The 109,240-nt window shown below is 71.4% G+C and carries 116 protein-coding genes, 1 tRNA gene and 2 pseudogenes (2 of these 119 only partly in view); 68 read left to right on the forward strand and 51 right to left on the reverse strand.

Features of this window, described 5'->3' with window-relative positions; translation table 11 throughout:
* The 6 genes from AB0D53_RS24350 to AB0D53_RS24375 form a co-directional block, all read right to left on the reverse strand.
* A protein-coding gene (locus AB0D53_RS24350) for an ABC transporter permease (RefSeq protein WP_362449960.1) crosses the window boundary here: on the reverse strand, positions 1-873 show its 5' portion. The gene continues 96 nt to the left of window position 1, outside the view; 873 of the gene's 969 nt are visible here — the first part of the coding sequence; the start codon lies at positions 871-873; its stop codon lies off the left edge, out of view.
* Positions 870-1,775, reverse strand: a complete 906-nt coding sequence (locus tag AB0D53_RS24355; RefSeq protein ID WP_362449962.1) for an ABC transporter ATP-binding protein — start codon at positions 1,773-1,775, stop codon at positions 870-872. The genes AB0D53_RS24350 and AB0D53_RS24355 overlap by 4 nt, the downstream gene beginning before the upstream one ends.
* The gene (locus AB0D53_RS24360; protein ID WP_072488022.1) at positions 1,772-2,182 is read right to left on the reverse strand and encodes a GntR family transcriptional regulator; all 411 of its coding nucleotides are present in this window, start codon (positions 2,180-2,182) and stop codon (positions 1,772-1,774) included. The genes AB0D53_RS24355 and AB0D53_RS24360 overlap by 4 nt, the downstream gene beginning before the upstream one ends.
* Before the next feature lie 173 nt (positions 2,183-2,355).
* Positions 2,356-3,279: a mycothiol synthase gene (gene mshD / locus AB0D53_RS24365; RefSeq protein ID WP_362449965.1), complete on the reverse strand. Its 924-nt coding sequence runs from the start codon at positions 3,277-3,279 to the stop codon at positions 2,356-2,358.
* An 81-nt stretch (positions 3,280-3,360) separates the two neighbouring features.
* A complete protein-coding gene (locus tag AB0D53_RS24370; protein WP_362449967.1) occupies positions 3,361-3,759 on the reverse strand; it encodes a DUF1016 N-terminal domain-containing protein in 399 nt (132 codons plus the stop codon).
* The gene (locus AB0D53_RS24375) at positions 3,650-4,078 is read right to left on the reverse strand and encodes a DUF1016 N-terminal domain-containing protein (RefSeq protein WP_362449969.1); all 429 of its coding nucleotides are present in this window, start codon (positions 4,076-4,078) and stop codon (positions 3,650-3,652) included. The genes AB0D53_RS24370 and AB0D53_RS24375 overlap by 110 nt, the downstream gene beginning before the upstream one ends.
* Before the next feature lie 196 nt (positions 4,079-4,274).
* Here AB0D53_RS24375 and AB0D53_RS24380 point away from each other — a divergent pair, with 196 nt between their 5' ends.
* Both AB0D53_RS24380 and AB0D53_RS24385 read left to right on the forward strand, forming a co-directional pair.
* Positions 4,275-6,119: a bifunctional metallophosphatase/5'-nucleotidase gene (locus tag AB0D53_RS24380; RefSeq protein WP_362449971.1), complete on the forward strand. Its 1,845-nt coding sequence runs from the start codon at positions 4,275-4,277 to the stop codon at positions 6,117-6,119.
* Positions 6,120-6,384: 265 nt separating this feature from the next.
* The gene (locus AB0D53_RS24385; protein WP_362449973.1) at positions 6,385-6,780 is read left to right on the forward strand and encodes a GNAT family N-acetyltransferase; all 396 of its coding nucleotides are present in this window, start codon (positions 6,385-6,387) and stop codon (positions 6,778-6,780) included.
* Here AB0D53_RS24385 and AB0D53_RS24390 read toward each other — a convergent pair whose 3' ends face one another.
* Together AB0D53_RS24390 and AB0D53_RS24395 are read right to left on the reverse strand one after the other, a co-directional pair.
* Complete coding sequence (locus AB0D53_RS24390) at positions 6,781-7,782, reverse strand: hypothetical protein (RefSeq protein WP_362449976.1); 1,002 nt, start codon at positions 7,780-7,782, stop codon at positions 6,781-6,783. It lies immediately after the preceding gene.
* 88 nt (positions 7,783-7,870) lie between these two features.
* The gene (locus AB0D53_RS24395) at positions 7,871-8,329 is read right to left on the reverse strand and encodes a hypothetical protein (protein WP_362449979.1); all 459 of its coding nucleotides are present in this window, start codon (positions 8,327-8,329) and stop codon (positions 7,871-7,873) included.
* Positions 8,330-8,615: 286 nt separating this feature from the next.
* Between AB0D53_RS24395 and AB0D53_RS24400 the strand changes: the two genes are divergently transcribed.
* From AB0D53_RS24400 to AB0D53_RS24420, 5 genes are all read left to right on the forward strand, one after another.
* Positions 8,616-9,581, forward strand: a complete 966-nt coding sequence (locus tag AB0D53_RS24400; RefSeq protein ID WP_362449982.1) for a winged helix-turn-helix domain-containing protein — start codon at positions 8,616-8,618, stop codon at positions 9,579-9,581.
* A gap of 97 nt (positions 9,582-9,678) precedes the next feature.
* Positions 9,679-10,572 (forward strand): phosphatidylinositol-specific phospholipase C, encoded by an 894-nt coding sequence (locus tag AB0D53_RS24405; protein WP_362449984.1) that lies wholly within the window; start codon positions 9,679-9,681, stop codon positions 10,570-10,572.
* Between the two features lie 368 nt (positions 10,573-10,940).
* Positions 10,941-11,282: a hypothetical protein gene (locus tag AB0D53_RS24410; RefSeq protein WP_362449986.1), complete on the forward strand. Its 342-nt coding sequence runs from the start codon at positions 10,941-10,943 to the stop codon at positions 11,280-11,282.
* Positions 11,282-12,028: a hypothetical protein gene (locus AB0D53_RS24415; RefSeq protein WP_362449989.1), complete on the forward strand. Its 747-nt coding sequence runs from the start codon at positions 11,282-11,284 to the stop codon at positions 12,026-12,028. The genes AB0D53_RS24410 and AB0D53_RS24415 overlap by 1 nt, the downstream gene beginning before the upstream one ends.
* A 17-nt stretch (positions 12,029-12,045) precedes the next feature.
* A complete protein-coding gene (locus AB0D53_RS24420) occupies positions 12,046-12,909 on the forward strand; it encodes a transporter substrate-binding domain-containing protein (RefSeq protein ID WP_362449991.1) in 864 nt (287 codons plus the stop codon).
* 36 nt (positions 12,910-12,945) lie between these two features.
* Here the strand turns inward: AB0D53_RS24420 and AB0D53_RS24425 are convergent, their stop codons facing one another.
* The 6 genes from AB0D53_RS24425 to AB0D53_RS24450 all read right to left on the reverse strand — a co-directional run bounded on the left by AB0D53_RS24425 (position 12,946) and on the right by AB0D53_RS24450 (position 18,526).
* Positions 12,946-14,373: a HAMP domain-containing sensor histidine kinase gene (locus AB0D53_RS24425; RefSeq protein WP_362449993.1), complete on the reverse strand. Its 1,428-nt coding sequence runs from the start codon at positions 14,371-14,373 to the stop codon at positions 12,946-12,948.
* Positions 14,370-15,101 (reverse strand): response regulator transcription factor, encoded by a 732-nt coding sequence (locus AB0D53_RS24430; RefSeq protein WP_362449995.1) that lies wholly within the window; start codon positions 15,099-15,101, stop codon positions 14,370-14,372. The genes AB0D53_RS24425 and AB0D53_RS24430 overlap by 4 nt, the downstream gene beginning before the upstream one ends.
* A gap of 47 nt (positions 15,102-15,148) precedes the next feature.
* Positions 15,149-15,325: a hypothetical protein gene (locus tag AB0D53_RS24435; RefSeq protein ID WP_362449997.1), complete on the reverse strand. Its 177-nt coding sequence runs from the start codon at positions 15,323-15,325 to the stop codon at positions 15,149-15,151.
* 34 nt (positions 15,326-15,359) lie between these two features.
* On the reverse strand, positions 15,360-16,478 hold the full coding sequence (locus AB0D53_RS24440; RefSeq protein ID WP_362450000.1) for a trypsin-like peptidase domain-containing protein: 1,119 nt from the start codon (positions 16,476-16,478) through the stop codon (positions 15,360-15,362).
* 182 nt (positions 16,479-16,660) lie between these two features.
* The gene (locus AB0D53_RS24445) at positions 16,661-17,698 is read right to left on the reverse strand and encodes a LacI family DNA-binding transcriptional regulator (protein ID WP_266730953.1); all 1,038 of its coding nucleotides are present in this window, start codon (positions 17,696-17,698) and stop codon (positions 16,661-16,663) included.
* Positions 17,699-17,722: 24 nt separating this feature from the next.
* Positions 17,723-18,526 (reverse strand): response regulator transcription factor, encoded by an 804-nt coding sequence (locus AB0D53_RS24450; RefSeq protein WP_362450002.1) that lies wholly within the window; start codon positions 18,524-18,526, stop codon positions 17,723-17,725.
* A 276-nt stretch (positions 18,527-18,802) separates the two neighbouring features.
* On the opposite strand from AB0D53_RS24450, the gene AB0D53_RS24455 reads away from it, so the two are divergent.
* The 8 genes from AB0D53_RS24455 to AB0D53_RS24490 all read left to right on the forward strand — a co-directional run bounded on the left by AB0D53_RS24455 (position 18,803) and on the right by AB0D53_RS24490 (position 24,385).
* Complete coding sequence (locus AB0D53_RS24455) at positions 18,803-19,699, forward strand: alpha/beta hydrolase (protein WP_362450005.1); 897 nt, start codon at positions 18,803-18,805, stop codon at positions 19,697-19,699.
* Between the two features lie 41 nt (positions 19,700-19,740).
* Positions 19,741-19,995, forward strand: a complete 255-nt coding sequence (locus AB0D53_RS24460; RefSeq protein WP_072488004.1) for a MoaD/ThiS family protein — start codon at positions 19,741-19,743, stop codon at positions 19,993-19,995.
* A gap of 10 nt (positions 19,996-20,005) precedes the next feature.
* Entirely contained in the window at positions 20,006-21,415 is a 1,410-nt protein-coding gene (locus tag AB0D53_RS24465) for a hypothetical protein (protein WP_362450008.1), read from the forward strand.
* Between the two features lie 133 nt (positions 21,416-21,548).
* Positions 21,549-22,238, forward strand: coding sequence for a DUF2993 domain-containing protein (locus tag AB0D53_RS24470; protein ID WP_362450010.1), 690 nt, complete (start codon positions 21,549-21,551; stop codon positions 22,236-22,238).
* A 233-nt stretch (positions 22,239-22,471) separates the two neighbouring features.
* Positions 22,472-22,579 carry a putative leader peptide gene (locus tag AB0D53_RS24475; RefSeq protein ID WP_350983699.1) on the forward strand — a complete coding sequence of 36 codons (108 nt, stop codon included), beginning with the start codon at positions 22,472-22,474 and terminating at the stop codon, positions 22,577-22,579.
* Positions 22,580-22,744: 165 nt separating this feature from the next.
* Positions 22,745-23,590, forward strand: coding sequence for a sulfurtransferase (locus tag AB0D53_RS24480; RefSeq protein WP_362450014.1), 846 nt, complete (start codon positions 22,745-22,747; stop codon positions 23,588-23,590).
* A gap of 50 nt (positions 23,591-23,640) precedes the next feature.
* The gene (locus AB0D53_RS24485) at positions 23,641-23,928 is read left to right on the forward strand and encodes a DUF1416 domain-containing protein (RefSeq protein WP_018490348.1); all 288 of its coding nucleotides are present in this window, start codon (positions 23,641-23,643) and stop codon (positions 23,926-23,928) included.
* Between the two features lie 199 nt (positions 23,929-24,127).
* Positions 24,128-24,385, forward strand: a complete 258-nt coding sequence (locus AB0D53_RS24490; RefSeq protein WP_362450017.1) for a DUF3099 domain-containing protein — start codon at positions 24,128-24,130, stop codon at positions 24,383-24,385.
* 10 nt (positions 24,386-24,395) lie between these two features.
* Here AB0D53_RS24490 and AB0D53_RS24495 read toward each other — a convergent pair whose 3' ends face one another.
* The gene (locus AB0D53_RS24495) at positions 24,396-24,758 is read right to left on the reverse strand and encodes a DsrE family protein (protein ID WP_124717294.1); all 363 of its coding nucleotides are present in this window, start codon (positions 24,756-24,758) and stop codon (positions 24,396-24,398) included.
* A gap of 106 nt (positions 24,759-24,864) precedes the next feature.
* Here AB0D53_RS24495 and AB0D53_RS24500 point away from each other — a divergent pair, with 106 nt between their 5' ends.
* The 6 genes from AB0D53_RS24500 (at position 24,865) to AB0D53_RS24525 (ending at position 29,777) form a co-directional block, all read left to right on the forward strand.
* A complete protein-coding gene (locus AB0D53_RS24500) occupies positions 24,865-25,710 on the forward strand; it encodes a hypothetical protein (protein ID WP_362450019.1) in 846 nt (281 codons plus the stop codon).
* A complete protein-coding gene (locus AB0D53_RS24505; protein ID WP_362450021.1) occupies positions 25,707-26,531 on the forward strand; it encodes a hypothetical protein in 825 nt (274 codons plus the stop codon). The genes AB0D53_RS24500 and AB0D53_RS24505 overlap by 4 nt, the downstream gene beginning before the upstream one ends.
* The gene (locus AB0D53_RS24510) at positions 26,528-27,376 is read left to right on the forward strand and encodes a hypothetical protein (RefSeq protein WP_362450023.1); all 849 of its coding nucleotides are present in this window, start codon (positions 26,528-26,530) and stop codon (positions 27,374-27,376) included. The genes AB0D53_RS24505 and AB0D53_RS24510 overlap by 4 nt, the downstream gene beginning before the upstream one ends.
* A 285-nt stretch (positions 27,377-27,661) precedes the next feature.
* Positions 27,662-28,234: an FABP family protein gene (locus AB0D53_RS24515; RefSeq protein WP_362450025.1), complete on the forward strand. Its 573-nt coding sequence runs from the start codon at positions 27,662-27,664 to the stop codon at positions 28,232-28,234.
* A gap of 38 nt (positions 28,235-28,272) precedes the next feature.
* Positions 28,273-28,752 (forward strand): transcriptional repressor, encoded by a 480-nt coding sequence (locus tag AB0D53_RS24520; protein WP_362450028.1) that lies wholly within the window; start codon positions 28,273-28,275, stop codon positions 28,750-28,752.
* Between the two features lie 59 nt (positions 28,753-28,811).
* A complete protein-coding gene (locus tag AB0D53_RS24525; RefSeq protein WP_362450030.1) occupies positions 28,812-29,777 on the forward strand; it encodes a folate-binding protein in 966 nt (321 codons plus the stop codon).
* Between the two features lie 23 nt (positions 29,778-29,800).
* On the opposite strand, the gene dtd is transcribed toward AB0D53_RS24525, so the two are convergent.
* Positions 29,801-30,250, reverse strand: a complete 450-nt coding sequence (dtd, locus tag AB0D53_RS24530; protein ID WP_329814367.1) for a D-aminoacyl-tRNA deacylase — start codon at positions 30,248-30,250, stop codon at positions 29,801-29,803.
* Positions 30,251-30,367: 117 nt separating this feature from the next.
* On the opposite strand from dtd, the gene AB0D53_RS24535 reads away from it, so the two are divergent.
* The 4 genes from AB0D53_RS24535 to AB0D53_RS24550 all read left to right on the forward strand — a co-directional run bounded on the left by AB0D53_RS24535 (position 30,368) and on the right by AB0D53_RS24550 (position 34,183).
* Positions 30,368-30,982 carry an ABC transporter substrate-binding protein gene (locus AB0D53_RS24535; RefSeq protein WP_362450033.1) on the forward strand — a complete coding sequence of 205 codons (615 nt, stop codon included), beginning with the start codon at positions 30,368-30,370 and terminating at the stop codon, positions 30,980-30,982.
* 47 nt (positions 30,983-31,029) lie between these two features.
* The gene (locus AB0D53_RS24540; protein ID WP_362450035.1) at positions 31,030-32,013 is read left to right on the forward strand and encodes an asparaginase; all 984 of its coding nucleotides are present in this window, start codon (positions 31,030-31,032) and stop codon (positions 32,011-32,013) included.
* Between the two features lie 75 nt (positions 32,014-32,088).
* Positions 32,089-33,360 carry a GNAT family N-acetyltransferase gene (locus AB0D53_RS24545; protein ID WP_362450037.1) on the forward strand — a complete coding sequence of 424 codons (1,272 nt, stop codon included), beginning with the start codon at positions 32,089-32,091 and terminating at the stop codon, positions 33,358-33,360.
* A 187-nt stretch (positions 33,361-33,547) separates the two neighbouring features.
* Entirely contained in the window at positions 33,548-34,183 is a 636-nt protein-coding gene (locus AB0D53_RS24550) for a TetR family transcriptional regulator (protein ID WP_329814363.1), read from the forward strand.
* Between the two features lie 27 nt (positions 34,184-34,210).
* Here AB0D53_RS24550 and AB0D53_RS24555 read toward each other — a convergent pair whose 3' ends face one another.
* From AB0D53_RS24555 to AB0D53_RS24565, 3 genes are all read right to left on the reverse strand, one after another.
* Entirely contained in the window at positions 34,211-34,672 is a 462-nt protein-coding gene (locus tag AB0D53_RS24555; RefSeq protein WP_362450248.1) for a DUF2199 domain-containing protein, read from the reverse strand.
* Positions 34,673-34,814: 142 nt separating this feature from the next.
* Positions 34,815-35,813 (reverse strand): UDP-glucose 4-epimerase GalE, encoded by a 999-nt coding sequence (gene galE / locus AB0D53_RS24560; RefSeq protein ID WP_362450039.1) that lies wholly within the window; start codon positions 35,811-35,813, stop codon positions 34,815-34,817.
* 143 nt (positions 35,814-35,956) lie between these two features.
* Positions 35,957-36,844 carry an NAD(P)-binding domain-containing protein gene (locus AB0D53_RS24565; RefSeq protein ID WP_362450042.1) on the reverse strand — a complete coding sequence of 296 codons (888 nt, stop codon included), beginning with the start codon at positions 36,842-36,844 and terminating at the stop codon, positions 35,957-35,959.
* A gap of 49 nt (positions 36,845-36,893) precedes the next feature.
* On the opposite strand from AB0D53_RS24565, the gene AB0D53_RS24570 reads away from it, so the two are divergent.
* Positions 36,894-37,244: a helix-turn-helix domain-containing protein gene (locus tag AB0D53_RS24570; RefSeq protein ID WP_362450045.1), complete on the forward strand. Its 351-nt coding sequence runs from the start codon at positions 36,894-36,896 to the stop codon at positions 37,242-37,244.
* A 262-nt stretch (positions 37,245-37,506) separates the two neighbouring features.
* The gene (locus AB0D53_RS24575; RefSeq protein ID WP_362450048.1) at positions 37,507-37,878 is read left to right on the forward strand and encodes a VOC family protein; all 372 of its coding nucleotides are present in this window, start codon (positions 37,507-37,509) and stop codon (positions 37,876-37,878) included.
* A 91-nt stretch (positions 37,879-37,969) separates the two neighbouring features.
* Here AB0D53_RS24575 and AB0D53_RS24580 read toward each other — a convergent pair whose 3' ends face one another.
* On the reverse strand, positions 37,970-39,049 hold the full coding sequence (locus AB0D53_RS24580; protein ID WP_362450051.1) for a protein phosphatase 2C domain-containing protein: 1,080 nt from the start codon (positions 39,047-39,049) through the stop codon (positions 37,970-37,972).
* A 143-nt stretch (positions 39,050-39,192) separates the two neighbouring features.
* Positions 39,193-39,714, reverse strand: coding sequence for an ATP-binding protein (locus AB0D53_RS24585; protein ID WP_362450054.1), 522 nt, complete (start codon positions 39,712-39,714; stop codon positions 39,193-39,195).
* Positions 39,715-39,828: 114 nt separating this feature from the next.
* On the opposite strand from AB0D53_RS24585, the gene AB0D53_RS24590 reads away from it, so the two are divergent.
* The 4 genes from AB0D53_RS24590 to AB0D53_RS24605 all read left to right on the forward strand — a co-directional run bounded on the left by AB0D53_RS24590 (position 39,829) and on the right by AB0D53_RS24605 (position 42,276).
* Positions 39,829-40,416, forward strand: coding sequence for a histidine phosphatase family protein (locus AB0D53_RS24590; RefSeq protein ID WP_362450057.1), 588 nt, complete (start codon positions 39,829-39,831; stop codon positions 40,414-40,416).
* A gap of 156 nt (positions 40,417-40,572) precedes the next feature.
* Complete coding sequence (locus tag AB0D53_RS24595; RefSeq protein ID WP_362450060.1) at positions 40,573-41,106, forward strand: helix-turn-helix transcriptional regulator; 534 nt, start codon at positions 40,573-40,575, stop codon at positions 41,104-41,106.
* Between the two features lie 27 nt (positions 41,107-41,133).
* Positions 41,134-41,790 (forward strand): hypothetical protein, encoded by a 657-nt coding sequence (locus tag AB0D53_RS24600; RefSeq protein WP_362450062.1) that lies wholly within the window; start codon positions 41,134-41,136, stop codon positions 41,788-41,790.
* 147 nt (positions 41,791-41,937) lie between these two features.
* A complete protein-coding gene (locus tag AB0D53_RS24605) occupies positions 41,938-42,276 on the forward strand; it encodes a DUF2516 family protein (protein WP_329818383.1) in 339 nt (112 codons plus the stop codon).
* Here the strand turns inward: AB0D53_RS24605 and AB0D53_RS24610 are convergent.
* The 3 genes from AB0D53_RS24610 to AB0D53_RS24620 form a co-directional block, all read right to left on the reverse strand.
* Positions 42,258-43,631: a fused response regulator/phosphatase gene (locus AB0D53_RS24610; RefSeq protein ID WP_362450065.1), complete on the reverse strand. Its 1,374-nt coding sequence runs from the start codon at positions 43,629-43,631 to the stop codon at positions 42,258-42,260. The genes AB0D53_RS24605 and AB0D53_RS24610 overlap by 19 nt on opposite strands.
* Positions 43,632-43,990: 359 nt before the next feature.
* Entirely contained in the window at positions 43,991-45,067 is a 1,077-nt protein-coding gene (locus AB0D53_RS24615; RefSeq protein ID WP_362450067.1) for an NlpC/P60 family protein, read from the reverse strand.
* A gap of 273 nt (positions 45,068-45,340) precedes the next feature.
* Complete coding sequence (locus AB0D53_RS24620) at positions 45,341-46,117, reverse strand: class I SAM-dependent methyltransferase (RefSeq protein WP_362450069.1); 777 nt, start codon at positions 46,115-46,117, stop codon at positions 45,341-45,343.
* 182 nt (positions 46,118-46,299) lie between these two features.
* Here AB0D53_RS24620 and mshA point away from each other — a divergent pair, with 182 nt between their 5' ends.
* From mshA to AB0D53_RS24635, 3 genes are all read left to right on the forward strand, one after another.
* Positions 46,300-47,652 carry a D-inositol-3-phosphate glycosyltransferase gene (gene mshA, locus AB0D53_RS24625; RefSeq protein WP_362450071.1) on the forward strand — a complete coding sequence of 451 codons (1,353 nt, stop codon included), beginning with the start codon at positions 46,300-46,302 and terminating at the stop codon, positions 47,650-47,652.
* Between the two features lie 40 nt (positions 47,653-47,692).
* Positions 47,693-48,235, forward strand: coding sequence for a YbjN domain-containing protein (locus AB0D53_RS24630; protein WP_362450073.1), 543 nt, complete (start codon positions 47,693-47,695; stop codon positions 48,233-48,235).
* Positions 48,236-48,331: 96 nt separating this feature from the next.
* Positions 48,332-50,128, forward strand: coding sequence for a glycosyl hydrolase family 28-related protein (locus AB0D53_RS24635; RefSeq protein ID WP_362450075.1), 1,797 nt, complete (start codon positions 48,332-48,334; stop codon positions 50,126-50,128).
* A gap of 24 nt (positions 50,129-50,152) precedes the next feature.
* Here the strand turns inward: AB0D53_RS24635 and AB0D53_RS24640 are convergent, their stop codons facing one another.
* Complete coding sequence (locus AB0D53_RS24640; RefSeq protein ID WP_362450078.1) at positions 50,153-51,163, reverse strand: aminoglycoside phosphotransferase family protein; 1,011 nt, start codon at positions 51,161-51,163, stop codon at positions 50,153-50,155.
* Positions 51,164-51,346: 183 nt separating this feature from the next.
* Here AB0D53_RS24640 and AB0D53_RS24645 point away from each other — a divergent pair, with 183 nt between their 5' ends.
* Together AB0D53_RS24645 and AB0D53_RS24650 are read left to right on the forward strand one after the other, a co-directional pair.
* Positions 51,347-52,129: a hypothetical protein gene (locus AB0D53_RS24645; protein ID WP_362450080.1), complete on the forward strand. Its 783-nt coding sequence runs from the start codon at positions 51,347-51,349 to the stop codon at positions 52,127-52,129.
* Positions 52,130-52,253: 124 nt separating this feature from the next.
* Entirely contained in the window at positions 52,254-52,595 is a 342-nt protein-coding gene (locus tag AB0D53_RS24650) for a hypothetical protein (RefSeq protein WP_362450082.1), read from the forward strand.
* A gap of 78 nt (positions 52,596-52,673) precedes the next feature.
* Here the strand turns inward: AB0D53_RS24650 and AB0D53_RS24655 are convergent, their stop codons facing one another.
* Both AB0D53_RS24655 and AB0D53_RS24660 read right to left on the reverse strand, forming a co-directional pair.
* Entirely contained in the window at positions 52,674-52,916 is a 243-nt protein-coding gene (locus AB0D53_RS24655) for a hypothetical protein (RefSeq protein ID WP_362450084.1), read from the reverse strand.
* Complete coding sequence (locus AB0D53_RS24660) at positions 52,913-53,161, reverse strand: hypothetical protein (RefSeq protein ID WP_329818372.1); 249 nt, start codon at positions 53,159-53,161, stop codon at positions 52,913-52,915. The genes AB0D53_RS24655 and AB0D53_RS24660 overlap by 4 nt, the downstream gene beginning before the upstream one ends.
* Before the next feature lie 135 nt (positions 53,162-53,296).
* Between AB0D53_RS24660 and AB0D53_RS24665 the strand changes: the two genes are divergently transcribed.
* A complete protein-coding gene (locus AB0D53_RS24665) occupies positions 53,297-53,947 on the forward strand; it encodes an AAA family ATPase (protein ID WP_362450088.1) in 651 nt (216 codons plus the stop codon).
* Entirely contained in the window at positions 53,944-54,351 is a 408-nt protein-coding gene (locus AB0D53_RS24670; protein ID WP_362450090.1) for a hypothetical protein, read from the forward strand. Before AB0D53_RS24665 ends, AB0D53_RS24670 begins: the two co-directional genes overlap by 4 nt.
* A 138-nt stretch (positions 54,352-54,489) precedes the next feature.
* Here AB0D53_RS24670 and AB0D53_RS24675 read toward each other — a convergent pair whose 3' ends face one another.
* Positions 54,490-55,515: a tetratricopeptide repeat protein gene (locus AB0D53_RS24675; RefSeq protein ID WP_362450092.1), complete on the reverse strand. Its 1,026-nt coding sequence runs from the start codon at positions 55,513-55,515 to the stop codon at positions 54,490-54,492.
* Positions 55,516-56,391: 876 nt separating this feature from the next.
* Between AB0D53_RS24675 and AB0D53_RS24680 the strand changes: the two genes are divergently transcribed.
* From AB0D53_RS24680 to AB0D53_RS24690, 3 genes are read left to right on the forward strand one after another with little or no spacing between them, the layout of a single operon-like run.
* On the forward strand, positions 56,392-57,117 hold the full coding sequence (locus AB0D53_RS24680) for a hypothetical protein (RefSeq protein WP_362450094.1): 726 nt from the start codon (positions 56,392-56,394) through the stop codon (positions 57,115-57,117).
* A gap of 11 nt (positions 57,118-57,128) precedes the next feature.
* On the forward strand, positions 57,129-57,920 hold the full coding sequence (fabG, locus tag AB0D53_RS24685; RefSeq protein ID WP_362450096.1) for a 3-oxoacyl-ACP reductase FabG: 792 nt from the start codon (positions 57,129-57,131) through the stop codon (positions 57,918-57,920).
* 30 nt (positions 57,921-57,950) lie between these two features.
* Positions 57,951-58,388 (forward strand): NUDIX domain-containing protein, encoded by a 438-nt coding sequence (locus AB0D53_RS24690; protein ID WP_362450099.1) that lies wholly within the window; start codon positions 57,951-57,953, stop codon positions 58,386-58,388.
* Positions 58,389-58,555: 167 nt separating this feature from the next.
* Here AB0D53_RS24690 and AB0D53_RS24695 read toward each other — a convergent pair whose 3' ends face one another.
* Positions 58,556-59,317: a phosphoglyceromutase gene (locus tag AB0D53_RS24695; RefSeq protein WP_072487970.1), complete on the reverse strand. Its 762-nt coding sequence runs from the start codon at positions 59,315-59,317 to the stop codon at positions 58,556-58,558.
* A 206-nt stretch (positions 59,318-59,523) separates the two neighbouring features.
* On the opposite strand from AB0D53_RS24695, the gene AB0D53_RS24700 reads away from it, so the two are divergent.
* Positions 59,524-60,852 carry an MFS transporter gene (locus AB0D53_RS24700; RefSeq protein ID WP_362450103.1) on the forward strand — a complete coding sequence of 443 codons (1,329 nt, stop codon included), beginning with the start codon at positions 59,524-59,526 and terminating at the stop codon, positions 60,850-60,852.
* A 165-nt stretch (positions 60,853-61,017) separates the two neighbouring features.
* On the opposite strand, the gene AB0D53_RS24705 is transcribed toward AB0D53_RS24700, so the two are convergent.
* Positions 61,018-61,167: a hypothetical protein gene (locus AB0D53_RS24705; RefSeq protein WP_362450105.1), complete on the reverse strand. Its 150-nt coding sequence runs from the start codon at positions 61,165-61,167 to the stop codon at positions 61,018-61,020.
* A 169-nt stretch (positions 61,168-61,336) separates the two neighbouring features.
* Positions 61,337-62,014 carry a phosphate signaling complex protein PhoU gene (gene phoU / locus AB0D53_RS24710; protein WP_329818361.1) on the reverse strand — a complete coding sequence of 226 codons (678 nt, stop codon included), beginning with the start codon at positions 62,012-62,014 and terminating at the stop codon, positions 61,337-61,339.
* A gap of 198 nt (positions 62,015-62,212) precedes the next feature.
* Between phoU and AB0D53_RS24715 the strand changes: the two genes are divergently transcribed.
* Both AB0D53_RS24715 and AB0D53_RS24720 read left to right on the forward strand, forming a co-directional pair.
* Complete coding sequence (locus tag AB0D53_RS24715) at positions 62,213-63,487, forward strand: ATP-binding protein (RefSeq protein ID WP_362450109.1); 1,275 nt, start codon at positions 62,213-62,215, stop codon at positions 63,485-63,487.
* Positions 63,484-64,164 carry a response regulator transcription factor gene (locus AB0D53_RS24720; protein WP_072487966.1) on the forward strand — a complete coding sequence of 227 codons (681 nt, stop codon included), beginning with the start codon at positions 63,484-63,486 and terminating at the stop codon, positions 64,162-64,164. The genes AB0D53_RS24715 and AB0D53_RS24720 overlap by 4 nt, the downstream gene beginning before the upstream one ends.
* Positions 64,165-64,270: 106 nt before the next feature.
* On the opposite strand, the gene AB0D53_RS24725 is transcribed toward AB0D53_RS24720, so the two are convergent.
* The gene (locus AB0D53_RS24725) at positions 64,271-64,912 is read right to left on the reverse strand and encodes a DUF461 domain-containing protein (protein ID WP_362450111.1); all 642 of its coding nucleotides are present in this window, start codon (positions 64,910-64,912) and stop codon (positions 64,271-64,273) included.
* Between the two features lie 606 nt (positions 64,913-65,518).
* Between AB0D53_RS24725 and AB0D53_RS24730 the strand changes: the two genes are divergently transcribed.
* From AB0D53_RS24730 to AB0D53_RS24760, 7 genes are all read left to right on the forward strand, one after another.
* A complete protein-coding gene (locus AB0D53_RS24730; RefSeq protein ID WP_006380568.1) occupies positions 65,519-66,001 on the forward strand; it encodes a CarD family transcriptional regulator in 483 nt (160 codons plus the stop codon).
* A gap of 354 nt (positions 66,002-66,355) precedes the next feature.
* Positions 66,356-67,102 (forward strand): 2-C-methyl-D-erythritol 4-phosphate cytidylyltransferase, encoded by a 747-nt coding sequence (ispD, locus tag AB0D53_RS24735; protein WP_362450113.1) that lies wholly within the window; start codon positions 66,356-66,358, stop codon positions 67,100-67,102.
* Complete coding sequence (ispF, locus tag AB0D53_RS24740; RefSeq protein WP_362450116.1) at positions 67,092-67,595, forward strand: 2-C-methyl-D-erythritol 2,4-cyclodiphosphate synthase; 504 nt, start codon at positions 67,092-67,094, stop codon at positions 67,593-67,595. The genes ispD and ispF overlap by 11 nt, the downstream gene beginning before the upstream one ends.
* Before the next feature lie 470 nt (positions 67,596-68,065).
* A complete protein-coding gene (locus tag AB0D53_RS24745) occupies positions 68,066-68,473 on the forward strand; it encodes a PPOX class F420-dependent oxidoreductase (RefSeq protein ID WP_362450118.1) in 408 nt (135 codons plus the stop codon).
* An 80-nt stretch (positions 68,474-68,553) separates the two neighbouring features.
* On the forward strand, positions 68,554-69,957 hold the full coding sequence (cysS, locus tag AB0D53_RS24750; protein WP_362450120.1) for a cysteine--tRNA ligase: 1,404 nt from the start codon (positions 68,554-68,556) through the stop codon (positions 69,955-69,957).
* An 83-nt stretch (positions 69,958-70,040) separates the two neighbouring features.
* Positions 70,041-70,997 carry a 23S rRNA (guanosine(2251)-2'-O)-methyltransferase RlmB gene (gene rlmB / locus AB0D53_RS24755; RefSeq protein WP_362450122.1) on the forward strand — a complete coding sequence of 319 codons (957 nt, stop codon included), beginning with the start codon at positions 70,041-70,043 and terminating at the stop codon, positions 70,995-70,997.
* A 138-nt stretch (positions 70,998-71,135) separates the two neighbouring features.
* Positions 71,136-72,758 (forward strand): DoxX family membrane protein, encoded by a 1,623-nt coding sequence (locus AB0D53_RS24760; protein ID WP_362450125.1) that lies wholly within the window; start codon positions 71,136-71,138, stop codon positions 72,756-72,758.
* 83 nt (positions 72,759-72,841) lie between these two features.
* Here the strand turns inward: AB0D53_RS24760 and AB0D53_RS24765 are convergent, their stop codons facing one another.
* The 3 genes from AB0D53_RS24765 to ugpC form a co-directional block, all read right to left on the reverse strand.
* Entirely contained in the window at positions 72,842-73,552 is a 711-nt protein-coding gene (locus AB0D53_RS24765; protein WP_362450127.1) for a nucleotidyltransferase family protein, read from the reverse strand.
* Between the two features lie 34 nt (positions 73,553-73,586).
* Entirely contained in the window at positions 73,587-74,000 is a 414-nt protein-coding gene (locus tag AB0D53_RS24770; RefSeq protein WP_329818350.1) for a hypothetical protein, read from the reverse strand.
* 225 nt (positions 74,001-74,225) lie between these two features.
* Positions 74,226-75,362 carry a sn-glycerol-3-phosphate ABC transporter ATP-binding protein UgpC gene (ugpC, locus tag AB0D53_RS24775; protein ID WP_093540284.1) on the reverse strand — a complete coding sequence of 379 codons (1,137 nt, stop codon included), beginning with the start codon at positions 75,360-75,362 and terminating at the stop codon, positions 74,226-74,228.
* A 179-nt stretch (positions 75,363-75,541) separates the two neighbouring features.
* Here ugpC and AB0D53_RS24780 point away from each other — a divergent pair.
* The 3 genes and pseudogenes from AB0D53_RS24780 (at position 75,542) to AB0D53_RS24790 (ending at position 77,852) form a co-directional block, all read left to right on the forward strand.
* A tRNA-Thr gene (locus AB0D53_RS24780) sits at positions 75,542-75,615 on the forward strand.
* Between the two features lie 209 nt (positions 75,616-75,824).
* Positions 75,825-76,961 carry a PP2C family protein-serine/threonine phosphatase gene (locus tag AB0D53_RS24785; RefSeq protein WP_362450130.1) on the forward strand — a complete coding sequence of 379 codons (1,137 nt, stop codon included), beginning with the start codon at positions 75,825-75,827 and terminating at the stop codon, positions 76,959-76,961.
* Between the two features lie 98 nt (positions 76,962-77,059).
* A pseudogene (locus AB0D53_RS24790) lies at positions 77,060-77,852 on the forward strand (ABC transporter ATP-binding protein).
* 490 nt (positions 77,853-78,342) lie between these two features.
* On the opposite strand, the gene AB0D53_RS24795 reads toward AB0D53_RS24790, so the two are convergent.
* Both AB0D53_RS24795 and AB0D53_RS24800 read right to left on the reverse strand, forming a co-directional pair.
* On the reverse strand, positions 78,343-79,536 hold the full coding sequence (locus AB0D53_RS24795) for a Glu/Leu/Phe/Val dehydrogenase dimerization domain-containing protein (RefSeq protein ID WP_362450132.1): 1,194 nt from the start codon (positions 79,534-79,536) through the stop codon (positions 78,343-78,345).
* The gene (locus AB0D53_RS24800) at positions 79,533-81,185 is read right to left on the reverse strand and encodes a 5-guanidino-2-oxopentanoate decarboxylase (protein WP_362450135.1); all 1,653 of its coding nucleotides are present in this window, start codon (positions 81,183-81,185) and stop codon (positions 79,533-79,535) included. Before AB0D53_RS24800 ends, AB0D53_RS24795 begins: the two co-directional genes overlap by 4 nt.
* 211 nt (positions 81,186-81,396) lie before the next feature.
* Here AB0D53_RS24800 and AB0D53_RS24805 point away from each other — a divergent pair, with 211 nt between their 5' ends.
* Both AB0D53_RS24805 and AB0D53_RS24810 read left to right on the forward strand, forming a co-directional pair.
* On the forward strand, positions 81,397-81,660 hold the full coding sequence (locus AB0D53_RS24805) for a hypothetical protein (protein WP_362450137.1): 264 nt from the start codon (positions 81,397-81,399) through the stop codon (positions 81,658-81,660).
* A 100-nt stretch (positions 81,661-81,760) separates the two neighbouring features.
* A complete protein-coding gene (locus AB0D53_RS24810) occupies positions 81,761-84,391 on the forward strand; it encodes a hypothetical protein (protein WP_362450139.1) in 2,631 nt (876 codons plus the stop codon).
* A 77-nt stretch (positions 84,392-84,468) separates the two neighbouring features.
* Here AB0D53_RS24810 and AB0D53_RS24815 read toward each other — a convergent pair whose 3' ends face one another.
* Both AB0D53_RS24815 and AB0D53_RS24820 read right to left on the reverse strand, forming a co-directional pair.
* Positions 84,469-85,869, reverse strand: coding sequence for an FAD-dependent oxidoreductase (locus AB0D53_RS24815; RefSeq protein ID WP_362450141.1), 1,401 nt, complete (start codon positions 85,867-85,869; stop codon positions 84,469-84,471).
* 51 nt (positions 85,870-85,920) lie between these two features.
* Positions 85,921-86,595 (reverse strand): rhomboid-like protein, encoded by a 675-nt coding sequence (locus tag AB0D53_RS24820; protein WP_362450144.1) that lies wholly within the window; start codon positions 86,593-86,595, stop codon positions 85,921-85,923.
* A gap of 96 nt (positions 86,596-86,691) precedes the next feature.
* Here AB0D53_RS24820 and AB0D53_RS24825 point away from each other — a divergent pair, with 96 nt between their 5' ends.
* Positions 86,692-87,168, forward strand: coding sequence for a GNAT family N-acetyltransferase (locus AB0D53_RS24825; protein WP_362450147.1), 477 nt, complete (start codon positions 86,692-86,694; stop codon positions 87,166-87,168).
* A 72-nt stretch (positions 87,169-87,240) separates the two neighbouring features.
* Entirely contained in the window at positions 87,241-87,921 is a 681-nt protein-coding gene (locus AB0D53_RS24830; protein ID WP_362450149.1) for a pentapeptide repeat-containing protein, read from the forward strand.
* Between the two features lie 20 nt (positions 87,922-87,941).
* Here AB0D53_RS24830 and AB0D53_RS24835 read toward each other — a convergent pair whose 3' ends face one another.
* From AB0D53_RS24835 to AB0D53_RS24845, 3 genes are read right to left on the reverse strand one after another with little or no spacing between them, the layout of a single operon-like run.
* Entirely contained in the window at positions 87,942-88,439 is a 498-nt protein-coding gene (locus tag AB0D53_RS24835) for a hypothetical protein (RefSeq protein WP_329818334.1), read from the reverse strand.
* Between the two features lie 57 nt (positions 88,440-88,496).
* The gene (locus AB0D53_RS24840; protein WP_362450151.1) at positions 88,497-89,126 is read right to left on the reverse strand and encodes a response regulator transcription factor; all 630 of its coding nucleotides are present in this window, start codon (positions 89,124-89,126) and stop codon (positions 88,497-88,499) included.
* Entirely contained in the window at positions 89,123-90,400 is a 1,278-nt protein-coding gene (locus AB0D53_RS24845; RefSeq protein ID WP_362450155.1) for a sensor histidine kinase, read from the reverse strand. The genes AB0D53_RS24840 and AB0D53_RS24845 overlap by 4 nt, the downstream gene beginning before the upstream one ends.
* Positions 90,401-90,623: 223 nt before the next feature.
* Between AB0D53_RS24845 and AB0D53_RS24850 the strand changes: the two genes are divergently transcribed.
* Genes AB0D53_RS24850 through AB0D53_RS24865 form a run of 4 tightly spaced genes read left to right on the forward strand, consistent with a single transcriptional unit; the run spans position 90,624 to position 94,417 of the window.
* A complete protein-coding gene (locus AB0D53_RS24850; protein WP_362450158.1) occupies positions 90,624-91,181 on the forward strand; it encodes a heme-binding protein in 558 nt (185 codons plus the stop codon).
* A gap of 36 nt (positions 91,182-91,217) precedes the next feature.
* Positions 91,218-91,814 (forward strand): ankyrin repeat domain-containing protein, encoded by a 597-nt coding sequence (locus tag AB0D53_RS24855; protein ID WP_362450161.1) that lies wholly within the window; start codon positions 91,218-91,220, stop codon positions 91,812-91,814.
* Positions 91,811-92,962, forward strand: coding sequence for a YncE family protein (locus AB0D53_RS24860; RefSeq protein ID WP_362450165.1), 1,152 nt, complete (start codon positions 91,811-91,813; stop codon positions 92,960-92,962). The genes AB0D53_RS24855 and AB0D53_RS24860 overlap by 4 nt, the downstream gene beginning before the upstream one ends.
* Positions 92,963-93,007: 45 nt before the next feature.
* Complete coding sequence (locus AB0D53_RS24865) at positions 93,008-94,417, forward strand: M1 family metallopeptidase (protein ID WP_362450167.1); 1,410 nt, start codon at positions 93,008-93,010, stop codon at positions 94,415-94,417.
* A 30-nt stretch (positions 94,418-94,447) separates the two neighbouring features.
* Here AB0D53_RS24865 and AB0D53_RS24870 read toward each other — a convergent pair whose 3' ends face one another.
* Entirely contained in the window at positions 94,448-96,028 is a 1,581-nt protein-coding gene (locus AB0D53_RS24870) for a M4 family metallopeptidase (RefSeq protein WP_362450169.1), read from the reverse strand.
* A gap of 280 nt (positions 96,029-96,308) precedes the next feature.
* Complete coding sequence (locus AB0D53_RS24875; RefSeq protein ID WP_072487943.1) at positions 96,309-96,884, reverse strand: TerD family protein; 576 nt, start codon at positions 96,882-96,884, stop codon at positions 96,309-96,311.
* A 183-nt stretch (positions 96,885-97,067) separates the two neighbouring features.
* Between AB0D53_RS24875 and arfB the strand changes: the two genes are divergently transcribed.
* On the forward strand, positions 97,068-97,502 hold the full coding sequence (arfB, locus tag AB0D53_RS24880; protein WP_093540299.1) for an alternative ribosome rescue aminoacyl-tRNA hydrolase ArfB: 435 nt from the start codon (positions 97,068-97,070) through the stop codon (positions 97,500-97,502).
* A gap of 21 nt (positions 97,503-97,523) precedes the next feature.
* On the opposite strand, the gene AB0D53_RS24885 is transcribed toward arfB, so the two are convergent.
* Entirely contained in the window at positions 97,524-98,030 is a 507-nt protein-coding gene (locus tag AB0D53_RS24885; protein WP_362450172.1) for a flavin reductase family protein, read from the reverse strand.
* 371 nt (positions 98,031-98,401) lie between these two features.
* Here AB0D53_RS24885 and cdgB point away from each other — a divergent pair, with 371 nt between their 5' ends.
* Together cdgB and AB0D53_RS24895 are read left to right on the forward strand one after the other, a co-directional pair.
* Positions 98,402-100,045, forward strand: a complete 1,644-nt coding sequence (gene cdgB / locus AB0D53_RS24890) for a diguanylate cyclase CdgB (protein ID WP_362450174.1) — start codon at positions 98,402-98,404, stop codon at positions 100,043-100,045.
* Between the two features lie 152 nt (positions 100,046-100,197).
* Positions 100,198-101,160, forward strand: a complete 963-nt coding sequence (locus tag AB0D53_RS24895; protein ID WP_362450176.1) for a carbohydrate-binding protein — start codon at positions 100,198-100,200, stop codon at positions 101,158-101,160.
* A gap of 64 nt (positions 101,161-101,224) precedes the next feature.
* On the opposite strand, the gene AB0D53_RS24900 is transcribed toward AB0D53_RS24895, so the two are convergent.
* The 5 genes and pseudogenes from AB0D53_RS24900 to AB0D53_RS24920 form a co-directional block, all read right to left on the reverse strand.
* Complete coding sequence (locus AB0D53_RS24900) at positions 101,225-102,088, reverse strand: class II fructose-bisphosphate aldolase (protein WP_362450179.1); 864 nt, start codon at positions 102,086-102,088, stop codon at positions 101,225-101,227.
* 214 nt (positions 102,089-102,302) lie between these two features.
* A complete protein-coding gene (locus tag AB0D53_RS24905) occupies positions 102,303-103,280 on the reverse strand; it encodes a 1-phosphofructokinase family hexose kinase (RefSeq protein ID WP_362450250.1) in 978 nt (325 codons plus the stop codon).
* 170 nt (positions 103,281-103,450) lie between these two features.
* On the reverse strand, positions 103,451-104,605 hold the full coding sequence (gene nagA / locus AB0D53_RS24910) for an N-acetylglucosamine-6-phosphate deacetylase (RefSeq protein WP_362450181.1): 1,155 nt from the start codon (positions 104,603-104,605) through the stop codon (positions 103,451-103,453).
* Positions 104,605-105,537: an ROK family protein gene (locus tag AB0D53_RS24915; protein ID WP_362450184.1), complete on the reverse strand. Its 933-nt coding sequence runs from the start codon at positions 105,535-105,537 to the stop codon at positions 104,605-104,607. The genes nagA and AB0D53_RS24915 overlap by 1 nt, the downstream gene beginning before the upstream one ends.
* A gap of 142 nt (positions 105,538-105,679) precedes the next feature.
* Positions 105,680-106,297: pseudogene (locus AB0D53_RS24920) on the reverse strand (sugar isomerase); the annotation flags it as partial.
* A gap of 276 nt (positions 106,298-106,573) precedes the next feature.
* On the opposite strand from AB0D53_RS24920, the gene AB0D53_RS24925 reads away from it, so the two are divergent.
* The 3 genes from AB0D53_RS24925 (at position 106,574) to otsB (ending at position 109,048) form a co-directional block, all read left to right on the forward strand.
* Positions 106,574-107,791, forward strand: coding sequence for an extracellular solute-binding protein (locus AB0D53_RS24925; protein WP_362450252.1), 1,218 nt, complete (start codon positions 106,574-106,576; stop codon positions 107,789-107,791).
* A gap of 51 nt (positions 107,792-107,842) precedes the next feature.
* Entirely contained in the window at positions 107,843-108,103 is a 261-nt protein-coding gene (locus tag AB0D53_RS24930) for a DUF3263 domain-containing protein (protein ID WP_362450186.1), read from the forward strand.
* A gap of 87 nt (positions 108,104-108,190) precedes the next feature.
* Positions 108,191-109,048, forward strand: coding sequence for a trehalose-phosphatase (otsB, locus tag AB0D53_RS24935; RefSeq protein ID WP_362450188.1), 858 nt, complete (start codon positions 108,191-108,193; stop codon positions 109,046-109,048).
* 13 nt (positions 109,049-109,061) lie between these two features.
* On the opposite strand, the gene AB0D53_RS24940 is transcribed toward otsB, so the two are convergent.
* Positions 109,062-109,240, reverse strand: partial view of a trehalose-6-phosphate synthase gene (locus tag AB0D53_RS24940; protein ID WP_362450191.1) — the end only. Its footprint extends 1,225 nt past the window's final position; 179 of the gene's 1,404 nt are visible here — the last part of the coding sequence; its start codon lies off the right edge, out of view — the gene reads right to left on this strand; it ends in the stop codon at positions 109,062-109,064.

The following is a 109,240-nucleotide window of genomic DNA, read 5'->3' on the forward strand; positions in this document are numbered from 1 at the left end:
GAAGTGCGAGACGGGGTGGTAGTCGGTGAACTCGGTGACGCCGCCCCGGTCGCGCATGCAGCTGACGGGCTCGACCGGGATGCCGGGACCGTCGCAGGCCCTCCAGTACACGGCCTTCCCGGAGGCGGTGAGCATCCCCGAGTCGATCCACCAGGCACCGTCCCCGGGGCTGGTCTTCCCGAGGTACCGGGCCGTCGGCCAGAGATCCTCGCGCACCCGGTTCAGGACCATCACCAGCGGGACGTACGCGAGCACGGTCACGACCATCGCCGCGACGGTGCGCCGCAGCAGCAGTCCCGCGAGAGCCCCGAGGGCCAGCACGCACAGGGCGTAGCCGACCGGGACGGTGCCGATCGAGCCGTACACCTCGCGTGCGTACCGGTCCGGGGCCTCGTGGACCGGGTTCTCCCGGGCCTGGGCCCAGGTGCAGACCGCCGACAGCACGGACACCGAGACCAGCGTCACCGCGGCGGGTACGGCGAGCTTGGCGGCGAGCCAGCGGGCGGGTGTCACGGCCTGTGTCCAGGCCAGCCGGTACGTGCCGCTCTCCAGCTCGCGGGCGATCACCGGGCCCGCCACGAAGATCCCGACGAACGCCGGGAGGACCGTCATCAGCAGGCCCGACCAGCTGAGGACGTCCTGCATCCACGGTTGGCGGTCCAGGTAGGTGCTGACCGTGTCGGCGCAGGCGGGCGTGGTGTCCGCGACCGAGCAGCCGGTGGCGGTGAAGGCGTCCACGACGTGCTCGGTCCACAGCCAGGCGCCGACGAGAGCGGCGACGGCCAGGACGGGAAGCGCCACCATGACCCACAGGGCCCACCGGTGCTGGGCGAGGACGACCCGTTCCGGGCCGCGCAGGGCGATCGCGCTCATACCGCCGCCACCTCCTCGCCGGCCTCGACGGCCGCCGCGCTCGGCGTCAGCAGCGCGGGTGCCTCCGGCGACCGCAGGTGCGCCAGCAGCAGTTCCTCCAGCGAAGGCTCGGCGGCCTCCCACACAGCGGTGTCCACGGGCCCCTGCCTCCGTACGAGTGCGGTCCGAAGGCGTCCCGTGGTGCGGGACTCGACGACGGTGTGCGGTGCGGTGTCCCGTACCGGACCGGTGAGCAGGGTGTGCGCGGCGAGGAGGTCCTCCGTCTCGCCGCCGAGGCGGACCCGGCCGCCGTCGACCAGCAGGAGGTAGTCGCAGGTGCCCTCCAGCTCGGTGAGGATGTGCGAGGACATCACGATGGTGGTGGCGCGCTCGGCGGCCTCCGCCATCAGGGCGCCCATCAGCTGGTGGCGGGCGAGCGGGTCGAGGTCGGCCATCGGCTCGTCCAGCAGGAGCAGTTCGGGCCGCTTGCCCAGCGCGAGGGCCAGGGCGAGCCGGGTGCGCTGGCCGCCGGAGAGGTCACGGACCCGGGCGTCGCGCGGGAGCTCCCCGGCGATGCGCTCGGCGGTGTCCTGGTCCCAGGTGGCGGGGTTCAGCTCGGCACCCGCCCAGAGCGTCGCGGCCACCGTCAACTGCGGGTACAGCGGCTTGTCCTGGGCCACGAAGGCCATCCGGGTACGCGCGTCCCCGGGGGCCGTGCCCAGCACCCGCACCGTCCCCTGCGACGGCCGCAGGAAGCCGGCCGCGAGGGCGAGCAGGGTGGACTTGCCCGCTCCGTTTGGCCCGACGAGGGCGCACACCCGCCCGGCGGGCAACCGGAAGGAGCAGTCGCGCAGCGCCCAGCCCCCGCCTCTGCCCCGGTACTTCATGCCGAGGCCGGTGGCCTCGATCGCAGCGCCTGTCATCCGGCCTGATCCCCCTCGAAAGTCCTGTCCAGTACGGCGGTGAAGAGCGCGCTCACGTCGTCCTTCTCCAGCCCGGCCGCGCGGGCCCGGCGGGTCCAGTCGGCGAGTTCGGCGCGCAGCGGTGCGTCGTCGGCGGCCGCCGCGCCGCCGAGGGTCCGGGTGACGAAGGTGCCGAGCCCGCGCCGGGCCTCGACGAGCCCTTCGCGCTCCAGCTCCCGGTAGGCCTTGAGCACGGTGTTCGGGTTGATGGCGGTGGCTTCGACGACCTCGCGCGCGGTGGGCAGCCGGTCGCCGGGCCCCAGCAGGCCGAGGCGGAGAGCCTGCTTGGTCTGCTGGACGATCTGGAGGTACGTGGCGACGCCGCTGCGCCGGTCGATGCGGTACTCGACCGCTGCGGACTCTGCCATGTTCACCCCTTTCGCTAATTGAGTAGTGAAAGGGGTGGTGTAAAGAAGGGGCGACGTCAAGCGACGCCGCCCCCGGGGGAGTTGAGCCTGCCCGGACTTCGTCCCTCAGGACCTCGTGCCGGGTCTCCGTGCTCGGGAGTCCGCGCTCAGGATCTCGCGCCAGGACTCCGCGCTCAGGACTCCGTGCGGTACATCAGGTCCACCTCGTGCGTCGCGAAGCCCATCCGCTCGTAGACGGCCAGCGCCGCCTTGTTGTCCGCGTCCACGTAGAGCATCGCGGTCGGCAGCGCCTCGGCGGCCAGATGGCGCAGCCCGACCGCGGTGAGCGCCTTGCCGAGCCCGCCGCCCTGCGCGTCGGGCCGGATGCCGACGACGTACACCTCGCCGAGCTGCTCCTCGGCGTGCACCTTCGTCCAGTGGAAGCCGATCAGCTCGCCGTCGCGCTCGGCCAGGAAGAACCCCTTCGGGTCGAACCACGGCTCCGCCTTGCGGTCGTCCAGGTCGCGCTGGGTCAGCGAACCCTGCTCCGGGTGGTGCGCGAAGGCGGCACTGTTCACCGCGAGCCAGGCGGCGTCGTCCTCGCCGGGCACGAAGGTGCGGACGGTGACGCCCGGCGGCAGCACCGGCTCGCCGATGTCCAGCGGGGTCAACGGGCGGCGCAGCTGGCGCAGTTCGCGGAAGAGGGAGAGGCCGAGGACCTGCGCGAGATGCCGCGCCGCGGACTTCCCGCCGTGCGCCCACACCCGCAGCCGCTTCCCGGTGGCGGCGAGCAGCGCCGCGCCCAGTGCCCGTCCGTGGCCCTGCCCGCGGTACGCCGGATGCACGACCAGCTCGGCGGCCGGGGCCTCGACGGGGTCGGTGTCCTCCAGCTGCGCGTACCCGACCAGGACCGCCCCGCTGGTCAGCAGCAGATGCCGCACCCCCTCGCGCCGCCCGCCCCGCAGCTGCAGCCGCCCCTGCTCGGACACGGCCTGCCGGCCGTCGGACCGGGCCGCCTCGGCGAGCAGATCGGATACGGCTTCCGCCTGCTCGGGGGAGAGCACGTCGAGCGTCCGGATCTCACGTCCGGGTGCGGGGAGGGGCGCGTCAGTCGTCATGCCTACGAGCCTACGGGGGCGGGGTGGCTGCCGGGGCGGTACGCGGGCGCTTCGGGATTCAGGCCGTGGTCTCCGGCGTGTTCAGTACGCCGTCGGCGATACGGGAGAGATCTTCGGCGCTGGGCAGCAGCTCGCGCACGCGGTCGGGCAGACCGGCGTAGGTGCCGGCGGCTGGTTGTGGCCGCGCAACGCGTACTCCACCATCGACCGGTCGCGGCTCTCGGCGATGAGAATGCCGATGGTGGGCCCGTCGGACTCCTTGTTGTTGATCGCGGCGGCGTGGGAGAGGTGCAGGGCGTGGTGGATCGCCGAGGTCGGATCGTCCCGGGACCAGCCGTTGCGGACTGCGTGCTGGGCGTAGAAGTCCAGTTCAGGGCGGGTTTTGCAGCCGGACATGAGGGTGACGACGTGCCCCCATGGCAATTGCGCAACAGCCTGTTGCGCAAATCGTTCGGGCCAGGTTCGAGCCATCTGCTGCATGTACTGAAGGCTCCGCGTGCTGAACCCCCCGCTGGGCCGGGAACTCCGCCTTCAACTCGGCGGCGATGCGTCCCACGACCTTGGCGCCCCACTTCTCCTCCCGCTGTCGCGCCAGGATCGTCCGCCCGATCTCCCAGTACATCTGGAGCATCTCGGTGTTGACCTTCGGCTGGCCCCGCACATGCGCCCCGCGCGCGATCGACTTCAGGCCGTCGGTCATCTCGTTGAAGCCCGGCGGCAGTTCGGACGACCGCTGGCCAGGTACGACGGCCTTGGTGTTCGATTCGTTGTCCATGGCGTACGGGTTTGCGTCGTACATGCGTGCCGGGACGTTTCTGCCCGCATATGTGAGCCATATGAGTGACGTGTGACCGTTTGTGGTCATACCCACCGCATGGCAACCAGTTCGTAACCCGGGACACCTGTCGCGCTACGCGCGTTGACCCTAGGCTGCGCACGAAGTCTCCAGACTCGTCATCACTTTCGAACCTCCCGCTGAACTCACAAGGGGACCGATGTCAGCGACACCGCAGAAGAACCGCGCGTCCCGGCGGGTGCTCGCCGCCGCGGCCGGGCTCGCCACCGTCGGCGCGCTCGTCGCCGCGATGCCGGCCGGCGCCCAGGACCGCCATGGCCATGGAAACGGTCACGGGCACCACAAGCCGGACCGTACGGTCGACGTACAGCTGCTGTCCTTCAACGACCTGCACGGAAACCTGGAGCCGCCGGCCGGCTCGGCGGGCACGGTCAACGAGACGCAGGCCGACGGCACGACCAAGGCGATTCCGGCCGGTGGCGTCGAGTACCTCGCCTCCTCGCTGCGCACCGCGCGCAAGGGGCACCCGTACTCGATCACCGCGGCCGGCGGTGACATGGTGGGCGCGAGCCCGCTGCTGTCCGGTCTCTTCCACGACGAGCCGACCATCGAGGCGCTCAACAAGATCGACCTCGATGTGACGAGCGTCGGCAACCACGAGTTCGACGAGGGCGCCACCGAGCTGGCCCGCCTCCAGAACGGCGGCTGCCACCCGGTCGAGGGCTGCTACGAGCAGGGCAAGAAGTTCAAGGGTGCCGACTTCCCCTACCTCGCCGCCAACGTGACGAACGAGAAGACCGGCAAGCCGATCCTCAAGCCGTACACGGTCTGGAAGAAGAACGGCGTCAAGATCGGCTTCATCGGGGTGACCCTGGAGGGCACGCCGAACATCGTCACGGCCAACGGTGTCAAGGGCCTGAAGTTCCACGACGAGATCGAGACGATCAACAAGTACGCCAAGGAGCTGGACCGCCAGGGCGTCAAGTCCATCGTCGCGCTGATCCACGAGGGCGGGGCCCCGGCCTCCACCTCGTACAACTACGACTGCGACTCCTCCGGCGCCGGTGACGGCATCTCCGGGCCGATCACCGACATCGCCAAGGGCATCACGCCCAAGGTCGACGCCCTGGTCACGGGCCACACCCACCAGGCGTACGTGTGCACGATCCCGGACCCGGCGGGCAACCCGCGCATGGTCACCTCGGCGTCCTCCTTCGGCAAGCTCTACACCGACACGACGCTGACCTACGACCGCCGCACCAAGGACATCGTCCGTACGTCGGTGAAGTCGGCCGGTGCCAAGAACCCGAAGTCGGCGAACCACATCGTCACCCGGGACCAGCCCAAGGCCAACGACATGACGGCCCTGATCGCCCGCTGGAACACCCTCGCGGCGCCCATCTCGAACCGGCCGCAGGGCTACATCACCGCCGACATCAACGGCCGCGGCTCCACGGCCCCCGAGAAGCCGCTCGGTGACCTGATCGCCGATGCCCAGCTGGAGGGCCTGGCCCCGGCGGACAAGGGCGGGGCGGTCGTCGCCTTCATGAACCCGGGCGGTATCCGCGCGGACCTGGTCCACAAGGCGTCCGGCGCCGAGGGCGACGGGGTGGTGACGTACGGGGAGTCCTTCACCGTGCAGCCCTTCACCAACATGATGAACGTCGTCGACCTGACCGGCGCCCAGCTGGTCCAGGCGCTCCAGCAGCAGGTCAGCGGCTCCAACGAGGCCAGCCCGAAGATCCTCCAGATCTCCGAGGGCCTCACCTACACCCTGGACATGACGAAGACGGGCGCGGCCCGCGTGGTCACCGACACCATCAAGCTCAACGGTGAGGCGATCGACCCGGCGAAGTCCTACCGCGTCGCGATGAACGAGTTCCTGGCAGGCGGCGGCGACGGCTTCGCGGCGCTCGGCCAGGGCACGAACAAGCTGGTCGGCCCGTCCGACCTGGACGTGTTCAACGCCTACCTGGCGGCCCACTCCACGGCCCAGGCACCGCTGGCCCCGCCGGCGGCGGACCGGATCACGGTCATCCAGTAGTAACTCCGTACATGCAGTGACTCCCGTACGCGGGTGAGCGGGGCGGTGGGCCGGCGGGCCCACCGCCCCTTCCGCGTTCCCGCGGCCTGTTCAGGGCGCGGACCCGGCTCGGGCGAGCGTGAACCAGATCCATCGGCGCGCTCCATCGCGGCGAACCCTGCGGCCTCTCGCTGAGCCACCGTGACGCCTGGATCGAACGGACCGTCCGCCCCCAGCTCTCCCGCCCTGCCGACGGCGTGGCCGACGCGGCACCTACGATCGAGGCGTGACCATCACGTACGAGTGGCGGGGCGACTTCGACAACGCCTCCCTCGACGCACTGCACGCCGAGGGCTTCGGCCACCCGGTCGCCGGTAGCGACTGGCGGGCCCGGGTCGAGCGGCACAGCCTGGGCTGGGTCTGCGCGTGGGAGGACGGCGGGCTGATCGGATTCGTCAACGTCGCCTGGGACGGCGGAGCCCATGCTTTCCTCCTGGACACGGTCGTCGCCGGGTACGGCCGGGGGAGAGGAGTCGGCGCCGCGCTCGTGGCGAAGGGGGCCGAGGGAGCCCGTGCCGCGCGGTGCGAGTGGCTGCACGTCGACTTCGAGGCACACCTGCGGCCGTTCTACTTCGACGCCTGCGGCTTCGAGGAGACGTCGGCCGGGCTGATCGCCCTCTGATCACAAGGGCGACGGGGCCCGGTCGTACCTGCGCATCAGACCGGGGAGCCGTTCGGACTCGGTGGCCTTGTGGGTACGGACCTCCGCCAGCTCCTGCGGGTGTGCGGCGATGGCGGCGTTCTCGTACTCCGCCTCGACGGCGAAATTCACCCCCAGCAGATTGGTCCGCAGCTTGCAGGCGATGTCGGCGGTCGCGACGGCGACCTCCACACGGCTCGGCCGGGTGCTGCGCAGGTCCCAGCGGGGGTCTTCGAGAGCCGCGTCGGGATCGCGGTAGGCGAGGCCCTTGCTCCGCATGCAGGAGGACCATGTCCGGTTCACCGCCGCGACCCGGGGGTCCGAGCGCGAGCGCTCGAACGCCTCGTGACGCAGCCGGGCGACGAGGTCGTTGCCGCGCTGCACCGCCTCCGCGTCGTCGGTGTGCACGGCTCGTTCCGCCTGGCCCGCACATCCGTCGTCCGGAACCACGCGGCCCCGTACGGGCGTTGACGACGCCCGGCCGTCCGCCGTGCGTCCCGACAGCACCTCGCGCTCCGGCAGGGAGAGAGCGGTCGCGATCTGCGGAGCACGAGCGCCGCCGGGCTCCTCGGCGAGGTGGTATCCGCGTTCGGCGGCAATGGCCCGCTCGCTGATTCCGTAGCGGCGCGACTCGTACTCGCGCCACGTCGCGACCGTGGTTCCGATGTAGTCGCTGGACAGCCGGGGCAGATACCGGAACCCGAAGTTGCGCATGCAGTGCTGCTGCACGCGGTAGACGAGGTACTCGCCGGTGGCCTGTTCCTCGGGGCTGGGGAGGTAGGCGTTCAGCGGCAGCCGGAGGTTCGCGGTGGTGGCCGGGGTCGGCGTCGGCACGGGTTCGGGGGCGACGGGCGGCCGTGACGGTTCGCCGTCGCACCCGGAGACGAGGAGCGTGGCGGTGAGCGCGCCGGCGGACAGGGCGGTGAGCCAGGCCGCACGTCGCCGGAAGGCGGCCCGTTCCGTGTGCACGCGTGGTTCTGCCATGAGTAGCTCTCCGCTCTCTCGGGGCCGGGTGAGGCTGGAAGCCCCGCCCGCACCGGAGGCGCGGGCGGGGCGGTCGTGCGGGTCCGGCTCAGGTGCAGCTGTCCACCCGGATCGAGGCGTCCTCGTTGCGCAGCGTGCTGTTCAGGTTTCCCGCGTACCCGGCGTGGAGCCAGTTCGAGTCACCCTTGAAGCCGGGGGAGTAGAAGACGGTGACGTGGCAGTTGGTGGTGTTGTTGCCCATGGATGCGGCGTTGTTGCGCACCACCTGCCCGGCGCCCGCCGAGCCCGTCCCGTGGTTGGCGAACTTGTTGCCCGACAGGTCCGAGTCCGAGGTCCCGGCCGGTGTCCAGCTCGCGTTGGTGAGATTGGGGCTGTAGTAGAGGCACATGTAGGTGCCGCAGGGCTGCCAGAACGACGACCAGGTGTCGATGTTCGTCGAGGTCGCACCAGCCGTCGGTGCGAATGAGAGGGCGGCGGCACTGGTCGCGGCCACGGCGATGCCCACCAGGGGCGCCCGCTTCAGGGATATGGCTCGTAACACGTTCATCTGCGACTCCTGTGACTTGTGTGATTCGTGAGTTCGGGTGCACTGCCGGACACTCAGCTCCCCCAGCCGCGGGTCGGCTGCGGGAAATCCCCCCGTCGGTCCGGGTGCGGCCCTGGGCGATCGGATCGCACAGGGCCGGATAGTGGCTTCCGCCCCGGGGGCGGCGGAGGCCACCCTCGAAGGCGTTGCGTGTCCCATGGTCGGGACGGGGCCGGGGGGCCGCGATGGTTTCGGTTCTGGCCGAACAGTGGCGCGCGGGAATCCGGGACCGGCACGAGGGGGACGCATGCTGAGTGTGAGTTTCACGCCCGAGGATCTGCTGGGGGTGACGTTCGCGACCGGTCCGGCACCCCTGATGGAGCTGGTGCTGGTCACCGGGATGGTTCAGCGGGACGTCTCGCCGCTGTTCGGGCGGTGGCAGCACACGGCACGTGCCGGCTTTCCGCAGGCCGCGCGCCGACTGCTGGAACTGGTGCCGCCGGCGGCGACGGGCCCGATGTTCCTCGACCCGCTGAGCCATGGGCTGGAGGACGGCCTCGACGCGGTCCTGTCGGCTCCCACCGACACGGTCCGCGCGGAACTGGACCGGGTCTGCCGGACGAGCCGTCCGGTCACCCCGTGGATCCGTGGGCTGGCGGGCCGGGACAAGGAGGCGTGGCAGGACCTGGAACAGGCCCTGCGCTCGGCGCACGCGAGCCTGGTGGCCCCGTCCTGGAGCCGGGTCCGGTCGGGATTCGACGCCGAACGCGCCTGGCGCACCCGGTTCCTCGCCGAGCACGGGATCCGTGCCACGCTGGCCGGCCTCGTCCCCGGGACGCACTGGCGGGGAACGACCCTGGTCTTCGACTGCGCGAAGCAGGTCGAGGTCGCTCTGGCCGGGCACGGTCTCGTACTGCTGCCGTCCCTTGTGTGGGAAGGCCCGCCCCTGGTGGCCGTCCACGACGACGCCCCGAGCATCCTCATCTACCCGGCCCTGACCCCGCTGCCCCTGCTCGGTCCGCGCGAGGACGGCGATCCTCTGAGCGCCCTGCTGGGCCGTACGAGGGCGGCGGCCCTCGGCCTGCTCACCCAGCAGCTCACCACCACGGACATCGCCCGGGAGCTGGACATCAGCAAGTCGTCGGCCTCCGAACACGCCAAGGCCCTCCGGGACGCGCGTCTGATCGTCACGCAACGCGAGGGCAAGGCGGTCTGGCATTCCTGCACCCCGCTGGGGCTGGACCTGCTGACCGGCTCCGCCGCGGCTCCGTGACGCCTGCCGTACGCCCTGTTCCTGTAGTGACGTGCACCCGTCATACTCTGACGGCTGACTCCCCGGACCCCCCACGGCAGACGGAGGCAACCCCCGCATGAGCCCGAACCCCGCCACTCGCCGGAACTTCCTGGCCGGCGCCCTCGCCGCCACCGCGACCGTGTTCATCGGTACGGGCCCCGCGGGTGCCGCCGACCGTCAAGTCCTCGCCACCCAGGACTGGATGGGCGCCGTCCCCGACGCCACCGCACTGCAACGCCTCACGATCCCCGGCTCGCACGACTCCGGCGCCCGCTACGGCGGACCCTGGACCGAGTGCCAGAACACCACGATCGCCGAGCAGTTGAACAGCGGCATCCGCTTCCTCGACGTGCGGTGCCGGATCACCGGCGGCTCCTTCGCGATCCATCACGGGGCCTTGTACCAGAACCTGATGTTCGGCGATGTGCTGGGCGCCTGCTGGGACTTCCTGGCGGCGCACCCCACCGAGACCGTGCTGATGCGGGTCAAGCAGGAGTACTCGGAGGAGAGCGACGCGGCGTTCCGGGCGGTCTTCGACGACTACCTCGACAACCGGGGCTGGCGCCCGCTGTTCCGGATCGACCCCGCGCTGCCCTCGCTGGGCGAGGCCCGCGGCAAGGTCGTGCTCCTCGCCGACAACGGCGGGCTGCCCGGTGTCCGGTACGCGGACTCGGCGCTGTTCGACATCCAGGACGACTACATGGCGGAGCCGTTCGCCAAGTACCCGAAGATCGAGGCCCAGTTCCGCAAGGCCGCCCAGCAGCCCGGGAAGCTGTACATGAACTACGTCAGCACGGCCGCCCTGATGCCGCCGCGCTGGAACGCGGACCGGCTCAACCCTCAGGTGCAGTCGTTCCTGGACGGCTCGGAGGCGGCGGGCTGGACCGGGCTCGGCATCGTCCCGCTGGACTTCCCCGCCACCCGGTCCGGGCTGGTGGAGTCGCTGATCCGGCACAACCCGGGGGCCTGACCGGCCTGACGGGGACGTACGCCGCCGAGAGCCCGTCAGGCGTGCGTCGGAGACCGGCGAAGTCCCGGGGCCTCAGGGCTGGTCCCGGAATCCCCGGTGGGCGGCGCGACGACAGCCGCGGCACCTCGCCGCCTTGTCGGAACGTCCGCAGGCATCCGGTACGCGGTCGCCCCTCCGCCGTGCGTTGCACCGCGTCAGACGCCGCGCGCCGATCCACCGGGAATTACGGGACAGCCCTTCGTGCACGCCCTGCGGCGCGATGGAATTTCGGCTGAAAACTGCTCGCGGTTCATGCTGTTTCTCCGTACCGGCCTTGGCCAATGGGCCTAACGTGAGAGGCAACAAATCGTCACATCGCGGGGGTTGAAGTGAGTGAGGATCTCGGGGCGATCGCAGTTACGGGCGGCGTAAACGCTCTTGTCGCTCTCATCGGCAGCGTGCCCTGGCCGGAGGTGGTCGGTCGTGTCCGGGGAGCACTGAGTCGTCGTGGTCGTAGTGTCGAACCCGGGCTTGCACAAGTTCTGGACGATCAGGGCGACGGCGAGCGTGAGCAACGACTGGCGACCGCTCTGACCAGACTTTCGTCGGAAGATCTGGATGCCGTCCTGGGTGAGCTGAAATCCCTGAGCCATCAGACGACGGTCACGGTCAGCGGTGGAAACAGTGCAGTCAACAGTGGCTCCGGAGACCAGAACGTCACGTTCAACTGATGAATGGTGAAAGGAAGGCCGACCTGCCCCGGCATCGGACGCAGGTCGAGGCAAAGGGCGGCAGCAACGCCTTCAATACCGGTTCGGGCAACCAGTATGTGAAGTTCGGTGGTTTCTGGGCTCAGACCGTGGTGCTGATCGCCGGTGTGGCCGGAGCCTCGGTCGGAATTGTCATGGCTCCCGAGTCGTCCGAATCCCAGTACACCTTCTACTGCGTGTTGCTGATCCTTTGCGTGATCACATCCGTGGTCTGCCTCTGGTTCGCCTGCGACGGCACGAAAAGAAGGCTCGTCGTGTTCGTCGGACTGGTCTCCACCGCTGTGGCGGGCATGGCGCTCGCGGCCGGTTCATACAAACTGCTGGCCGATCACGGTGACCTGGATGCGCACGTCGTCGTCCCGAGCGGCGGGCCCTTGGTGAACCGGGACGAGGTCGTTCTGGCCGTGGACGCGGCCTCTTCTCGTTCGCACCTCCGGATACAGGTTTTTATCGATGACAAGATTTCCGCCGATATGTGTCATGTCGACTCGATTGTCTCGGTGATGCCTGTGGTGGACGGCAGACCCCTGAAGAATGAGGCGATTGCGTTGGGGAATGAGCATGTGGGCGATATCGACCTGCATGGCGCCCGCGAACATGTCACCCTGCGTGCCGTGGTCGATACGTCACGAGCCGGTGAGAACTGCCGGTTGAACGTCCGATTCGACTCCGCGGTGCTGCACGACCATGAATGGTGGCTCCTGTGAGCAGGGGGAGAACGGCGTTGTCCCGGATCGCCATGGTGGGTTGCGGTCTGTTGCTCCTCGCGGCGGCCTCCGGATGCGGGTCGGACGAGTGGCCCGCAACCAAGGAGGTCCATATCGGAGTGAAGGCCGACCAGCCCGGGACTGGTTACCGGAATGGCACCTATGGTGAATACACCGGCTTCGATATCAGGATCGCCCACATGACCGCTGGTGTATTGGGTAAGAAAGCCAAGTTCTTTGACGTGCCATCCGACGAACGCCAGACGGCGGTCGGCAGTGACAATCTCGTCGTGGCGACTTTCTCGATCATCGACGACCGGCTGTCCGGTAAGCCCACCGGGCCGGCCGTCGACTTCGTGGGGCCGTACGCCAAGACCCTTTCGGGCATCCTGGTGCGCACGGGAGACGATCCGGGTATCCACGAGCTGTCCGACCTGGAAGGGAAGAGGGTGTGCACCTGGCCCGGAACGACTTCCGGTGCCATTGCTCCCGAAGTTCTTCCTTACTCCGATCTTCTGCCTCATTACCAGAAGGTCGAGGGAGATGACGCCGGTGACTGTGTGCGGAGGCTGGCCGAGAACGATGACGTGGACGCCGTCTTCACGGACACGTTGTTGCTTCAGGGGTTCGCGCAGGAGGACCCGAATCTGGAAGTCGTGAAGCCGGAGACCGGAACTTTTCAGTACTACGGCATCGCGCTGCCCAAGGGGCATCGTGATGTGTGCGAGAAGATAAAAGAGGGACTCAGGCAGTACATGGATTCGGGCAAGTGGGATGAGGACTTCGCCACGAATTTCCACTCGATCAAGAACAAGGGTGCTTATAAGCCCACAGCCGGGCAGGTCGAGAAATTTTCTTGCCAAGACAGGGTGGGCCGTTGAGGGCGCATTCCTCCCTACGCGTCGCCGGTCCCCGCCTCACAGCCCCGGCGGCGGCGTAGGTGCCCCCGGCAGCCGGATCGAGGCGATCGTGCCCGGGCCGTCCGTCGCCGGGTGCAGAGTGATCTCGCCGCCCGACTGCTGGACCGTGCGGGCGACGATCGACAGGCCCAGGCCGGAGCCGGGGAGCTGGCGGGCGGACGGGGAGCGCCAGAAGCGTTCGAAGACGTGGGGGAGTTCGTCGGCGGGGATACCGGGACCCTGGTCCCGTACGGTCAGCTCGCCGTCGCGCAGGACGACCTCGACGGTGCCGCGGGACGGGCTGAACTTGACCGCGTTGTCCAGGACGTTGACCACCGCCCGTTCCAGCGCGGCGGGCTCGGCCCGTACGTACCAGGGGGTCAGGTCCGCCCGGATGGTCAGCTCGGGGCCGCGCAGCCGGGCGCGTTCCAGGGCCGTGTCGGCGATGTCGTGCAGCGCGACGACTTGGAGCGGGCCGGGGGCGGGGGCGTCGGGACGGGCCAGTTCCTGGAGGTCGCCGATGAGCGAGGCCAGCTCGGTCATCTGGGCCTTGACCGACTTCATCAGGGCCCTGCGGTCGTCGGGCGGGATGGCGCGGCCGGTGTCGTCGCTGCGGGCGAGGAGCTCGACGTTGGTGCGCAGCGACGTCAGCGGGGTCCGCAGCTCGTGGCCCGCGTCGGCGATCAGCTGGGCCTGGCGGTCGCGGGAGCTGGCCAGGGACGCGGTCATCGAGTTGAAGGAGCGGGACAGCCGGGCGATCTCGTCCTCGCCGTCGACCGGGATGCGGACGGTGAGGTCCTCGGTGCGGGCGACGTGCTCGACGGCCTCGGTGAGCTCGTCGACGGGGCGCAGCCCGGTGCGGGCGACCCAGAGTCCGGCGGCACCCGCGCCGACGGCGCCGATGCCGGAGACGGCCAGGAGCACCCAGGCGAGCGTGGAGAGCGGGTCGTCGATCTCGCTCATCGGACGGGCGACGGAGACCGCGAAGCTCCCCGGTACCAGGCCGGGTGCCGGGTTGTGGGGCTCGTAGGCGTAGGTGTACACGCGCATCTTCTTGCCGCTCTTCGTGGCGGCCGTGTGCAGGGCGTCGTCCCGCACACCGGCGGCCACGGCGATGTCGGCGGCTGTCACACCGATCGGCGAGGCCCCGGCGGAGGTGCAGGTGCTCCCGGACACGGTGACGAGCTGCACGGTGTACGTCCCCCCGACCGGCGGGACGGTCGCCCGGTCCGGGCGGGTGCAGGCGATGAACAGCTTCTGCATGTAGTCGTCGCTGACCGAGACATTGCGCAGCGAGGCGTCCAGCTGGTTCTCCAGCTGCGCCTTCGTCACGAACCAGCAGGCCGCCGCGACCGCCGCCACCGCGAGCGCCACCGCCGTCGCCACCAGCAGTGCGAGCCGGGAGCGCAGGGGCAGGGCGCGCAGCCGGTGCAGGGCGCCGGTCATCCGTCACCGCCGCCGGAGCGGAGCGCGTAGCCGACCCCCCGCACCGTGTGCACGAGGCGCGGCTCGCCGCCCGCCTCCGTCTTGCGGCGCAGGTACATCACGTACACGTCCAGGGAGTTGGAGCTCGGCTCGAAGTCGAAGCCCCATACGGCCTTGAGGATCTGCTCGCGGGTCAGCACCTGGCGCGGGTGGGCCAGGAACATCTCCAGCAGGGTGAACTCGGTACGGGTCAGCTCGACCCGGCGGGTGCCCCGGGTGACCTCGCGGGTGGCCAGGTCCATCCTGAGGTCCGCGAAGGCCAGCACATTGTCGTCGGGGACGCCGCCGCCCGCCGCGGCCGCGTACGAGCTGCGGCGCAGCAGGGCCCGGATGCGGGCGAAGAGCTCGTCCAGCTCGAAGGGCTTGACCAGGTAGTCGTCGGCGCCCGCGTCGAGACCGGTGACCCGGTCCCCGACGGTGTCGCGGGCGGTGAGCATCAGGATGGGGGTGGTGGTGCCCCCGGAGCGGAGCCGGCGGGCGGCGGTCAGGCCGTCCATCCGGGGCATCTGGATGTCGAGGACGATGAGGTCGGGGGCGTACGACTCGGCCCTGGCGAGGGCGTCGAGGCCGTCGACGGCCACCTCGGTGCCGTAGCCCTCGAACGCGAGACTGCGCTGCAGGGCCTCGCGCACGGCGGGCTCGTCGTCGACGATCAGGATGCGCTGCGGATCGTCTTCGGCGGGGCTCATCGCTCGTTGTCCTCTTCTCGTTCCCGTACTGCTGTGCCTTCCGGCTCTCAGCCTCGCACGGCCGCGGCGCGCCGTCGTCGTGCGGCCCGGCGCGCTGGGCCGGTGGCTGCGGCGGTACGGAGCTCGGTGGCCCGGCGCGGCCCGTGCGCGGCCTGTTCCGCCACGAGTGCCAGGGGGAGGGCCAGGTCGGCCGGGCCGGTGGGGGTGTGGGCGGGGTGGTGCATGGATGTCTCCTCAGGGGCCTTGCAGGCCCGTTTCTCAGGAGCCGTTGCCGGCCCGCAGGGTGTCGAGGTCGGCCTTGAGCGTGTTCACCGGGATGGCGAAGCCGAGACCTACGCTGCCCGCGCTGGAACCGCTCGACTGGCCGGACGAACTGGCCGAGTACATCGCGGAGTTGATGCCGATGATCTCGCCGCTCATATTGATGAGCGCGCCGCCGGAGTTGCCGGGGTTGAGCGAGGCGTCGGTCTGGATGGCCTTGTACGTGGTGGTGGAGTTGCCGGTGTCGCCGTTGAACTGCCGGCCGCCGAACTCGAACGGCCACTGCTCGCCGCCGCCCTGCCCGCCCTGCCCCTGGCCGCTGCCGTCCTCCTTGGCGACGGTGACATCGCGGTCGAGGGCGGAGACGATGCCGCTGGTGACGGTGCCGGTGAGGCCCTCGGGAGAGCCGATCGCCACGACCTGGTCGCCGACCGCGACCGCCGAGGAGTCGCCCAGCGTGGCCGTCTTCAGCCCGCTCGCACCCTGGAGCTTGATGAGCGCGAGGTCCTTGTCGGGGTCGGTGCCGACGACATCGGCGGTGTACGTCTTGCCACTGCTGAGCTGCACCTTGATCGACGAGGCGCCGGAGATGACGTGGTTGTTGGTGACGATCTCGCCGTCGGAGGTGATGATCACGCCGGAGCCGGTGGACTCGCCCGCGGTCGAGGTCGCGTTGATCTCGACGATCATCGGCGAGACGGCCTTGGCGACACCGGCGACGGTGCCCTTGCTGCTCTGCGAGACGGTGGTGCCGGGGATGACACTGCTCGCGCTGTTCGAGCTGTTGCCGGTGAGCTGTTCGATGACGGTGGCGGTGCCGCCGCCGACGATCGCCGCCGCGATCGCCACGGCCGCCAGCAGGGCGACCGGCCGCCTGGCCCGGTGCCGGGGCGCGGCCGGCTCCTGGGGCGCGGGCGGCGGGAAGCCGGGGCCGCCGTCGCCGCCGTTGCCGCCGTGCCCGTCGGAGCCGTGCCCGCCCGGCCACACGGTGGTTCCGGGGCCCGTCGCGATCGGCTGCGCGGGCCGGTATGACGGCGGCGGCGGGTAGGCCGCGTCGCCGTTGCCGTACGAGGGGTACATCGGGTACTCGCCGCTCGGGCGCTGGCTCTCTGTCATGCCTATGAGCGTGTCCGGCGAAGATGAGAGCAGCCTGAGCACGCGCTGAGAAGCCCGGCAGAAGCTCGTATGCCCGATATAAGGAGCGAGCGGTCCCGCCATGAGGGAGAGAGCGCGTAGCAAGGAGCGAGCGGCGCGCCATAGGGAGCGAGCGGCCCCGCCACAAGGACCGGACCCGCCCGCTACCTGACCGTCGGTTCCCCGCAGCCGCAGGAGCGCCGTACCACCAGCGCCGACGGGAACTGCTTCAGCCGCTCCCGCCGCGACCCCGACACCCGCAAGGAGTCGTCGAGCACCAGGTCCACCGCGGCCCGCGCCATCGCCGGGCGGTCCGAGGAGACCGTCGTCAGCGGCGGATCGGTCAGACCGGCTTCCTTCACGTCGTCGAAGCCCGCCACCGCGAGCTCCCCGGGCACATCGATGCGCAGCTCGCGTGCGGCCCGCAGCACCCCGATGGCCTGGTCGTCCGTCGAGCAGAAGATCGCCGGCGGCCGGTCCGGCCCGGCGAGCAGCTTCAGCGCCACCTGATAGGCGTCGTAACGGTTGTACGGGGCCTGGAAGAGCCGGCCCTCCGTCGAGCGCCCCGACTCGTGCATCGCCCGGCGCCAGCCCTCGACGTGGTCGGCGACCGGGTCACCGACCGCCGGGGTGGACTCCACGCCGCCGAGGCACGCCACGTACTCGTTGCCGTGCTCCAGCAGGTGCCGGGTGGCGAGCTGGGCGCCGCCGACGTCGTCGGTGACGACCGCGACGTCGTCGATCGCCTCCGGCCGCTCGTGCAGCAGCACGACCCGCGCGTCCCACGCCTCTATCTCGGCCGCCGCCCGCTCGCTGGGGCCCTGGCTGACCAGGATCAGGCCGGAGACCCGCATGCCGAGAAAGGCCCGCAGATAGTGGACCTCGCGTTCGTCGCGGTAGTCGGAATTGCCGACGAGCACCATCTTTCCGCGCTCGGCGGCGGCCTGTTCGACCGCGTGCGCCATTTCCGCGAAGAACGGCTGCCGGGCGTCCGGCACGATCATCCCTATGAGATCGGTCCGCCGCGAGGCCATCGCCTGGGCAACCCGGTCCGGCCGGTAGCCCAGCTCCTTGATCGCGGCGAGTACCCGCTCGCGCGTGGCCGGGGCGACCGGCCTCGGTCCGTTGTTGATGACGTAGCTGACGACCGCGGTCGACGTCCCCGCCAGTCTCGCCACATCGTCCCGCGTCACCTTGGCCACGCGCGGCAGTCTACGCGGATATACCTACCGTCCGGCAGGCCGGACCGGGGCTTCTTCCCTCGGCACTGCCGCCCGTGACTGCTCCGAACGGGTTACGGGTTCGGCGGCCGTCCCCGCCGCGGCCCGGTCCTTCGCCTCCTCGGCCGCGCGCTCCACCTTCTCGGGCACCACGAAGCGGTAGCCGACGTTGCGGACCGTGCCGATCAGCGACTCGTGCTCGGGGCCGAGTTTGGCGCGCAGCCGCCGCACATGGACGTCGACGGTGCGCGTACCGCCGAAGTAGTCGTAGCCCCAGACCTCCTGGAGGAGCTGGGCACGGGTGAAGACCCGGCCCGGGTGCTGCGCGAGGTACTTGAGCAGTTCGAACTCCTTGAAGGTCAGGTCCAGGACCCGGCCCTTCAGCTTCGCGCTGTACGTGGCCTCGTCGACCGAGAGGTCGCCGTTGCGGATCTCCATCGGGGAGTCGTCGGCGGTGATCTGCTGCCGGCCGGTGGCCAGCCGCAGCCGGGCCTCGACCTCGGCCGGTCCCGCCGTGTCCAGCAGTACGTCGTCGATGCCCCAGTCGGCGGTGACGGCCGCGAGACCGCCCTCCGTCACGACGAGGAGCAGCGGACAGCCGGGTCCGGTGGACCGCAGCAGCTGGCAGAGCGACCGCACCTGGGGGAGATCGCGGCGGCCGTCGATGAGAATGACGTCGGCACCGGGGGTGTCGACGAGAGCGGGGCCTTCGGCCGGTGCCACCCGCACGCTGTGAAGCAGGAGACCGAGGGCGGGCAGCACCTCCGTCGACGGTTGAAGGGCATTCGTCAGGAGCAGCAGTGAACTCATCGCCGCCCACCTGCCTGGGTCGTCGGTCGATGATCGTGCACGGTTCGCTCGCCCATTACGTCGGTCCTCCTCGTTCCCTGCGAGAGGGGCACTCCCGGGCCGGGCCCGGGGGAGTATGCGGCACTTCTTCGTACGTTTTCGTGCTGGTCCCACGGCTGCGGTCCCGCGCCCCGGGACCGCTGAGCTTGTGGAAACGTCGCCGTAACAACGCCTGGAAAGCACAAAAGGACCCGGGGGCTGCTCTGCCCGGATCCTCTTCCCAGCACAATAGCCCACATGAGTTCTGTGTCCGAGGGGCGAATTCTGAGTTCCGCTGTTCCCTCGATCACGCCCGGTCCCCTGCGCACCGCGTTGCGTACCGATGACGGGGTGCGTATCGAGGCGGTGTACGAACCGTGTACGGCGGGTGCCGGGGCCGGTGCGGGGTCATCCTCCGACGGTACTGCGATCGTGCTCGCGCACGGTTTCACGGGTTCGGTGGACCGGCCCGCGGTGCGGCGTGCCGCCGGGGTGTTCGCCGGGCGCGCGGCCGTGGTCACGTTCTCGTTCCGGGGGCACGGCGGGTCCGGCGGGCGGTCGACGGTGGGGGACCGCGAGGTGCTGGATCTGGCCGCCGCGGTGGCGTGGGCGAGGTCGCTCGGACACCGCCGGGTCGTGACCGTCGGCTTCTCGATGGGCGGGTCCGTGGTGCTGCGGCACGGGGCGCTGTACGCCGGACGGCCGGCGGACGGTGCGGAAGCCGGTGGCACCGCGGAGCGCGAGGGGCGCACCGGGGCGCGTTCGGAGGCGCACGCGGACGCGGTGGTGGCCGTGAGCGCCCCCGCCCGCTGGTACTACCGGGGCACCGCGCCGATGCGCCGCCTGCACTGGGTGGTCACCCGGCCGATGGGCCGCGTGGTCGGCCGCTACGGCCTGCGCACCCGGATCGACCGCAACGAGTGGGACCCGGTGCCGCTCCCGCCGGTCGAGGCCGTCGGGCTGATCGCCCCGGCGCCGCTGCTGATCGTGCACGGCGACCGGGACCCGTACTTCCCGCTGGACCACCCGCGCTCGCTGGCCGACGCGGCCGGCGAGGGCGCCGAGCTGTGGCTGGAGCGCGGCATGGGGCATGCCGAGAACGCCGCGGACGAGACCTTGCTCACCCGCATCGCCGACTGGGCGGTGACGCGGTGACCCATGATGGACAGCTGACGAGAGACGAGAGGAGTGGCGCCATGCCTGCGGTAACGATCCGCTACTGGGCCGCCGCCAAGGCCGCGGCCGGGACCGCGGAGGAGCCGTACACGGCTGCGACCCTCGCCGAGGCGCTCGACGCGGTGCGTGAACGGCACCCCGGAGAGCTCACCCGAGTGCTGCAAAGGTGCTCGTTCCTGATCGACGGTGACCCCGTGGGGACCCGCGGCCATGAGACCGTACGGCTTGCCGAGGGCGGCACGGTCGAGGTGCTCCCGCCGTTCGCAGGAGGGTGAACCGCAGAACATGAGCAGCAGCAACGATCAGCAATATCCGTACGGACAGGACCCGCGCCACGGGTACGGTCCCGGCCACGACCCGTCGAACGGCGGGCAGCCGCAGCCGCAGCCGTACGGCGATCAGGCCTACGGTGCGCAGGCCTACGGTGCGCAGCCGTACGGCGATCAGTCCTACGGTGACCAGTCGTACGGCGGCGAGGCCCAGGGCGCGCAGCCGTACGGGCAGCAGCAGTACGGGGAGCAGCCCTCGTATCCCTCGTACGGAGCCCCGCAGCAGGCACCGCAGACGCACCCCGGCCAGGGCTGGCCGCACGGGTACGCGCAGGAGCCCGCCGCGCCCGTGGCCCACGACCAGGACCCCGCGGTCGCGCAGACCTGGGAGGGCCAGACCTGGGACACCCAGTACCAGCCGGTCCTCCAGTCCGCCCAGCCCGCGCAGCCTTCCCAGCCCGGGCAGCCCTCCCAGCCCGCCGGGCCCGGTCCGGCCGTCGACGAGACGGCCTACCTGGCGCCCCCGTTGCCGCCGCAGGGCGCCTCGGGCTCGTACCCGCTGCCGCCCGAGGCACCGGCGGCGCCTCCCGCCGCCGAGCCGGTCGCCGCGGCCGCACCCGCACACGGCACCACCGGCTACAGCGCCCCCACCACCCTGGGCAACAGCCGGATCACCGACGCCCAGCGCGCCCGCGCCGAGGGCCGCTCGCCGATCATCCCGCCCGGCATGCAGCCCGCCGGGATCACCGCCGGACTCGGGCTGCTGCTCGCCCTGGGCGCCGCGATCGGGCAGTACGCCCTGGTCGTGCCCCTCGTGCTGCTCCAGGCCGTGACCGCGGCCGGCTGGTTCCGGCTCAACGGGATGTGGCCGGCCCGGCAGGGCATCGCGCTGGCCTTCGCGGGCGGCCTCGTCGCCGACGTCGCGCTGCTCGCCGCGGGCCGGGAGAACGGACCGGCCGCCATCCTCGGCACCCTCGGCGTCTGGGTGCTGCTCACCGTGGTCCTCCAGCTGCGCAGCCACGCGGGCGCCGACGAGCGGATGGAGGGGCTGATGGCCACCGTCGCGTCGGCCGCCCTCTCGGTCCTGGCCGCCGGACACCTCGCGGCGGTCCCGGACGCGGTGACGGTGGGCGCGGTGGCCGTCGCGGTCGCCGTGCTGGTCCGCGCGCTGCCGCTGCCCGGACCGGCCTCGGTCGTGGTGGCGCTGCTCGCCGCGACGGGCGGTGGCGCCGTGGCCGGCTCGCTCACCGACCTGGGCACGAAGGGCGCGCTGCTCGGCCTCGCGGCGGGTGTCTGCGCGCTGATCGGGCTGCGGGTGGCCAGCTACGACTACCCGTCGCGCTTCGTCCACATGACCGCCGGTGTGGCACTGCCGCTCACCGCCGCGGCGCCCGCCGTGTACCTGCTCGGCCGCGCACTCTCGTAACGGAGGGCCGAAGCGCCCCGGGAACCGAAGAGGGGTGCCTGCTCGTCGATCACCCGGGGCGCCGCGCACATTCATCCGGACGTGCGGGGCGCCGGGGGTCCGGCCGGAATGCAGGGTGGGGGAAAGAGCGGGCATGCGTGCACTGCGGATACTGCTGGTCATCGTGGTGGTCCTGGGCGGGATCTTCGTCGCCGTCGACCGGGCTGCGGTGTACTTCGTCGAGTCGGAGGCCGCCGGGCGGATCCGGATCACGGACGCCACGATCGGCTCGACGGACGTCTCCATCAAGGGATTCCCGTTCCTGACGCAGATCGCCGATGACCGGCTCGACGAGGTCGATGTCGAGATCACCGGCATCGAGACCGCCGCCAACGGCCGCCGGCTCCGGATCAGCAGGATGAACGCCGAGCTGCACGACGTGCAGCTCGCCGACGGCTACACCAGCGCCACCGCCGCCCGGGCCACGGGCACCGCCGTCATCTCGTACGAGGACCTCACCAAGGCCGCCAGCGACGGCGTCGCCGTCGAGTACGGCGGCAACAACAAGGTGAAGGTGACCGGCACGGTCGACGTCCTCGGCAACCCGGTCTCGCGGAGCGTGCTCTCCACCGTCACCCTGGTCGACGGCCACACCCTCCGGGTGCACGCGGACAAGGTGCCGGGCGAGGGCATCCCCGGGCTGGAGGGGCTGGTCCGCCAGAAGACCGACTTCGACCGGGAGGTCGGCGGCCTGCCGAGCGGCCTGAAGCTCCAGAGGATCCAGCCGACCGCCGACGGCCTGGAGATCTCCGTGACGGGCACGGACGTGAAGCTCGCCGCATAGGCGCACCGCCCCGTCCGGCGGGCCGTATCCCGCGCGCCGCGCGCTTCGACGCCCCGGCGCGCCACATACTGAGACGGCGATGTCCGATCCGTAGATGGCCGACGGCCGCCGACGGCACGGGAGTCGCGCGGGAGATGCCCGGACCCCATTCACGTCTCGCATGGCGGGCGATCGTGTCTCAGGATTCGACACGACGGTGACATCTCCGACCGTACCTCCCTACGATCGGTCCCATGCAGTGCTCTATTGGCGGTCTCCCACAGCGGGGACGGGCGGATCTCACGAAGCGGCGGGCAGTGGACCTGTGCCGCGTCGCCGCCATGCTCTGTCGCACTGTCTGAGCGGGAGCCCGCGCCCTCGGCGCCCCGCGTTCCCCCGGCCCTTCGACCGACGTCAGGGCCCATCCCGATCGCCGTTGCACGTGTGCCGCACGCCGCGCCGCCGTGCACCCGCATCACGCACCGTCTCGCATCATCTCGCCGCAGACTGCCCCGGAGGAGAACAGAATGAGCCGCAGTGACGTCCTGGTAGACGCCGACTGGGTCGAGGCCCGCATCGACGACCCGAAGGTCGCTCTCGTCGAGGTCGACGAGGACACCTCGGCGTACGAGAAGAACCACATCAAGAACGCGATCCGGATCGACTGGACCAAGGACCTCCAGGACCCGGTCCGCCGTGACTTCATCGACCAGGCCGGGTTCGAGAAGCTGCTGTCCGAGAAGGGCATCGGCAACGACACCACGGTCGTCCTGTACGGCGGCAACAACAACTGGTTCGCGTCCTACGCGTTCTGGTACTTCAAGCTCTACGGCCACCAGGACGTCCGCCTGCTCGACGGCGGCCGCAAGAAGTGGGAGCTCGACTCCCGCGACCTGGTCGACGGCGACCAGATCCCGTCCCGCCCGGCCACCGAGTACAAGGCCCAGCCGCAGGACGAGTCGATCCGCGCCTACCGCGACGACGTCGTGAAGGCGATCGGCAGCCTGAACCTGGTCGACGTGCGTTCGCCCGACGAGTTCAGCGGCAAGCTGCTCGCCCCGGCGCACCTCCCGCAGGAGCAGTCCCAGCGCCCCGGCCACGTGCCGAGCGCCCGCAACATCCCGTGGTCGAAGAACGCCAACGACGACGGCACCTTCAAGTCGGACGAGGAGCTCAAGGCCCTGTACGAGGCCGAGCAGGTCGACCTGGCGAAGGACACCATCGCGTACTGCCGCATCGGCGAGCGCTCCGCGCTCACCTGGTTCGTGCTGCACGAGCTGCTCGGCCAGGAGAACGTCAAGAACTACGACGGTTCGTGGACCGAGTACGGCTCCCTCGTGGGTGTGCCGATCGAGCTCGGCGCCAACCAGTAACTCCGCACGACCCGGATCAGCACGACCCCGACCCAGAAGGACGAGACACCATGTGTGGAGCAAAGGCCGGCGGCCCCGACGCTTCGACCATCAAGCCCGGTGAGACCACCATCCAGGGCAGCGTGACCCGCGACGGCGAGCCCGTCACCGGCTACGTGCGCCTGCTGGACTCGACCGGCGAGTTCACCGCCGAGGTCCCGACCTCGGCGACCGGACAGTTCCGCTTCTACGCGGCCGAGGGCACGTGGACGCTGCGCGCCCTCGTCCCGGGCGGCAGCGCCGACCGCACGGTCGTGGCGCAGACCGGTGGCCTCTCCGAGGTCGCGATCGCCGTCTAGTACGAGCAGGTCCCGCTGGTACGAGCAGGTTCCGCTGGTACGAGCAGGTCCCGCCGCGGTCCGCATGCCGCGACACAGATCGGCCGAAGGGCCGTGCCCCAGGGGGTTGGACGCCTTCCTGAACGGGGTACGGCCCTTCGCGCCGTCCGGGCGGGTGCGCGCCGTTCGCACGGGCGGCCCCGGGACCTACCCTGGAGGCATGTACACGCGACGCCGTCGCGGCTATTTCCTGATGATGGGGGCCTGCATCGTCCTCTTCGTATCGGCCTGGTCGTTCGTCAGGCTGTGGTCGATGCCGGCCGCGATAGCGATGTGCCTCGTCGCGATGGTCATCCCGCCCGTCGCGGCCATGGTCGCCAACCGGCGGGGGCCGGAGGACCGCTGGTGGGACGATCCGTCCGGCGACCCGAAGTCCGACGAGTGGTGGGACGAACTCGACGGCAAGAAGCGGCGGTGACGCTCCCGCGTCAGTAGACGAGGGCCTGGACGCCGTCGGCCATGATCTCGCTGACGAAGACCTGGGCACCGGCGATCCGCACGCCCTCCAGGACGTCCTGTTCGGTGATGTCACGTCGGGCCGCGCACTGCGTGCACAGGGTGATCCGCCCGCCCGCCTGGATCGACTCGATCAGATCCGGCAGCGGCGCGGCATGCGGCAGTTCGAACTCGGCGGCACGCCCCGGCAGCGCGAACCACGAGGACTCCCCGGTCAGCCAGAGCGAGACCTCCACGCCACTGGCGACGGCGACCGCGGCCACCGTGAACGCCTGCGAGCAGCGCTCGGCGGAGTCGGCACCTGCGGTCACCTTGATCACGAGCTTCTTCGGCATATGCCGAACTGTAATCGTCGAGCGGGCAACCTCGGCTCCCCCGTGACAGTCAGGTGTGTGCGCGGATAACGGAATCAGCGCTTCTGGTCTCGTGGGGGGACCCCAATTGGAACCGAAAGACACCATTTCTGACGGGCCGGCGCCTGTCGCCGAGCCCGAGGCCGCACCGGTCGCCGAGCCCGAGCCCCTGGCCGCACCGGTCACCGAGCCCGTCGCGAAGCGTCCGCGCGGGCGTACGGCGCTGATCGTCCTCGCCGCCGCGGTGCTCGGCATCGCGGGCGGCACCGCCGTGGGCTACGACGTGCAGGCCAAGCGCGCCCCGACCCCGCTGCCCGCCCTGTCGCAGCCCGGTCTGGCGTACCCGGCGAAGGCGCTGCCCCCGGGCAAGGCCCCCGACCCGCTGCCCGCGTCCCGGGACCGCCGGGTCAGGACGGACGGAGATTTGCGCAAGCTGCTCGCGGACAGGCCCGCGGGCTGGAGCGACGACGACTCGGTGCTGGACCTCGGCGACGGCTATGTGGCCCCGGACGTCTACGCCCGCTGCTGCTACAAGGAGGAGGGCTCCATGTACGAGTACTTCCTGGAGTACGACATACGCCGGATCGCGGGCGCGGCCTGGAAGCGCGGGCAGTACCGCACCGCTGAGATCTACCTCGTGCAGTTCGGCTCGGGAACCGTCCAGGGGGCCCAGGACTTCGCCGAGGGCCAGCTCGCGTACATGTCCGGATCCGAGATCGGCGCGGGCAACAGCGGCGACGCGATCAAGGGCAGCGGCAACGGCCGCTACTACCTCTACGAGGCGGAGCGGAAGCCGGGCTACCTGCCGTCCTACCACGCGAGGGCCACCGTGTACCGAGGCGACATCGCGGCCGACATCCACCTCTACGACACCGCACCGATCAGCAAGAAGGACATCCGGACGTTGGCCGAGAGACAGCTGGAGCGCCTGTGAACGACGAGACCACACAGGTGACCGCACCCGACGAGAACGCCGACGCCCGCGCGACCGCCGCCCCCGGGACCGCTGCGTCCGGCCGGGCGCGCCGGGTGATCGTCCTGGCGCTTCCCGTCGTGCTGGTGGCCGCCGCGGTCGCGGGCGCGGCCGCGTACACCAAGAGCTCGGTGGACGGCGCCGACCGCAGTGCCGGGACCCGCCTCTGGGAGGAGCCCGCGCACAAGCCCGGCAAGGACCCGGCCGGTGACGTGGCCCGGGGCCGGGCCTCCACCAAGCTCAGCAAGCTGCTGCTGCCGGTCCCGGCCGGCTACCGGCTCGGCCCCGACAACGGGGAGCTGGGCAACGACGGCGAGCAGAGCGGCAAGAAGGCGACCGCCGCCATGAAGCAGAACGCCCGCGGTCTCGCGGGCAAGGAGCGCCGGGCCTACGAGAAGCGGATCGACAAGCTCCGTATCGAGGGCATCGCCACCCGTTCCTATACCGGGGACGCCAACACCCTGGCGATCAGCACCGAGATCATGCGGATGAAGGACAAGAGGGCCGTCCGGAACCTCTACACGTTCAGGACCGGCCTCTTCGAGGCCATCGGCATCTTCCGCACGGAGCCGAAGATCAAGGGGCACACGAGGAACGCCAGGTGCTACGTCCTGCGCAAGGGCAGCAAGGACGACATCGAGTCGATGAACTGCCTGGCGTACGACGGCGAGCTGAGCATCAGCCTCTCGGCGTCCGGCACCAGGCCGTTCGACCGGAAGGCCGTCGCCGAACTCCTGAAGGACCAGCTCGACCACATCGCGTCCCCGGGGGAGTACGTATGACCGAGCAGACGACGGAAACGCCCGCCGCGACCGTGCCCGCCGAGGACGTCGCACCCGCCGGGGACACAGCCGTACCACCGGCGCCGAAGCCGCCGCGGCGGGTGCTGCGGGCCGTCGCACGGTGGACCGTCGCCGCCCTGGTCCTCGGGGGGCTCGGCGCCGGTACGGCCTTCGGCATCACCTCGATGGAGCGCACCGACGTGCCCGGTCTGGCCACCGGGAGCGACGGCCGCTGGGACTACCCCGAACTCACCCTGCCCGCACTCCCGGCCGGCTCGCCCCGCCCGTACAGCGACGGCAATGTCGCCGAGATCCACCACGCCGACCTGCGGCGTCTGCTGCTGCCCGCCCCGGCCGGAGCGACCGTGGACAAGAAGCTCGACGGCGGCTGGGTGAGCGCGGAGCGGTACCTCTCCGAGTACGAGAAGAGTGAGCGCGCCGACCTCGGGCGGCTGCTCGACGACTCGGCACCGCGCCACATCGCCGCCCGCGGCTGGACCATGCCGGACGGCACATCGACCCGGATCTACCTCGTCCGGTTCAACTCGACGGCCTTCGCCCAGGGCTTCATGGACTCGATCGCCGTCAGCGGATCCGAGGTGCCGCTCGTCGGGGCGCCCGAGTCCGTTCTCGACGAGGGCTGGAGCGGCGGCGGCAAGGTGCCGGGCACTTCGTCCTACGTGTTCGACGAGGCGAAGCCGTTCGGCGAGGCGCAGGTCCGCCAGGGCTATGTGGTCGCCGGTGACACGCTCGCCCTCGTCGTCCAGTCCCGCAAGGGCAAGGAGGGCACCCGGAGCGTCCCCTTCCACCAGACGGTGATCCTGCAGAACCAGCTGCTGGGCTGACCCGCCCCCCCCCGCCGGTCCCCGGGCAAACCCCGGACCGGCGGGCCGGGCCCCAACCCATTAGGCTGGGGCCCGGCCCCGTACTGCTGCCATAACGCTCGTTGCAAGGAGTTCCCGTGCTTGAGGCATTCTTCTCCGCCCTGCTGGTCCTGGTCTGCGTCGGCGTGCTCGCCTTCGCCGCCGTGACCGTGAAGAAGCTGTACCAGGGTCAGCGCTGACCGTCCTCCTTCCCGGTCCCCGCCTCCGTCCGCTCCCGCCCCACCTCACAGATCGCCTGAGCCGCTCATGATCGAGATCCCGTCCGACCTCCACCCGGACCTCGTCCCGCTGGCCTTCCTTCTCGGCAACTGGGCGGGCGCGGGTGTCTCCGACTTCCCCGGCGCCGAGCAGTGCAACTTCGGCCAGGAAGTCTCCTTCGGTCACGACGGCCGGGACTTCCTGGAGTACGTCTCGCACACCTGGGTGCTCGACTCCGAGGGCAAGAAGGTCAGGCCGCTGGAGTCGGAGTCCGGCTACTGGCGCATCGACAAGGACCGCAAGGTCGAGGTCGTCATGTCCCGCGACCAGGGCGTCATCGAGATCTGGTACGGCGAGCTGGCCGACAAGAAGCCGCAGATCGACCTGGTCACCGACGCGGTGGCCCGGACCGCGGCCTCCGGCCCGTACAGCGGTGGCAAGCGGCTGTACGGCTATGTGAAGAGCGACCTGATGTGGGTCGGCGAGAAGGCCACCCCCGAGGTGGAGCTGCGTCCGTACATGTCGGCGCACCTGAAGAAGGTCGTCACCCCGGAAGAGGTCGAGGAGATGGCGAAGAGCCTCGGCGACCTGCCGGACGACGGCATCGCCTTCTTCAAGTAGTCGGCGGGCGGGTGCTCACCCGGTCCTACACTGGGCGTGTGGTGAGCACCGACTGGAAGACCGATCTCCGACAGCGCGGCTACCGGCTGACGCCGCAGCGGCAGCTTGTCCTGGAAGCCGTCGACACGCTGGAACACGCGACACCTGACGACATCCTCTGCGAGGTCCGCAGGACCGCGTCCGGCGTGAACATCTCCACCGTCTACCGGACCCTCGAACTCCTGGAGGAGCTGGGGCTGGTCAGCCACGCCCACCTGGGGCACGGGGCGCCCACGTACCACCTGGCCGACCGTCACCACCACATCCATCTGGTCTGCCGCGACTGCACGGACGTCATCGAGGCCGATGTCGACGTCGTCGCCGAGTTCACCGCGAAGCTGAAGAACAGCTTCGGGTTCGAGACGGACATGAAGCACTTCGCGATCTTCGGCCGCTGTGCCGGGTGCACGGCGAAGGCGGAGGCGGAGCCCGAGGCGGCCGGCCGGACGTCCGCCGGGGCCGCAGGCCCCAAGACCTAGGCCTTTCGGCCCGGGGCCTCTCCGGCTGCCCCGTTCGTACCGCGTCGTACGCTGGTCGCATGAAGAGCCCCTTGCTGTCCCTGCCCGGCGCCGTCCCCGCCGAAGGCCGCGACGAAGGCGTCGCCGCGCACTACGGCGACCTGTTCCGCGAGCAGCGCGCCCTCGCCGACGGCTCCGGCCTCGTCGACCTCTCGCACCGCGCGGTCGTCACCGTCACCGGCGGCGACCGGCTGGCCTGGCTGCACCTCCTGCTCACCCAGCACGTCAGCGAACTCGTCCCGGGCCAGGCCACCGAGGCCCTGATCCTCAGCGCCAACGGGCACATCGAGCACGCCCTCTACCTCGTCGACGACGGCGAGACCGTGTGGATGCACGCCGAACCGGGCACCCAGGGCGACCTCGTCTCCTACCTGGAGTCCATGAAGTTCTTCTACCGGGTCGAAGTCGCCGACCGCACCGAGGACTTCGCCGTGGTGTACCTGCCGGCCGGCTCCATCGCGGAGGTCCCGGACGGCGTGACGGTAAGGGAGACGGCGTACGGCAGGGACCTCTTCCTGCCCCGCGCCGACCTGGAGGAGTACGCGGCGGCGCACGGCCCGGTGGCCGGCATCCTGGCGTACGAGGCGCTGCGTGTGGAGGCGCACCGCCCGCGCCTCGGCTTCGAGACCGACCACCGCACGATCCCGCACGAGCTGGGCTGGATCGGCATCGCCGTACACCTCCAGAAGGGCTGCTACCGCGGCCAGGAGACGGTGGCGCGGGTGCAGAACCTGGGCAAGCCGCCGCGCCGGCTGGTCTTCCTGCACCTCGACGGCAGCGAGGTCGTGCTGCCCGGACACGGCACACCGGTCCGGCTCGCCGCGGACGGTGCGGAAGGGCGCCAGCTGGGCTTCATCACCACGTCCGCCCGCCACCACGAGCTGGGGCCGATCGCGCTGGCCCTGGTCAAGCGGAACGTCGCGGTGAACGCCGAATTGCTCGCGGGGGACACGGCCGCGTCCCAGGAGACGGTCGTCGAGCCGTAGCGCCGCGGCCGGACCCGGTCGGTTCAGACCTCGACGAGGACGGTGAACGGGCCGTGGTTCGTGAGCGAGACCCGCATGTCCGCTCCGAACCGGCCCGTGCCCACCTGTGCGCCCAGCGCCCGCAGCTGCTTCACCACCTCGTCCACCAGCGGTTCGGCGACCTCGCCGGGCGCCGCGGCGTTCCAGGTGGGCCGGCGGCCCTTCCTGGCGTCCCCGTAGAGAGTGAACTGCGAAATCACCAGAAGTGGTGCATTCACATCGGAGCAGGACTTCTCGCCCTCCAGGACACGGAGCGACCAGAGCTTGCGGGCGAGCTGCGCCGCCTTCTCCGGGGTGTCCCCGTGGGTGACTCCCACCAGCACACACAGCCCCTCGCCGACGATTTCGCCGACCACCTCGGGCCCGCCGGACCCGTCGGCACTGTCGGTCACCGTGACGCTCGCGCCGTCCACCCTCTGTATCACTGCACGCATACAGACCAACCTATCTTGGGCTGAACGGGTACAGAGCATCCACACAGGCCCCACCGGAGTGGCACCATGCTCGGAAGGCGGTGTGCCGACGCACCGGTCGAGGGGATGGACACAAGCATGAGTACCTATGGAACCGGGCAGTCCCCCGGCGCCGTACCGGTCACGCGTACCGGCGCCAGCACCAGCACCAGCATCATGCGCCCACCCGTGCAGCGGACCGGTCACGGACTGGAGGACGGCCTGTCCGCCGGACCGCAGCCCGAGCTGGGCGCCCTGCGGCTGCCGGAGCTGCGCACGCTGCGCCGCGACTCGCAGCGCGACGAGGCCGACCTCAGCTACGTACGCAGGCTCGTCCAGGGCCGGATCGACATCCTGCGGGCCGAACTGGCCCGGCGGCTCGATCCGGAGGCACCGGTGGTGGACCGGCTCTCGGAGATCCTCGCCGACCCCCCGTCCCAGCACCGCTCCTCCGCCCGGCACGTCACGCTCACCACGCCGCGCAGCGACGAGTACCGCCGGCTGGCCGCGGAGACGCTCGCCGAGGTCGAACTCTCCGACCTCGACGCCCGTACGGACGAGGAGCTGCACACCGCGATGGGGCGCCTGGTCCGCTACGAGCAGCAGGTCTCCCGCCGCCGTCACCAACTGCAACGCACCACTGACGATTGCAGCGCGGAGATCGCCCGCAGGTACCGTGACGGGGAAGCACAAGTAGACGACCTGCTCGCCTGAAGCGATCCTTCCGGGGGCGGGTTCCCGCCCGTCCCCGGAAGGCCACCATGACCTCCAGCGCCGCCCCCGCTGCCCCATCCGCCATATCCCCCGCTCTCCCCGTCCTGGCCGAGGTCGTACGGTCCGGCTTCGTGGAGGGCCATCACCGGGGTTCGCTGGTCGTGCTGGCCGCCGACGGCAGCGTGGAACGGACCCTGGGCGATCCGACGGCGCCGGTCTTCCCGCGCTCGTCCAACAAGCCGATGCAGGCCGCGGCCGTACTGCGGGCCGGGCTGGACCTGTCCGGGGAGCGGCTGGCACTGGCCGCCGCGAGCCACTCCGGCGAGGACTTCCACCTGGAACTCGTCCGCACGATGCTCGCCGAGCACGGACTGACCCCCGGCGACCTCCAGACCCCGCCCGATCTGCCGCTGGACCCGACGGAGGCGGAGACGTATCTCGCCGCGGGCCGGGTGCGGGAGCCGATCACCATGAACTGTTCCGGCAAGCACGCGGCGATGCTCGCGGTGTGCGCGGCGAACGGCTGGGACCGGGAGACCTACCTCGACCCGTCGCACCCGCTCCAGCAACTGGTCCACCAGGTCGTCGAGGAGGCGGCCGGCGAGCCGGTCACGGCGGTCGGCACGGACGGGTGCGGGGCGCCGCTCATGGCGATCAGCCTGGTGGGCCTGGCGCGGGCCTTCCGCTCCTTCGTGCTGGCCGAGCCGGGCACGGCGGAGCGCCGGGTCGGGGACGCGATGCGGGCCCACCCCGAGTACGTGGCCGGCACCCGTCGCCCCGACACCTGGCTGATGCGGGAGGTGCCGGGGACGCTCTCCAAGATGGGCGCCGAGGCGGTGCAGGCGGTGGCGCTGGCGGACGGCCGGGCGCTGGCCTTCAAGATCGACGACGGGGCGACGCGGGCGCTCGGGCCGGTGCTGGCCCGGGCGCTGCGGCTGCTCGGCATCGACGCCCCGGTGGTCTCCCGGATCGGACACGCGCCGCTGCTGGGCGGTGGCGGGGAGGTCGGCGAGATCCGGGCGGCCTTCTGACCCGCTCCGGTCCCGTTCCAGAGGTGGCGGAAAACCGGGCGACATCCCGCGCGCCGTGTGCCTAGCGTGGCCCGCATGGCTCCTGACGTCCGTACGATCACCGCCGCCGAGTTCCCCGACTGGCTGCGCGCCAAGCACACCGGTTTCCTGCACGCACCGACGGAGGCGGAGACGGAACAGGAGGCGGAACGGCGTCTCCCGTACACGGATCTCGCCCGCACACAGGGCGCGTTCGACGGCGGGCGGTGCGTGGCCACCTTCCGTACCTTCGCGCAGGAACTCACGGTCGTCGGCGGCGCGACGGTCCCGGCCGACGCGATCTCCAACGTCACGGTCTCGCCCACGCACCGCCGCCGAGGGCTGCTCAACCGGATGATGGCCGCGGACCTCGCGGCGGCGAAGGAGCGCGGTGACGTGGTCGCCACGCTGATCGCCGCCGAGTACCCGATCTACGGGCGGTACGGCTTCGGCCCGGCGGCCTGGACCACCCAGTGGGAGATCGACGTGCCGAGGGCGGGCCTCGACCCGCGCCGGCCGGGGCCGTCCGAGCGGGACGGCGGCCGGATCGACCTGGTGAGCGGCGCGGACGTACGCAAGCTGGGCCCGGCCCTGCACGACCGGCTGCGCGCCCGGCAGCACGGGGTGATCAACCGGGACGCGCGCTGGTGGGCCGTGAACACCGGAGAGGTCCGGCCCGGCCCGGGGGCGCCGGGTTCCGGGACCTGGACGGAGCCCTTCTACGCGGTCCACAGCGACGCGGCCGGCGAGGTGGACGGCCTGCTCGTCTACCGGGCCGACGGCCACTGGGGCGACGCCAAGCAGCCGCTGAACCGGGCCACGGTGCTCGGGCAGATCGCCGTCACCCCGGCCGCCGAGCGCGCGCTGTGGCACTTCGTCTGCTCGATCGACTGGATCGCCACGGTCCGCTCCGGCTACCGCGCCCCCGACGACCTGCTGCCCCTTCTGCTCCCGGACCCGCGCGCCGCCCGCATCATGACCCAGGCGGACTGGCTCTGGGTGCGCGTCCTGGACGTCGTACGCGCCCTGGAGGCCCGCACCTACGCGGTACCCGGCACGCTCACCCTCGACATCCACGACGACACGGGCCTGACCACCGGCCGCTACCGCCTCGAAGCCACCGCCTCCGGTGCCACCTGCACCCCCACCACGTCCGACGCCGACCTCGCCCTGGACGTAAGGGAGTTGGGCACCCTCTACCTGGGCGACGAGTCCCCCGCCCGGCTGGCGGCGCTGGGGCGCGTCGAGGAGCTCGCACCGGGCGCGGTGGCGCGGGCGGAGACGATGCTGCGGGCGGGGCGGCGGGCGTGGTGCCCGGACATGTTCTGAGACCTTCCGCCGGACCGGGCGCCGCGGAGCCGTGTGCGCATGCCGCGTCAACGCGGCTCGCTCCGGTCACCACCCCACACAGGCGGATTGCTCCCCTCCAGTTGTCGGTTCCCGGCCGGTCGGGGGTGTGTGCGGCCGCTTCCGGGGACCGGGTCCGGCAGGAGTCCGGGGCGTACGCTTCGTGGTCATGGACGGAGAGAAGCCCGGGAACGAGCAGATGAGTCTGCGCGAGCGGAAGAAGCGGCTGACCTATCAGGCGGTCTCCGAAGCCGCGATCGCGATGTTCTTGGAGCGGGGCTTCGACAAGGTCTCGGTGGCGGAGGTGGCGGCCGCGGCCGACATCTCGAAGCCGACGCTGTTCCGGTACTTCCCGGCCAAGGAGGACCTGGTCCTGCACCGGTTCGCCGACCACGAGGACGAGGCGGCCCGCGTGGTCGCCGCCCGTGCGGACACCGAGTCCCCCCTGGACGCCCTGCGCCGCAACTTCCTGGACGGCCTGGAGCGGGGCGACCCGGTCACCGGGCTCTGCGATGTGCCGCAGGTGCTGGCGTACCAGCGGCTGCTGTACGGGACGCCGTCCCTGGTCGCCCGCCTGCACGCCTATCAGAGCCGCTCGGAGGCGGCACTCGCCCGTGCGCTGGGCGGTCGGGTGCGGGACAGGCTGGCCGCGGGCCAGATCATCGCCGTACTGCGCATCCTGGCCCTGGAGAACTGGCGCCGGATCGACGCGGGGGAGAGCGCGGAAAAGGTGTACGCGGACGCGGTCGAGTCGGCCGAACTCGCCTTCGTGCAGCTGCGGACGGGGCTCGGGGAACAGCGGTAGCGGCCGGTCCCTGCGGGGCGCGGGCGCTCAGGCGCGGGCGTCGTCGGCGTGCAGCACCGCTTCGGCGATCTCCCGCACCCGGTCGCGCGTGATGCCGGTGCGCTGCTCCACGGCGAGGGGGTGGTCGGTGGGCTCCAGCTCGATGCGGGGGCGCCGGCCGATCGGGCGGGTGTGGGCGTTGGTCTTGAGGTTGGTCGTACGGGGCGAGTACAGCCCCAGCTCGGTGCTCAGCCAGCCGAAGTACGGCTTCTCGGCCTCACGGCCCGGGGTCTCCCACACATCGAGGGCGCGGGCGAAGTTCTCCCGGCTGAGCGAGACCCAGACACCCCAGGAGAACGGCTCCTCGCTGCCGAGGACGGGTATCTCGATCAGGCCCTTGATGAAGTAGTGCTCGTGCCTGACGATGCACTGGTCGGTGGAGAGCATGCTGTCCGGATCGCTCTCCAGGCTCGCGTCCCAGACGTCGGGCGCCATGGTCGAGTACCCCATCGGGAGTTCCGTGTGGTGTTCGCCGCAGCAGGAGCAGGTGTAGCCGTGGTCGATAGCCATGGGCGGATCCTAAGGGCTGTCCCCCGATCCCCGGCGGGCGTACGCGGCCCCTGATCCCCGGCGGGCGTACGCGACCGCGGGCCTACGCGGGGCCGCCGAGCACGTCCTCGCGTACGGCGGCCCACTCCAGGGAGTGGCGGATGCCCTCCGCCAGCGAGTACCGCGGCCGCCATCCCAGCAGCCGCTCCGCCCGGTCGCTCCGGGTGTACGCCCCCGCGTTGTCGCCCGGCCGGGCTTCGGCGTCGACGGACGGCACGGAGGTGTCGACCACCTCGTTGAAGGCGTCGAGGAGTTCGCGCACGGTGGTGCCCGTGCCGGTGCCCAGGTTGACGGCGGTGGAGCCGGCCTCCGGCAGGACGTCGTCGAAGGCGCCGAGCGCGGCCACGTGCGCGGCGGCCAGGTCCCAGACATGGACGTAGTCCCGGATGCCGGAACCGTCGCGCGTGGGGTAGCCGGTCCCGGTGACCCGGAACGGAACGCCCTCCTCCTGCGCCTGGATCATCTTGCCCAGGGCATGGCTCGGACGCCGTAGCTGGAGCCCGGTGCGCAGCTTCGGGTCCGCGCCGATCGGGTTGAAGTAGCGCAGGGACAGCACCCGGAGCGGCTGGGTGGCGGCGATGTCGGCGAACATCGCCTCGCACACAGCCTTGGTGCGCGCGTACGGGCTCTGCGGGTCGACGGGGGAGTCCTCGTCGACGGTCAGATCCGCGCCGGCGGCGTAGATGGAGGCGGAGGAGCTGAAGATCATGCGGGTGCAGCCGTTGCGCAGCAGATGGCCGGCGAACTCCAGGGACTTGGCCACGTTCGCCCGGTAGTAGCCGACCGGGTCGGCGACCGAGTCGGGGACCACGATCAGCGCCGCGCAGTGGACGACGGCTTCGATGTCCGGGTGCTCGGCGAAGATCCGGTCGATCAGGGGACCGTCCGCGATGTCGCCCTCGTGGAAGGCCCGGCCCTGTGCGAACTCCCGCCTGCCGGTGACCAGGTTGTCGAGGACGACGGGGGTGATCCCGGCGTCCGAGCAGGCGGACGCGACCGTGCTGCCGATGTACCCCGCGCCTCCGGCGATCAGGACCTTCATGCCGTGCCTGCCTCTCTGGGAACCTGCGGCGATCGTAACGGGACGCCCCGGACCTCATCGGCGGTGCCGGTCCGGCCGGGCTCCTCCCCGGCCGGGTACGCACGGTCGGCCCTGCCCGGTGTCCGGGCCGCGACGGAGGTTCCTCAGCGGCGGCTCAGGAGCTCGGTGATCCGGAGGAATCCGTCGGCGCCGTGACCGTGGCCGATGGCGCGGCGGGCCAGGTCCTCGGCCGCGCGCATCACGGTGGCGTCGATGCCGTGGGCCTCGGAGGCGTGGACGATATGGGCCATGGAGGACGCCGCCGAGGTGAGCGGGTTGCCGTCGCCGGGGTACCTTCCGCCGTCCACCTCGGCCGCGGTCTCCTCGAAGATCGGCGGGAGGATGGCGCCGATGCCCCGGGCGAACGGGGCCAGCTGCCGCGCGGTGATCCCCTCCGCCCGTGCGACCGCCAGGGCGTGGGCGTAACCCGCCATCGCGGTCCAGAAGATGTCGAGCAGCGCGATGTCGTACGCGGCGGCCCGGCCGATCTCCTCGCCGAGATGGGTGTGGGTGCCGCCCAGTGCGTCCAGCACCGGCCGGTGCTCGCGGTAGAGCTCCTGCGGGCCGCTGTGGAGCAGTACCGCGGCCGGTGTGCCGATGGTCGTGGTCGGCGTCATGATCGCACCGTCCAGATAGCCGATGCCGTGCTCCGCCGCCCACGCCGCGAGGTCCCGGGCGCGGGCCGGGGTGTCGGCGGTCAGGCTGCTCACCGTACGGCCCCTGAGCGCGCCGGCGACCGCCTCGCGCCGCAGAACGGCGTCCACGGCGTCGTGGTTCACCACGCAGATCACGGTCAGCGGGCTCGCGGCGACCGCTTCCTCGGACGACCGGGCACCGGCGGCACCCCGCTCGACGAGCTCCCGGTCCCGGCCGGGTGTCCGGTTCCAGACCGTGGTCCGCAGGCCGGCGTCGAGGAACGCGCCGGCCAGGGCCCGGCCCATCGGCCCCAGGCCGAGTACGGTGACGGCGGACTGTTCGGCGTAAGAAGACATGGCTCAACTCCCGTATGGATATGGGTAATCGGTAGGAAAAGGGGCGGAAATGGTGCGCAGCCGTGCCCAGGACCCGAATGTGTGCGGGGTGACCGCCGCGATCGCGGTGATCGACGGAAAGTGGAAAACGGCCCTGCTCTGGCTGCTGGAGTCCGGCCCGCACCGCCCCGGCGAACTGCGCCGGCGGCTGCCGGGGCTCAGCGAGAAGGTGCTGACTCAGGCGCTCCGCGAGATGGAGGCCGACGAGCTGGTGCACCGGGAGGTGTACGACGAGCTCCCGCTGAGGACCGAGTACTCCCTGACCGCGTTCGGCCGGGACCTCTCCGAGGCGCTGGCGCCCGTCTCCGACTGGGGCCACCGTCGTCTGGAGAAACTCACCGGGGACCGGCCGCCCTCCTGATCCATCGCCTCGCCCCCCTTGTCCCGCCCGGCCGGATCCGGCAGCCCTCCGGCCGCCCCTCACCAGGTTCGCCCCGTTGCCGGCCGCCGCCAAGTACCCACAAAAAAGTGGCTACTGGAGGTGGTGCGGGCCTGCGCCGGTGCCCCGCACCGGGTGAGCCCGTGCCCGAGGGGACCGCGCCCGAGGGGACCGCGCCCGAGAGGTCCGCGGCCTAGGGTGTTCGTCGCGGAAGTCCGAAGTCCACAGGCCGGCCGGAGGCGCCATGTCCCTGCAGATGAAGTTGGTCGCGATCACGCTCGACTGCCCTGATCCGCCGGCCCTGGCGGCGTTCTACCAGCAGGCCACCGGCTTCGTACCCCACCCGAAGTCGGACGCCGACTTCGCGGGCCTCGACCGTGAGGACGGCCTCTTCATCGGCTTTCAACGGGTCGAGGACTACCGCGCTCCGCGCTGGCCCGACCAGACCGTCCCCCAGCAGCTCCACCTCTGCTTCGATGTCGCGGACCTGGACGAGGCCGAGGCCCGGCTGCTGGAGCTGGGCGCGGGCAAGCCGGATCACCAGCCCCATGAGGCGGGCCGGGCGCGCGTCCTCACCGATCCGGCCGGTCATCCCTTCTGCATCTGCCAGGGCTGACGCGTGGTGCCTGCGGTCGGGTGGGACGGGCCGGTGGCCGATGTCCCACCCCGCCGCAGGCGGTGCGATGTTCCGTGCCGGCAGTCCGTTCCTACTGCCGGAGCTCCACGACGTCGGCGACCACGCAGCTGACGTTGTCCGGGCCGCCGGAGCCGTTGGCGAGGGCGACGAGTTCGCGGACCGCCTGCTCGGGCTCCCCGGTCTCGCGGAGCACCCGGCTGATCTCCTCGGTCCGCACGACGGTCGACAGGCCGTCGGAGCAGAGCAGGTAGCGGTCTCCCCGCCGGGCTTCGTGAAGGCGCATGTCGGGGGTGCCGTCGGCACCGTGGCCCAGGGCCCGTATCAACAGCGACCGCTGGGGGTGGGAGACGGCCTCCTCCGGGGTGATGCGTCCCTCGTCGACCATCGACTGCGCCACGGTGTGATCGTGCGTGATCTGGAACAGCTCCCCGTCACGCAGGAGGTGCGCGCGGGAGTCCCCGATGTGGACGAGGGCCAGTTGCGATCCGGTCCACAGCATCGCGGTGAGCGTGGTGCCGGCCTCTTCGGGCGAGGAGCCGGGTCCGGCGACGCCGTTGACGGCCTGCTTGGCCTGTTCGACGGCGTCTTCGAGGACGTTGAGGAGCTCACCCGACGGAATACCGCCGGTTTCGAGGCGCTTGAGCGCGTCGATGGCGGCCGCACCGGCCGGGGCCCCCGCGCTGCCGAAGCCGTCGGCGACGGCGAGCAGACGCGACCCGGCGTAGGCGGTGTCCTGGTTGCTCTCGCGGACAAGGCCTCGGTCGGAAAGGGCGGCGTAACGGATTCCCAGGGGCTCGGTGGCAGGAGACATGGCGGGGTCCTTCCGGGAAAGATGGTCGATGAGGAAGGAAGCGAGGTCCCGCCGCGCGGCGGTGTCGGCCTCGGCCTGGGCCCAGAACGCGCGGATCTCCTGTGCCGCCGCGGCCGGCTCCAGCGTGCAGACCTGCTGGATACGGACCAGGGGCATGCCCAGGCGCCGGAGCCAGGCGACCAGCCGGGCCCGCTCCAGCAGTTCCGGTGCGTAGAGGCGGTAGCCGCTCACCGGGTCGACGCGTGTGGGGGTCAGCAGGCCGAGTTCGTCGTAGAGACGCAGTGCCTTCGGCGACAGCCGGGACGTCTTCGCGAACGCCCCGATGGTCAGCAGCCCCATGCCCGTTCCTCCTCGTGCCGGGCACGTCGCCCGGCCCCACCGATGCTGCGGCTTCCCCCAAGGTGAAGGTCAACCAAGGGTTTCGGCTGCCCCTTCCGCCCGCTTCCGCCCACTTCCGCCCGCTTCTGCGAGGCGGGCGGACCTCAACTCCCGACTGCCTCCGCGATCCGCAGGGCGACCCGGTCGGGTGTGAGGTGCGTGGTGTCGACGACCTCGGCCTCGTCGTGCAGCCAGGTGCGGGCCGCCTCGGCATAGGGCTCAAGGTATTCGAGGCGGAATGCGGAGGGGCCCATGACGGTGTCCCCCTCGATGCGCCCGCGGAGGGTGTCCTGGTCGGCGTGGAGGACGAAGTGCCGTACCGGAATGTCATGCCGGGCGAGACCCGCGCTGATCTCGCGCCAGTACTCCTCGACCAGGACGGTCATGGGCATCACCAGCGTGCCGCCGGTGTAGTCGAGTACGTGGCGGGCGGTCTCGACGACGAGTGGCCGCCACGGCGGCCAGTGCTGGAAGTTGCCCGTCCAGGGCAGCCCCGGCGTGATGTCCATGAGTGTCACGCCGACTTTCTCGGCGTCGAACACCCGTGAATCCGGGATCAGTTGCTGTACGAGCGCAGCGGTCGTCGTCTTGCCCGCGCCGTGGGTGCCGTTGAGCCATACGATCATGGGCGCCAACGCTAGCGCTGTGCGGCCGTGCCCGTGGCTGCGGGCACGGGCACGGGTACGGCAGAAATCCGGTGCGGCCCCGCCTCTCTCCCGGGGGCGGTTAGCGTGTCCACCATGGGTGAGCTGATGTTGATCAGGCACGGCCAGACCGAGTGGAGCCTGTCGGGCCGGCACGCCGGCCGCACCGACGTTCCGCTGACCGACGCGGGTGAGGCCGCGGCGGAAGCACTCGCCCCGAGGCTGGCCCGACGCCCGCCGGTCGCCGTGTTCAGCAGTCCCCTGAGCCGCGCCATGCGGACGGCCGAGCTGGCGGGCCTGACCGGCGTGAGGCCCGACCCCGACCTGATGGAGTGGGACTACGGCGGGTACGAGGGCCTGACCGCGGCACAGATCCGTGAGACGCGCCCGGGATGGGACCTGTGGCGGGACGGCGTCATCCCCGGCGACGCCGACCATCCCGGTGAGCGGCTTGAGCAGGTGGCCGCGCGGATCGACGCGGTACTGGGCCGGATCCGGCCGCTGCTGGGCGACGGCGATGTCGCCGTGGTCGCTCACGGCCATCTGGCGCGCGTGCTCACCGTGCGCTGGCTGGGCCTGGACGCGTCGGCCGCCAGACTGCTCGGCCACCCGCATCCGGGGGCTCTCGGTTTCCTGGCAGCCGAGGACGGGCAGCCGTTCATCTCCGCCTGGAACGTCCCGTAGCGGCGGTCCGTAGCGGCGGCCCGCCGCGTCACGCGTGTCGTCACAGGGACGGACGGCGCCTCTCGCCGCGCGTCGTACGGGGCCGGGCGAGTGGTGTGGCGCACTTTTGCAAGCGCCTGCTTGCAAAAGTTAGCAAGGGTGGCGCACCATCGGGGTATGGCATCACTCAACGTCGGCAATCTCGGTGAGTACCTGCGCGAGCAGCGGCGCAACGCGCAGCTGTCGCTGCGGCAGCTCGCCGACGCCGCCGGGGTGTCCAATCCCTACCTCAGCCAGATCGAGCGCGGGCTGCGCAAGCCGAGCGCCGAGGTGTTGCAGCAGGTCGCCAAGGCGCTGCGGATCTCCGCCGAGACCCTTTACGTACGGGCCGGGATTCTGGACGAGAGGGAGCGGGAGGAGCTGGAGACGCGGGCGGTCATTCTGGCCGACCCGTCCATGAACGAGCGGCAGAAGAGTGTCCTGCTGCAGATCTACGACTCCTTCCGCAGGGAGAACGGGTTCGAGCCCGGACCGGAATCCGGCGTCGCGGCCGGATCGGAGACCGGCGGCGAATCGGGGCCGGACGCCGGTGCCGACACGGCTTCGAAGCTTTCGAAGGCTTCGAAGCCGTCAGCTCCTTCCACTCCTTCCACCCCTCCAAAGCCTTCGAAGGCTCCGAAGCCTTCAACACCAGAAGAACCCTCACACTGAGTCCGATGATCCGGGAGGACCACACTCATGGCCATCACCGATGACCTGCGCAAGACCCTCACCGACCCGACCCCCCTCTACTTCGCCGCCGGTACGGCCGATCTCGCCGTCGAGCAGGCGCGCAAGGTCCCGGCGCTGATCGAGCAGCTTCGTGCCGAGGCGCCGGAGCGCATCGAGGCCGTGCGCAACGCCGACCCCAAGGCCGTGCAGGAGAAGGTGGCCTCGCAGGCCAAGGAGGCGCAGGCCACCGTCCAGGCCAAGGTCACCGAGGTGATCGGATCCTTCGACAGCGACCTGCGGAAACTGGGCGAGAACGCGCAGGACCTGGCGCTGCGGAGTCTGGGAGTGGCCGCGGAGTACGCGGTGCGGGCCCGGGAGACGTACGAGAAGGTCGCCGAGCGCGGCGAGCAGACCGTGAAGAACTGGCGCGGCGATGCCGCCGAGGAGATCGTCGAGATCGCCGTCGTCGTCGAGCCGCGCAAGGAGTCCAGGCCGGCGGGCACCACCAGGACCGCGCCGGCCGGCAGGCCCGGCCAGCCGAAGGCCGCGCCCGCGTCGAAGCCCGCTCCGAAGCCCGCGCCGAAGGCCGCCAAGCCGGAGAGCAAGGCCCCGGCCGCGCCCGTCAGGAAGGCGCCCGTGCGCAAGCCCGCCGCGAAGAAGACCACTCCGCCCGGCGCGAAGTAGTACCCCGGCGCCACGGCACCCCGGGCGGTGCCGTGGCGCCGCCGTGTGTAGCGGGGCGTGGGCCGGGCACCTTCAGGGGTGTCCGGCTCGTTGTCCCGGTACCTTGGCCGCGAGGCGCTCATCCACTTATTAGGCGGTGCACACACCATGTTGCTCACAGGATTCAGCACACTCGTCTGGCTGCTCTACATGGTCATGCTGGTGCTGGCCGTGGTCGCACTGGTCATGGCCGCGATGGCCCGTGAGGACGCCTACCGGGCCGCGGACAAACAGAAGAAGTCCTTCTGGCTGCTCATCCTCGGTATCACCGTCGCCGTGAATCTCTTCGTACCGATGCTGTTCCTGCAGCTCGCGGGCGCGGTCGCCTCCATCGTCTTCCTGGTGGACGTGCGGCCCGCACTCCAGGCGGTCTCGGGCGGTGGCGGCGGCCGGCGCGGCGGCTCCAGCAGCGACGGGCCGTACGGGCCCTACAACGGCGGGCGCTGAGCGTTCGCGGCGCTCACGGGTGCCGTGGGCGGTGCCGATCCGGGGCGGGGGCGAGGGATGCTCCGGCCCCGGTCGCCGTTCGGGATCCGGTGGCGTACGCGTTCCTCGTCGCGGTCGAGCAGCAGGACCGCGACGTCGTCGGTGAGCTCGCCGCCGTTCAGCTCCCGCACCTGGGTGACCGCGGCCTCCAGGAGGTCCTCGCCGGTGAGCCCCTGGGTCAGCTGCCGGTTGATCATCGCGACCATGCCGTCCTGGCCCAGCCGCCGGGTGCCGGACTCACCCACGCGACCCTCGATCAGCCCGTCCGTGTACATCATCAGGCTCCAGGAGCCGCCGAGCTCCACCTGCCGGCGCGGCCACCGGGCGCGGGGCAGCAGGCCCAGGGCCGGTCCGCCGTCCTCGTACGGGAGCAGGTGCGCGGTCTGTCCGGGCCGGGCGATCAGCGGGGCGGGGTGGCCCGCAAGGCAGAGCCCGGCGCGCCGGCCGTCGGGGGCGATGTCGACGGTGCAGAGCGTCGCGAAGATCTCCTCGCTCTCCCGCTCGTGCTCCAGGACCTGCTGGAGGGTGGAGAGCAGTTCGTCGCCGCAGAGCCCCGCCAGGGTCAACGCCCGCCACGCGATGCGCAGTTCCACGCCGAGAGCCGCCTCGTCGGGGCCGTGCCCGCAGACGTCGCCGATCATCACGTGGACGGTGCCGTCGGGTGTGCGGACCGTGTCGTAGAAGTCCCCGCCGAGTAGCGCGCGGCTGCGGCCGGGGCGGTAGCGGGCCGCGAAGCGCAGGTCGGAGCCTTCGAGCAGCGGGGTGGGGAGCAGGCCGCGTTCGAGGCGGGCGTTCTCCTGGGCGCGCAGGGTGGACTCGGTGAGCCGGCGCTGGGCGACGTCGGCGCGCTTGCGCTCGACGGCGTACCGGATGGCACGGCTGAGCAGCCGTCCGTCGAGTTCGTCGCGGCAGAGGTAGTCCTGGGCGCCGACCCGTACCGCCGCGGCGGCCAGCTCGGTGTCGTCCTGTGCCGTGAGCGCGAGGACGGCGTGGCGCGGGGCGATCCGCAGTACGTGTTCGAGGGTGGCGAGCCCGTCGGCCTCCGCCGCGTTCCCGGCGCCGGAGGCACGGGTCTCGCTGCCGGTGGGCAGGGCGAGGTCCAGCAGGACGCAGTCGACGTCGTCCGTGAGGAGCCGGCCCGCCTCGGTCAGGTTGCGGGCGGTGCGGATGCGCACCCTCGTGCCGGCCTCGGCCGGGAGCTCGGGGACGGTGAAGCTGCCCGCCGGGTCGTCCTCGATCACCAGCAGGGTGAGGACGGCGCCGTGGGAGGCCTCCGCAGCGGCTTCGGTACCTTGCTGCGGTTCGGGTACGGGCATCGGTTCGGGTTTCCTTCCCTCCCCCCGAGGGCGCGGCGGGACGACGATCGACGACCTGCCAGACGGGGACGATAGCGGTCCGTGGCGGGGGAACGGAATGGCGTTCCGCGATCGGCCTCCGGCATATGCACAGCCATAAGCCGCGTCAGGTCACGGATCCGGCGAGATGTGCCGGGGCGGGGGCGGGTATGCGGGCATGACAAAGGTCACGTGGGGTGGTGGGCGGCGGGTGGCGCGGGTCACGCCCGTGTCGGTGCGGGGTGCCGCGGGCGTCCGGCGAGGTGTCCCGGGGCGTTCCGCCCCCGATCGCCGGACGGGCTCGATCCGGCCCGGGCCGGGGCCGCTCGTCCGGCCCGGGGCTACTTGTCCGGGCGGACGACGCCGAGGATCTGCATCGAACCCGCGCCCGCCAGCGTGACATTGCGGCCGGGGCGCGGGGCGTGCACGATCGCGCCGTCGCCGACGTACATGCCCACGTGACTGGCGTCACTGTGGTAGATGATCAGGTCGCCGGGGCGCATGTCCTTGATGGCGATGTGCGGCAGCAGTCGCCACTGCTCCTGCGAGGTGCGGGGGATCGGCCGCCCCGCCGCCAGCCAGGCCTGTGACGTGAGCCCCGAGCAGTCGTACGACTTGGGGCCCTCGGCGCCCCAGACGTACGGCTTGCCTATCTGCGCGGTCGCGAAGGCCACCGCCTCCTTGCCGCTCGCGCTCGCCTCGCGGTTGATGTCCTTCAGGGCGCCGGAGCTGAGCCAGGCCGTCTGCTGCTTGTACTCGGCCTCCTGCTCCAGCTTGAGCAGGCGGGCCCGCTCCTCCTTCTTGAGCTGCGACTCCAGCTTCTTCGCCGCGTCGATCTGCGCGTTGATCTTCTTCTTGGCCTTGGCCTGCCGGACCCGGTTGGCTTCGAGCTTCTTCCAGTTGGTGCTCGCGTCCTCGGTGTACGTCTCCAGGTCCTGCTGGGTCCTGGTCAGTTCGCCGAGCACACCCTGGGCGGCCTGCTGGCCCTCCCTGACCCGGTTCACCCCGTCCAGGAACAGCTGCGGGTCGTCGCTGAGCATGAACTGGGCGCCGGGCGGCAGCCCGCCGCTGCGGTACTGCTCGCGGGCCTGGGCGCCGGCCTGGCTCTTGAGTTCGGCGATCTTCGACTGCCCCACGACGATGGCGCGGGCCAGCTTCACGATCTCGACCGACTGCTTCTCGGCCTTCTCCTCGGCGAGGTTGTACGCGTCGGTGGCCGCCCCGGCCTTGCGGTACAGGGCGTCGATCTCCTTGCGCACCTCTTCGAGGCTCTTCTTCGGGGCCTTGGACCCGGAGGCGGAACGCACGTCGGAGGGGGATGGCGGCGCGGGCTCGGCGAAGGCCTGGACCGGCGTGATGAGTACGGTCAGCGCGCAGACCAGAGTGATCGCGGCTGAGGCACAGTGACGTCGGTTCACGAGATTCCCCTCCGAATGAATCTGATTTACCGTCAGTAACTTTTCGCCGATGTCGAGATCGTGCCATGCCGTACCGAAAAGCAACAGAGGCGCACGCCCGCTGTCCTGACGGTCGCACGGATCACGTCCCCCGACTCGCCCGCTCCCCTGGATCCCCCTGCTGCCCCTTGCCGCTCCCCCTGCTCCCCTCTGTCTTGACGAACGATCCCGCGTTCCCGTTCCCGTCCGCCGCCCCGGACACCGCCCGGCCGCTCCCGTCCGGCGCGGGTCGGGCTACGGGTTGGGCCGCAGGGCGTCCCAGTTCACCGTGACTTCGCCCTGGCGCCACCGCCGTACCCCGTCGGACAGCGGCCAGTCGCCCGACAGCGACCGCACCGCCGCGATCCAGCGCTGCCGGGCTCCCAGCGAGGCGTACGGGGCCGCCGCGGCCCACGCCCGGTCGAAGTCGCGCAGGAACGCGTGGACCGGCTCGCCCGGCACATTGCGGTGGATCAGCGCCTTGGGCAGGCGCTCCGCGAGGTCGGAGGGGCGGTCGAGGGAGGCGAGCCGGGTTGCGAACGTGACCGTGCGCGGACCCTCCGGGCCGAGCGCCACCCACACGTGCCGGCGCCCGATCTCGTCGCAGGTGCCCTCCACCAGCAGCCCGCCCGGCGCGAGGCGGGCGCACAGCCGCTGCCAGACCGCGGTGACCTCGCCCTCGTCGTACTGGCGCAGCACATTCGCGGCCCGGATGAGGTCGGGGCGCCCGGGGAGCGGGATCTCGAAGCCGCCGTGCACAAAGGTCAGGCCCTCGCGCTCGTACGGCTTCGCCGCCGCGACCCGGTCCGGGTCGATCTCGACGCCGACCACGGACGTGCGCGGCTCGGCGGTGCGCAGCCGGCGCAGCAGCTCGACGGCGGTCCAGGGCGCGGCGCCGTACCCGAGATCGACGGCGACGGGGCGGTCGGCGCGGCGCAGGGCCGGGCCGTGGGTGGCGGCGATCCAGCGGTCCATGCGGCGGAGCCGGTTCGGGTTGGTGGTCCCGCGGGTCGCGGTGCCGATGGGGCGCATGACAGCGAGCGTAACGATCTCCCGGCAGGGGGCGGCGCCCGCCCGGGGGCCGTCGGGGTGCGGTGCGCGCACCGTAATGATTTGGTAAAGCGGAAATGAAAGGAGAGATTCCGCTGTTGCAGCCGTTCGCAGGGGCTCGGGTCCCTTCGGTGTCATGCCCTGGATGAGGAGGACCGGACGACGTGAGTCAGTACGTCTCCCGGCGCGGCAGCAGCCGTGTCGCACCGCGCCTCAGGTTCCCCGCCGCGTTCCCCGGCGGCCATCGCAAGCCCCGCCGCATCGCGATGCTCTCCGTGCACACCTCGCCGCTGCACCAGCCGGGCACGGGCGACGCGGGCGGCATGAACGTCTACATCGTGGAGCTGGCCAGGCGCCTCGCCGCGATCAACATCGAGGTCGAGATCTTCACCCGGTCCACCACCGGTGGGCTCCCCCCGGTGGTGGAGCTGGCGCCCGGCGTCCTGGTCCGGCACGTCGACGCGGGGCCGTACGAGGGCCTGGCCAAGGAGGAGCTGCCCGCCCAGCTCTGCGCCTTCACGCACGGCGTGATGCAGGCGTGGGCCGGCCAGCGCCCCGGCTACTACGACCTCGTCCACTCCCACTACTGGCTCTCCGGCCATGTCGGCTGGCTCGCCGCCCAGCGCTGGGGCGTCCCGCTCGTCCACGCCATGCACACCATGGCCAAGGTCAAGAACGCGGCGCTCGCGACGGGCGACACCCCCGAGCCGGCGGCCCGCGTCATCGGCGAGACCCAGATCGTCGACGCGGCGAACCGGCTGATCGCCAACACCGCCGAGGAGGCGGACGAACTCGTCCGCTTCTACGACGCGGATCCCGGCTCCGTCGCCGTCGTCCATCCCGGGGTCAACCTGGACCGCTTCAGCCCCGCCGACGGGCGGGCCGCGGCACGGGCGCGCCTCGGGCTGCCGAAGGACGCCCTGATTCCGCTCTTCGCGGGCCGCATCCAGCCGCTGAAGGCCCCCGACGTGCTGCTGCGGGCGGTCGCCGCCCTGCTGGACCGCGACCCCACGCTGCGCTCCCGGATCGTCGTGCCGGTCGTCGGCGGCCCGAGCGGCAGCGGGCTGGCCAAGCCGGAGGGACTGCAGAAGCTGGCGGCACGGCTGGGCATCGCCGATGTCGTACGGTTCCAGCCGCCGGTCGGGCAGGAACAGCTCGCCGACTGGTTCCGGGCCGCTTCCGTGCTGGTCATGCCCTCGCACAGCGAGTCGTTCGGCCTGGTCGCCATAGAGGCGCAGGCGGCGGGCACCCCCGTCGTCGCGGCGGCCGTGGGCGGTCTCCCGGTGGCGGTGCGGGACGGGGTCAGCGGCTTCCTGATACCCGGGCACGACCCGCAGGCGTACGCGCGGGCGCTGGCCCGGTTCGCCGATTCGCCGGAACTGGTCGCCCGGATGGGAGCGGCGGCCGCCGCGCACGCCCAGGGCTTCGGCTGGGACACCGCCGCCTCCGCGACCGCCGACGTGTACACGGCCGCGATGCACGAACACCGCCGTCGGGTGCGCTCGCTGCATGCCTGACGGACGGACGCTCGTTGCATCCCTGACGTACGCTCGCACCATGGCTGACGTACCCGACGGAGCGGCACCGACCGAAGCGGCGACGACGCGGATCGCGCAGGTCATCGAGGCGACCCTGAAGGACGCCGAGCTCGAATGGGAGAGCCCCGCGCCGGGTGACTACGTGGTCAAGCTCCCCGGCACGCGCAAGCTGTCCACCACCTGCTCGCTGCGCGTCGGCAGGCACTCGCTCTCCCTCAACGCCTTCGTCGTGCGCCACCCGGACGAGAACGACGCCGCGGTCCACCGCTGGCTGCTGGAGCGCAACCTCCGCCTCTTCGGAGTGAGTTACGCGATCGACGGGCTCGGCGACATCTATCTGGTCGGCAAGCTGCCGCTCTCCGTGGTCACCCCGCAGGAGCTGGACCGGCTGCTCGGCACGGTCCTCGAAGCGGCCGACGGCTCCTTCAACACCCTCCTGGAGCTGGGCTTCGCGAGCTCGATCCGCAAGGAGTACGAGTGGCGGGTGGCGCGCGGTGAATCCACCCGGAACCTCGACGCGTTCACACATCTGACCCAGCGTCCGGCCGAGCGCAGCGGCTGACCGACCCCGCACGGACATTCCCCGGTGCACGCCCCTTTCGTCACGCCGGGGCACCGTGGCATGCTCGCCGCCGACGCAGATATGAACGTCGTTCACATGGATGAAAGGCGGCTCGGATTCATGGCGATCAACGCGGTCAACGCGAGCAAGGCGAGCAAGGCGGCCGGGACGGCCGGGACGGCCGAGACGGCCGAGGCGTTCGGGGGAAGCATCGGCAGACGCGGCCTGCTGGCCGTGGCCGTGGCCGTCGCCGCGACGGCGGTCACCGGCACCACCGGCAGCGGCACGGCGGCCGCCGCGGGCCGGGCGCCCGGAGGCGGGCCCCGTACGGCCCCCCCGCTCTGGCGGGAGTTCGCCGCCGCACCGTTCACCCATCCGCAGATCCCGTTCATCGGCCGGGCCGGCTGCCGCGGCGGCTCCCGCCCGCCCCGCCGCATGGGACGCGGCTTCGTCGCCGACGTCCGGCAGTACGGCGCGAAGCCCGACGGCTCCGCCGACGCCGCCCCCGCGATCAACCGGGCCATCGCCGACGCCGGAGAGCGCGGCGGCGGCACGGTGCTCGTCCCCGCGGGCACGTACCGCATCGACGACATCATCCGGATCGGCCACAGCGACGTGGTGGTGCGCGGCGCGGGCAGCGGGCGCACCAGGCTGTACGCGACCAGGAACCTCACCGAGCTGATCGGCGCGTACGGCAGCCGGTACGGCGGCGACAAGTCCAGCTGGTCCTGGGCCGGCGGCCTCATCTGGCTCTGTCCGACCGGCCGTTGGACCTCGCTCACTGATGCGATCAGGGCGAGGTCCTGGCCCTTCGAGGGATGGACCGGCAACCGGCGCGACGAGTGGCGGACCCTGACCGCCGTCGCCCCCGCCCGCCGCGGCGACCGCTCGGTCACCGTCGACGACCCGACGGGGCTGCGGCGCGGCGCACTCGTCCTGCTCCGCCTCGCCGACGACGCCGGCCACACGCTCCTGGAGCACATGGCGGGCGGCGGCCCCGGCCCCGAGGCCTACCAATGGGACGACAAGACCAAGCTGACCTCGTACGTCCCCTACGAATGGCCGGTCCGCGTCACCTCCGTGCACGGCCGCCGGGTCACGCTGGAGCGCCCGCTCCCGCTCGACGTCCGGCCCGAGTGGGATCCGCGGCTGACCACCCTCGTCACCCCGCTCACCGGCTCCGGCGTCGAGGGCCTCACGCTCGAAGCGGTCGAGACCCCGCAGTCGCCGCATCTGCTGGACAAGGGGTACAACGGCGTCGCGTTCCAGTGCGCGTACGACTGCTGGGCCGACGACATCACCGTCCGCCACGTCGACAACGGCTTCGGACTGGTCGCCGCCTCCGCCTGCACCCTGCGCCGTACGAAGGTCACGGGCCGCGGCTCGCACCATCCGTACTACTGCCGCGAGGGTTCGCACGACAACCTGATCGAGGACTTCACGATCGAGCGGCGCACCGTACCGGCGCCCGCCGGGACGCAGCTGCACGGCATCAACGTCGAGGGCCTGTCCAGCGGCAATGTCTGGTCGCGCGGGGTGATGGAGATGGGGACGTTCGACTCGCACCGGGGAATGCCGTTCGCCAACGTCCGCACCGACATCACGGTCGAGAACAACGGCCGGCACGGCGGCGACGCGAGCGCGGGGCCGCTCTTCGGGGCCCGCTTCACGCACTGGAACATCCGGGTCACCAACGGCCGGGCGGGCCTGATGCGGATCGACGGACTCGCCCCGTACAGCGCGACGGTCGGCATCAGCGAGGTGACGGAGTTCGACCAGATCGACGTCCCCGACTTCACCGGCGATCTGCACACCCGGCTGGAGGCGTACGGCACACCGGAGGCGGTGTGGCCGCCCAATCTGTACGAGGCCCAGCGGGCGCTGGCCGGCTGAGGGCGAGGGCGGCGGGCGCTGCGCTCAGTTCCCGGTGCGCAGCGCCGACTCCACTTCCACCAGGGCCGATTCGAGCTGCGGGGCGACATGCGTCCACGCCCACTCCCGGTCCTCCCGGGACGCGCGGCGCGGAACGGTCTCCACCAGCATGATCAGGTAGAGATAGCAGCGGTAGAGCGCGAGCCGCAGCCGCACCGACGCGTCGAACACCACCGGTTGCCCGCCGCCCTGCGCGTACCCGGCGAGGAAGTCCTCGTCCTCCTCCATGTTCCCGAACAGGGTGAGCGACACGAAGTCGGCGACCGGGTCGCCCCAGAACATCCGCTCGCCGTCGACGATTCCGCCGATGCTCCGCGCCCCCGGCCCGCCGTCGACGAGGAGGTTGCCCTGCCACAGGTCGAAGTGGACCAGGGCGGGGCGCGCGACGTCGTCGAGGACGGGCGACGCGGCGGCGAGCAGCGCACGGATGCCGGCCGTCGGGCGCGGCAGCCGGGCCCGGTAGGTGTCCGCGTCGGCGAGGACGGCGTCGGTCATCGCGGTGAACGCCTGCCGCCAGGCCGGGGCCAACGGGCCCACCGCCAGGGAGGGATAGCCGAAGCCGTCCGGGGTGGTGACGGCGTGCAGCCGGGCGACGATCCGCCCCAGGTCGTCGCGGAGCAGGCGCTCTTCCGCGGTGGACAGCGAGCCGGGGGCGAACTCGCTCCAGGGACGGCCCGGACAGGCCGACATGATCACGTACGGGCTGGTGGGCGCGGCCGGGTCGAGCTCGCTGTGCAGGACGCGGGGGACCGGGGCCGAACCGTTCGCGCGGGCGTGGAACGTGGTCTCGTTGACCAGCAGATCACGCTCGTAGGTCATCAGCGTTCCGGGCGTCGGGGGCGGCGGTATCTTCACCACCCGGTCGCTGCCGTCCGTGAGCGTCACCCGGGAGACCGTGTTGAACGTGCCTCCGGTGAGCGGTGCGCACCGGGCGATCCGGTCCTCGGTCAGTCCAACGGAGCGGAGTACGGCTGAGGTTGTTCGGTCTGCCTGCATGCGAGCGATTGTCCCCGCGCCGGGTCCCGGTGTGGATCGCGGCTGCCACGGACAGCGCCTTCACAGGATGATCACGGCGCCGTCACGATCGCATCCCGTGCCCGACTTGATTGATCATCAAACCATTTTTCGCTCATAGAGTGAGCAAAACCGAAGACCCTGCTCATAGAGACGGACCGGACCATGCGTTCCACCGCCGTACGCCGTACCGCAGTTGCCGCCACCGCGGTGTCCCTGGCCCTGCTCGCCACCGCCTGCGGCGGATCGGACTCCGGTTCCGGGGATAAGGGGGCGGACGCCAAGGGCAAGGAGCCCGCGGCCGCGGCCAAGGCGCTGAGCGCCGCCGAGCTGGAGAAGGCCGTGCTGGCCCAGGGTGACGTCAAGGGACACAAGATCTCCAAGGCCGCGGCCAAGGACACGATCTCCGTCGACGACATCAAGGTCGAGAAGAAGGTCTGCGCCCCGCTGGCGAACGCGCTGATGGGCGTGCAGGTCGGCGAGCCGGGCGCGTTCACCAAGCGCGCGATCGTCAGCGAGCCGAAGAAGGGCGACCTGGCGAAGCAGGACAGCGGGGACGCCGATGAGGCGTTCAAGGCGGCGTTCGACATCACGACGACGCAGCTGGCCCTCGGTTCGTACGACGGCAAGGGCGCCCAGGAGTCGGTCGCCGCGCTGCGCACCGCGTCCACCGAGTGCGCCGGCGGCTTCGAGTTCACGGCGGCCGGCGAGAAGCAGAAGGTCCTCAAGATCACCGAGGAGCAGGTCAAGGGCGGCGAGGAGGCGGTTGCCTGGGCCGTGCAGCTGGAACAGGGCGGGGAGAAGGCGGTGCTCAAGCTCGTGGCCCTGCGCCAGGGCGCCTCGTTCGCCTCGTTCTCCTCGATGAACATGGCCATGCTCGCCGGTGAGGTGAAGGACTTCGAGCTGCCGACCGCGGTGGTCGAGGCGCAGGCCGCGAAGCTGGCCTGACACCTGTCGGTGCGGTACATGGGGCGGACGAGTACATGGCGCCCCGCCGGTGAGTATTCGTACTCATGAGCGGCCGTTCACGCTCCATGCAGGCTGGGAGGACCAGCGAGCAGGAGGAGTGACGATGTACGGGATCAGTCGATTCGGCAGGGTGGCGTCCAGGAGGAACGGGCGCCGCCCGAGCCGTACCGCAGCGGGCCTCGCCCTGGCCGCGGCGGCCGTGGCGGTGCTGACCACGGGCTGCTCGACCGAGGACGCGACCTGCGGCGGCGGGGAGTACCCGATCATGACGATCGGGGGCACCGGATCGGCCTGCCAGCCCGACGGCGAGGACCCGCCGAAGGGATACGTCCGGTACCCGAAGGGCAAGGTCCCCAAGCACGTCGGCGACAAGTGGGACGTCTACTGGCAGACCCACACCGTCGACGAGAAGGGGAACACCATCGAAGTCCCCGCCGGTTCCTAGTCCCCGCCGGTTCCCAGGACGTGCCGTCCGGGGCGGTCCGGCCGGTCCGCTCCGGAATGTGCCGGGCCCGCTGCCGGTTCAGGGCAGCGGGACGAGCCTCACCACGGTGACGGTCAGGACGGTCCCGGAGACGTAATAGAGCACGATCGCCCCGGCGACCGTCGCCTCGCGTCGGTCGCGTTCGCTCTTGACGGCCGACGACCCGTGTCCGTACGGGGCGAGGCCCAGGGTGCGTGCCATCTCGGCGCGGAATCTCTCGCCGTCGCGCATCTTGGCCAGGGAGTCGTCGGCGGGCGGTGCGTAGGAGATGCGGTAGCTCAAGCGACGCTCCGCCTCTCGGCCTCGTCCTGGGCCAGCCGGGCCAGGATCCGGTCGGCCTCGGGATCGGGCACGGCCTCCAGCATCCAGTGCCGCATCACGGCCTGGATCTCGTGCACCCCCGCCTCGTTGATGGCGCGGTCGAACTCCTCGCGCCGCTCCTCGGGCAGCGTGGCCCGGATGGCCGGAATGCTGTTGGGCACGTCGACCTCCGCACCGCCGACGAAGGTTTTCAGGGGCTCGCCCATGGTTGCTCTCCCCGCTCTCCTTGCTCTCTCCGCACGGCCCGTCCGGTCGGCTCCGCCCTTGCGAGGGCCGGTACTCGGGTCACCGTAGCGCCAGCGCCGACGGCGGACACGGAGCCCACGCGATACGTTCGTCCCGTGACAGCGACATCATGGGACATATTGCTGATCGGTGGGGCCTCGGGCGTCGGCAAGAGCCGGGCGGCGGCCCAACTGGCGGCCGGAACGGGCAAGTCGGAGGGTTTCGTGGTGGAGTTCGACGACATCGTCAGCGCCGTCGAGGCCATGACGACGGCCGAACACCACCCCGCGCTCCACCACTTCGACGGCATCCCGGACACGGCACGGCTCGCCGTCGAGCAGGTGATGGACCTTCAGATCGCCACCGCCAGGGCCCTCGAACCCGCGGTGCTGGGCGTGGTCCGCAACCGCCTGACCGTCGACGTACCCGCCGTGATCGAGGGCGACTACCTCACCCCGGCCGCCGCGGCGGAAGCGATCCGCGAGGGACGGTCGGCCGGCCGCCGGGTGCACGCGGTGTTCCTGCACGAGCCGGACCCGGAACAGATCCTCGCCAACTACGCGGCCCGGGAACCCGACAGCGGCGAACAGCGCCACCGGGCACAGGTCAGCGCCGCGTACTCGCACTGGCTGTCCCGGCAGGCCTCCCGGCACGGACTGCCGGTGGTCGAATGCCGCCCCTGGACGGGCCTCCCGGAGCGTGTGGCAAGGGCGTTGGGGCGGTACGGGCCGGCGATGTCGGACCCCGGCCATACGCTCGGACCATGAGCGTCTCCGTCTACTACAGCGCCCGCCGGGCACAACCGCCGACCGCCGCCGAGTCGGCCGCCGTCGAGCACGTGGTCGCCACGCGCGCCCGGTCGTTCCCGTACGACGACGAGGAGAGCCTGTATCTGTACGGCGGTGACCACGCCGAGGACGGCCAGATCCTCGCCGGCTCCACGAAACTGCCGAGCGACCCCGGCCGGTGGATACCGGTGATGGTCCATGTCCTCGACTCCGTAACGGAGTTGCGCCGTGCCATCGGGGGAGCGGAGTGGCACGTCCACACGGACGACATCGACGTCCCGTGGGACGAGACGGAGGGGTACGCCCTGCCGGGCATGCGGGACGCGGCACTCGCGGACGAGCTCGGCGGCCTCTGCCACGGCCCTGATGAACAGGGAGGGTGAGGTGGGAGGGGGTGCGTCCGGCCTTCACGGTGCGTCAGGCACCCGCTGCTGATCCGGGCGTCGGTGTCCGTCATCGAGCGGCCCGGGAGGCCTGGCCGAAGGGGCGCAACCGCTGAGAGCGACGACGCTGGGAGAGGGTCAGCCTCCGGCGCGTGCCGCCCGCTCACGCAAATCCTGGGCCTCGGGAACTCCGTTGTGCCGGCGGAGGCGTACGCGCATGTCCTGGAGAGCGGCCTGGACCTTCACCGAGCGGATGCCGTCGGCGCAGTCGAGGAAGTCGCGCCAGGTGGCCATGGCGCCGTCGATGTCGCCTTGCCGCAGCCGGACGCCGCCGAGGTCGGCGAGGACGATGGCGCGGGTGCGGCGGCGGTCGAAGCCGTGGATGTCGAGGGCGAGGTGGAGGTGTTCCTCTGCGGCGTCGAGGTCGCCGAGGCGGGAGAGGATCATGCCGGATTCGTGGGCCCAGCGGCCGGGGGAGTAGTGGGCGGCCCAGGAGTCGCCACCTGCGGCTGCCGGCTCGGCGATGGCAGTCTCGGACCTGGCAAGGTGTTTGGTGGCCATGCGGCGGTCGTCGTCCTGGGCAGCGGCGTTGGCGAGGGTGGCCTCGTAGTAGGCGACCGCGCGCGGGTTGTCGAGATGGCGGCCGTAGTCCACGCAGGCTTCGCCGAGCTGGACTGCCTCGGCCCGGTAACCCAGATCGACGCACTGGACGGCCAGCCCCCGCAGTGCGGTCGCCGAAAGCTCTGGATCGTCAGCCTCGGCGGCCAGGCGGAACGAGTGTGCGTAGTAACGCTGGGCGAGTCCGCGCAGTTCGGGAGTGTCGCCTTCGTCCTGGGCCATCCAGCCGGCGAGGTGGACGAGCTGGGAGGTCGCGGCGAACAGTTCGTGGCCGGTGGCCTCGGTGAAGCGGCCCTCAAGCCATGGTGCGACGTCCTGGGTGAGGTAGCGGACGGCCAGGTGGCGGGCGTGGCCGCCGCCGAGTTCGGAAGCGGAGTCGCCGAGGGCCTTCACCATGTGGCGTACGGCGGCCACCTCGCCCTGGCCGACGCGTACGGCTCCGGGAAGGGTGGTCTTGGTCCGGCGGGTGATGCTGTCCATGTCGGGCAGGCCGAGTGCGGACAGCGCGTATCCGCTGGAGGCGAGGATGAACTCCCGGCGTTCCACGTCGCTCCTTCCCAGGCGCAGGACTGATGCCACGGTATCCGTGTGGAGTGCCGCAGGCATGGGCTCCGGGAGGTTGATCGCCTCGGGATCCAGCCCCAGCACCTGTGCGATATAGGGCCACCAATGGCCGGGAGTCCGTTCGCCCTCGATCCACCGCCGGGCGTGCTGACGCTGCAGGCGGCGCGGGTCACCGCATTCGGCGAGACCAAGGGCGCGTGCCAACTCTGAAGGCCCCCAGCCGCGTTCTTGGCAGGCCCGCTTGATCAGTTCCGCGACGGCCGGGTTCCTCGGCACCCCGTCACCCCTCCCCACCTGGATTACGCGGGATTACGCAGGACTACCTCCTGGGCCCTGTCCCGGGAGCACGGACCGCCGTTCACTGAACATCACCCCGCAGATCTCCGAATGGCTCGAACAGGCCCCGTCGGCGCTTGCCCGGACGCTTGAGAGGAAACCGACCGCGGCGATGTCCACGGACCTGCACGATCCCGCCTTCGCGACGGCCCGGTTCGGCACAGCACCCCGCCGTCCGAGAGACGATCCGGTAAGCCGTTCCCTGTTATCCGGCCCGCTGGAGACGGCCCTGAGCTGGGTCTGGGCCCTGGGCACGGCTGCCGGACTCGCCATGGTCGGCTTTCTGGCCCACGCCGATCACTCCTCCGCACAGATCCCGTTGGCGAATCCGACGCTCAGCGCCGAGGACATTCCGTTGGCCGACGGCCCCGGATCGGCACCCCGGCCTGTCCTCCCCGGCGGGAGCCCACCGCATTCTCGCCACAGGTAGTCCACGGCACCTTGCCGGCGTACACGCTCCACATCACCAGTGAAGGAAGGCTGATGGCCAGTCAGTACACCGGCGAAACATACCCACTTCCCATGTCGGCCGCGTTCAGCGGCCCCGACAACACCGGGAAGACCAAGCAGATCGGAATCCTCGCTCGGCGCATGGGCCCGGCCGCGACCTCCGCAGGCCCGCTCGACCTCTACGACCCGCGCTGGGCCGCCATCAAGGCCGACGGCATGGCCCGCTGGTGGTTCGAGACCGGCCCGGTCGAGGAGGTCGCCGATGTCCTCGCCACCTCCTACCTGGAACGCTCCCGACGCCCCTTCTCCGCGCCGGTGCGCCTGGTGGACCGGGGCATTCCCATGCTGGAGGCGTCCGTTGCCGCGACGGCCGCCGTGCGGGAGGACCTGGGCGCCGCGCGGGCCGCGGACCGGGCCCGGCTCCTGCTGGCCCCGTACGAGACCGACCTGCGGACCGCCGAGGAGGGCGAGCACGCCCTCGTCCTCCTGCACTGCGACGACCCCGAGGAAGGCACCCGCCGGAGCCTGGCCCACGAGGTGACGGTCACCGAGATCTACGCGGCGTACCAGCGCCACCTCCACGAGCAGATCAACCGGCTCGTCGACGACGGGCGCTTCCCGATGTCCAGAGATCCACGCATTCCTCGACCTGCGCATCCTCGGCGTCATCCCGGCCTCCCGGCTGACCGGACACGACCTCCTGCTCGTACTGATCAAGCTCGCCGAGAGCCAGGACCCGCTCTCGTCGATCGACACCTTCTTCACCACCGCGTCGACGCCCCACTCTCATCCTGGTGAACGGAGCAGCAATGTCCCTGCCTCTGCTTGAGACCCCTCTCCAGACCCGACCGCTCCAGGGCCGCAACGCCCTCATCACCGGCGGGGCCACCGGCATCGGCGCCGAGATCGGACGGGCGCTCGCCACCGCCGGAGCAACCGTCGCGGTCAACCACTTCGGCCAGGACCCCGACGCCCACGCCCTCCTCGCCGCCTTCGAGCGAGCAGGCAGCCCCGGGATCACGGTGAACGCCGACCTGACCGATCCGGGTGCCGTCCAGACCATGGCCGGCCTCGTCCGCGCAGAGATCGGATCCGTCGACATCCTGGTGAACAACGCCGGCTCCTATCCCCGCGTCGCCTGGCAGGACACCGACGAGACCACCTGGAACTACTCCCTCGACGTGAACCTCACCGCCCACTACCGCACCTGCCACGCGCTCACCCCCGGCATGATCGAGCGCCGCTGGGGCCGGATCGTGAACATCGGCAGCGTCAACGCCCGCGCCGGCCGGACGAACCTCGTCGCGTACAGCACCGCGAAGGCCGGGCTGCTGGGCCTGACCCGCTCCCTCGCCCGCGAACTGGGCCCGTACGGGATCTGCGTCAACACCGTCGTGCCCGGGGCCATCCAGGTCGAGGCCGAGAACGCTATTCCCACTCAGTGCCGTGCGCGCCCGGAGGACCAGATCAAGCGCCAGTGCGTCCCGCGCCGCGGTCGGCCCGAAGACGTCGCGGCCCTAGTGGCGTTCCTGGCGGGTCCCTCCGCCTCGTTCATCACCGGGCAATCCGTCCACGTCGACGGCGGCTGGCTGCTGCACTGAGACCGTCAACAAGCAAGGAGGCAAACCGAAATGATCGAACGAGTCCGCGCCGTCCTCGTCACCGCTGACGGGACGATGCTGGTCATGCGCCGCACCAAGCCTGAGATTCCCGAGTACTGGGTCCTGCCCGGCGGTGGCGTCGAACCCGGCGACGAGTCCCGGGAGGCCGCGCTCCACCGGGAGATCCACGAGGAGATCGCAGGGAAGGCCGACATCGTCCGCCTCCTCCACACGATGGAGTCCGACGACGAGCGCCAGCTCTTCTACCTCGCCCGCATCGCGACTTGGTCCTTCGACGACCGCACCGGTCCCGAGTTCAGCGCCGAAGGCCGCGGCGAATACGCGCTGGAGGAGATCCCACTGACCGAGGAGGGGCTCGACGGCATCGACCTCAAGCCCGAGGAGATCGCTCGCGTCCTGCGAGGAGCCATCAGCAGCGGAAGCCTCGGAGGCACGGCAACGCTCTGAGTCTTCGAGCATCAACACACGACCGGGGCCGGCACCGAGATGTGTCGGCCCCGGCGGCGTTCCCATGCACCGCTGGCTTGGCACCGCGTTGTTGTCGGAAGGACTTGGCGCACCCAAAAGCCCCCACCACGCGGAGAATTCGCAGGTGGGGGCTTCTTCAGCTCTGCTTACTTCTTCTTGCCCTGGTTCTTCACGGCCTCGATCGCGGCCTTCGCCGCGTCCGGGTCGAGGTACGTGCCGCCCGGCTTCAGGGGGCGGAAGTCGGCGTCCAGCTCGTAGACGAGCGGGATGCCGGTCGGGATGTTCAGGCCCGCGATGTCGGCGTCGGAGATGCCGTCGAGGTGCTTGACCAGGGCCCGGAGGCTGTTGCCGTGGGCGGCGACCAGGACGGTCCTGCCGTCGAGGAGGTCCGGGACGATGCCGTCGTACCAGTACGGCAGCATGCGGGCGACGACGTCCTTGAGGCACTCGGTGCGCGGGCGCAGCTCCGGCGGGATCGTCGCGTAGCGCGGGTCGTCGCTCTGCGAGAACTCGGTGCCGTCCTCCAGGGCGGGCGGCGGGGTGTCGTAGGAGCGGCGCCAGAGCATGAACTGCTCCTCGCCGAATTCTGCGAGCGTCTGCGCCTTGTCCTTGCCCTGCAGGGCGCCGTAGTGGCGCTCGTTCAGCCGCCAGGTGCGGTGGACGGGGATCCAGTGGCGGTCCGCCGACTCCAGCGCGAGTTGCGCGGTGCGGATGGCGCGCTTCTGGAGGGAGGTGTGCAGGACATCGGGGAGCAGACCGGCGTCCTTGAGCAGCTCACCGCCGCGGACTGCCTCCTTCTCGCCCTTCTCCGTGAGGTTGACGTCCACCCAGCCGGTGAACAGGTTCTTCGCGTTCCATTCGCTCTCGCCGTGGCGGAGGAGGATCAGCTTGTACGGTGCGTCGGCCATGGGTCCGAGCGTAATCGACCCCGTACGTGCGCCGCGCGGCCGGTCACAGGGCGGACAGGGCGGGCCCGGCGGGCGGCCGGGAGCGGGACGATTGACGGCAGACGTCAATTGAGTGGCGGACCGGAATCCGGGATTCGTAACGTTCGGACAGCAGCCGGGCCTCTTACCGGACGCGTTCGTTCCGTACTTCCCTGGGGGGATTCCGTATGTCTGTCGCCGGTCTCAGACGGGCCGCACGCGAATCCGTGTCCGGGCTCCCCAGACAGTTCTGGTGGCTGTGGACCAGCACGCTGGTCAACCGTCTCGGAGCGTTCGTCGCCACGTTCATGGCGCTCTACCTGACCCTGGACCGGGGCTACTCGGCCTCGTACGCCGGACTGGTCGCCGCGCTGCACGGGCTCGGCGGCGTCGTCTCCTCGCTCGGGGCGGGCGTGATGACCGACCGGCTCGGCCGCCGGCCCACCATGCTCATCGCACAGATCTCGACGGCCGTGTCCGTGGCCGTGCTCGGGTTCATGGTCCACCCGGTGGCGATCGCGGTGGTCGCCTTCTTCGTCGGCATGGCCAGCAACGCATCGCGGCCCGCCGTGCAGGCGATGATGGCAGACATCGTCCGGCCCGAGGACCGGGTGCGGGCCTTCTCGCTCAACTACTGGGCCATCAACCTCGGCTTCGCCGTCTCGTCGGCCGGTGCCGGGTTCGTCGCCGAGTACAGCTATCTCGCCGGGTTCCTCGGCGAGGCCGCGATGACGCTGGCCTGCGCCGTGGTCGTCTTCCTGAAGGTGCCCGAGACACGGCCGGACAAGCCGGTGGTGGTGGCCGGGCGCCCGGTCGACGACGGCGCGGAGGAGGTCCGGCTCTCCACCGTGCTGCGCGACGGCCGGTTCATGACCGTCGTCGGGCTGTCCTTCGTCATCGCCCTGATCTTCCAGCAGGGGTACGTGGGGCTGCCGGTGGCCATGGGGACGGACGGGTTCTCCAGCTCCGACTTCGGCACCGCGGTCGCCGTCAACGGGGTGCTGATCGTGGTGCTCCAGATCCCCGTCACCCGCTTCATCCAGCACCGCGACGCGCGCCGGCTGCTCGTCGTGTCGTCGCTGCTGGCGGGGTACGGGTTCGGGCTGACCGCGTTCGCCGGGTCGGTCGCTGCCTACGCGTTGACCATCTGTGTCTGGACGGTCGCCGAGATCGTCAACTCGCCGATCCAGAGCAGCCTGGTCGTCCGGCTGTCGCCGGCCCGGGGCCGCGGCCGCTACCAGGGCATGTACACGATGTCGTGGTCCGCGGCCGCGCTGATCGCGCCGCTGATGTCCGGCCAGGTGATCGACCGCTTCGGGGCCGAGTGGCTGTGGGGCGCCTGCGCCGTACTGGGGACCGGGGCCGCGCTGGGGTACTGGCTGCTGATGCGGAACCTGCCGGGCCGGGACGGGGCGGTGGCCGAGGCCGGCGCCGGCCGGGTCGCGGAGAGCGGAGGGTCGGAGCCTGCTCCCGGGGCCGGGGCCGGGGCCGAGGCCGTCGTCGAGCGGACGGGCTGAGAGCCGCCGCGGGGACGAACCGTTACGCACACGGGGCCGTCCGCACACGAACCGCCCCGCACACGACGCCGCCCCGCGCGGAGCCGTTCGTCTCCGCGCGGGGCGCACTCGGGCCTGTCCGGCGGATCAGGGCCGGACAGGCCCCCGGCACTCCGTGGCGGCCGGTCAGCCGCAGCAGCCACCGCACTGGCACGGGGCCCCGGACTGGCAGCCGCAGCCGCAGCCCGAGCCGCAGCCGCAGGCGCCGAGCAGGGTCAGGTGCACCACCTCGGCGGGTGCTTCCTGCCGGGGGTCGATAGTGGGGGAATCGGCCATGGTTCCTCCTCAAGGCGTACAACAGGGCCGTACGCCACGACGGCGTGCGTACGACCGGGGCGTACGGACAAGGCGTGCCGCCCCACCCCATTGCATGCCCAACCCGGCGGGCGCATCAACGGCGCATGTGCGCAGAAACACTTGTGCGACCCGATGCGCCCATGTGCGCCTACGCGCCCTCCACCGGCGTCTGCTGCTGGATCTCGTCGGCGTGCTCGCCCGTCACCAGGTAGACGACCCGCTTGGCGACCGACACCGCGTGGTCCGCGAAGCGCTCGTAGTAGCGGCCGAGCAGGGTCACGTCGACGGCGGTCTCGATGCCGTGCTTCCAGCGGTCGTCCATCAGGTGCTGGAACAGCGTGCGGTGCAGCAGGTCCATCTCGTCGTCGTCCTGCTCCAGCTGGAGCGCCAGATCGACGTCCTTGGTGATGATCACCTCGGCGGCCTTGGCCATCAGGCGCTGCGCCAGCTGCCCCATCTCCAGAATGGTGGCGTGCAGGTCGTGCGGCACCGCCGACTGCGGGAACCGCAGCCGGGCCAGCTTGGCGACGTGCTGGGCGAGGTCGCCCGAGCGCTCCAGGTCGGCGCTCATCCGCAGGGAGGTGACCACGATGCGCAGGTCCGTCGCCACGGGCTGCTGCCGCGCGAGCAGGGCGATGGCCCGCGCCTCCAGGTCGTGCTGCAGGTCGTCGACCTTCTGGTCGGCGGCGATCACGCTCTCCGCGAGCTTGAGATCGGCATCGAGCATGGACGTCGTCGCCCGGCCGATCGCCGACCCGACGAGACGGGCCATCTCGACCAGCCCCTCGCCGATCGAGTCGAGTTCCTCGTGGTACGCGTCACGCATGGAAGTCCCTCTCCAGTCCTCTGTGTAAGGCCGGGGCACGGTTCGAACCCCACGCTGCCACCCTGAGCGGCGTACGCGTCGGCTTCCGGCCGCCCAAGTGAACCAACCCTTGCTCCTCGGTGAACTCTGGGCGACGAGTGTTCGGATACGCACTCGGATGGCTGGGAGAGTCCTCCGGGACCCGCATAACCTTGACGTATGGACGTGAACGCGGCAGTCGCCGCAGCTGCGGCGATCGGCGGTGCGTGCACCGGCGTGATCGCCATGCTGGCGTTCCGCTGGAGCGAGCGCGACCAGAAGAAGCCGACGCGGACCTCCATGCGGCCCGACAGCAACGCACCCCTGCCGCCCGGGGTGGACACGGTCCTGTCCGTGCTCAGCTCCTCGGCGGTCGTGCTCGACGAGAGCGACAGCGTGGTCAAGGCCAGCTCGGCCGCCTATGCGCTGGGACTGGTCAGGGGCGGACGGCTCGCCGTCGACGCGATGCTGAACATGGCCAGGGACACCCGGCGCGACGGCGAGATACGCCAGGTCGAACTGGACCTCCCCCGGCGCGGTACGGGCCGGGGCGAGGCCCTCGCGGTCTCCGCCCGGGTCGCCCCGCTCGGCTCCCGGCTGGTGCTCCTGCTGGTCGAGGACCTCACCGAGGCCCGCCGGATAGAGGCGGTACGGCGCGACTTCGTCGCCAATGTCAGCCATGAGCTCAAGACCCCGGTCGGCGCGCTCTCGCTGCTCTCGGAGGCCGTGATGGACGCCTCCGACGACCCGGAGGCGGTGGAGCGCTTCGCGGGCCGGATGCAGATCGAGGCGACCCGGCTGACCAACCTCGTCCAGGAGATCATCGACCTCTCGCGGGTACAGAACGACGACCCGCTGGAGGACGCCGAACCGGTCCGGGTGGACGAGCTGGTGGCCGAGGCCATCGACCGCTGCCGCCAGCAGGCCGGCTCCAAGCAGATCACCATGGCTGCGGGCGGCACCGCGGAGCTCCGTATCTGGGGCAACCGCGGCCAGCTCGCCGCGGCGCTCGGCAACCTCGTCGAGAACGCCGTCAACTACAGCCCCGCCCGTACCCGAGTGGGCATCGCCGCCAGGCGACTGTCCGTGCCGGGCGGGGACCAGATCGAGATAGCGGTGACCGACCAGGGCATCGGCATCTCGGAGAAGGACCGCGAGCGGGTCTTCGAACGCTTCTACCGCGTCGACCCGGCCCGCTCACGGGCCACCGGTGGCACCGGCCTCGGCCTCGCCATCGTGAAGCACGTGGCCGCCTCGCACGGCGGGGAGGTCACCGTCTGGAGCTCGGAGGGCCAGGGCTCCACCTTCACCCTGCGGCTGCCCGAAGCGGGCTCCGTACGGGAACGGGACCGCAGTTCGGACGTACCGCCCGTCGTCAACGGCGACGAGGGCCCCCGTGGACCCGCTCACCCCGACACCCTTGAACCATTCCCTGCCCCGGAGGTCCTTCCGTGACCCGAGTGCTCGTCGTCGAGGATGAGGAATCCTTCAGCGACGCCCTGTCCTACATGCTCCGCAAGGAGGGCTTCGAGGTCGCCATCGCGGCCACGGGCCCGGACGGGCTTGACGAGTTCGAGCGCAACGGCGCCGACCTCGTGCTGCTCGACCTGATGCTGCCGGGCCTGCCCGGCACGGAGGTCTGCCGTCAGCTGCGCAGCAGGTCCAATGTCCCAGTGATCATGGTCACGGCGAAGGACAGCGAGATCGACAAGGTCGTCGGCCTGGAAATAGGAGCCGACGACTACGTGACCAAGCCGTTCTCCTCGCGGGAGCTGGTCGCCCGTATCCGCGCGGTGCTGCGCCGCCGCGGCGAGCCGGAGGAGGTCACGCCGGCCGCCCTGGAGGCGGGCCCGGTGCGGATGGACGTGGACCGCCACGTCGTCACGGTCGCCGGTGGCAAGGTCGACCTCCCGCTCAAGGAGTTCGACCTGCTGGAGATGCTGCTGCGCAACGCGGGCCGGGTCCTGACCCGCATGCAGCTGATCGACCGGGTGTGGGGCGCGGACTACGTGGGTGACACCAAGACCCTCGACGTCCACGTCAAGCGGCTGCGCGCCAAGATCGAGCCCGACCCGGGCGCCCCCCGCTTCCTGGTGACGGTGCGGGGCCTGGGCTACAAGTTCGAGCCGTAAACAGCCGGGTACGCGTACGGCGGAGGGCGCCCCCCGAAAGGGTGGCGCCCTCCGCCGTTCGTTCGCGTGGCGGCGCGTCATGCGCCCGCGCACGGTCCGCGTACGGTCAGTGGGACTCCGCCGAGGCGGACGCGGCGTCGCTCGGGGTGACCTCGTCGCTCCCCGGCTCTCCCGCGGCGCCGGAGGCGGAGCTGGTCGGCGTCGCCCCGGGCGACTTCTGCGGAGCCGCCGGCAGCGTGCTCGGGCCGAAGCCCGTGAAGTAGCTCTTCGCCGGCACGACGAACGCGCCGAGCGGGACCTCGCCGGCCGAGCTGAACTTGAAGACGACGGGCTGGACATTGCCCGCCCTGGCGGCCTCGCGGCCGTTCTCGATCACGGCGGAGGCGTTGCCCTTGCCGCCGAGAACCACCGAGCCGCCGGCCGGGACCACGACCTGCCCGGCGCCGTTGGCGGCGTGCAACTGCACCGAGGCGCTCGAACCCGGCAGCGTGACGGCTTCCAGGGTCTGCGGCTTCCTGCCGTTGTTGAACAGCGTCGCGGAGACGACGGCCGGGCCCTCGGCGGTGAGCTCGGGCTGGGTGACGACGTTCGCGTTCTGGATGCTGATGTCACCGATGGTGGTGGCAGCAGTGTCCGGCCTTACCTTGAGGCTCGCTGCGTCATTGCCCGCACCGCACGCGGTGAGCGAGGCGATCGAGAGAACGACGGCTGTGGCGGCGAGAGCGCCGTGTCGAAGGCTGCGGCTCACGGCGGCGGCAACTCCTTGAACGTTCGGACTGCGGACGGGAGACGGGCGACGTAAAGCCGCCCTAAGGGTGTGTCAGCGGCCTTAGGCTACCGAGCCGCCCCGCCCGCCCCGCACCCGACCCGCCCCTGAGGCCTTTCGTTTGGCCCGGGCCGCGCCCGCGGACCCCGCAATGGGCTGCGGGCCGCGCATGCCGAAACGGGCCGACACATGCCGTTCACATATCGCCGGTGATCAATTCATGGAGCGCGGCGCATTCCGTGCGCATAACCGATCGTGCCGGTCCGTTGATCAATTCCATTGATCAACGGCACTTACCTCCGTACGGGTGATCGATCTTCGAACGGAGTACGGAAAGTTCACCATCTGGAATCCGGCAAAACGGGACGTTCAACCCCTCCGGAGGGTGGTCCGGATGTGTGCGACGTGTGTGTTTCGCCCTGCCCGCACAACCGCTCCGACCTGCGAATACCGGCCTCCGGGAACCTTCCGCAGCACGTGCGTGTTGCTGTTGTCAAGCCCCGAGATATGCCCTGACCTGCGAAAACGCCATTCAGGAGAAGCAGTTCTCGTGTTACCCTTGATAGCCACGGAAGGGGTACCTGTCACATGACGTTCAAGGTTGGCGACACCGTGGTCTATCCCCATCACGGGGCCGCGCTGATCGAGGCTATCGAAACTCGCCAGATCAAAGGCGTGGACAAGACCTACTTGGTGCTCAAGGTCGCCCAGGGCGACTTGACGGTTCGTGTGCCGGCGGACAATGCGGAGTTCGTGGGTGTGCGCGACGTGGTCGGGCAGGAGGGGCTGGACCGGGTCTTCGAGGTGCTTCGCGCACCGTATGCCGAAGAGCCGACGAACTGGTCCCGGCGCTACAAGGCAAATCTCGAGAAGCTCGCCTCCGGCGATGTCATCAAGGTCGCCGAAGTGGTTCGCGACCTGTGGCGTCGTGAGCGCGAGCGTGGACTCTCCGCAGGTGAGAAGCGCATGCTCGCCAAGGCTCGCCAGATTCTGGTGAGTGAGCTCGCTCTCGCGGAGAACACGAACGAAGACAAGGCCGAGGCTCTGCTCGACGAGGTTCTCGCGTCCTGAACCGGCTCGTGCCGGTCGTAAATCAATGTGCCGCGGTGCCCGCTGACAACCGTATTCACGGTATGTCGTCGGGCGCCGCGGCATGTCTGAATCAGGCCGCGGCGTGTCTCATTTCTGACGCGGCCTGTCCGGATTACGTCTCGACTCACCGATGCGTTGGCCTCATCGGTGATACCCCCGATACGTTGCTCGCGATCTTGTGTAGCCGATCCCGAGCGACCGGTGCGGCTTGTCCGAATCGACCGGGTGTCACGGAAAGGGCCCGGCCGAGTCGGGGCATGGCGCCCGGCTCGCTTGTGGCCATACCCATGTCGGCTGTGGAAACAAACATGCCGAAGCTTCGGAGTGCAACCGATGTCTGATCAATCGCGTCCGTACCGCACCGCCGCCGTGATTCCCGCGGCCGGCCGCGGCGTACGGCTCGGTCCGGGCGCCCCCAAAGCGCTCCGCTCGCTGAGCGGGACGCCCATGCTCATCCACGCGGTCCGGGCCATGGCGGCGTCCCGTTCCGTCTCCCTGGTCGTCGTCGTCGCGCCGCCGGACGGCGCCCCCGAGGTCAAGAACCTGCTCGACGAGCACGCCCTGCCCGAGCGCACCGACTACCTCGTCGTGCCCGGCGGCGACACCCGCCAGGAGTCCGTGCGGCTCGGCCTCGACGCGCTGCCGGAAGGTATCTCCGCCGTCCTCGTCCATGACGCGGCGCGCCCGCTGGTGCCGGTCGACACGGTGGACGCGGTGATCGAGGCGGTGCGCGACGGGGCGCCCGCCGTCGTCCCCGCGCTGCCGCTGGCCGACACCGTCAAGGAGGTCGAGCCCGGTGCGCCGGGGGAGCCGGAGCCGGTGCTCGGGACGCCCGTCCGGGCCAGGCTGCGCGCCGTGCAGACCCCGCAGGGTTTCGACCGCGACACGCTCGTACGGGCGCACGCCGCCGTCGCCGTCAGCGGTGAGGGCGCGACGGACGACGCGGGCATGGTGGAGCAGCTCGGGGCGCCCGTCGTGGTCGTACCCGGGCACGAAGAGGCGTTCAAGGTGACCCGGCCGCTGGATCTGGTGCTGGCCGAGGCGGTACTCGCACGCAGGAGGGCGAACGATGGCTTCTGAGGAACGGACCGGTCCCGTGATCCCGCAGGTCGGGATCGGTACCGACATCCACGCCTTCGAGGAGGGCCGCGAGCTGTGGTGCGCGGGGCTGCTCTGGGAGGGCGAGGGGCCGGGGCTCGCCGGGCACTCGGACGCCGATGTCGTCGCGCACGCCGCGTGCAACGCGCTCTTCTCGGCCGCCGGGCTCGGCGACCTCGGGCAGCACTTCGGCACCGGACGGCCCGAGTGGTCCGGCGCCGCCGGGGTGACGCTGCTGGCCGAGGCGGCGCGGATCGTGCGGGCCGAGGGCTTCGAGATCGGCAATGTCGCCGTCCAGGTCGTCGGCGTACGGCCGAAGATCGGCAAGCGGCGCGACGAGGCGCAGAAGGTGCTGTCGGCCGCCGTGGGGGCGCCCGTCTCGCTCTCCGCCGCCACCTCCGACGGGCTCGGCTTCACCGGACGGGGCGAGGGCCTCGCCGGGATCGCGACCGCGCTGGTCCACCGCACCGGCTGACCCCGGCACTGCCCTGACCCGCCGGGGCTCCGGGGCCCGCAACCTTGTTGCGGGCCCGGGCCCGTCGTTCTTGCCGGACACGCCCGGCCGATCGCTCTTGCCGTTGCGGGCCCGGGCCTGTCGTCCTCGCCGTTGCGGGCCCCGGCCCGTTGTCCTCGCCGGACACGCCCGGCCGGTGCCGCGCCGGACTCCGTCACCCGGACGGCCGAATCCCGGCGCTCCTTGCGCGAGGCGTTCGGCGACGGCCCCTTCCGCGTGCTCTGCCTCGCGTACGGCAGCTCCCTGATCGCTCACCACCGGGCTCCGCCTCCCACTGCCCGCGAAGGCGGAGGAGGCCACCGGCGCGCAGGCCGCCCGCAGGGGAGTGCTCGCCCTGACCCTTCCGGTGGGCAGGACCGGGAAGCAGGAGCGGCGGAACGGGGTTGGGGTACGGGTAGAGGCACCACCGATCCCACTGGAGGACGTACGCCATGCCCGCCGCACTCTCCCCAGAACTCAAGGCGCTCCTCGACACCCCCGTCTTCGTCACCGTCGTCACCATCCAGCCCGACGGCAGTCCCCAGGCCTCCCCGGTCTGGGCCAAGCGCGACGGCGACGACGTGCTCATCTCGACGTCGGTGGGCCTCCGCAAGGAGCGGAACCTGAGCCGCGACCCGCGGGTCTCCGTCGTCGTGCAGCCCTTCGCCGCCCCGTACACGTACGCCGAGATCCGCGGCACCGCCGTCCTGACCACCGAGGGCGCCGAGGAACTCGTGGACGAGCTGTCCCTGAAGTACACCGGCAAGAAGTTCGCGGAGTTCAACCCCGAGGCCGCCGCCGACGGTGCCGAGCGGGTGATCGTCCGGATCACCCCGCGCAAGGTCGTCGGAAGCGTCTGAGAAGCCCGTCGTCACGAACTCGTCCCCGCGATTCCCCAAGGGGTCGCGGGGCACTGGTGCGCGCCCACTACCCTTGAGGCGTGACTATTCGCCTGTACGACACCAGCGCCCGGCAGATCCGTGACTTCGTACCGCTCACAGCGGGCTGTGTCTCGATCTACCTCTGTGGCGCGACCGTCCAGGCCGCCCCGCACATCGGGCACATCCGGTCCGGGCTGAACTTCGACATCATGCGCCGCTGGTTCGCCTACCGGGGCTACGACGTCACGTTCGTCCGGAACGTCACCGACATCGACGACAAGATCATCGCGAAGTCGGCGGAACAGGGCCGGCCCTGGTGGGCCATCGGGTACGAGAACGAGCGGGCGTTCAACGCCGGTTACGACGCGCTCGGCTGCCTTCCGGTCACCTACGAGCCCCGCGCCACCGGCCACGTCCCCGAGATGATCGAGATGATGCGCGGTCTGATCGAGCGCGGTCACGCCTACGCGGCCGACGGCAACGTCTACTTCGACGTGCGCTCGTTCCCCGGCTATCTGGAGCTCTCCAACCAGGACCTGGACGACCTGCGCCAGCCGTCCGGCGAGGGCGAGACCGGCAAGCGCGACCAGCGCGACTTCGCGATGTGGAAGGCGACCAAGCCGGGCGAGCCCAGCTGGGAGACCCCCTGGGGCCGCGGCCGCCCCGGCTGGCACCTGGAGTGCTCGGCCATGGCGCACAAGTACCTCGGCACCGCCTTCGACATCCACGGTGGCGGCATCGACCTGATCTTCCCGCACCACGAGAACGAGATCGCCCAGGCCAAGGCGTACGGCGACGACTTCGCGAAGTACTGGGTGCACAACGGCTGGGTCACCATGTCCGGCGAGAAGATGTCGAAGTCGCTGGGCAACTCCGTGCTGGTCAGCGAGATGGTCAAGGCCTGGCGCCCGATCGTGCTGCGCTACTACCTCGGCACCCCGCACTACCGGTCGATGATCGAGTACAGCGAGGAGGCCCTGCGCGAGGCCGAGTCCGCGTTCGCGCGGATCGAGGGCTTCGTGCAGCGCGTCACCGAGAAGGCGGGCGAGACGGTCGAGCCCGCCACCGAGGTGCCGCCGGCCTTCGCCGAGGCGATGGACGACGACCTGGGCGTCCCGCAGGCGCTCGCGATCGTCCACACCACGGTCCGCCAGGGCAACTCCGCCCTGGCCGCCGACGACAAGGAGGCCGCGGTCGCCCGGCTCGCCGAGGTCCGCGCGATGCTCGGCGTCCTCGGCCTCGACCCGCTCGACGAGCACTGGGCGGGCGAGAGCGACCGCGGCGACGATCTGCACGGCGTCGTCGACACGCTCGTACGCCTCGTGCTCGACCAGCGCCAGTCGGCCCGCGAGCGCAAGGACTGGCCCGCCGCCGACGCCATCCGCGACCAGCTCAACCAGTCCGGACTCGTCATCGAGGACAGCCCCACCGGACCGCGGTGGACACTCGGCCCGCGCCAGTAGTCCCCACCATGTGCCGCCCGGCGTTCCGGGCGGCACACTTCACTTACGTACGCATGTCTGAGAAGCAACGAAACAGGTAGGTCATGGCCGGGAACAGCCAGCGCAGGAACCGCCGCACGTCCAACAAGAAGGGCGCGCAGGTCGGCAGCGGTGGGCAGCGACGCCGTGGCCTCGAAGGCAAGGGCCCGACGCCGCCCGCCTCCGCCCGCAAGGGACACAAGAAGAACCGTGTCGCCAACGCCCAGGCCAAGCAGGCCGCGGCCCGCCGCCCCGCCCCCCGGCGCGGCGGCGTCAAGGGCACGTCCGAGATGGTCGTCGGCCGCAACCCCGTCTACGAGGCCCTGCGCGACGGTGTCCCCGCGACGACCCTGTACGTCCAGCAGTACATCGACAACGACGAGCGGGTCCGCGAGGCGCTCCAGCTCGCCGGTGCGCGCGGCAACATCAACCTGATGGAGGCCCCGCGCCCCGAGCTCGACCGGATGACGAACGGCCTGAACCACCAGGGCCTCGTCCTCCAGGTCCCGCCGTACGAGTACGCGCACCCGGAGGACCTCACCGCCGCGGCCCACGACAACGGCGAGGACCCCCTCATCGTCGCCCTCGACGGCGTCACCGACCCGCGCAACCTGGGCGCGATCGTCCGCTCCGTCTCCGCCTTCGGCGGCCACGGCGTGGTCGTGCCCGAGCGGCGCGCGGCCGGGATGACGGCGGGCGCCTGGAAGTCCTCGGCCGGCACGGCGGCCCGTACGCCGGTCTCCCGGGTGACGAACCTGACCCGCGCCCTGGAGGGCTACCAGAAGGCCGGCCTCACGGTCGTCGGTCTCGCCGCCGACGGCGAGCACACCGTCGAGGACCTGGAGGAGCTCGCCGGGCCCGTCGTCATCGTCATCGGCAGCGAGGGCAAGGGCCTCGGCCGCCTCGTCGGCGAGACCTGCGACTACCGGGTCCGCATCTCGATGCCGGGCGGCGCCGAGTCGCTGAACGCGGGCGTCGCGGCCGGGATCGTCCTGTACGAGGTCGCGCGGCGCCGGGCCTGAGGCCCGTCCGGCCGGGGGCGGCCGACCAGGGACCGTCCGGCGGACGGGGTCCTGACGCCCCCCGCCGGACCCCATTGACGGGCCTCGGACACATCGGGCCCGTCAAGGCAGTGTCCTAATCACACATCACTCGGTTAGATGAGTGTGGACACCAGAACGCCCCGGTTCGACGAACAACCGGCCCTGAGCATGGCCAAGGTGGACTGCGACCCTGCGCAGGTCATCGTCAACCACGCCAGCTTCCGGGTGCAGCTAGCCCCCGGCCAGCGCCCGCGGCTGCGCGGTCTGGCCCCCGCCGGCGCACCCAGGATCCCCGCCATGAGCGGCGCGGGAGCTGCCCGCGGCCGGCGCTCGCCCGTCGTGTGGAGCGGCAGGTCCGCCCCCGGCGACCCCGGCGCCACCGGGCTCCTCCAGGCCGTACGGAACTCCACCGCGGGCCGCCCGGCCGCCGGATACGACCCCTACGCGGCCCCCGGGTTCGACAGCGGACCCGGCACGGGCGGCACCCAGCTCATCGACGTCCTCGAAGAGACCCAGCCCAACCCCGTCATCACCGCCCCGCACCAGCCGGGCCGCTACGGCAACGGACCGCTGCTGCCGCCCATGCGCCGGGCGGTCGGCGCCTACGACAGCGCCGACGGCGCCCCGTACGCCAAGGACGCGTACGACGAGGACGGGTTCGACTTCGACGAGGAGACCGGGGCCCGGAGCGGGCGCCAGGGCAGCGAATCCGTACGGCACGCGTACTACCCCGGCCGCCGGATGAACCTCGGCGTCGTGCTGCTGCCCCTGCGGGTCTTCCTCGGCTTCATCTCCATCTACGCCGGCATGGGCAAGCTCTGCGACCCCGTCTACTTCGACGGCGGCGACCGCGGCTCCATGGTCAAGTGGCTGACCTCGCTGCACCCCTGGGCGCTGGCCGAGCCGCTGCGCGACTTCGCGCTCTCCCACCCCGTCGGCGCCGGACTCACCGTCGCCTTCCTCCAGGTCGTCGTCGGCGTCCTCACCGTCCTCGGACTCTGGCAGCGCGTCGCCGCCTCGTTCGGCGCGCTGCTGTCCGCGGCCCTGCTGGTCACCGTGAGCTGGCGCACCGTCGCCGCCTACGACGCGCCCGACATCATCTACCTCGCCGCCTGGAGCCCGCTGATCATCGCGGGCGCGCCCGTCTACTCCGTCGACGGACGGCTCGCCGGTGAGGCCTGGCGCAGGCTCGGCCCGCGCTCGGCGATCTGGGACCTGCGCCGCCGGGTGCTGCGCCGGGGCGCCGTCGTCGCCTCCGTCGTCGTCGGTCTCACCCTTCTCGTGGGTTCCGTGCTCGGCGGCGCGGTCCGCTCCTCCGAGGTCGTCACCGTGCCCGGCCCGAACGGCGACCCGACCAACCAGCTCCCCGGCTCCCCGCTCCCGCAGGAGTCCCGCGGCGGCCGGGCCTCGCACACCCCGGAGGGCCGGCGCCCCTCGCCGACCCGCAGCGGCGCCGCCACGACGCCCTCCACCGCCCCGTCCACGCCCGCCGCGGGCACCGTCCGCGAGTCCGGCCAGGCGGCCGGCGCCGGGCAGCCCAGCCAGACCCAGGGCACCGGCACCGGTCAGCAGACCCCCCGGCAGACGGCCCCGCAGCAGCCCCCCTCCAGCAGCTCCGGCCCGTCGTCCTCCGGCACCACCGGCACGGGCGGCGGTTCCACCGGCGGCTCGGACGGCGGCGACTCCACCGGCGGCACGTCCGGCGGCGGGCAGAACCCCATCGGCGGCCTGCTCGGCTGAGCGTCACGCCCCGGAGCACGGCGAAGGGGCGGTCACCGGTACGTATCCGGTGACCGCCCCTTCGCCGTGCTCCGCGGCGTTCTCTACTGCCCGTCGAGCTCCCTGGCGGCCTCGGTGAGGTCCTTCGCCGTGTCGATGGCCCGCCAGTACGCCCCGTGCGGGAGCGGGTACCCGGCCAGCCTGCGCTCGCGGGCGAGCCGGGGGAACGTCGTCCGCTCGTGGTCGCCCCGGTCCGGCAGCAGCGTCGTGAACTCCGGGGAGAAGACGTACACACCGGCGTTGATCAGATACGGCGAGGGCGGCGACTCGATGAAGTCGGTGATGTGCCCGAACGCGTCCGTCTCCACGGCACCCCACGGGATACGGGGACGGGCCAGGGCCAGGGTGGCGGTCGCGTCGCGCTCGGTGTGGAACGCGGCCATCTCGCGCAGGGAGAAGCGCGTCCAGATGTCGCCGTTGGTGGCGTACCAGGGCTGCCCGGGCTCGGGCAGCCGGGCGGCGGCGTACTTCAGGCCGCCGCCGCGGCCCAGCGGCTCCGACTCGACGACGGTCGTCACGCGCAGCGGCAGCACCGCCGAGTCCAGCCACTCCTGCAGCACCTCGGCCAGATGGCCGCAGGACACCACGGCGTCGGTCACGCCCTCGGCGGCCAGCCAGGAAAGCTGATGGCCGATGATCGGAGTCCCGGTGCCCGGGATCTCGACCATCGGCTTGGGGCGGTCGTCGGTGTACGGGCGCAGCCGCGATCCCTGGCCACCCGCCAGAACCACGGCCTGCGTCGGATACGTATGCATGCCAGGCACGATATGCGGTGCCCGGTGCGGCCGGTCAGCTGAACCGGGCGACGCCCGAGGCGAAGGACGTGTCGCAGACGGGGCGCGAGAATCGGTGGGCGTGTGTGGGGCCGTACTTCTCGACGGCCGCGCGGCCCAGAGCCCTGGCGATCGACATGCAGTGCCGGGCGAGCGAGGGGCGGCCCTCGACGGAGCGCTGGAGGTCCGTCAGCGCGACACCCGGGTCCTTCTCACGGAGCTCCAGGAGCAGCCGGTCGCGGAGGGCGTCCTGCGGGGTGCGCGTCTTGGCGCGCTCGGAGATGTCGTGGGCCGACGCGGTCAGGACCTGGGGCTCGGAGTCGTGCGCCGCCCACGGCACGCTGGTGACGGCGAGGGTCCCGGAGAGGACCATCACGACGGGCAGGACGAAGGCGAGGGATCGGCCGATGCGGCGCGCAGTCTGGGTCACGCAGTGAGCGTAGCGGGCAGTAATGATATGGCGACATTTCGTCACCCTTGAGGGGGATGGTTCGAGGATGCTTTTCGAATCCGGTGTTGACGAACGGTGGCGAAATGACCGGTGTGCCGGGGAATCGGGCGCCGTGCGCATCCAAACCCGATCATGCCCCATGGCGCGCGAACGGCCCCGCACGCGGAACGTGCGGGGCCGCTGTGTCGCGGGTGTTGCGGGGCGTCAGTCGGTGAGACGGGCACCCGTCGAGGTCGAGAAGACGTGCAGCTCGTCCGGGCGCGGCACGACGTGCAGCTTGGTGCCCTTCTCCGGGACGGCGCGGCCGCCGACGCGGACGACCAGGTCCTTGTCCTCGCCGCCGACCCGCGCGGAGCCGTAGACGAAGCCGTCGGCGCCGAGCTCCTCGACGACGTTGACCGAGACGGCCAGACCGGCCGGGGCGTCGGCGCTGTCCTTGGAGAGGGACTTCGCGGCGGCGCCGCCGTGCTCGACGATGTCGAAGTGCTCCGGGCGGATGCCGACCGTGACGGTCGTGTCGCCCTTGTCCGCGGCGGCGGAGAGCGCCTCGCGGGAGACCGGGACGACGCTGTTGCCGAACTTCACACCGCCGTCGGTGATCGGGACCTCGATCAGGTTCATGGCCGGGGAGCCGATGAAGCCGGCCACGAAGAGGTTCGCCGGCTTGTCGTACATGTTGCGCGGCGAGTCGACCTGCTGGAGCAGACCGTCCTTGAGGACCGCGACACGGTCACCCATGGTCAGGGCCTCGACCTGGTCGTGGGTGACGTACACGGTCGTGATGCCCAGGCGGCGCTGGAGCGAGGCGATCTGCGTACGGGTGGAGACACGGAGCTTGGCGTCGAGGTTCGACAGCGGCTCGTCCATGAGGAAGACCTGCGGCTCACGCACGATGGCACGGCCCATCGCGACACGCTGACGCTGACCACCGGAGAGCGCCTTCGGCTTGCGGTCCAGGTACTCGGTGAGGTCCAGCATCTTGGCGGCCTCTTCGACCTTCGCACGGATCTCGGTCTTGTTGACCCCGGCGATCTTGAGCGCGAAGCCCATGTTGTCCGCGACGGTCATGTGCGGGTAGAGCGCGTAGTTCTGGAACACCATGGCGATGTCCCGGTCCTTCGGGGGCAGGTGCGTGACGTCGCGGTCACCGATGCGGATCGCGCCGCCGTTGACGTCCTCGAGACCCGCGAGCATGCGCAGGGAGGTCGACTTGCCACAACCGGAAGGACCGACGAGGACGAGGAACTCACCGTCCGCGATGTCGATCTCGAGCTGGTCCACGGCCGGCTTCGTGGAGCCGGGGTAGACGCGGGACGCCTTGTCGAACGTGACACTGGCCATGCTGGATCTTCTCCTCCACCGGCAGGAACGTGCCGGACGATCCGAGTGCGGGAGTGGTCTGGTCCACTTGAGTGAACCTTCAGCGACGCTACCTGGCCATTTGGAATCTGTCAGTAGTTCGTAGGGCGCGAAATTTTGGGACCGCGCAGGGTGCGGTGTTGGTTACACTGCTCCGGCATGCCTCCTTAGCTCAGCTGGCCAGAGCAACGCACTTGTAATGCGTAGGTCATCGGTTCGAATCCGATAGGGGGCTCCGCGAAGGCCCAGCTCAGATGCGCTCTGAGCTGGGCCTTTCTCTTCAGCGGACGCGACGGCGGCGCCGGGCGCGTGCTGTGCGACTGTCGGAGGTCTCGGTTGTACACTGCGGCGTAGTCGCAGGTCAGATGGGTAGAGCCGCTCCAGAAGGAGCGCTCTTGAAGCCCGTCGTGGCGCAAGCCGCGGTATTGGTGCAGTGTGGAAATCGTGGGCTACAGGCAGGCGCGAGCAGGTCTCGGGCAGCCGTGGCAGCCGAGCCACCTGCTGCTATTGATCCCTGTTGTGCTCATCGTTGTGATCACTGCCGCGGACATCGCGACTGGGCCAAGCATCGCTCTCGGCCCCCTGCTGGTGGTCGCGCCCGCGCTCACCGCGTGGTTCGCGGGCCCCTGGACGACGGCCGGTATCGGGGTCCTGGCCATGGCGGGCGAGGTGATCAACGGCTGGTACGCCGGAAGGCTGTCTTCGCGGAACGTGATGGTGGAGGTGATTGCTATCGCGGTGATCACCTCGTTGATCGTGGTCTTGTGTGCGGTGCGCGACCGGCACGCACGCCAGATGGCCCGGGTCCGGTCGGTCGCCGATGCTGCCCAGCAGGTGGTGATGTGGCCGCTGCCGAGGCGGCTCGGCCCGCTGCGGCTTGCCTGTGTCTATCTGGCTGCCGAGGAGGAGGCCGATATCGGCGGCGATCTGTATGCCGCTGTCCGCACCGGCAGCGCGGCTCGCGTGATGATCGGCGACGTGAGGGGCAAGGGTTTGCCCGCCCTGGGCGAGGCCGCCCTCCTGCTCGGCGCCTTCCGCGAGGCCGCCCACCAGCAGGCATCCCTGCCCGACCTGGCCGCTTCCCTGGAACGGAGCATGGCCCGCTACCTTGCCGACCTCGAACCGGAGGGCGAGGCGGGAGAACGTTTCGTGACCGCTCTTCTGGTCGAGATCGCCGACGCCGAGCCCCTGGTCCGCATGACCAGCTGCGGTCACCCGGCACCCCTGTTGCTCGGCCCCGACAACACCGTCCACGTGCCCCGCCTCCACCCCGGGCCCCCACTTGGCGTCGGCGTCACGAATCCCGACAGTCACGTTGTCGATGTCCTGCCCTTCGGCCCTGAGGACACGCTGGTCCTGTACACCGACGGTGTCATCGAAGCCCGCGACCACAACGGCGTCTTCTACCCGTTCGCGGAACGCGCAGCCCAGTGGACCGACCACCTTCCGGAGGCGCTGCTCCAGCACATCGAACGCGACCTGATCGCCCACGCCGGCGGACGCCTCGGCGACGACGTAGCCCTCCTCGCCATCCGCCGGGCCCATAGCTCCCATGACGAAGTGGAAGAAGGCGAACATTGACAGCGGTACGAGCGGAATGCCGAGCCCTCCACGTTCCGCGAGCGTCCGCCCTTGTTCCCCGGAGTCTGGGAGGTTGCTGAGCGGGCAGGGGACCGACCCTGTGTACGCCGCCTGTGGACCCGGCGGCGGCGGCCTCCGCGGTGAACCTGACCAAGGTGTACGGGCAGTCGGACGCCCAGGGCGTCGCCCTCGACAGGGTCTCGGTCACGTTCCGCCGCGGAGAGTTCGCCACGATCATGGGGCCTTCGGGTTCGGGCAAGTCGATGCTCATGCACTGCCTGGCCGGACTCGACTTCGGCACATCGGGCGGGGCCCGGCTCGGCGGCGTGGAACTGTCACGCCTGGGTGATGGCGCCCTGACCCGGCTGCGCAGGGAGCGGATCGGCTGCGTCTTCCAGGTGTTCCACCTGATCCCGGCGCTGACCGTGCTCGAGAACATCGTGCTGCTCCTGACCGTCGCCGGACGCAGGCCGGACCAGCAGTGGCTGCGCTGGGTCGTCGACATGGTCGGCCTCACCCACCGGCTCGGGCATCGTCCGGCCCGGCTGTCCGGAGGACAGCAGCAGCGGGTCGCCTGTGCGCGCGTCCTGGTGGGCCGCCCGGAGATCGTCTTCGCCGATGAGCCGACCGGGAAACCTGGACTCACGAGCGGCCGCGGACATCCTCGGGTTCCTGCGCCGGTGCGTGCGCGAGCTGGGCCAGACGGTGGTCATGGTCACCCACGATCCGCTCGCGGCCAGCCACTCCGACCGCGTCGTCTTCCTCTCCGACGGCCGCATCGTCGACGAACTGGCCCACCCCACCCCGGACCTCGTGATGAGCCGTATGCGGCAGTTCGACACGAGCATCGGCAACAGCCACTGGGCAGGAGGGCCCGACGCGGGGCCATGACCAGCCCGGCGAAGTCCGTCACCTGCCGCCCGCGCGGGACCGTCCACGAAGAAGTCATGCATTGAGTCAGGCATGTTCGGCACGGACAGACGCGCAGTCGTTCCCGTCGGATTCGTCGCGCCGCTGCTGGCCGCGCCGGCCCCCTCACGGCCGAGCGGGCTGACGCGGCCCCGGCGGCGGACAACTGTCCGCGAGGCGTGGTCCGCCTCTGTCCACAAGCCGACTGCCAGGAATCCGTGCGATCGCTGACGTCGCTGCGACGCCGGGATGCCCGTCCGCGGTTCGAATCCGACAGGAAGTTCCGGTGTTCGGGCCAGCCGGTGCTGCGGCGGCCCAGTTCGCAGCCGAGCGGGGTCAGGACGTGGAGCATCATGCAGTCCTGGCGGGTACCGGCGATGAGGCGTTGCGGGGAATGGGATGCGGAAACCCTTGGTTCCCCACAAGCTCTCTGCGCGTGTTCACATGTCGGAGTTTCGGGTCGGTCCGGCTGTCAGCGGAACGATCCGAAGCGTTCCGCGACGACCGGCAGCCGGTCCGCGGCCAGGGCGTGTGCGGCGGCCCGGGGGGTGCTTCCCTCGGCCTCGGCGCGGGTCAGGATCCGGTCGACCAGGGCGCGCATCGACCGGCGGGTGTACGCGAAGGCCTCGTCGGCGTCGGCGTCGATGTCGCCGAACAGGGTCCACCACCACCAGGCGTTCGTACCGGAGTTGACGACGACATCCGGCAGCACGGTGATGCCGCGGGCGGCCAGCAGGGCCTCCGCCTCGGGCACCACCGGCATGTTGGCGGCCTCGACGATCCAACGGGCGGTGATGCCCGCCTGGTTGGTGGTGTCCACGGCGTACGAGACGGCGGCCGGGACCAGCACGTCGGCGTCGGCGGTCAGCCAGGCGTCGGCCGGCAGTTCGCGGTCCTCGGCGCGGAGCGCGGCGCGGTCCACGGTGCCGTGGCCGTCGCGGGCGGCGAGCAGCGCCTCGACGTCCAGGCCGGCGGGGTTGGCGACGGTGCCCTTGATGTCGGCGACCGCGACGACGCGGAGTCCGGCGCGGGCCAGGAAACGGGCGGTGGCGCCGCCCATGGTGCCGAGGCCCTGCACCGCGACCCGGGTGCCCCGGTGGGCGGTGCCGGCCCGGTCCAGGGCGGTGAGCACCGATTCGGCGACCCCGCAGCCGCCCACCAGCTCGTCCAGGCCGATGCCGTCCACGTCGATGGCGAACGCGTCGGCGAGGCGCCGCCGGGCGGCCTCCTCGTCGTCGAGGAGGGGGTAGACCGCCTGGACGGAGGAGACCAGGCCCGCCTCGGCGGCGGCCCGGTCGACCAGGTCCTGGGTGAGGCCGAGGTCCTCGCCGGTGGTCCAGAACTGTTCGATGTACGGGCGCACGGCGCGCAGGTAGCGGACCAGTACGCCGTAGGCGGCGGGGTCGCGCGGGTCGCAGTCGATGCCGCCCTTGGCGCCGCCCAACGGGATGTAGCGGCCCTGGGGGTTGTAGTGCAGCACCTCCTTCATCGTCATGCCGCGGGCCAGGCCGGTGACTTCCTCCAGCGTGCAGCCGGCGCGCATCCGCAGACCGCCGCTGGAGACACCGCGCACCAGACGGTCGATGACCAGGTGCCCCTGGTGTCCGGTCTCCTGGTCGGTCCAGGTGAGGGAGATCAGGGGAGGGGTGGGGTCGGTGGTGGTCATCGGGGGAGCTCCTCGGGGACGGTGATGAGGGTGGGGCCCGGGGTGTCCAGGGCCCGGCGCAGGGCCCCGGAGAGGGCCTCGGGCGATGCGGCGCGTACGCCGTGGCCGCCGTAGGCGCGGGCCAGGGCGGGCAGGTCGACCGGGGGGAGGTCGACGGCGGTGGGGCGGTCGCCGCGCGCCGCCATCTCGTCGCGGATCTCGCCGTAGCCGCCGTTGTCGAAGACCACGACGGGCAGCGGGAGCCGCAGTTGTACGGCGGTGGCCAGTTCCTGTACGGAGAACTGCAGGCCCCCGTCGCCGCTGAGTGCGACGACCGGCCGGGCGGGGTCCGCGGCCTTGGCGCCGATGGCGGCGGGCAGCGCGTAGCCGAGCGTGCCGAAGCCCGTCGGGTGCAGATAGCGGCCCTCGGGGGAGAGAGGCAGATGGGGGATCGCGCCGTAGTAGCAGCACTGGGCGCTGTCGGAGGTGAGCACCGTGTCCGCCGGGAGCGCCGACCTGATGGCCGCCAGGTACGGCAGCAGGTGGGCGTCCAGGCTGCGGGTCTCGGCGTTCCGCTCCTCGCGCAGTGCGGCGACGGACCGGTGGACTTCGGGGTGCGCCCCGGCGGTTGCCGGGAGGGCGGCCAGCAGGGAGCGCAGGGTGCGGTGGGCGTCGCCGACCAGCGGGATGTCCGCGGGCGGGCCCGCGTACATCTGCGCCGGATCGATGTCGGCCCGGACGAGGGTGCCGGCGAGTGCGGGCAGCGGCTCCCACAGGTCGGACTCGGCGAGTTCGGTGCCGACCGCGAGCACCACGTCGCGCTCCGCCAGCCAGCGCCGGACGGCTCGGCTGTGCAGGGAGACGCCGAGCGACAGCGGGTGGGTCTCCGCGACGATCCCCTTGCCGTTGGCCGAGGTCACCACGGGGGCGCCCAGCTCCTCGGCCAGCCGCAGGCACTCGGCGGCGGCGGTGCGCGCCCCGCCGCCGAGCACGATCCCGGGCCGGGCGGCCGAGCGCAGCGCCGCGGCCGCCGCCGAGAGCGCGTCCGGGTCCGCCGTCGCGGGGGACAGGGGCGGGGCGGTCCGTACCGGCCCGGCCGGTTCCACGGCGGTGAGCAGGTCCAGGGGTATCTCGATGTGGACGGGGCGGGGGCGCCGCGTACGGAAGAGGGTGAAGGCGCGGGCGACCGCCACGCCGATCTCCTCGGCCGAGGAGACCCGGTGGCTGACGGCCGCGACGCCCCGCAGCGCCTCGGTCTGGCTGCGCATCTCGTGGAGCAGCCCGGTCGACTGCCGGGGGTGGCGCAGTGGCATGCCGGGTGAGACGACGAGCAGCGGGACGCTGTCGGAGTACGCCTGGCCGACGGCGGCCGCGATGTTCAGCAGGGCCGGGCCGGTGGTGGTGATCGCCACGCCGGGCCGGCCGCTGACCCGGGCATAGGCGTCGGCGGCGTAGCCCGCGCCCTGTTCGTGGCGGGGGTTGAGGTGGGCGATGCCGTGGGCGGCCAGGTGCCGGTAGATCTCCAGGTTGTGGGTGCCGGGGATGCCGAAGGCCTGGGTGACCCCGTGCGCGGCGAGCGCCCGTACCAGGGTCTCCCCGCCGGTGAGGCCGTCTCGCGGTGGCCGGGCGTGGGTGGTCGCGGGTGGTTCCGGGATGGGGTGTCCAGGCACTTCACAGGCTCCTTACTGAATGAGTAGTCAGTATTTGGAGTGCGGATCGCCCGTGTCAATGCATGCGGGTACTGAACGTTTGTTCAGTTATCGGGGTGGGAGCCGCAGCGCCGGTCCGTCGAGGACGACTGACCTCCGGGCCGTACGTGAACGTGGAGTCGCGGATCTCCTCGGGGGTGGTCCCGGAGGAGGTGCCGAAGGTGCCGGCGAGGTGGTCGTGCTCGGTCTTCCCGGCCTCGGCGCGGGCCTCGCGATGCGGGCCGCCTTCACCATCGGCACGATCGGCGTCCTCGCCGCCGTCCCGGCCGCCCTGGTCATGCGCGACACGAAGGCCGAGCCCGCCGCGGAGGAGGCCGGGCCCGTCCCCCGACCTCCACGAGGAGGGCCGGTGTCCCGGGCGGGGCGCCGGCCCTCCTCCGTTCCACACTTCCGGACCGGCCGCAAGGCCGGGCGGTCCGTTCGGGCGATCCGCTGACGCCGGCCGTCATTCCTGTGCGTACGCCGGAAGGAGGGAGGGCGGCGGCCGTGGGGCGTGTTGGGTCCGGTCGCCGGGCCGAGTCCCTACCTTGCCCGGCATGACGCTGAGACATTTCGGTGCCGCGACCAGGGGTCGTGGCCGCAGTCGTGGACAGAATCGGCTGGGGCGGCTGGCCGCGGGCGGGCTCGGTGTGCTGGGGCTGGTGGCCGCCGGTCTCGGTCTGCCGGGCCAGACGGCCGCCGCCGCGCAGGCCGTGGGTGTACCGCTGGTGGACGAGACGTTCACCGGGGCCGACGCGAACGCGGAGTTCGAGGCGTTCGGGCCCGCCTGCCTGACCGGTGCGCCCCAGGCCCCGGCGCCCGGCCCCGGCACCCACCCGCTCACCGGCTGCCCGGCCGGCGCGACCGGTCCCGTACCGCCGAACAACGCCGCGCCGCACGGCTACCTCCGGCTGACCGACGCGTCCAACGACCAGTCCGCCGCAGTGCTCTACAACCACGCGCTCCCGGCGAACCAGGGACTGGTCACCACCTTCGACCAGTGGCAGTACGGAGGCACCACCAGCCCTCCGGCCGACGGCATCTCGTTCTTCCTCATCGACGGTGCCGCGTCGCTGACCGCGCCCGGAGCCTTCGGCGGCAGCCTGGGCTATGCGCAGAAGCTCCCCGACGACGATCCGAACCAGACATTCCTGCCGGGCGTCAACCGTGGCTACCTCGGTGTCGGTCTGGACGTCCTCGGCAACTACTTCGGTGACTGGGAGCACCGCGGCAACGGCTGTGCCACCCGCTCCCCGGCCGGTACGTCCTTCCGGATCCCGGCACCCGGCGCGAACATGGTGACGCTGCGCGGGCCGGGCGACGGCACCGAGGGCTACTGCTTCCTCGACGCGACGACCAGCAACTTCTCGACGACCGGGCCCTGGCCCTCCACGCTGCCGGGGCAGTTGCAGGGGCCGACCACCTCGGTGCCGCCGGACTCCACCCCGCAGGAGGCCGAAGCGCTGCTGGAGCCCTCGCGCCGCACGGTGACCGTCGAGATCTCCCCGTCGCCGAACCCGGTGATCACGGTCTCGATGGACTTCCACGACGGCAACGGCACCCAGCAGGTGCTGTCGACCCCGGCGCCCCAGCCGGTGCCCAGCACCTACAAGTTCGGCTTCGCCGCGTCGACCGGGCTGTTCACCGACGTCCACCTGATCCGGAACGTCAGCGTCCATCCGGCCGCCGCGCTGCCGCGGCTCAACCTGGTCAAGCAGGTCTCCCAGAACCCGCCGCTGCCGACCCCGGTGACGCCGGGCACCAAGGTGCCCTACGAGTACGTGGTGACCAACAGCGGCAACGTCCCGCTGACGAACGTGAACGTGACCGACGACCGGGTCACCGGCATCATGTGTCCGAAGACCACGCTCGCCGTGGGCGAGACGATGACCTGCACCGGCAGTTACACCGTCACCCGGGCGGACGCCACGGCCGGTTCGGTCACCAACACCGCCATCGCGCACGGGCGTGACAACGGCACCCCGATCGAGTCGCCGCCCGACGACGTCACCCTGGAGGTCCAGTCCGGGCCCGGGGTCCGGCTGGAGAAGTCGGCCGACGACACCCGCGTCTACGAGGTCGGTGACGAGGTGACGTACACCTACACCGTCACCAACACCGGCCCCCAGGAACTGACCGGGCTCTCGGTCACCGACGACCGGGTGACCGGTGTGACCTGCGAGGCGACCACCCTCGCCCCGGCCGGGCAGCCCGGTGACAGCACCACCTGCACCGGCACCTACCGGATCACGGCCGCCGACGCCGACGCGGGCTCGGTCACCAACACCGCCACCGCGCACGGGCGGTCCGGCGGCGAAGCGGTGGAATCGGAGCCCGACGAGGTGACCGTACTGGTCGCCTCCCAGCTGGGGCTGCACCTGACGAAGTCGGCCGACGACACCCGCGTGTACCGGGCCGGTGACGAGGTGACGTACACGTACACCGTCACCAACACCGGCAACGCGACACTGACCGGCGTCGGGGTCACCGACGATCTCGTGCCGAACGTGACCTGCCAGGCGACCACGCTGGCCCCGGGAGCCGTCACCACCTGCGTCGGCAGATACACCGTCACCGCGGCGGACGCCGCGCGGGGGAGGGTCGTCAACGTGGCCGCCGCGCACGGGCGGTCCGGCTCCACCCAGGTGGAATCGGAGCCCGACAGCGTCACGCTGCGGGCCGCGACCGAGCCGGGGCTGCGCCTGACGAAGACGGTGGACGACTCGCGCACGTACAAGGTGGGCGACAAGGTGACGTACACGTACACCGTCACCAACACCGGTTCCCAGTCGCTGACGGGGATCTCGGTCACCGACGACCGGGTGACCGGTGTGACCTGCGAGGCGACCACGCTCGCCCCGGCCGGGCAGTCCGGTGACAGCACCACCTGCACCGGCACCTACCGGGTCACGGCCGCCGACGCGAAGCGCGGCGAGGTCGTCAACCGCGCGGTGGCCACCGCCGAGAACGGGACCGTCCGGTCGAACCAGGACCAGGCCCGCATCTCCGTCGCGAAGAAGTCCTGCGACGGCAAGCACTGCAAGCCGAAGCCGCCCTCCAAGCCCAAGCCGTGCCACGACAAGCACGACAAGAAGTGCAAGCCCAAGCCGAAGCCGTGCCACGACAAGCACGACAAGAAGTGCAAGCCGAAGCCCTGCCACGGCAAGAGCATCTGCCAGGTGAAGTGACACGGCCCCCGCTGAGCTGACCGAACGAGGACGGGCACCCGCCACCACCGGTGGCGGGTGCCCGTCCGTTCTTCCGGTCAGTGCCGCCCGGCCAGCCGGTCCGCGGCCTTCGCCACCGGGTCCGTACCGGCCCGCGGCGAGGTCAGCTCGCGGCGGTCGGCGGCGCGGTAGGCGGCGTACATGCCGTGGACGCCGATCCAGCGGAAGGGCTCCGGCTCCCAGCGGCGGACCTTGTGGCCGACCCAGGGCAGGGCGGTCAGATCGGTGGGGCCCGACTGGCCGGAGTCCTGCTGGATCAGGTCACGCAGGGTGCGGGCGGCGAGATTGGTGGTGGCGACGCCGGAGCCGACGTAGCCGCCCGCCCAGCCGAGCCCGGTCGAACGGTCCAGGGTGACCGTGGCGCACCAGTCGCGGGGGACACCGAGGACGCCGGACCAGGCGTGGTCGATCCTCGCCCCCGCGGTGGCGGGGAAGAAGCGGACCAGGATGTCGCGGAGGGCCTCGATGGTGGCGGGCTGGGTGCGGCCGTCGTTGTCGGTGCCCGAGCCGAAGCGGTACGGGACGCCCCGGCCGCCGAGCGCGATGCGGTCGTCGGCGGTGCGCTGGGCGTACATGTAGGCGTGGGCCATGTCGCCGAGGGTCTCGCGGCCCTCCCAGCCGATGGTGTCCCAGACCGACCGGGGGAGCGGCTCGGTGGCGATCATCGAGGAGTTCATGGGGAGCCAGGTGCGCCGCTGGCCCTTGAGGTTCGCCGTGAAGCCCTCGGTGCAGCGCAGGATGTACGGGGCGCGGACGGTGCCGTACGGGGTGTGCGCGTGCTTGGGCTTGATCTCGGTGACGGGCGTCGACTCGTGGATGGTGACGCCGAGCGCCTCGACGGTCGCGGCGAGCCCCTGGACGAGTTTGACCGGGTGGAGCCGGGCGCCGTGCGGGGTCCAGGTGGAGCCGACGGCTCCGGTGACGTTGACGCGTTCGCAGGTCTCACGGGCGCCGCGCAGGACGCGGTCCGTCTCGCCGAAGGCGATCTCGACGGAGTGGAAGTCCTTGAGCCTGGCCAGCTGTGCGGGGGTGTAGGCGACTTCGAGGACGCCGCCCTGATGGATGTCGGCGTCGATGTTCTCCTCGGCGGCCACCCGTACGACCTCGTCGACCGTCTCGTTCATCGCCTGCTGGAGCCGGACGGCGGCTTCGTGGCCGTGGAGCTTCGCGTAGCGGTCGCGGCCGGCGATGCCGTTGTAGAGCCAGCCGCCGTTGCGCCCGGAGGCGCCGTAGCCGCAGAACTTGGCTTCGAGGACGGTGATGTTGAGGAAGGGGACGGCCTTCTTGAGGTAGTAGGCGGTCCACAGCCCGGTGTACCCGCCGCCGACGATGCAGATGTCGGCGGTGGCGTCGCCGGGCAGGGGCTCCCGGGCCAGAGGAGTGCCCTGGTCCGCGTACCAGAACGATATGCCGCCGTTGACGGTGCTGACGGTGCTCATGTTGCCCCTGCTTTGTCCGGTGTGAAGCCCTGTTGGCTCTCGGGCGGGACGTTACTGCGCGCGAGGCATTTTCGTCCTGTGCCGGGACCGGATCAGTGGGTAGCAGGCGAGGCCGATGAGTACGGCGGTGAAGTGGCCCAGGTCGGTGAAGGTGCGGCCGGCGATGAGCGGGATGCCGTAGAAGACGAGGACGGCGAAGAGGTACACGTACCGCCAGGGCGGTGGGACGCGGTACGTGAGCACGGCGACGACCCCCGCCAGCGCGTAGCTGACACCGAAGTCCAGGGTGTTGGCGGCCGACGGCTGTACGTGTCCGTGCCGGATCGCCCAGGCCAGGACGCCTTCGCTGGCCAGGGAGGCGAGGACGTGCGCCAGGACGGCCACGGTGAGCCAGCGCAGGGTGCCGAGCCAGCGCTCGGCGGGGGCGTGGAAGACGGTGTACAGGAGGGCGTAGGGGAGCCAGTGGCCGCCGTCGATCCAGAAGGCGCTGGCGAACAGGGCGTGCACGGGGTCCTGGGTGAGTTCGTGGATGTTGGTCGAACGCTGGCGCAGGAAGTCCTCTTCGAAGTCCGGTGACATCTGGTGGACGATGACCGTGGTGACGAAGAGCGCGGCCAGCCAGATGTAGGTGCCGGGTGCGCTGCGGATCCAGGAGCCGACGCTGCGGATCCACGAGCCGGCGGTGGTGCGCTGCCGGGTGGGCGGTGCGGGGCTGCTCGGGGTCATATCCGATTGACGCACGGCCCCGGGACCGGTGGCGTGACCGACATTCCGGAAGGGGGCGGAGCGAGCGGGGGAGGAGGCCCTGCTTACGCTGCCCCCATGATTCGTACCGCTGTCCCCGCCGATGTCCCCGCCATCCACGCCATGGTCCGTGAGCTGGCCGCATACGAGAAGGCCCTGCACGAGGTGAAGGCCACCGAGGAGCAGCTGCACGAGGCGCTGTTCGGTGAGCGGCCCGCCGCGTACGCGCACATCGCCGAGTCGGACGACGGCGAGCCGGTCGGCTTCGCGCTGTGGTTCCTGAACTTCTCGACCTGGCGCGGGGTGCACGGCATCTACCTGGAGGACCTGTACGTACGTCCGGAGCGGCGTGGCGGCGGGCACGGGAAGGCGTTGCTGACGGAGCTGGCGCGGATCTGCGCGGAGCGCGGCTACGAGCGCCTGGAGTGGTCGGTGCTGGACTGGAACGCCCCGTCCATCGCGTTCTACGAGTCGCTGGGCGCGCGCCCGCAGGACGAGTGGACGGTGTACCGGCTGACGGACGGGGCGCTGGCGGAGCTCGGCGGGCAGCGCTAGGCGGACCCGGCGATCCGGTCCCCGCGCATCGGCGCGGGGGCGTTGTCAGTGGCATGGGTCACGATGGAGGGCATGGCACGCAGCAACAGCAGGAAGACGGACACCATCCCGGCGGCCCGGCGTCCGGAGGTGCGGCTCCCACCGCTCGTTCCGTACGGCGGCGGGGGCCTGGAGCCGGACGGGGACTACGACGGGCTGCGGTTCGAGGGGACGGATCTCGCGGACGAGTCGGGTCCGGGCGCCCGGTTCATGGACTGCGCGCTGGACGGCTGCGCGCTGGACCGCGCGGAGCTGGTCAGGGCCCGTTTCATCGACTCGGTGCTGACGGGCGTACGGGGCGTGGGCACCGATCTCGCGGGGGCGTCGCTGCGTGACGTGGAGGTGGTGGACGCCCGGCTGGGCGGGGTGCAGCTGCACGGCGCGGTGCTGGAGCGGGTGCTGGTGCGCGGCGGGAAGATCGACTACCTGAATCTGCGCAGGGCCCGGCTCAAGGACGTGGTGTTCGAGGGCTGTGTGCTCTCCGAGCCGGATCTCGGGGACGCGCAGCTGGTGCGGGTGGAGTTCCGCGACTGCGTGCTGAAGCGGGCCGACTTCAGCTCCGCACGGATGGAGTCGGTGGATCTGCGCACGGTCGCGGAGCTGGACATCGCGCGCGGGGTGGAGCGGCTGGCGGGTGCGGTGATCAGCCCGGCGCAGCTGATGGAGCTGGCGTCGGCGTTCGCGGCACAGATCGGGGTGCGCGTGGAGGCGTAGGAGAGGGGCGCAGAAGGGGGTCAGACCCGGGGGAAGCGGGCCTGGAGGTCCCAGATCACGGGGTTGTCGGCGAGACCCTCGTGCATGTCGGCGAGGTCGGCGATCAGGTCGTGCAGGAAGTCGCGGGCCTCGCGGCGCAGCAGCGAGTGGCTGAAGGTGAGCGGGGGCTCCTCGCCGGGCATCCAGTCCGCCTCGACGTCGACCCAGCCGAAGCGGCGCTCGAAGAGCATCCGGTCGGACGATTCGGTGAAGTCCAGCTCGGCGAACTGCCGCCGGTGCGAGCGGTTGCCGCGCGGGTCCTGGTCGATCTGCTCGACGATGTCGCACAGCGCCCACGCGAAGTCGAGCACCGGCACCCATCCCCAGGCCGTGGACACCTCGCGGTCCTCCTTGGTGTCCGCGAGGTAGACGTCCCCGGAGAACAGATCGTGCCGCAGTGCGTGGACGTCCGCGCGGCGGTAGTCGGTCTGCGGGGGGTCCGGGAAGCGCCGGGAGAGGGAGTAGCCGATGTCGAGCACGCTTCGATGGTGTCATGCCCGAAGGCACGCCGGTGCCGGGAGACCTTCCGACGGCTCTCAGGGCAGCAGTCGCTGCTCCTTGGCGACGGCGACGGCGCCCGCGCGGGTGTCGACGCCGAGCTTGTCGTAGATCCGGCCGAGGTGGGTCTTGACCGTGGCCTCGCTGATGAACAGGGCGCGGGCGATGTCGCGGTTGCCCAGGCCCTGGGAGAGCTGGGCCAGGATGTCGAGTTCGCGGTCGGTGAGGGTGGGCAGCGGCTTGCGCATCCGGGCCATGACGCGGCTGGCCACCGGCGGGGAGAGCGTCGTGCGGCCCTGGGCGGCCGAGCGGATCGCGGCGAAGAGCTCCTCGGGGCGCTCGGCCTTCAGCAGATAGCCGGTGGCGCCCGCCTCGATGGCCCGGGTGATGTCGGCGTCCGTGTCGTACGTGGTGAGGACCAGCACATGGACGCCGGTGGCGGCGATGCGGCGGGTGGCCTCGACGCCGTCGATGCCCTCGCCGAGCTGGAGGTCCATCAGGACGACGTCCGGGGTGAGCTTGGCGGCCAGGGAGACGGCCTCCTCGCCGCTGCCGGCCTCGCCGACGACCTCGATGTCCGGTTCGCTGCCGAGGAGGGCGAGCAGACCGGCGCGCACGACGACGTGGTCGTCGCAGAGCAGGATGCGTACGGGCGGCGTCGCGGTCATGCGAGGTCCTCCGGGGCGGTCGGCGGGGCGGTCGGCGGGGCGGCGGGGGTGAGCGGGACGGCGGCGGACAGCACCGTACCCTCGCCCGGCACCGACTCGATCGTCAGCGTGCCGCCGAGCTGCTGCAGCCGGGCCCGGATCGCGGGCAGCCCGTGACCGCGCACGCTGCCGGTGGCACGGGTGGCCTCGGTGGGGGTGAAGCCCTGCCCGTTGTCGGCGATGTCCAGGACGACCCGGTCGCCGAGGTGGGTCAGCGTCAGGGCCGCCTCCGTCGCGTGCGCGTGCTCCTTCACATTGGCCAGCGCGCCCTGGGCGATGCGCAGGAGCGCGGACTGCGTGCGGTCGGGCAGGGCGGTGTGTCCTTCGCCCTCCACATGGCAGCGGACGGTCAGCCGGCCCTGCCCCTGCGCCGTCTCGCGGGTGGCCAGTGCGCGCAGGGCCGCCTCCAGGCCGCCGCCCTCGGCGAGATCGGCCGGCGCCAGGTCGTGGACGAAGCGGCGGGCCTCGGCGAGGTTGCGTTCCGCGATGCCGGTGGCGGTACGGACATGGCGGCGGGCGGTCAACGGGTCGGTGTCCCAGGTGCGGTCGGCCGCCTGGAGCAGCATCTGCTGGCTGGACAGGCCCTGAGCCAGGGTGTCGTGGATCTCCATGGAGAGCCGCTGGCGTTCGGCGAGGGTTCCCTCGCGGCGTTCGGTGGCGGCCAGTTCGCGGCGGGTGCGCAGCAGGTCGTCGATGAGTTCGCGCTGCCGCTCGGACAGTGCGCGCTGGCGCTCGGTCTGACGCTGCATATGGACGAAGACCGCCGTCGCGACCGCCGCCACGGCGGGCGGGGCGAGCACCAGATTCGGGTCGAAGCCCTCGGCCAGCCGCAGTTGCGCGGCGACGACGAACAGCGTGAGCAGGGCGACGAGCGCCAGCGCGGCGCGCGGCGGCAGGATGCGCAGCCCGGTGAAGAAGAGCGGGACCGCGCACCACGCGAAGCTCGGCGCGAGGACGACCAGCACCATCCACACGGCGACCAGCACCCCCAGCCACACCAGCGAGCGCGGCGTCGGACGCGAGCCGAGCACCGGCCCGAGCACGTACAGCACGGCGAGGGCGACGGAGAGCGCGATGATCCACGGGGTGCGGGCCTCGCCGGGGTGGCGCAGCAGGAAACGGGTGAGCGAGGCGCCGAGCAGCAGGAAGAACGCGGCGTGCATCAGGAGCGTGAGCCACCGGGCGTCCGGGTCGCCGGTCCGGTCCGGTGCGGCGGATGGGGTTCGGTGCTTCACCTCGTACCTCTCGCTCCTCGCCGTCAGCGGCACCGCTGACCTGCACGGATACATTCATGTTCGTCCCGGGTCACCACCCGCGCATCAACCGATCGGCTGATGGGGCCGTCGACCGTCCCGCGTCCGGTGTCGAGCCGGTCCGTCGACCGTACGGGGCCGGGTCCGGCCGGAGCATGGAGGGCAGAGCCGAACACGCTCACCCACCGCTGCTGAGGAGCCCACCATGAAGAAGCTGTCGCTGCGCACCCGCGTCCTGACCGGTGCCGTCGCCGTCGCCGCCCTCGGCGCCGGGACCTTCGGCGCGATGTCCGCCAGCGCCTCCACCCCGGCCGCCGCGCCCGCCGCCGCCGTCGGGGCCGACGCCGCGAACCGCAACCTCCAGCAGACCACCCACCTGACCCTGGCCGCCGCGACCAAGGCCGCCCAGGCGACGCTCGACGCCGCGAAGAAGGAGAACCAGCGCGTCTCCGTCGCCGTCGTCGACCGCAACGGCAACACCCTCCTCACCCTGCGCGGCGACGGCGCCGGCCCGCAGTCCTACGACGCCGCGCAGAAGAAGGCGTTCACCGCCGTCTCCTGGAACGCCCCCACCTCCGAACTCGCCCAGCGCCTGACGAACGCCCCCACCCTGAAGGACATCCCCGGCACCCTCTTCCTCGCCGGCGGCGCCCCCGTCACCACCAAGGGCGCCCCGATCGCGGCCATCGGCGTGGCCGGCGCCCCCAGCGGCGACCTCGACGAGAAGTTCGCCCGGGCAGGCGTCGCCGCCCTCGCCAAGTAAGCGCCCAGCAGGCCCGGTAACAGGAGCAGGAGAGACATGAACGCCCTCGATCGACAACTGCTCGACGCCGCACGTGCCGGCGACACCGGCCGGGTGCGGTCCGCGATCGAGGGCGGCGCCCGGGTGGACTGCCGCGACGAGGAGCTGCGCACCCCGCTGCTCCTCGCCGTCCACGGCGACCACGTCGAGGCCGCCCGGTTGCTGGTCGCGGCGGGCGCGGACCCGAACGCCCAGGACGGGCGCGAGGAGAGCCCGTGGCTGGCGACCGGGGTCACCGGCAGCGTCCCGATGCTGCACGTCCTGCTGCCGGCCGGCCCCGATCCGAAGCTCCGCAACCGCTTCGGCGGCATCGCGCTCATCCCCGCGAGCGAGCGCGGTCACGCCGCCTACGTACGGGAGCTGCTCCGGGTCACCGACATCGACGTCGACCACGTCAACCGGCTCGGCTGGACCGCCCTGCTGGAGGCCGTGATCCTCGGCGACGGCGGCCGGGCGCACCAGGAGGTCATCGAGCTGCTGCTGGCGGCCGGTGCACGCGTGGACCTGCCGGACAACGACGGGACGACCGCGCTGGACCACGCGGAGCGCCGCGGCTTCACGGAGATCGCCGCGCGACTGCGGGACGCCCGGTGAACGCGCGCCGCGCGGTCGTGGCGCTGGCCGCGGCGGCGGTCCTCACGGGCTGCGCGAGCGGTACGCCGGCCGCGCCCCGTACCCCGGACAGCGCACCGGTAGCCCCGGCACCGTCCCCCTCGGCGGAAAAGTCCGGTTCGGCCGGGAAGGCCGCCCCGGCCACCCCGCGCGGCACCCTCCTCGTCGCCGACTTCGGCGCCGACACCGTGACCTTCGTCGACCCGCATCCCGGGCACCGCCGGCCCGTGCTCGGCTCCGTCGAGGTCGGCACCGCCCCCTACGGTCTGGTCGTCGACGACGAGGGGCTGGCCTGGGTGGCGACCGCCGAGGGGGTCGCGGTCGTCGACACGGAGACGCGGACCCGGCTCGCCCGGATCCCGTACCGGACGCGGACCGGGCCCGTCACGACCGGCGAGTACCGGGGCGGCGGCATGGGGATCGCCCTGGCCCCCGACGGCCGGCACGTGTACGTCGGCGTCAACGTGCCCGGCCGCGACGGGGTGCTGGAGACCATCGACACCGCCACCCGCGAGGTCACCGGCACGGTGCCGGTCGGCCGCCGCCCCTTCGACGTGGACGTCTCGCCGGACGGCGCCGAGGTGTACGCCACCGGCCACGACTCCTTCGACGTCACGGCGGTGAACACGTCCGGCGGCCGGACGCGGCGCTTCGAGGTGGCCCCGTACGGCACCGAGGGCGGCCTCGGCTCCTGGCTGAAGCCGCACTACGCCGTCGTGCGCCCCGCCGACGGCAAGCTGCTGCTGCCCTTCGAGGGCGAACGGCTCGTCGTCCTCGATCCGCGCACCGGCAGGAGCACCATCGAGCCGATGACCGCCGACACCCACCAGCACGGCGCGACGCTCGCCCCCGACGGCACCCTGCTGGTCGTCGGCACCGGCCCGATCCTCTCCGAGGACGAGGGCCCCTCCCTGACCATCCGTACCCCCGGGGGCAGCGAGCGCGTGGTGCCGCTGGACGGGCCGCACGAGGACGTGGCGGTGTCCGGCGACAGCCGCACGGCGTACGTCACCGAGGGCTTCACCCGCGAGGGGTACGGCAACGGCATCACCGTCGTCGATCTCACGGGCGAGCACCGGCCGTTCGAGGTGGCCGCGGGCACCCGTCCGCTGGGGATCGCAATCCTCTGAGTCGATATCCCGCCAATCGGGCATTCCGTGCCTAGGATCGCCGGTGTGGATCAGCGAACACCTGTACGCCGCACGGCTCGCGCCGCCGCCCTCGTCCTGCTGGTGCTGACGACGTCCACCGGCTGCACCGGCGGGGTCGAGGGGACGCCCGGCGCCTCCGGCCTGCGCGACCCGTACTTCCCGAAGCTCGGCAACGGCGGCTACGACGTCCAGCACTACGACCTCGCGCTCGACGTCGACCCGGCCGCCCACCGGCTGCGCGGCACCGCCACGATCACCGCGCGCGCCACCCAGGACCTCAGCGCCTTCGACCTCGATCTCGTCGGGCTCACCGTGGACTCGGTGACCGTGGAGGGCCGCCCCGCCGCCGTCCACCGGGCGGGGCAGGAGCTGACGCTGCGCCCCGACGCCGAGGTGGCGGGCCGTCTGCACAAGGGCGGCACCTTCCGCACGGTCGTCCGCTACTCGGGCTCGCCGCGGACCCTCACCGATCCCGACGGGTCGAAGGAGGGCTGGCTGAGGACGGCGGACGGTTCGGTCGCGCTCGGCGAACCGACCGGCTCGATGGCCTGGTTCCCCGGCAACAACCACCCGAGCGACAAGGCGTCGTACGACATCGCCGTCACCGTCCCCGAGGGGCTGACGGCGGTGTCCAACGGCGAGCTGGCCTCCCGGCGCACCTCGGGCGGCGCCACCACCTTCCACTGGCACGTTCCCGAACCGATGGCGAGCTATCTCGTGACCGTCGCCATCGGCCGCTTCGACATGAAGGAATCGACGACCCCGGACGGGATCAAGGTGTTCACCGCCGCGGACACGACGGTGGCGGCGGACAGCGCGCGGGTCCTCGCCCGGGTCCCGGAGGTCGTGAAGTGGGAGGCGGAACGGTTCGGCCCGTACCCCTTCTCCGCCACGGGCGCGATCGTCGAGCGCTCCGGGGACGCCGGTTACGCCCTGGAGACCCAGGACCGGCCCTTCTTCCCCGGGCCGCCGGGCACCGGACTGCTCGTCCATGAGATGGCCCACCAGTGGTTCGGGGACTCCGTCACCCCCGAGAGCTGGCGGGACATGTGGCTCAACGAGGGTTTCGCGACCTACGCGGAGTGGCTGTGGGAGGCCGACAAGGAGGGCCGCCCGGTCCAGGACCGGTTCGACGCCGCCTTCAAGAACGAGGCCAACTGGGCCTTCCCGCCGGCCGATCCGCCGACGGCCGCGGACATCTCGCAGGCGCCGGTCTACGGGCGCGGGGCGATGGTCATCCACAGGATCCGGCAGGCTGTGGACGACGACCGGCGTTTCTTCGCGCTCGTCAGGGGCTGGACGAAGGCACACCGGCACGGCAACGCGTCGACCGCCGACTTCACCGCGTACGTGGAGAAGGCGACCGGGCAGGACCTGACGAAGCTGTGGGACACCTGGCTGTACGGCAGGAGCCGGCCCGCCTCGGAGGACTGACCGGCTCCCGGTGGAGTACCGCCGCGCGGACTACTTCACGTTGACACCGCTCCAGGCGGCGTCGACGGCCGCGAGCTCGGTGCTGTCCGCCCCGTACAGGTCGGTCGCCGCCTTCTCGGTCGCCTCACGGGCGCCCGCGTAGTCGGTGGACGACGTCATGTACTCGGAGAGGGCCTTGTACCAGATCTGGACGGCCTTGTCCCGGCCGATGCCGGTGACGGTCGAGCCGTCTGCGGTCGGGGAGTCGTAGTCGACCCCGTTGATGGTCTTCGCGCCGCTGCCCTCGGAGAGCAGGTAGAAGAAGTGGTTGGCGACGCCGGAGGAGTAGTGCACGTCGAGGTCGCCGACGCTGCTGTCCCAGTAGTCGGCCGAGCCGCCGTCCTTGCTCGGCTCGTCCATGTAGCGCAGCGGGGTGCCGTCGCCGTTGATGTCGATCTTCTCGCCGATGAGGTAGTCGCCGACGTCCGTGCTGTTGTCGGCGGCGAACTCGACCGAGGTGCCGAAGATGTCGCTGGTCGCCTCGTTCAGGCCGCCGGACTCACCGAAGTAGTCGAGGTTGGCGGTGGACGCGGTCAGGCCGTGGCTCATCTCGTGGCCCGCGACGTCGAGGGCGGTCAGCGCGCTCTTGTTGTCGGCGCCGTCGCCGTACGTCATGCAGAAGCAGCTGTCGTCCCAGAACGCGTTGACGTACGAGTCGCCGTAGTGGACCCGCGAGTACGCGGCCTTGCCGTCACCGGCGATGCCGTCGCGGCCGAACGCCGACTTGTAGAAGTCCCAGGTCTGCGCGGCGCCGTAGGCGGCGTCGACCGCGGCGGTCTGGCGGTCGTTGCCGGTGCCGTCGCCCCAGGTGTCGTCGTCGTCCGTGACCAGGTCGCCGGTGCCGCTCTCGCCCTGGTTGAGGTCGTACGTCTTGTGCCCGCCGCGGTCGCCGTCGGTCAGCTCGAAGCCGGAGCCGGACGCGGTGGTCGACAGCTCGACCTGACCGCTGTACTGGCTGTTGCCGACACCGGTCTCGACCGCCTCGTAGCTCTGGAGCTTCTTGCCGGTGATCGCGTCGGTGATGGTGTGCACCCGGCTCGGGGTGCCGTCCTTCTGCACCCCGGTCTTCACCGTCTCCAGGGCGAGGACGGGCTTGCCGGAGACCGCCCAGATCACCTTGCGGGCGGCGGCCGCGGTCTTGATCTTCGGCGTCGTGGACGGCACCGATATCCGGGCCTTGGTCGCCTTGGTGACGCCCTTGAGCTTTCCGCCGGGGGCGGTGTGGGTGACGAGGTCGCCGCCGAGCACGGGCAGCCCGTCGTAGGTGCGCTCGTAGCGGGTGTGGACCGTGCCGTCGGCGTCCTTGATCACATCACGGACGACCAGCTTCTCCCGGCCGCCCAGTCCGAGCGAGTCGGCGGTCGAGGAGACGTCGCTCTGCGCGGACTTGATGGCGGCCATGCGCTGCGAGGCCTTGTTGGCGCTGAAGGGGACGGCGCTGCGAGTGGCGGAGTGGCCGCCGTTGCCGTTGTCCGGCACGGCGTTCGCCGCACCGGTCTGCATGCCTACGACGACCATCGCGGCCACTGCGGCCAGGGCTGCGGCGCGACGGGTGTTCATATGGGGGGTCATGCGCTCTCCGTTGCTCGTTCCGTGGGGGGTTACGAGCCGAGAGCGTGCCACCGAATGAGCAACATTGACGGTGCACTAACAAATACCTCACATTTATTTGACCACTTCTTGTCCGAATGGAATACACATGTGTCCGTTAATCGGCGGGAGTTGGGCGTAGATGTCCGATGGCACCGCATAGCGGGCGCTATGTGCCTGCTCCGGCCGTGCACAAGCGAAAGCCCCCGGCCGCAACGGCCGGGGGCTTTCGCGAATGTGCCCGTGTGTCGGAGCCCGTTCGTCAGAGGTTGACGCCGAAGTCCTGGGCGATGCCGCGCAGGCCGGAGGCGTAACCCTGGCCGACGGCGCGGAACTTCCACTCGGCGCCGTTGCGGTACAGCTCGCCGAAGACCATGGCGGTCTCGGTGGCGGCGTCCTCGCTCAGGTCGTAGCGGGCGATCTCGGTGCCGCCGGCCTGGTTGATGATGCGGATGAACGCGTTGCGCACCTGGCCGAAGTTCTGGCTGCGGGTCTCGGCGTCGTAGATGGAGACCGGGAAGACGATCTTGTCGACGTCGGCCGGCAGACCCGCCAGGTTGACGTTGATCTGCTCGTCGTCGCCCTCGCCCTGGCCCGTGACGTTGTCACCGGTGTGGACGATGGTCTGGTCCGGCGTCGACTTGTTGTTGAAGAAGACGAAGTGGCCGTCGGAGACGACCTTCCCGGCCGGGTTGACCGCGATCGCCGAGGCGTCCAGGTCGAAGTCGGTGCCGGTGGTGGTGCGGACGTCCCAGCCGAGGCCGACCGTGACGGCGGTCAGGCCCGGGGCCTCCTTGGTGAGGGAGACGTTGCCGCCCTTGGACAGGCTTACAGCCATGGGAAGTCCCTTTCATCGTCGCTTGCGGGCTTCGTGCCATCACGAAGCTACCGTCACAGGCCATAACGCGGGCAAGGGGTCAGGAGGTTCCTGACCCCTTTACTTTCTTTACCGAAATCCCCCGGCCGGGCGGACGGCCGGTGCGGCAAAAGAAGGTGACGAACACCCTCCGGTGCGGGGAACATGGGTGTCATGTCCGGGCCCTATGTCATCCGCGGTTCGGTCTCCCTGCCGGAGGCCGAGCTCATGTGGCGTTTCTCGCGGTCCTCGGGACCCGGCGGGCAGCACGTCAACACCAGCGACTCCCAGGTGGAGCTCCGCTTCGACCTCGCGGCGACCGAGTCGCTCCCCGAGGTGTGGAAGGAGCGGGCGCTCCAGCGCCTGGAGAGCAGGCTCGTGGGCGGGGTGATCGCGGTACGGGCCTCCGAGCACCGCTCCCAGTGGCGCAACCGGGAGACCGCTCTCGTACGGCTCGCCTCCCTGCTCGCCGAGGCGACGGCGCCGCCCCCGAGGCCGCGCCGCAAGACACGGATCCCCCGGGGCATCAACGAACGCCGGCTGCGCGAGAAGAAGCAGCGCGGCGAGACCAAGCGCGGCCGCTCCGGCCGCGACTGGTGAGGACCGCGGCCCCCGCCGCCCTCACCCCAACTGCCGGTACCGGCCCCGGAAGTACGTCAGCGGTGACCCCTCCGCGCTGGGCAGGTCCGCGCTCAGCACCCGGCCGATCACCAGCGTGTGGTCGCCCGCCGGGACCCGCTGCTCGGTACGGCACTCCAGCGTGGCCAGCGCGCCGCCGATCAACGGCGCGGCGGTGACCTCGCCCCGGACGTAGGGGATGTCCTCGAACAGCAGCCGGTCGCTGATCCGGCCCTTCATCGCGAATCGCCCGGCGACGTGCCGCTGGCTCTCGGCGAGCACGGACACCGCCCACAGCGGCTGCTCCGACAGCAGGTCGTCCATCCGGGAGTCGTTGCGCAGACTCACCATCACCAGCGGTGGGTCCAGGGAGACCGACATGAAGGCGGTCGCCGTCATGCCGACGTCCTCGCCCCGTCCGTTCTCGTCCAGCGGCGGCTCCTGGGCGGTGATCAGCACGACACCGGCGGCCAGCCGGGCGAGGGCGCCTCGGAACTCATCGTTGCTCACCCCCTCAGCATGGGGGATGGGCCGGGGACGCGGGGCGGGGGTCGTCGTCTGCAACACATCGGGCACGCTAGCCGCGGAGCGCGTGCCTCCGCATCGGGCCAAGGGACCAGCCGGGTCCTAGGACCCGTGGTCCACGGGGCGGTGCGGCCGGTGTCTGCAACGCCCGGATTTGCGTTCAAGAAAAGTACGGAGCGAATCCGCACGGCACTCGCGACCCTTTACCATCTGTTGTGACTTGAGTCACAGAGTGCAATATTTGTTGACCCTGTGTACCGACGGCACAGCTCACTGTGATTCAGTTGCCGTGACACTGCAGTAAGTACGTCGATATGAAACCTGGAGTGCTGTCGAGGTCTCGGGGAGTGCGAGCAATGGAGGCCGAGTCGGAGCCGTACGTCCGTCTAGCGACGATGCGGCAGCTGCATCAGGCCGTGGCCGATCTCAACACGGCGCGGAGCCTGGCCGACACACTGCAGACCGTGGCCGACGGAATCGTCACCGGTCTCGGCTACGAGCTGGCCTGCGTGAACCTGGTCCGCCCCGACGGTGATCTCGTGGTCGCCGCCTTCGCGGGCAACAGCGCGGCGGAAGCCCTGATCACCGGCCGGGTGGGCTCGCGCGCCTCCTGGGAGCGCCGGCTGACCATGGGACAGCCCTGGGACGAGCTCCGTTTCATACCCCACACCGACGGCTGGGTCCTCCTCGACGACGACGTACCGCAGTGGCACACCGACGGGCCCGACCCCCGTTTCGAGGACGAGTGGCACCCCCAGGACCGCCTCTACGCCCCGATGTACGCCTCCGGCGGCGGCGCCGATCTGCTGGGCGTCATCTCCGTGGACCGCCCGCGCAACGGCCGCCGCCCCGGCGCCTGGGGCCGAGAGGCCCTCCAGATGTACGCGTCACAGGCCGCCATTGCGATCAGCAACGCCCGGCTCCGAGCAAACATGCAGCGGGCGCTGGTCCGTCTGGAACGGGAACAGCAGGCGCTGCGGGCCAGCGAGGAGTCCTTCCGCCAGGCCTTCGAGTACGCGCCCAGCGGCATGGCCATCGCCGAGATGGGCGGCGACCAGCACGGCCGGCTGCTGCGCACCAACGACGCCCTGTGCCGGCTGCTCGGCAGGCCCGCGTCCGTGCTGCGCCGCTACTCCTTCGCCGACCTCGTCCACCCCGAGGACATCGGCACCCTGCTGCGCACCTCGGCCGAGGGCGGTCGCGCCGAGCTGCGGCTCGGGCGGCGCGACGGCACCTACCTCTGGGTCTCGCTGCGCAACTCCGTCGTCGCCGACACCGCGGACGGCCCCCGCTTCCTGCTCACCCACGTCGAGGACATAGAGGAGCGCAAGCGCCACGAGCTGCACCTCGCGCACCGGGCCTCGCACGACGCGCTCACCGGCCTGCCCAACAGCGCCGAACTGCGCTCCCGGCTGGGCGCCCGGCTCTGCGAGCGCCCGAACGCGGCGGCCACCACCCCGGTGGAGGCGCTGGACGCGGCCTACGGCGACCTCGACGACCCCGACGCGCGGACGCACGGCTACGAGGTCGACCCGGCACCCGGCGGCCCGTTCGACCACCATGTGCACGCCGTCGCCCCCGACACCGAGCACGACGACGGGGCGAAGGGGCTCGCGGTCCTCTTCTGCGACCTCGACGGCTTCAAGTCGATCAACGACCGCTTCGGCCACCACACCGGTGACGCGGTGCTGATCGAGGTCGCCCGCCGGCTCACCACCTGTGTCCGCGACGGCGACACCGTGGCCCGGCTCGGGGGTGACGAATTCGTCGTCCTCGCCGACGGGCTCGGCGACGCGGACGCCGCTGACCTGGCCGTACGCCTGCGCAACGCCATCATTCCGCCGATCCGGGTCGACGGCAGAGCGGTGCGGGTCGGGGCGAGCTTCGGCATCGGCTGGGCCGCCTGCGGCATGACCGCCGAAGAGGTGCTGCGCTCCGCCGACCAGCGGATGTACGTGGAGAAGCGGTCCCGCTCCAAGGTTCACCGCAGGGCCGGCTGACGTTCACGGCGGCGCCGCCCCCGCGCTCCGCCACCGGTCCACTACCCGCGACGGCAATTCTTGGGGTGGGCCGTTCGGGGTAGGCTCGGCCGGTCGGCCACGGCTGGCAATATTCGGCGACGGCTGGCGACATGGTGAGGAGTGACCCAGGGATGACGGCCGGGAACAACGGCGCAAACACGCCCGAGGACGACGATCCGTTCGGCTACCTGTACGAGGACGGACAGGCGGCAGGTGCCCAGCCGCCACGGCAGGGCGGCTACGGCTACCCCCCGGCGGCTCCGCAGCCCGGGGTGCCCCGGACCTCGTACAACCAGGTACGCACCGTCGGCGAGCGTCAGTACGGCCAGCAGGGGCCGCCGCAGGCGTACGGCCAGCAGCAGGCGTACGGCCAGCCGAACGCCCAGTACGCCGCCCCGGAGACGTACCCCGGAGGCACCGCGCAGATCCCGCAGCAGGGCGGCCGCGGCCGGTCCGGCGGCTCCTCCGGCAGCGGCGGCCCCAACACCAAGGGCCTGCTGATCGCCGCGGTCGCGGTGGTCCTGGTCGTGCTCATCGGCATCGGTGCCGCGCTGCTCACGGGCAACGACAAGGACAAGAAGAAGGAAGAGGCCACCTCCTCCGCCGGTCCCGGCGGCGAGGTCGAGGAGTCCCCGAAGCCCCAGCAGTCCGCCAGCTCCGAGGCCCCGGCCAAGCTGCCCAAGCAGGACGCGGCGACGCTGAAGCTCGGTGGCACGGCCCAGCTGGACAACACGACCAAGGGTGCGAAGAGCGCCAACGGCCAGTACATCAACCTCAACGAGGTCGGCAGGTCGGCGACCTGGTCGGTCGAGGTGCCGGAGGCCGGTCCGTACACGCTGTTCGTGACGTACGGCGTGCCGGGCAAGGACGCCAAGACGTCCCTCACGGTCAACTCCGAGGACCCCCGCGGCATCAACATGAAGAACTACGCCAATGCTCCCGAGGGCGACCTGGAGAAGGGCTGGACGACGACGTTCGCCTACGTCAACCTCAACAAGGGTGCGAACACCCTGATGATCTCCTGCAACGAGGGCGACCAGTGCGACGCCAACCTGGACCAGCTGTCGCTGAAGGCCGGTCAGCAGAAGCGCTGAGCGCATGACGAGAACGGTCCGGCCCCATCGCCCGAGCGAGGCGATGGGGCCGGACCGTTTCTGATCACGCGCCCGGCCGGCCCATCAGGGCCAGGAAGCCCGCCACCGTCGCGGCCATCGCCTCGCGGCCCGGGGCGATGTACTTCCTCGGGTCCACGCCCGTGGTGTTCTCGGCCAGGTACGCCCGCACCGCACCGGTGAACGCGGTGTTCAGGGCCGTGCCCACATTGATCTTGACCATGCCGGAGGAGGCGACGGCCCGGCGGATCTCCTCGTCCGGGACGCCGCTGGAGCCGTGCAGCACCAGCGGGACCGGGACGGCCTCCCGGAGCCGGCCGATCAGCTCGTGGTCCAGGGCGGCGGTGCGCTCCGTCATCGCGTGCGAGGAGCCGACGGCGACGGCCAGCGCGTCCACCCCGGTGTCGCGGACGTACGCGGCGGCCTCGGCCGGGTCCGTACGGACACCGGGGGCATGGGCGTCGAGCGGGGCCTCGCCCTCCTTGCCGCCGACCTTGCCGAGCTCGGCCTCGATCCAGATGCCGCGCTCGTGGCCCCAGGCCACCGCCTCGGCCGTGGTCCGCACGTTCTCCTCGTACGACAGCTTGGACGCGTCGAACATGACGGAGCCGAAGCCCTCGGTGTGCGCCTGGTGGAGCAGCTCCACGGACTCGACGTGGTCGAGGTGGAGGGCGAGCGGGGCACTGGACGCGCGGGCGACGGCGGCGGCCGCGGCGGCGATCGCACCGAGCCGTCCGCCGTGGAACTTCACGGCGTTCTCGGAGATCTGGAGGATGGCGGGGGCTCCGGCGCGCTCCGCGCCGGCCGCGATGGCCTCCGCGTGCTCCAGCGTGATGACATTGAAGGCGGCGATCCCGCGTGCCTCGGCCTGGGCGGCGGAGACGAGTTCACCGGTGTTGACGAGCGGCATGCTGACCTCTTGCTACTTCTTTCGGACCGGCGGACGGGCCGGTCCGGGACGGGCGCGGCCTCTCAGAGGCTGCCGGGTGAACGCCGACCGGAAGGCGGACGCGGCCCGGTGCGTGCGATTCCAGGGCGCCGGGATGTCCTCGTGGCAGAGCCACCAGGGCATCCCGGCAAGCCCGGGACACGCGCGTGCCGGGGCGTGGCCATCCGGTCGGAGGTCACCCGGCAGTCTCCCGGGCCGCCGGTGGGTGTTCCTCGACGCCGACGCGCGGCAGCAGCTCCTCGTACGCCGCGCGGTCGAAGTCACCGGCCGTCGGGGAGAGCACGGTCGCCGTCGACAGTGCCACCGCCCGCCGCAGCCGGTCCGGCCAGCTCAGCCCCTCGACGAGGCCGGACAGCAGCCCGGCCACCGCGGAGTCGCCCGCACCGGTCGGATTGCCCAGGACCTTGGCGGGCGGCTTCGCCTGCCAGGTGCCGTCGGGGGTGACCGCCAGCATGCCGTCCGGTCCCAGCGAGGCGATGACTCCGTGGGCGCCGCGGCGGCGGGCGTCGCGGGTGGCGCGCATCGGTTCCCGGGAACCGGTGAGCTGGGCGAGTTCGTCGGCGTTCGGCTTGATCAGGTCGGGGCGGGCGGCGATGCCGCGGCGCAGTGGTTCGCCGCTGGTGTCCAGGAGCACGGGGACACCGGCGGCGCGGGCCGCGCGGACCAGTTCGGCGTAGGCGCCGACGTGGATGCCGGGCGGCAGGCTGCCGCAGAGCGCGACGGCGTCGGCCCCGGCCAGGAGCTCCTCGTACCGGCCGAGGAGGGCGGTCCACTCGTCGGCGGTGACGAGCGGGCCGGGTTCGTTGAGCTGGGTGGTGTCGCCGGTCGCCCGGTCGACGACGGCGATGGTGCGGCGGGTGTTCCCGACGACGGTGACGAGGGCGTCGGTGACCGGCGCGGGGGCCGTTGCGGGCGCGGGGGCGTCCGTGGGCGGGCCGGCCAGCAGTTCGCGGAGCACCGCCCCGGTGGAGCCTCCGGCGAAGCCGGTGACCACCGTCTCGTGGCCGAGGGCGGAGAGCACCCGGGCCACGTTGAGTCCCTTGCCGCCGGGTCGCTCGGACATGTCGCTGACGCGGTGGCTGGCGTGCGGGACGAGTTCCGGGACGCCGTACGTCAGGTCGAGTGCCGTATTCAGTGTGACCGTGAGGATCACCGCGGCCGCTCCCTCGATCCCTGCTCCCAAGCGCGAGACCGTGGATGGAATGCGCTTTCTCCAGCTGTTTTCCAGGCGATCATGCCAAAAAGGAGGCGGTCGGCCCAGACCTCCGGACCAACCGCCGTCTCTTCGTTACGTATTCGACTCACTGTCAATAATGGGGCAGATCAGCCGATCCGGGGCTCTTTGACCCATTCGCCCTTGCGCATGACGCCCTTGAGCGCGAAGTCCTCGTCCAGGACCACCAGGTCCGCGTCCTTGCCCGGTTCCAGCGAGCCGACCCGGTCGTACACGCCGAGCAGCCGGGCCGGGTTGGCGGAGATGGACTGCACCACGTCGCCGACCGGGATCCGGTCGATGGTCACGGCCCGGTGGAAGGCGGTGTCCAGGGTGAGCGTGGAGCCCGCGATCGAGTTGCCCTCGACCAGCCGCGCGACGCCGTCCTTGACCTCGACCGCGAGCGGGCCGAGCTGGTACAGGCCGTCGCCGAAGCCGGCCGCGTCCATGGCGTCGGTGATCAGCGCGACGCGGTGGGCGCCCGCGTGGTGGTAGGCCAGCTGCAGTGCCGCGGGGTGCAGATGCGTGCCGTCGTTGATCAGCTCGACGGTGATCCGCTCGTCCTCCAGCAGCGCGGCGATCGGGCCGGGCTCGCGGTGGGCGAGCGGCGGCATCGCGTTGAAGAGGTGCGTGGCGACGGTGGCGCCCGCGTCGATCGCCTCGACGGTCTGCTCGTACGTGGCGTCGGTGTGCCCGATCGCGGCGATGACGCCGTGCTCGGCGAGCAGCCGCACCGAGTCGATGCCGCCCGGCAGTTCGGTGGCGAGCGTGAACATCTTCGCGGTGCCGCGCGCCGCGTCCATCAGCTTGCGGACCTCGGCCGGGTCCGGGTGGCGCAGCAGGTCCTCGCTGTGCGCGCCCTTGCGGCACGGCGAGATGAACGGGCCCTCGAAGTGGATGCCGGCCAGTTCGCCCTGCTCCACCAGCTCGGACAGGACACCGGCCCGGTGGGCGAGGAAGTCCATCTCGCCGGTGACGGTGGAGGCGACCAGCGTGGTGGTGCCGTGCTCGCGGTGGGTGCGGATGCCGGTGAGGACCTCGTCCACGGTGCCGGAGGTGAACGAGGCGCCGCCGCCGCCGTGGTTGTGCATGTCGACGAAGCCGGGGACCACCCAGTGGCCGCTCAGGTCGAGGGTCCGGGCATCCTCGGCCGCGCTGCCCACGATCCGGGTGCCTTCGACGATCACCCGGCCGTTCTCGACGGTCCCGGTGGGAAGCACCACCCGGGCACCTGCGAGAACTGTGCTGTCTGCGCGTCCGGCCATCAGGCGGATACCTCCGTGGAGAGAAGATCCCAGGCGAGCAGCCCTGCGCCCAGGCATCCGGCGGTGTCCCCGAGGGCCGCCGGGGCGATGTGGGGCAGCTTCTGGAACGTGACGCGTTCCTCGACGGCCGCACGGAGTGGTGTGAACAAGGTTTCCCCGGCCTCGGCGAGCCCGCCACCGATGATGAGGGTGCGCGGGTCGAGCAGCGTCAGCGCGGTGACCAGTCCGGCGGCGAGCGCGTCCACCGCGTTCCGCCAGACCTCCACCGCCGCCGGGTCGCCGGACTCGACGGCCTTCGCGCAGTCCGCGGCGTCCGCCTCGGGGTCGCCGGACGCGGCGGCCCAGGCGCGGCTGACGGCGGAGGCGGAGGCCAGGGTCTCCAGGCAGCCGCGCTGCCCGCAGCTGCAGTCCGGCCCGTCCGGCCGGACCACGATGTGCCCGATCTCGCCCGCGTAGCCGTGCGCGCCCGCCTCGATCGTGCCCGCGATGCCGATGGCCCCGGCGATGCCGGTGCCCAGCGGTACGAAGAGGAAGCGGTCGGCGCCCTTGCCCGCGCCGATCCGGCCCTCGGCGAGCCCGCCGGTGCGTACGTCGTGGCCGAGCGCTACGGGAACACCGCCGAGCCGGTCGCCGAGCAGTTGCCGCATGGGCACGTCGCGCCAGCCCAGGTTCGAGGCGTAGACCGCGATCCCGTTCTCGGCGTCGACGATGCCGGGCACGGCGACACCGGCCGCGACGGCGCTCTCGCCGAGGTGCTCCTCGCCGTACGCCCGCAGGTCGGCGGCGAAGTCGAGGATCGACTCCACGACGGCCTCGGCGCCGCGCTCTCTGCCCGTCGCCCGCCGCGCCTCGTACAGCAGGGCGCCGTCGGCCCCGACCAGTGCGGCCTTCATTCCGGTGCCGCCCACATCGAGGGCGATGACGTGTTTCACGGGGAACAGTTTCGCCCGAGGAGGCAAAAAGGTCTAGTCCACTATCCCGGTTTGTTGCGGATCCATACAAAATCCCGGCAATGAGACGCGCGGCACGTGGACGGCGTGCCGACGGCGCGGGAACCGGCCGTCCCCGGACGCCTCAGGGCGAAAGGATCACGCTGCGCGAGAGGTTGCGCGGGTGGTCCGGGTCGTACCCCTTCGACTCCGCCGGCTCCACCGCCAGCCGCTGCGCCCGGATCGGATCCGCCATCGGGTCCGCCGTGGCGTGCGCGACCAGCGTCCCGCCCACCCGCGCCACATCGCCGGCCGGCCCCTCCGGCAGCGGGCCGAACACCCATGCCACCCGGTGCGGCCCGGTGATCGAGACCGGACCGTGGCGGTACTCCATGGCCGGGTACGACTCCGTCCGGGCGCCCGCCGCCTCGCGCATCTTCAGCGCGGCCTCCTGCGCCGGCCCGTACGCCCAGCCGCGCCCCGGGGCCGTCCACTGCTCGGCCGCGACCACCGCCTCGTCCAGCGGCTCCGTCACCGCGAGCTCCGCGTCCACCGCGGCGGCCGCGACCGTCTTCACCCCGGCCGGAAGCGGGCCGGACGCCTCCAGGCCGGCCCGCAGAAAGGCCGGCGCGGTGGTGGCGAACCGGGTCCGGACGACCGACTCCTCGTCCGCCCGGTCCAGCACGGCCACCGCGTCGGCGGCGTCCTTCACCGGCGTTGCCGGGCCGGCGGTCAGCGCCACGGTGGCGACCTTGCCGCGCAGCCCGAGCGGACCACAGCGCACCCGCACCTGAACGTACTTGGCAGTAGGGGCAGTTCGGGGGTAATGCTCTCAGGCGCGCGGTGCCGGGCACCGGCCGGTTGCGTTGCGAAAGCGATACCGCTCTGGTGTAGACCATCGGCAACGGCCTGGGGCAGGATCGCACCTCGTTCGACGGCCCCACGACGGCGTGGCGGCACGGATGACGCGACGGATGAGGACGGTCTGGCTGTGCAGCTGCGCTACCGGGTACTGACCGCGGCCGTGACCGCACTGGGCATGACGGCGACACTGGCGGGCTGCGGCGGTGACAGCGGCTCGGGGGACGTCACGCTCAGGCTCGTCGCCGCCGACTACGGCACCGGCCCGGCCAACAGCTCCCGGAAGTACTGGGACGGGCTCGTCAAGGGCTTCGAGGCGACCCACCCCGGAATCAAGGTCGACGTCAGCGTCCACTCGTGGAAGGACATCGACCGCGAGGTCGCCGCGCTGGTGAAGAAGGGGCAGGCCCCCGACATCGCCCAGATCGGCTCGTACGCCGACTACGCCAAGGCCGGCAAGCTCTACCGGGCCGACGAGGTGCTGTCCATCCGCACCCAGGCCAACTTCCTGCCGTCCCTCGCCGAGGCGGGCAGCGTGGACCGCACCCAGTACGGACTCCCGTTCGTCGCCAGCACCCGGCTGCTCTTCTACAACAAGAAGTACTTCGCGCAGGCGGGCCTCGACGCCCCGCGGACCTGGGACGACATACGCGATGACGCGGCGGTGCTCGGACAGCGCGGCGTGACCTACCCGTTCGCGCTGCCGCTCGGCCCCGAGGAGTCCCAGGCCGAGACCATGATGTGGCTGCTCGGCGGGGGCGGCGGCTACATCGACGACAGCGGTTCGTACGAGATCGACTCGGACGAGAACATCAGGACCTTCGACTGGCTGAAGACGAACCTGGTCGACAAGGGCCTCGTCGGCCCCACCGCCCCCGGGGAGCTCGACCGCCAGAAGGCGTTCGACGCGTTCACCGACGGCCGGGTCGGCATGTTGAACGGTCACCCGACACTGATGCAGGAGGCCGAGCGCAAGGGCGTCTCCGTCGGCATGGTCCCGATGCCCGGCATCGGCGGTCCCGGCAAGAACTCGCTGGGCGTGGCCGACTGGATCATGGGCTTCAAGCAGCAGGGCCACCGCGTGCAGCTGCGCAAGTTCTTCGACTACCTGTTCACCGACCGGAACGTCATCGACTTCGCCGACGAGTACGACCTGCTCCCGGTCACCGACAGCGCCTCCGCGGCCATGGAGTCCGACACCAGGTACAAGCCGCTGTGGAAGTTCCTGGCCGCGCTGCCGGACTCGCAGTTCTACCCGTACGGCAAGACGTCCTGGGCCCGGTCCAGCGAGTCGATCAAGGAGAACATCGGCAGGGCGGTCGAGCCGAACGGCAGCCCCAGGAGCGTCCTGGGGAAGATCGCGCGCGATTCGGCCGCGGCGGCCGCGGCGGACTAGGAGCCGTTCCGGCGGATGGCGGTCCCGCGGACGGGCGATAGGTTGGCTGATATGACCGCCCCCACGCATGGCCCCGACGACGAACCGGACGGCCTCGGCGACCGCGACCGCGCCGTGCTCGCCGTCGAACGGCAGTCGTGGTCCGGGCCCGGGGCGAAGGAGCGGGCGATCCGCGAGCAGCTGGGCATCTCGCCCACGCGCTACTACCAGCTCCTGAACGCCCTGATCGACGACCGCCGCGCCCTGGCGGAGGACCCGGTGACGGTCAACCGCCTGCGCCGGGTGAGGGACGCGAAACGCGGACGCCGCTGAGCGCCGGACGCGGAAGCCACTGAGCGCCGGACCAAGCCCTCCGCCACACCCGCCCCCAACTCCCCGCCCCGGCTATAGGCTCCCCCCATGGGCAGCAACCCCGAAGCAGCCGAGCTCCCGACTCCCACCACGCGACCCGGCCGTGAGGCCCTCGCCGCGATCCTGGCGCGCCCCGACCGCGCCGTCATCGCGCTCGACTTCGACGGCACCCTCGCCGACATCGTCCCGGACCCGGAACAGGCCCGCGCCCACCCCGGCGCCGTCGAGGCCCTCGCCGCACTCGCCCCGGAAGTGGCCTCCATCGCCGTGATCACCGGCCGCCCGGCCGGCGTCGCGGTCCGGCACGGCGGCTTCGCCGGAGTGCCCGGCCTCGACCACCTCGTCGTCCTCGGCCACTATGGGGCCGAACGCTGGGACGCCGTGTCCGGCACCGTCCACGCCCCCGCCCCGCACCCCGGCATCGCCGCGGCCCGCGCCGAACTCCCGGGCGTGCTGGACCGGTCCGGCTCGTGGCACGGCACCTGGACCGAGGAGAAGGGCCGGGCGATCGCCGTCCACACCCGCCGGGCCGCCGACCCGCAGGCCGCGTTCGAGGCGCTCGGCACCCCCCTCGGCGAACTCGCCGCCCGGCACGGACTGATCGTGGAGCCGGGCCGGCTGGTCCTGGAGCTGCGCCCGCCCGGCATGGACAAGGGCGTGGCACTCGCCCAGTACCTGCGCGAGACGGACGCCGAGTCCGTGCTGTACGCGGGCGACGACCTCGGCGACCTCGCCGCGTACGCCGCGGTGGAGAAGCTCCGCGCCGAGGGCCCCGACGGCATCCCCGGCCTGCTGGTCTGCAGCGGCAGCGCGGAGGTGCCCGAACTGGCCGAACGCGCCGACCTGCTGCTCGGCGGACCGGGCGACGTCGTCGCCTTCCTGGCGGCCCTGGCCCGGCGGATCTGACCGGCCCGGCGGCTCACTCCCGCCGCAGCGCGTCCAGCTGGTCCAGGAACCACTGCTGCGGCGGCAGCGCGACCGCCGCCGCGGCCAGGCGTCCCGTGCGCGCGGCCCGTTCGTCCTCCGCCATCGTCAGCGCCTCGTGCAGCGCCGCCGCCGTCGCGGAGACGTCGTACGGATTCACCACGACCGCGTCGC

It is taken from the genome of Streptomyces sp. NPDC048295, from assembly GCF_040652135.1.
Taxonomy (GTDB): Bacteria; Actinomycetota; Actinomycetes; order Streptomycetales; family Streptomycetaceae; genus Streptomyces.

Bases quoted from the DNA above. Each gene is read 5' to 3' on its own strand.
- AB0D53_RS24355 (WP_362449962.1), bottom strand. From the start codon at position 1,775: ATGACAGGCGCTGCGATCGAGGCCACCGGCCTCGGCATGAAGTACCGG.
- AB0D53_RS24360 (WP_072488022.1), bottom strand. From the start codon at position 2,182: ATGGCAGAGTCCGCAGCGGTCGAGTACCGCATCGACCGGCGCAGCGGC.
- mshD (WP_362449965.1), bottom strand. From the start codon at position 3,279: ATGACGACTGACGCGCCCCTCCCCGCACCCGGACGTGAGATCCGGACG.
- AB0D53_RS24370 (WP_362449967.1), bottom strand. From the start codon at position 3,759: ATGCAGCAGATGGCTCGAACCTGGCCCGAACGATTTGCGCAACAGGCT.
- AB0D53_RS24375 (WP_362449969.1), bottom strand. From the start codon at position 4,078: ATGTACGACGCAAACCCGTACGCCATGGACAACGAATCGAACACCAAG.
- AB0D53_RS24380 (WP_362449971.1), top strand. From the start codon at position 4,275: ATGTCAGCGACACCGCAGAAGAACCGCGCGTCCCGGCGGGTGCTCGCC.
- AB0D53_RS24390 (WP_362449976.1), bottom strand. From the start codon at position 7,782: ATGGCAGAACCACGCGTGCACACGGAACGGGCCGCCTTCCGGCGACGT.
- AB0D53_RS24395 (WP_362449979.1), bottom strand. From the start codon at position 8,329: ATGAACGTGTTACGAGCCATATCCCTGAAGCGGGCGCCCCTGGTGGGC.
- AB0D53_RS24400 (WP_362449982.1), top strand. From the start codon at position 8,616: ATGCTGAGTGTGAGTTTCACGCCCGAGGATCTGCTGGGGGTGACGTTC.
- AB0D53_RS24405 (WP_362449984.1), top strand. From the start codon at position 9,679: ATGAGCCCGAACCCCGCCACTCGCCGGAACTTCCTGGCCGGCGCCCTC.
- AB0D53_RS24415 (WP_362449989.1), top strand. From the start codon at position 11,282: ATGAATGGTGAAAGGAAGGCCGACCTGCCCCGGCATCGGACGCAGGTC.
- AB0D53_RS24425 (WP_362449993.1), bottom strand. From the start codon at position 14,373: ATGACCGGCGCCCTGCACCGGCTGCGCGCCCTGCCCCTGCGCTCCCGG.
- AB0D53_RS24430 (WP_362449995.1), bottom strand. From the start codon at position 15,101: ATGAGCCCCGCCGAAGACGATCCGCAGCGCATCCTGATCGTCGACGAC.
- AB0D53_RS24435 (WP_362449997.1), bottom strand. From the start codon at position 15,325: ATGCACCACCCCGCCCACACCCCCACCGGCCCGGCCGACCTGGCCCTC.
- AB0D53_RS24440 (WP_362450000.1), bottom strand. From the start codon at position 16,478: ATGACAGAGAGCCAGCGCCCGAGCGGCGAGTACCCGATGTACCCCTCG.
- AB0D53_RS24450 (WP_362450002.1), bottom strand. From the start codon at position 18,526: ATGAGTTCACTGCTGCTCCTGACGAATGCCCTTCAACCGTCGACGGAG.
- AB0D53_RS24455 (WP_362450005.1), top strand. From the start codon at position 18,803: ATGAGTTCTGTGTCCGAGGGGCGAATTCTGAGTTCCGCTGTTCCCTCG.
- AB0D53_RS24460 (WP_072488004.1), top strand. From the start codon at position 19,741: ATGCCTGCGGTAACGATCCGCTACTGGGCCGCCGCCAAGGCCGCGGCC.
- AB0D53_RS24465 (WP_362450008.1), top strand. From the start codon at position 20,006: ATGAGCAGCAGCAACGATCAGCAATATCCGTACGGACAGGACCCGCGC.
- AB0D53_RS24470 (WP_362450010.1), top strand. From the start codon at position 21,549: ATGCGTGCACTGCGGATACTGCTGGTCATCGTGGTGGTCCTGGGCGGG.
- AB0D53_RS24475 (WP_350983699.1), top strand. From the start codon at position 22,472: ATGCAGTGCTCTATTGGCGGTCTCCCACAGCGGGGACGGGCGGATCTC.
- AB0D53_RS24480 (WP_362450014.1), top strand. From the start codon at position 22,745: ATGAGCCGCAGTGACGTCCTGGTAGACGCCGACTGGGTCGAGGCCCGC.
- AB0D53_RS24485 (WP_018490348.1), top strand. From the start codon at position 23,641: ATGTGTGGAGCAAAGGCCGGCGGCCCCGACGCTTCGACCATCAAGCCC.
- AB0D53_RS24490 (WP_362450017.1), top strand. From the start codon at position 24,128: ATGTACACGCGACGCCGTCGCGGCTATTTCCTGATGATGGGGGCCTGC.
- AB0D53_RS24495 (WP_124717294.1), bottom strand. From the start codon at position 24,758: ATGCCGAAGAAGCTCGTGATCAAGGTGACCGCAGGTGCCGACTCCGCC.
- AB0D53_RS24510 (WP_362450023.1), top strand. From the start codon at position 26,528: ATGACCGAGCAGACGACGGAAACGCCCGCCGCGACCGTGCCCGCCGAG.
- AB0D53_RS24515 (WP_362450025.1), top strand. From the start codon at position 27,662: ATGATCGAGATCCCGTCCGACCTCCACCCGGACCTCGTCCCGCTGGCC.
- AB0D53_RS24525 (WP_362450030.1), top strand. From the start codon at position 28,812: ATGAAGAGCCCCTTGCTGTCCCTGCCCGGCGCCGTCCCCGCCGAAGGC.
- dtd (WP_329814367.1), bottom strand. From the start codon at position 30,250: ATGCGTGCAGTGATACAGAGGGTGGACGGCGCGAGCGTCACGGTGACC.
- AB0D53_RS24535 (WP_362450033.1), top strand. From the start codon at position 30,368: ATGAGTACCTATGGAACCGGGCAGTCCCCCGGCGCCGTACCGGTCACG.
- AB0D53_RS24540 (WP_362450035.1), top strand. From the start codon at position 31,030: ATGACCTCCAGCGCCGCCCCCGCTGCCCCATCCGCCATATCCCCCGCT.
- AB0D53_RS24545 (WP_362450037.1), top strand. From the start codon at position 32,089: ATGGCTCCTGACGTCCGTACGATCACCGCCGCCGAGTTCCCCGACTGG.
- AB0D53_RS24550 (WP_329814363.1), top strand. From the start codon at position 33,548: ATGGACGGAGAGAAGCCCGGGAACGAGCAGATGAGTCTGCGCGAGCGG.
- AB0D53_RS24555 (WP_362450248.1), bottom strand. From the start codon at position 34,672: ATGGGGTACTCGACCATGGCGCCCGACGTCTGGGACGCGAGCCTGGAG.
- galE (WP_362450039.1), bottom strand. From the start codon at position 35,813: ATGAAGGTCCTGATCGCCGGAGGCGCGGGGTACATCGGCAGCACGGTC.
- AB0D53_RS24565 (WP_362450042.1), bottom strand. From the start codon at position 36,844: ATGTCTTCTTACGCCGAACAGTCCGCCGTCACCGTACTCGGCCTGGGG.
- AB0D53_RS24570 (WP_362450045.1), top strand. From the start codon at position 36,894: ATGGTGCGCAGCCGTGCCCAGGACCCGAATGTGTGCGGGGTGACCGCC.
- AB0D53_RS24575 (WP_362450048.1), top strand. From the start codon at position 37,507: ATGTCCCTGCAGATGAAGTTGGTCGCGATCACGCTCGACTGCCCTGAT.
- AB0D53_RS24580 (WP_362450051.1), bottom strand. From the start codon at position 39,049: ATGGGGCTGCTGACCATCGGGGCGTTCGCGAAGACGTCCCGGCTGTCG.
- AB0D53_RS24585 (WP_362450054.1), bottom strand. From the start codon at position 39,714: ATGATCGTATGGCTCAACGGCACCCACGGCGCGGGCAAGACGACGACC.
- AB0D53_RS24590 (WP_362450057.1), top strand. From the start codon at position 39,829: ATGGGTGAGCTGATGTTGATCAGGCACGGCCAGACCGAGTGGAGCCTG.
- AB0D53_RS24595 (WP_362450060.1), top strand. From the start codon at position 40,573: ATGGCATCACTCAACGTCGGCAATCTCGGTGAGTACCTGCGCGAGCAG.
- AB0D53_RS24600 (WP_362450062.1), top strand. From the start codon at position 41,134: ATGGCCATCACCGATGACCTGCGCAAGACCCTCACCGACCCGACCCCC.
- AB0D53_RS24605 (WP_329818383.1), top strand. From the start codon at position 41,938: ATGTTGCTCACAGGATTCAGCACACTCGTCTGGCTGCTCTACATGGTC.
- AB0D53_RS24610 (WP_362450065.1), bottom strand. From the start codon at position 43,631: ATGCCCGTACCCGAACCGCAGCAAGGTACCGAAGCCGCTGCGGAGGCC.
- AB0D53_RS24620 (WP_362450069.1), bottom strand. From the start codon at position 46,117: ATGCGCCCCATCGGCACCGCGACCCGCGGGACCACCAACCCGAACCGG.
- AB0D53_RS24630 (WP_362450073.1), top strand. From the start codon at position 47,693: ATGGCTGACGTACCCGACGGAGCGGCACCGACCGAAGCGGCGACGACG.
- AB0D53_RS24635 (WP_362450075.1), top strand. From the start codon at position 48,332: ATGGATGAAAGGCGGCTCGGATTCATGGCGATCAACGCGGTCAACGCG.
- AB0D53_RS24640 (WP_362450078.1), bottom strand. From the start codon at position 51,163: ATGCAGGCAGACCGAACAACCTCAGCCGTACTCCGCTCCGTTGGACTG.
- AB0D53_RS24645 (WP_362450080.1), top strand. From the start codon at position 51,347: ATGCGTTCCACCGCCGTACGCCGTACCGCAGTTGCCGCCACCGCGGTG.
- AB0D53_RS24650 (WP_362450082.1), top strand. From the start codon at position 52,254: ATGTACGGGATCAGTCGATTCGGCAGGGTGGCGTCCAGGAGGAACGGG.
- AB0D53_RS24660 (WP_329818372.1), bottom strand. From the start codon at position 53,161: ATGGGCGAGCCCCTGAAAACCTTCGTCGGCGGTGCGGAGGTCGACGTG.
- AB0D53_RS24670 (WP_362450090.1), top strand. From the start codon at position 53,944: ATGAGCGTCTCCGTCTACTACAGCGCCCGCCGGGCACAACCGCCGACC.
- AB0D53_RS24680 (WP_362450094.1), top strand. From the start codon at position 56,392: ATGTCGGCCGCGTTCAGCGGCCCCGACAACACCGGGAAGACCAAGCAG.
- fabG (WP_362450096.1), top strand. From the start codon at position 57,129: ATGTCCCTGCCTCTGCTTGAGACCCCTCTCCAGACCCGACCGCTCCAG.
- AB0D53_RS24690 (WP_362450099.1), top strand. From the start codon at position 57,951: ATGATCGAACGAGTCCGCGCCGTCCTCGTCACCGCTGACGGGACGATG.
- AB0D53_RS24695 (WP_072487970.1), bottom strand. From the start codon at position 59,317: ATGGCCGACGCACCGTACAAGCTGATCCTCCTCCGCCACGGCGAGAGC.
- AB0D53_RS24700 (WP_362450103.1), top strand. From the start codon at position 59,524: ATGTCTGTCGCCGGTCTCAGACGGGCCGCACGCGAATCCGTGTCCGGG.
- AB0D53_RS24705 (WP_362450105.1), bottom strand. From the start codon at position 61,167: ATGGCCGATTCCCCCACTATCGACCCCCGGCAGGAAGCACCCGCCGAG.
- phoU (WP_329818361.1), bottom strand. From the start codon at position 62,014: ATGCGTGACGCGTACCACGAGGAACTCGACTCGATCGGCGAGGGGCTG.
- AB0D53_RS24715 (WP_362450109.1), top strand. From the start codon at position 62,213: ATGGACGTGAACGCGGCAGTCGCCGCAGCTGCGGCGATCGGCGGTGCG.
- AB0D53_RS24730 (WP_006380568.1), top strand. From the start codon at position 65,519: ATGACGTTCAAGGTTGGCGACACCGTGGTCTATCCCCATCACGGGGCC.
- ispD (WP_362450113.1), top strand. From the start codon at position 66,356: ATGTCTGATCAATCGCGTCCGTACCGCACCGCCGCCGTGATTCCCGCG.
- ispF (WP_362450116.1), top strand. From the start codon at position 67,092: ATGGCTTCTGAGGAACGGACCGGTCCCGTGATCCCGCAGGTCGGGATC.
- AB0D53_RS24745 (WP_362450118.1), top strand. From the start codon at position 68,066: ATGCCCGCCGCACTCTCCCCAGAACTCAAGGCGCTCCTCGACACCCCC.
- rlmB (WP_362450122.1), top strand. From the start codon at position 70,041: ATGGCCGGGAACAGCCAGCGCAGGAACCGCCGCACGTCCAACAAGAAG.
- AB0D53_RS24760 (WP_362450125.1), top strand. From the start codon at position 71,136: ATGAGTGTGGACACCAGAACGCCCCGGTTCGACGAACAACCGGCCCTG.
- AB0D53_RS24765 (WP_362450127.1), bottom strand. From the start codon at position 73,552: ATGCATACGTATCCGACGCAGGCCGTGGTTCTGGCGGGTGGCCAGGGA.
- ugpC (WP_093540284.1), bottom strand. From the start codon at position 75,362: ATGGCCAGTGTCACGTTCGACAAGGCGTCCCGCGTCTACCCCGGCTCC.
- AB0D53_RS24795 (WP_362450132.1), bottom strand. From the start codon at position 79,536: ATGACCACCACCGACCCCACCCCTCCCCTGATCTCCCTCACCTGGACC.
- AB0D53_RS24810 (WP_362450139.1), top strand. From the start codon at position 81,761: ATGACGCTGAGACATTTCGGTGCCGCGACCAGGGGTCGTGGCCGCAGT.
- AB0D53_RS24815 (WP_362450141.1), bottom strand. From the start codon at position 85,869: ATGAGCACCGTCAGCACCGTCAACGGCGGCATATCGTTCTGGTACGCG.
- AB0D53_RS24820 (WP_362450144.1), bottom strand. From the start codon at position 86,595: ATGACCCCGAGCAGCCCCGCACCGCCCACCCGGCAGCGCACCACCGCC.
- AB0D53_RS24825 (WP_362450147.1), top strand. From the start codon at position 86,692: ATGATTCGTACCGCTGTCCCCGCCGATGTCCCCGCCATCCACGCCATG.
- AB0D53_RS24830 (WP_362450149.1), top strand. From the start codon at position 87,241: ATGGCACGCAGCAACAGCAGGAAGACGGACACCATCCCGGCGGCCCGG.
- AB0D53_RS24840 (WP_362450151.1), bottom strand. From the start codon at position 89,126: ATGACCGCGACGCCGCCCGTACGCATCCTGCTCTGCGACGACCACGTC.
- AB0D53_RS24850 (WP_362450158.1), top strand. From the start codon at position 90,624: ATGAAGAAGCTGTCGCTGCGCACCCGCGTCCTGACCGGTGCCGTCGCC.
- AB0D53_RS24855 (WP_362450161.1), top strand. From the start codon at position 91,218: ATGAACGCCCTCGATCGACAACTGCTCGACGCCGCACGTGCCGGCGAC.
- AB0D53_RS24870 (WP_362450169.1), bottom strand. From the start codon at position 96,028: ATGACCCCCCATATGAACACCCGTCGCGCCGCAGCCCTGGCCGCAGTG.
- AB0D53_RS24875 (WP_072487943.1), bottom strand. From the start codon at position 96,884: ATGGCTGTAAGCCTGTCCAAGGGCGGCAACGTCTCCCTCACCAAGGAG.
- arfB (WP_093540299.1), top strand. From the start codon at position 97,068: ATGGGTGTCATGTCCGGGCCCTATGTCATCCGCGGTTCGGTCTCCCTG.
- cdgB (WP_362450174.1), top strand. From the start codon at position 98,402: ATGGAGGCCGAGTCGGAGCCGTACGTCCGTCTAGCGACGATGCGGCAG.
- AB0D53_RS24895 (WP_362450176.1), top strand. From the start codon at position 100,198: ATGACGGCCGGGAACAACGGCGCAAACACGCCCGAGGACGACGATCCG.
- AB0D53_RS24900 (WP_362450179.1), bottom strand. From the start codon at position 102,088: ATGCCGCTCGTCAACACCGGTGAACTCGTCTCCGCCGCCCAGGCCGAG.
- nagA (WP_362450181.1), bottom strand. From the start codon at position 104,605: ATGGCCGGACGCGCAGACAGCACAGTTCTCGCAGGTGCCCGGGTGGTG.
- AB0D53_RS24925 (WP_362450252.1), top strand. From the start codon at position 106,574: ATGACGGCGACACTGGCGGGCTGCGGCGGTGACAGCGGCTCGGGGGAC.
- AB0D53_RS24930 (WP_362450186.1), top strand. From the start codon at position 107,843: ATGACCGCCCCCACGCATGGCCCCGACGACGAACCGGACGGCCTCGGC.
- otsB (WP_362450188.1), top strand. From the start codon at position 108,191: ATGGGCAGCAACCCCGAAGCAGCCGAGCTCCCGACTCCCACCACGCGA.